The 115,343-nt window shown below is 40.4% G+C and carries 118 protein-coding genes (2 of these 118 running past the window's edge); 31 read left to right on the top strand and 87 right to left on the bottom strand.

Annotated features, from left to right (window positions below; translation table 11 throughout):
* From KJS58_RS06455 to KJS58_RS06445, 3 genes are all read right to left on the bottom strand, one after another.
* A protein-coding gene (locus KJS58_RS06455) for an acetyl-CoA C-acyltransferase (RefSeq protein WP_213531526.1) crosses the window boundary here: on the bottom strand, positions 1-381 show its beginning. 825 nt of this gene lie to the left of the window's left edge; 381 of the gene's 1,206 nt are visible here — the first part of the coding sequence; it begins with the start codon at positions 379-381; its stop codon lies off the left edge, out of view.
* 75 nt (positions 382-456) lie between these two features.
* Positions 457-2,889: a 3-hydroxyacyl-CoA dehydrogenase/enoyl-CoA hydratase family protein gene (locus KJS58_RS06450; RefSeq protein WP_213531524.1), complete on the bottom strand. Its 2,433-nt coding sequence runs from the start codon at positions 2,887-2,889 to the stop codon at positions 457-459.
* Complete coding sequence (locus tag KJS58_RS06445; protein ID WP_213531522.1) at positions 2,886-5,066, bottom strand: (Fe-S)-binding protein; 2,181 nt, start codon at positions 5,064-5,066, stop codon at positions 2,886-2,888. Before KJS58_RS06445 ends, KJS58_RS06450 begins: the two co-directional genes overlap by 4 nt.
* Positions 5,067-5,435: 369 nt before the next feature.
* Here KJS58_RS06445 and KJS58_RS06440 point away from each other — a divergent pair, with 369 nt between their 5' ends.
* From KJS58_RS06440 to KJS58_RS06430, 3 genes are all read left to right on the top strand, one after another.
* Positions 5,436-6,020: a fatty acid metabolism transcriptional regulator FadR gene (locus KJS58_RS06440; RefSeq protein WP_213531520.1), complete on the top strand. Its 585-nt coding sequence runs from the start codon at positions 5,436-5,438 to the stop codon at positions 6,018-6,020.
* A 72-nt stretch (positions 6,021-6,092) separates the two neighbouring features.
* The gene (locus KJS58_RS06435; protein WP_213531518.1) at positions 6,093-6,860 is read left to right on the top strand and encodes an electron transfer flavoprotein subunit beta/FixA family protein; all 768 of its coding nucleotides are present in this window, start codon (positions 6,093-6,095) and stop codon (positions 6,858-6,860) included.
* A gap of 128 nt (positions 6,861-6,988) precedes the next feature.
* A complete protein-coding gene (locus KJS58_RS06430) occupies positions 6,989-7,966 on the top strand; it encodes an electron transfer flavoprotein subunit alpha/FixB family protein (protein ID WP_213531516.1) in 978 nt (325 codons plus the stop codon).
* 130 nt (positions 7,967-8,096) lie between these two features.
* Here KJS58_RS06430 and KJS58_RS06425 read toward each other — a convergent pair whose 3' ends face one another.
* The 13 genes from KJS58_RS06425 to KJS58_RS06365 all read right to left on the bottom strand — a co-directional run bounded on the left by KJS58_RS06425 (position 8,097) and on the right by KJS58_RS06365 (position 23,419).
* The gene (locus KJS58_RS06425; protein ID WP_213531514.1) at positions 8,097-8,726 is read right to left on the bottom strand and encodes an SGNH/GDSL hydrolase family protein; all 630 of its coding nucleotides are present in this window, start codon (positions 8,724-8,726) and stop codon (positions 8,097-8,099) included.
* Between the two features lie 178 nt (positions 8,727-8,904).
* The gene (locus KJS58_RS06420) at positions 8,905-9,669 is read right to left on the bottom strand and encodes an exodeoxyribonuclease III (RefSeq protein WP_213531512.1); all 765 of its coding nucleotides are present in this window, start codon (positions 9,667-9,669) and stop codon (positions 8,905-8,907) included.
* 350 nt (positions 9,670-10,019) lie between these two features.
* Complete coding sequence (locus KJS58_RS06415; protein WP_213531510.1) at positions 10,020-11,765, bottom strand: DUF2326 domain-containing protein; 1,746 nt, start codon at positions 11,763-11,765, stop codon at positions 10,020-10,022.
* Positions 11,762-12,007 (bottom strand): ABC-three component system middle component 6, encoded by a 246-nt coding sequence (locus KJS58_RS06410; protein WP_213531508.1) that lies wholly within the window; start codon positions 12,005-12,007, stop codon positions 11,762-11,764. The genes KJS58_RS06415 and KJS58_RS06410 overlap by 4 nt, the downstream gene beginning before the upstream one ends.
* A gap of 86 nt (positions 12,008-12,093) precedes the next feature.
* Entirely contained in the window at positions 12,094-13,554 is a 1,461-nt protein-coding gene (locus tag KJS58_RS06405) for a metallophosphoesterase family protein (protein ID WP_213531506.1), read from the bottom strand.
* Between the two features lie 365 nt (positions 13,555-13,919).
* The gene (locus KJS58_RS06400; RefSeq protein ID WP_213531504.1) at positions 13,920-14,444 is read right to left on the bottom strand and encodes a PIN domain-containing protein; all 525 of its coding nucleotides are present in this window, start codon (positions 14,442-14,444) and stop codon (positions 13,920-13,922) included.
* Positions 14,445-14,447: 3 nt separating this feature from the next.
* Positions 14,448-15,605 carry a helix-turn-helix domain-containing protein gene (locus tag KJS58_RS06395; protein ID WP_213531502.1) on the bottom strand — a complete coding sequence of 386 codons (1,158 nt, stop codon included), beginning with the start codon at positions 15,603-15,605 and terminating at the stop codon, positions 14,448-14,450.
* Positions 15,606-16,121: 516 nt separating this feature from the next.
* Positions 16,122-16,952, bottom strand: coding sequence for an SHOCT domain-containing protein (locus KJS58_RS06390; RefSeq protein WP_213531500.1), 831 nt, complete (start codon positions 16,950-16,952; stop codon positions 16,122-16,124).
* A gap of 1,356 nt (positions 16,953-18,308) precedes the next feature.
* Positions 18,309-18,617, bottom strand: coding sequence for a tyrosine-type recombinase/integrase (locus tag KJS58_RS06385; RefSeq protein WP_213531498.1), 309 nt, complete (start codon positions 18,615-18,617; stop codon positions 18,309-18,311).
* A 507-nt stretch (positions 18,618-19,124) separates the two neighbouring features.
* Positions 19,125-19,844: a YebC/PmpR family DNA-binding transcriptional regulator gene (locus tag KJS58_RS06380; RefSeq protein WP_213531496.1), complete on the bottom strand. Its 720-nt coding sequence runs from the start codon at positions 19,842-19,844 to the stop codon at positions 19,125-19,127.
* Positions 19,845-19,970: 126 nt separating this feature from the next.
* Complete coding sequence (locus tag KJS58_RS06375; RefSeq protein WP_213531494.1) at positions 19,971-21,335, bottom strand: DUF4179 domain-containing protein; 1,365 nt, start codon at positions 21,333-21,335, stop codon at positions 19,971-19,973.
* Positions 21,328-21,909, bottom strand: a complete 582-nt coding sequence (locus tag KJS58_RS06370; RefSeq protein WP_249716967.1) for a sigma-70 family RNA polymerase sigma factor — start codon at positions 21,907-21,909, stop codon at positions 21,328-21,330. Before KJS58_RS06370 ends, KJS58_RS06375 begins: the two co-directional genes overlap by 8 nt.
* Positions 21,910-22,045: 136 nt before the next feature.
* Entirely contained in the window at positions 22,046-23,419 is a 1,374-nt protein-coding gene (locus tag KJS58_RS06365) for a DUF4179 domain-containing protein (RefSeq protein ID WP_213531492.1), read from the bottom strand.
* Between the two features lie 103 nt (positions 23,420-23,522).
* Between KJS58_RS06365 and KJS58_RS06360 the strand changes: the two genes are divergently transcribed.
* Positions 23,523-24,305 (top strand): DUF4184 family protein, encoded by a 783-nt coding sequence (locus tag KJS58_RS06360; protein ID WP_213531491.1) that lies wholly within the window; start codon positions 23,523-23,525, stop codon positions 24,303-24,305.
* Between the two features lie 112 nt (positions 24,306-24,417).
* On the opposite strand, the gene abnB is transcribed toward KJS58_RS06360, so the two are convergent.
* Both abnB and KJS58_RS06350 read right to left on the bottom strand, forming a co-directional pair.
* Positions 24,418-26,799, bottom strand: coding sequence for an arabinan endo-1,5-alpha-L-arabinosidase AbnB (gene abnB, locus KJS58_RS06355; protein ID WP_249716965.1), 2,382 nt, complete (start codon positions 26,797-26,799; stop codon positions 24,418-24,420).
* A 316-nt stretch (positions 26,800-27,115) separates the two neighbouring features.
* A complete protein-coding gene (locus KJS58_RS06350; protein ID WP_213531489.1) occupies positions 27,116-28,360 on the bottom strand; it encodes a purple acid phosphatase family protein in 1,245 nt (414 codons plus the stop codon).
* Positions 28,361-28,645: 285 nt separating this feature from the next.
* Here KJS58_RS06350 and KJS58_RS06345 point away from each other — a divergent pair, with 285 nt between their 5' ends.
* From KJS58_RS06345 to KJS58_RS06330, 4 genes are all read left to right on the top strand, one after another.
* Positions 28,646-29,068 (top strand): hypothetical protein, encoded by a 423-nt coding sequence (locus tag KJS58_RS06345; protein WP_213531487.1) that lies wholly within the window; start codon positions 28,646-28,648, stop codon positions 29,066-29,068.
* A 271-nt stretch (positions 29,069-29,339) separates the two neighbouring features.
* Positions 29,340-30,053, top strand: coding sequence for a polyphosphate polymerase domain-containing protein (locus tag KJS58_RS06340; RefSeq protein WP_213531804.1), 714 nt, complete (start codon positions 29,340-29,342; stop codon positions 30,051-30,053).
* Between the two features lies 1 nt (position 30,054).
* Positions 30,055-30,783, top strand: a complete 729-nt coding sequence (locus KJS58_RS06335) for a DUF4956 domain-containing protein (protein ID WP_213531485.1) — start codon at positions 30,055-30,057, stop codon at positions 30,781-30,783.
* 19 nt (positions 30,784-30,802) lie between these two features.
* Entirely contained in the window at positions 30,803-32,689 is a 1,887-nt protein-coding gene (locus tag KJS58_RS06330) for a CotH kinase family protein (RefSeq protein WP_213531483.1), read from the top strand.
* Between the two features lie 123 nt (positions 32,690-32,812).
* On the opposite strand, the gene KJS58_RS06325 is transcribed toward KJS58_RS06330, so the two are convergent.
* Entirely contained in the window at positions 32,813-33,601 is a 789-nt protein-coding gene (locus tag KJS58_RS06325; protein ID WP_213531481.1) for a sulfite exporter TauE/SafE family protein, read from the bottom strand.
* A gap of 446 nt (positions 33,602-34,047) precedes the next feature.
* Here KJS58_RS06325 and KJS58_RS06320 point away from each other — a divergent pair, with 446 nt between their 5' ends.
* On the top strand, positions 34,048-34,785 hold the full coding sequence (locus KJS58_RS06320) for a spermidine synthase (RefSeq protein WP_213531479.1): 738 nt from the start codon (positions 34,048-34,050) through the stop codon (positions 34,783-34,785).
* A gap of 119 nt (positions 34,786-34,904) precedes the next feature.
* Here the strand turns inward: KJS58_RS06320 and KJS58_RS06315 are convergent, their stop codons facing one another.
* The 4 genes from KJS58_RS06315 to KJS58_RS06300 all read right to left on the bottom strand — a co-directional run bounded on the left by KJS58_RS06315 (position 34,905) and on the right by KJS58_RS06300 (position 39,972).
* Complete coding sequence (locus tag KJS58_RS06315) at positions 34,905-36,077, bottom strand: copper amine oxidase N-terminal domain-containing protein (RefSeq protein ID WP_213531478.1); 1,173 nt, start codon at positions 36,075-36,077, stop codon at positions 34,905-34,907.
* 325 nt (positions 36,078-36,402) lie between these two features.
* Entirely contained in the window at positions 36,403-36,867 is a 465-nt protein-coding gene (locus tag KJS58_RS06310) for a GNAT family N-acetyltransferase (protein WP_213531476.1), read from the bottom strand.
* A gap of 155 nt (positions 36,868-37,022) precedes the next feature.
* Positions 37,023-37,229 (bottom strand): hypothetical protein, encoded by a 207-nt coding sequence (locus tag KJS58_RS06305; RefSeq protein ID WP_249716963.1) that lies wholly within the window; start codon positions 37,227-37,229, stop codon positions 37,023-37,025.
* 136 nt (positions 37,230-37,365) lie between these two features.
* Positions 37,366-39,972 (bottom strand): WG repeat-containing protein, encoded by a 2,607-nt coding sequence (locus tag KJS58_RS06300; protein WP_213531474.1) that lies wholly within the window; start codon positions 39,970-39,972, stop codon positions 37,366-37,368.
* A gap of 135 nt (positions 39,973-40,107) precedes the next feature.
* Here KJS58_RS06300 and KJS58_RS06295 point away from each other — a divergent pair, with 135 nt between their 5' ends.
* Together KJS58_RS06295 and KJS58_RS06290 are read left to right on the top strand one after the other, a co-directional pair.
* Positions 40,108-40,479: a DUF948 domain-containing protein gene (locus KJS58_RS06295; protein WP_213531472.1), complete on the top strand. Its 372-nt coding sequence runs from the start codon at positions 40,108-40,110 to the stop codon at positions 40,477-40,479.
* Between the two features lie 31 nt (positions 40,480-40,510).
* Positions 40,511-40,684, top strand: coding sequence for a hypothetical protein (locus KJS58_RS06290; RefSeq protein WP_213531470.1), 174 nt, complete (start codon positions 40,511-40,513; stop codon positions 40,682-40,684).
* A gap of 72 nt (positions 40,685-40,756) precedes the next feature.
* On the opposite strand, the gene KJS58_RS06285 is transcribed toward KJS58_RS06290, so the two are convergent.
* Together KJS58_RS06285 and KJS58_RS06280 are read right to left on the bottom strand one after the other, a co-directional pair.
* Entirely contained in the window at positions 40,757-42,307 is a 1,551-nt protein-coding gene (locus KJS58_RS06285) for a BCCT family transporter (protein WP_213531468.1), read from the bottom strand.
* Positions 42,308-42,584: 277 nt separating this feature from the next.
* Positions 42,585-42,866: a hypothetical protein gene (locus KJS58_RS06280; RefSeq protein WP_213531466.1), complete on the bottom strand. Its 282-nt coding sequence runs from the start codon at positions 42,864-42,866 to the stop codon at positions 42,585-42,587.
* Positions 42,867-43,055: 189 nt separating this feature from the next.
* Between KJS58_RS06280 and KJS58_RS06275 the strand changes: the two genes are divergently transcribed.
* Positions 43,056-43,913, top strand: coding sequence for an SDR family oxidoreductase (locus KJS58_RS06275; protein ID WP_213531465.1), 858 nt, complete (start codon positions 43,056-43,058; stop codon positions 43,911-43,913).
* 195 nt (positions 43,914-44,108) lie between these two features.
* Here the strand turns inward: KJS58_RS06275 and ybaK are convergent, their stop codons facing one another.
* From ybaK to zwf, 5 genes are all read right to left on the bottom strand, one after another.
* Complete coding sequence (ybaK, locus tag KJS58_RS06270; RefSeq protein ID WP_213531463.1) at positions 44,109-44,588, bottom strand: Cys-tRNA(Pro) deacylase; 480 nt, start codon at positions 44,586-44,588, stop codon at positions 44,109-44,111.
* Positions 44,589-44,741: 153 nt separating this feature from the next.
* Positions 44,742-45,104 (bottom strand): hypothetical protein, encoded by a 363-nt coding sequence (locus tag KJS58_RS06265; protein WP_249716962.1) that lies wholly within the window; start codon positions 45,102-45,104, stop codon positions 44,742-44,744.
* A 106-nt stretch (positions 45,105-45,210) separates the two neighbouring features.
* Complete coding sequence (locus KJS58_RS06260; protein WP_213531461.1) at positions 45,211-45,927, bottom strand: 3-ketoacyl-ACP reductase; 717 nt, start codon at positions 45,925-45,927, stop codon at positions 45,211-45,213.
* A gap of 186 nt (positions 45,928-46,113) precedes the next feature.
* Positions 46,114-46,782 (bottom strand): fructose-6-phosphate aldolase, encoded by a 669-nt coding sequence (fsa, locus tag KJS58_RS06255; RefSeq protein WP_213531459.1) that lies wholly within the window; start codon positions 46,780-46,782, stop codon positions 46,114-46,116.
* Positions 46,783-46,855: 73 nt separating this feature from the next.
* A complete protein-coding gene (zwf, locus tag KJS58_RS06250) occupies positions 46,856-48,391 on the bottom strand; it encodes a glucose-6-phosphate dehydrogenase (protein WP_213531457.1) in 1,536 nt (511 codons plus the stop codon).
* A 128-nt stretch (positions 48,392-48,519) separates the two neighbouring features.
* Between zwf and KJS58_RS06245 the strand changes: the two genes are divergently transcribed.
* Positions 48,520-49,404, top strand: coding sequence for a LysR family transcriptional regulator (locus KJS58_RS06245; protein ID WP_213531455.1), 885 nt, complete (start codon positions 48,520-48,522; stop codon positions 49,402-49,404).
* Between the two features lie 168 nt (positions 49,405-49,572).
* Here the strand turns inward: KJS58_RS06245 and KJS58_RS06240 are convergent, their stop codons facing one another.
* The 6 genes from KJS58_RS06240 to KJS58_RS06215 all read right to left on the bottom strand — a co-directional run bounded on the left by KJS58_RS06240 (position 49,573) and on the right by KJS58_RS06215 (position 53,871).
* A complete protein-coding gene (locus KJS58_RS06240) occupies positions 49,573-50,040 on the bottom strand; it encodes a hypothetical protein (protein WP_213531453.1) in 468 nt (155 codons plus the stop codon).
* 17 nt (positions 50,041-50,057) lie between these two features.
* Positions 50,058-50,597: a thioredoxin fold domain-containing protein gene (locus tag KJS58_RS06235; RefSeq protein ID WP_213531451.1), complete on the bottom strand. Its 540-nt coding sequence runs from the start codon at positions 50,595-50,597 to the stop codon at positions 50,058-50,060.
* 13 nt (positions 50,598-50,610) lie between these two features.
* Positions 50,611-51,144: a MauE/DoxX family redox-associated membrane protein gene (locus tag KJS58_RS06230; protein ID WP_213531449.1), complete on the bottom strand. Its 534-nt coding sequence runs from the start codon at positions 51,142-51,144 to the stop codon at positions 50,611-50,613.
* 27 nt (positions 51,145-51,171) lie between these two features.
* Positions 51,172-51,816 (bottom strand): hypothetical protein, encoded by a 645-nt coding sequence (locus KJS58_RS06225; protein ID WP_213531448.1) that lies wholly within the window; start codon positions 51,814-51,816, stop codon positions 51,172-51,174.
* A gap of 170 nt (positions 51,817-51,986) precedes the next feature.
* Positions 51,987-53,237, bottom strand: a complete 1,251-nt coding sequence (locus KJS58_RS06220; RefSeq protein WP_213531446.1) for an MFS transporter — start codon at positions 53,235-53,237, stop codon at positions 51,987-51,989.
* A 43-nt stretch (positions 53,238-53,280) separates the two neighbouring features.
* Complete coding sequence (locus tag KJS58_RS06215) at positions 53,281-53,871, bottom strand: MSMEG_1061 family FMN-dependent PPOX-type flavoprotein (protein WP_213531445.1); 591 nt, start codon at positions 53,869-53,871, stop codon at positions 53,281-53,283.
* A 145-nt stretch (positions 53,872-54,016) separates the two neighbouring features.
* On the opposite strand from KJS58_RS06215, the gene KJS58_RS06210 reads away from it, so the two are divergent.
* Together KJS58_RS06210 and KJS58_RS06205 are read left to right on the top strand one after the other, a co-directional pair.
* The gene (locus KJS58_RS06210) at positions 54,017-54,742 is read left to right on the top strand and encodes an AzlC family ABC transporter permease (RefSeq protein ID WP_213531444.1); all 726 of its coding nucleotides are present in this window, start codon (positions 54,017-54,019) and stop codon (positions 54,740-54,742) included.
* The gene (locus tag KJS58_RS06205) at positions 54,739-55,062 is read left to right on the top strand and encodes an AzlD domain-containing protein (RefSeq protein WP_213531442.1); all 324 of its coding nucleotides are present in this window, start codon (positions 54,739-54,741) and stop codon (positions 55,060-55,062) included. The genes KJS58_RS06210 and KJS58_RS06205 overlap by 4 nt, the downstream gene beginning before the upstream one ends.
* 108 nt (positions 55,063-55,170) lie before the next feature.
* Here KJS58_RS06205 and KJS58_RS06200 read toward each other — a convergent pair whose 3' ends face one another.
* On the bottom strand, positions 55,171-55,380 hold the full coding sequence (locus KJS58_RS06200) for a hypothetical protein (protein ID WP_213531440.1): 210 nt from the start codon (positions 55,378-55,380) through the stop codon (positions 55,171-55,173).
* A 167-nt stretch (positions 55,381-55,547) separates the two neighbouring features.
* Here KJS58_RS06200 and KJS58_RS06195 point away from each other — a divergent pair, with 167 nt between their 5' ends.
* On the top strand, positions 55,548-55,949 hold the full coding sequence (locus KJS58_RS06195; RefSeq protein WP_213531439.1) for a secondary thiamine-phosphate synthase enzyme YjbQ: 402 nt from the start codon (positions 55,548-55,550) through the stop codon (positions 55,947-55,949).
* 92 nt (positions 55,950-56,041) lie between these two features.
* On the opposite strand, the gene KJS58_RS06190 is transcribed toward KJS58_RS06195, so the two are convergent.
* From KJS58_RS06190 to KJS58_RS06160, 7 genes are all read right to left on the bottom strand, one after another.
* Entirely contained in the window at positions 56,042-56,464 is a 423-nt protein-coding gene (locus KJS58_RS06190) for a hypothetical protein (protein WP_213531437.1), read from the bottom strand.
* A gap of 81 nt (positions 56,465-56,545) precedes the next feature.
* Entirely contained in the window at positions 56,546-57,763 is a 1,218-nt protein-coding gene (locus KJS58_RS06185) for a DUF2812 domain-containing protein (protein ID WP_213531435.1), read from the bottom strand.
* Positions 57,744-58,052 (bottom strand): PadR family transcriptional regulator, encoded by a 309-nt coding sequence (locus KJS58_RS06180; protein WP_374705788.1) that lies wholly within the window; start codon positions 58,050-58,052, stop codon positions 57,744-57,746. Before KJS58_RS06180 ends, KJS58_RS06185 begins: the two co-directional genes overlap by 20 nt.
* A gap of 378 nt (positions 58,053-58,430) precedes the next feature.
* Entirely contained in the window at positions 58,431-58,871 is a 441-nt protein-coding gene (locus tag KJS58_RS06175; protein WP_160031760.1) for a MarR family winged helix-turn-helix transcriptional regulator, read from the bottom strand.
* Positions 58,872-58,981: 110 nt separating this feature from the next.
* Positions 58,982-60,013 (bottom strand): NADH:flavin oxidoreductase/NADH oxidase, encoded by a 1,032-nt coding sequence (locus tag KJS58_RS06170; RefSeq protein WP_213531434.1) that lies wholly within the window; start codon positions 60,011-60,013, stop codon positions 58,982-58,984.
* 299 nt (positions 60,014-60,312) lie between these two features.
* On the bottom strand, positions 60,313-61,602 hold the full coding sequence (locus KJS58_RS06165; RefSeq protein WP_213531797.1) for an arsenic transporter: 1,290 nt from the start codon (positions 61,600-61,602) through the stop codon (positions 60,313-60,315).
* A 108-nt stretch (positions 61,603-61,710) separates the two neighbouring features.
* On the bottom strand, positions 61,711-62,046 hold the full coding sequence (locus KJS58_RS06160) for an ArsR/SmtB family transcription factor (RefSeq protein ID WP_283771251.1): 336 nt from the start codon (positions 62,044-62,046) through the stop codon (positions 61,711-61,713).
* Between the two features lie 263 nt (positions 62,047-62,309).
* On the opposite strand from KJS58_RS06160, the gene rocF reads away from it, so the two are divergent.
* Positions 62,310-63,218 (top strand): arginase, encoded by a 909-nt coding sequence (gene rocF / locus KJS58_RS06155; protein ID WP_213531431.1) that lies wholly within the window; start codon positions 62,310-62,312, stop codon positions 63,216-63,218.
* 54 nt (positions 63,219-63,272) lie between these two features.
* Here the strand turns inward: rocF and yidC are convergent, their stop codons facing one another.
* The 6 genes from yidC to KJS58_RS06125 form a co-directional block, all read right to left on the bottom strand.
* Positions 63,273-64,142, bottom strand: a complete 870-nt coding sequence (yidC, locus tag KJS58_RS06150) for a membrane protein insertase YidC (protein ID WP_213531429.1) — start codon at positions 64,140-64,142, stop codon at positions 63,273-63,275.
* Positions 64,042-64,446, bottom strand: coding sequence for a hypothetical protein (locus tag KJS58_RS06145; protein WP_213531427.1), 405 nt, complete (start codon positions 64,444-64,446; stop codon positions 64,042-64,044). The genes yidC and KJS58_RS06145 overlap by 101 nt, the downstream gene beginning before the upstream one ends.
* Before the next feature lie 351 nt (positions 64,447-64,797).
* Entirely contained in the window at positions 64,798-64,986 is a 189-nt protein-coding gene (locus tag KJS58_RS06140; RefSeq protein WP_191799612.1) for a hypothetical protein, read from the bottom strand.
* 161 nt (positions 64,987-65,147) lie between these two features.
* Positions 65,148-66,293, bottom strand: coding sequence for a stalk domain-containing protein (locus KJS58_RS06135; protein ID WP_213531426.1), 1,146 nt, complete (start codon positions 66,291-66,293; stop codon positions 65,148-65,150).
* A 180-nt stretch (positions 66,294-66,473) separates the two neighbouring features.
* A complete protein-coding gene (locus tag KJS58_RS06130; protein ID WP_213531424.1) occupies positions 66,474-67,142 on the bottom strand; it encodes an HD domain-containing protein in 669 nt (222 codons plus the stop codon).
* Positions 67,143-67,165: 23 nt separating this feature from the next.
* On the bottom strand, positions 67,166-68,770 hold the full coding sequence (locus KJS58_RS06125; protein WP_213531422.1) for a DUF4153 domain-containing protein: 1,605 nt from the start codon (positions 68,768-68,770) through the stop codon (positions 67,166-67,168).
* Between the two features lie 119 nt (positions 68,771-68,889).
* Here KJS58_RS06125 and KJS58_RS06120 point away from each other — a divergent pair, with 119 nt between their 5' ends.
* Entirely contained in the window at positions 68,890-70,611 is a 1,722-nt protein-coding gene (locus tag KJS58_RS06120; RefSeq protein WP_213531421.1) for an ABC transporter substrate-binding protein, read from the top strand.
* Positions 70,612-70,713: 102 nt separating this feature from the next.
* Positions 70,714-71,007, top strand: a complete 294-nt coding sequence (locus tag KJS58_RS06115) for a hypothetical protein (protein ID WP_213531419.1) — start codon at positions 70,714-70,716, stop codon at positions 71,005-71,007.
* A gap of 31 nt (positions 71,008-71,038) precedes the next feature.
* On the opposite strand, the gene KJS58_RS06110 is transcribed toward KJS58_RS06115, so the two are convergent.
* Complete coding sequence (locus KJS58_RS06110) at positions 71,039-71,527, bottom strand: GyrI-like domain-containing protein (RefSeq protein ID WP_249716955.1); 489 nt, start codon at positions 71,525-71,527, stop codon at positions 71,039-71,041.
* A 177-nt stretch (positions 71,528-71,704) separates the two neighbouring features.
* Positions 71,705-72,544, bottom strand: coding sequence for a helix-turn-helix transcriptional regulator (locus KJS58_RS06105; RefSeq protein ID WP_213531418.1), 840 nt, complete (start codon positions 72,542-72,544; stop codon positions 71,705-71,707).
* 126 nt (positions 72,545-72,670) lie between these two features.
* Here KJS58_RS06105 and KJS58_RS06100 point away from each other — a divergent pair, with 126 nt between their 5' ends.
* From KJS58_RS06100 to KJS58_RS06090, 3 genes are all read left to right on the top strand, one after another.
* The gene (locus KJS58_RS06100) at positions 72,671-73,669 is read left to right on the top strand and encodes a Gfo/Idh/MocA family protein (protein ID WP_213531416.1); all 999 of its coding nucleotides are present in this window, start codon (positions 72,671-72,673) and stop codon (positions 73,667-73,669) included.
* Between the two features lie 13 nt (positions 73,670-73,682).
* Positions 73,683-74,627 (top strand): aldo/keto reductase, encoded by a 945-nt coding sequence (locus KJS58_RS06095; protein WP_213531415.1) that lies wholly within the window; start codon positions 73,683-73,685, stop codon positions 74,625-74,627.
* 108 nt (positions 74,628-74,735) lie between these two features.
* Complete coding sequence (locus KJS58_RS06090) at positions 74,736-75,314, top strand: sugar O-acetyltransferase (RefSeq protein WP_213531413.1); 579 nt, start codon at positions 74,736-74,738, stop codon at positions 75,312-75,314.
* A gap of 45 nt (positions 75,315-75,359) precedes the next feature.
* Here KJS58_RS06090 and KJS58_RS06085 read toward each other — a convergent pair whose 3' ends face one another.
* Positions 75,360-75,881, bottom strand: a complete 522-nt coding sequence (locus KJS58_RS06085) for a glycosyl-4,4'-diaponeurosporenoate acyltransferase CrtO family protein (protein WP_213531412.1) — start codon at positions 75,879-75,881, stop codon at positions 75,360-75,362.
* A 68-nt stretch (positions 75,882-75,949) separates the two neighbouring features.
* Positions 75,950-77,041: a glycosyltransferase family 2 protein gene (locus tag KJS58_RS06080; protein ID WP_213531410.1), complete on the bottom strand. Its 1,092-nt coding sequence runs from the start codon at positions 77,039-77,041 to the stop codon at positions 75,950-75,952.
* Positions 77,042-77,242: 201 nt separating this feature from the next.
* Here KJS58_RS06080 and KJS58_RS06075 point away from each other — a divergent pair, with 201 nt between their 5' ends.
* Both KJS58_RS06075 and KJS58_RS06070 read left to right on the top strand, forming a co-directional pair.
* Positions 77,243-78,769 carry a phytoene desaturase family protein gene (locus KJS58_RS06075; protein ID WP_213531409.1) on the top strand — a complete coding sequence of 509 codons (1,527 nt, stop codon included), beginning with the start codon at positions 77,243-77,245 and terminating at the stop codon, positions 78,767-78,769.
* A 173-nt stretch (positions 78,770-78,942) separates the two neighbouring features.
* Positions 78,943-79,671, top strand: coding sequence for a cupin domain-containing protein (locus KJS58_RS06070; protein ID WP_213531407.1), 729 nt, complete (start codon positions 78,943-78,945; stop codon positions 79,669-79,671).
* Between the two features lie 78 nt (positions 79,672-79,749).
* Here KJS58_RS06070 and KJS58_RS06065 read toward each other — a convergent pair whose 3' ends face one another.
* From KJS58_RS06065 to KJS58_RS06050, 4 genes are all read right to left on the bottom strand, one after another.
* Complete coding sequence (locus KJS58_RS06065; protein ID WP_213531405.1) at positions 79,750-80,997, bottom strand: ABC transporter permease; 1,248 nt, start codon at positions 80,995-80,997, stop codon at positions 79,750-79,752.
* A 26-nt stretch (positions 80,998-81,023) separates the two neighbouring features.
* On the bottom strand, positions 81,024-81,752 hold the full coding sequence (locus tag KJS58_RS06060) for an ABC transporter ATP-binding protein (RefSeq protein ID WP_213531403.1): 729 nt from the start codon (positions 81,750-81,752) through the stop codon (positions 81,024-81,026).
* Positions 81,753-81,948: 196 nt separating this feature from the next.
* Positions 81,949-82,458 (bottom strand): PTS sugar transporter subunit IIA, encoded by a 510-nt coding sequence (locus tag KJS58_RS06055; protein WP_213531401.1) that lies wholly within the window; start codon positions 82,456-82,458, stop codon positions 81,949-81,951.
* A 125-nt stretch (positions 82,459-82,583) separates the two neighbouring features.
* Entirely contained in the window at positions 82,584-83,648 is a 1,065-nt protein-coding gene (locus KJS58_RS06050; RefSeq protein WP_213531399.1) for a stalk domain-containing protein, read from the bottom strand.
* A 201-nt stretch (positions 83,649-83,849) separates the two neighbouring features.
* Between KJS58_RS06050 and KJS58_RS06045 the strand changes: the two genes are divergently transcribed.
* On the top strand, positions 83,850-84,725 hold the full coding sequence (locus KJS58_RS06045) for a LysR family transcriptional regulator (RefSeq protein ID WP_213531398.1): 876 nt from the start codon (positions 83,850-83,852) through the stop codon (positions 84,723-84,725).
* Positions 84,726-84,748: 23 nt separating this feature from the next.
* On the opposite strand, the gene KJS58_RS06040 is transcribed toward KJS58_RS06045, so the two are convergent.
* The 8 genes from KJS58_RS06040 to KJS58_RS06005 all read right to left on the bottom strand — a co-directional run bounded on the left by KJS58_RS06040 (position 84,749) and on the right by KJS58_RS06005 (position 91,509).
* Entirely contained in the window at positions 84,749-85,603 is an 855-nt protein-coding gene (locus tag KJS58_RS06040) for a GRP family sugar transporter (protein WP_213531396.1), read from the bottom strand.
* Between the two features lie 224 nt (positions 85,604-85,827).
* Positions 85,828-86,175 (bottom strand): DoxX family protein, encoded by a 348-nt coding sequence (locus KJS58_RS06035; protein WP_213531395.1) that lies wholly within the window; start codon positions 86,173-86,175, stop codon positions 85,828-85,830.
* 78 nt (positions 86,176-86,253) lie between these two features.
* Positions 86,254-86,775 carry a hypothetical protein gene (locus KJS58_RS06030; protein ID WP_213531393.1) on the bottom strand — a complete coding sequence of 174 codons (522 nt, stop codon included), beginning with the start codon at positions 86,773-86,775 and terminating at the stop codon, positions 86,254-86,256.
* Between the two features lie 96 nt (positions 86,776-86,871).
* Positions 86,872-87,471 carry a hypothetical protein gene (locus KJS58_RS06025; protein ID WP_213531391.1) on the bottom strand — a complete coding sequence of 200 codons (600 nt, stop codon included), beginning with the start codon at positions 87,469-87,471 and terminating at the stop codon, positions 86,872-86,874.
* Positions 87,468-88,373 carry a hypothetical protein gene (locus KJS58_RS06020; RefSeq protein WP_213531390.1) on the bottom strand — a complete coding sequence of 302 codons (906 nt, stop codon included), beginning with the start codon at positions 88,371-88,373 and terminating at the stop codon, positions 87,468-87,470. The genes KJS58_RS06025 and KJS58_RS06020 overlap by 4 nt, the downstream gene beginning before the upstream one ends.
* Positions 88,370-88,972, bottom strand: coding sequence for a hypothetical protein (locus KJS58_RS06015; RefSeq protein WP_213531388.1), 603 nt, complete (start codon positions 88,970-88,972; stop codon positions 88,370-88,372). The genes KJS58_RS06020 and KJS58_RS06015 overlap by 4 nt, the downstream gene beginning before the upstream one ends.
* A 5-nt stretch (positions 88,973-88,977) precedes the next feature.
* Positions 88,978-89,799 (bottom strand): hypothetical protein, encoded by an 822-nt coding sequence (locus tag KJS58_RS06010; protein ID WP_213531386.1) that lies wholly within the window; start codon positions 89,797-89,799, stop codon positions 88,978-88,980.
* A 180-nt stretch (positions 89,800-89,979) separates the two neighbouring features.
* Positions 89,980-91,509 carry an MDR family MFS transporter gene (locus KJS58_RS06005; RefSeq protein WP_249716953.1) on the bottom strand — a complete coding sequence of 510 codons (1,530 nt, stop codon included), beginning with the start codon at positions 91,507-91,509 and terminating at the stop codon, positions 89,980-89,982.
* A 470-nt stretch (positions 91,510-91,979) separates the two neighbouring features.
* Here KJS58_RS06005 and KJS58_RS06000 point away from each other — a divergent pair, with 470 nt between their 5' ends.
* Both KJS58_RS06000 and nrdG read left to right on the top strand, forming a co-directional pair.
* Complete coding sequence (locus KJS58_RS06000) at positions 91,980-93,947, top strand: anaerobic ribonucleoside triphosphate reductase (protein ID WP_213531384.1); 1,968 nt, start codon at positions 91,980-91,982, stop codon at positions 93,945-93,947.
* A 5-nt stretch (positions 93,948-93,952) separates the two neighbouring features.
* Entirely contained in the window at positions 93,953-94,447 is a 495-nt protein-coding gene (nrdG, locus tag KJS58_RS05995) for an anaerobic ribonucleoside-triphosphate reductase activating protein (RefSeq protein WP_213531790.1), read from the top strand.
* Between the two features lie 132 nt (positions 94,448-94,579).
* Here nrdG and KJS58_RS05990 read toward each other — a convergent pair whose 3' ends face one another.
* Positions 94,580-95,257, bottom strand: coding sequence for a DUF1796 family putative cysteine peptidase (locus KJS58_RS05990; protein ID WP_213531382.1), 678 nt, complete (start codon positions 95,255-95,257; stop codon positions 94,580-94,582).
* Positions 95,258-95,458: 201 nt separating this feature from the next.
* Between KJS58_RS05990 and KJS58_RS05985 the strand changes: the two genes are divergently transcribed.
* Positions 95,459-95,632: a hypothetical protein gene (locus KJS58_RS05985; protein ID WP_213531380.1), complete on the top strand. Its 174-nt coding sequence runs from the start codon at positions 95,459-95,461 to the stop codon at positions 95,630-95,632.
* Between the two features lie 139 nt (positions 95,633-95,771).
* On the opposite strand, the gene KJS58_RS05980 is transcribed toward KJS58_RS05985, so the two are convergent.
* The 8 genes from KJS58_RS05980 to KJS58_RS05945 all read right to left on the bottom strand — a co-directional run bounded on the left by KJS58_RS05980 (position 95,772) and on the right by KJS58_RS05945 (position 101,582).
* Positions 95,772-96,512, bottom strand: a complete 741-nt coding sequence (locus KJS58_RS05980) for a glycerophosphodiester phosphodiesterase (protein WP_213531378.1) — start codon at positions 96,510-96,512, stop codon at positions 95,772-95,774.
* A 160-nt stretch (positions 96,513-96,672) separates the two neighbouring features.
* Positions 96,673-97,566 carry a ribokinase gene (gene rbsK / locus KJS58_RS05975; RefSeq protein WP_213531377.1) on the bottom strand — a complete coding sequence of 298 codons (894 nt, stop codon included), beginning with the start codon at positions 97,564-97,566 and terminating at the stop codon, positions 96,673-96,675.
* A gap of 299 nt (positions 97,567-97,865) precedes the next feature.
* Complete coding sequence (locus tag KJS58_RS05970; protein ID WP_213531376.1) at positions 97,866-98,279, bottom strand: cupredoxin domain-containing protein; 414 nt, start codon at positions 98,277-98,279, stop codon at positions 97,866-97,868.
* Positions 98,280-98,601: 322 nt separating this feature from the next.
* Entirely contained in the window at positions 98,602-98,952 is a 351-nt protein-coding gene (locus tag KJS58_RS05965; protein WP_213531375.1) for a hypothetical protein, read from the bottom strand.
* A gap of 142 nt (positions 98,953-99,094) precedes the next feature.
* Positions 99,095-99,784 (bottom strand): N-acetylmuramoyl-L-alanine amidase family protein, encoded by a 690-nt coding sequence (locus tag KJS58_RS05960; RefSeq protein WP_213531374.1) that lies wholly within the window; start codon positions 99,782-99,784, stop codon positions 99,095-99,097.
* 332 nt (positions 99,785-100,116) lie between these two features.
* Positions 100,117-100,449: an antibiotic biosynthesis monooxygenase family protein gene (locus tag KJS58_RS05955; protein WP_160031796.1), complete on the bottom strand. Its 333-nt coding sequence runs from the start codon at positions 100,447-100,449 to the stop codon at positions 100,117-100,119.
* Between the two features lie 93 nt (positions 100,450-100,542).
* Positions 100,543-101,121 carry an SLOG family protein gene (locus KJS58_RS05950; RefSeq protein ID WP_213531373.1) on the bottom strand — a complete coding sequence of 193 codons (579 nt, stop codon included), beginning with the start codon at positions 101,119-101,121 and terminating at the stop codon, positions 100,543-100,545.
* Positions 101,122-101,234: 113 nt separating this feature from the next.
* Entirely contained in the window at positions 101,235-101,582 is a 348-nt protein-coding gene (locus tag KJS58_RS05945) for a hypothetical protein (RefSeq protein WP_191799571.1), read from the bottom strand.
* Positions 101,583-102,114: 532 nt separating this feature from the next.
* On the opposite strand from KJS58_RS05945, the gene hflX reads away from it, so the two are divergent.
* Positions 102,115-103,395, top strand: coding sequence for a GTPase HflX (hflX, locus tag KJS58_RS05940; RefSeq protein WP_213531372.1), 1,281 nt, complete (start codon positions 102,115-102,117; stop codon positions 103,393-103,395).
* Between the two features lie 89 nt (positions 103,396-103,484).
* Here hflX and bshB2 read toward each other — a convergent pair whose 3' ends face one another.
* The gene (bshB2, locus tag KJS58_RS05935) at positions 103,485-104,141 is read right to left on the bottom strand and encodes a bacillithiol biosynthesis deacetylase BshB2 (protein ID WP_213531370.1); all 657 of its coding nucleotides are present in this window, start codon (positions 104,139-104,141) and stop codon (positions 103,485-103,487) included.
* A gap of 15 nt (positions 104,142-104,156) precedes the next feature.
* Positions 104,157-104,501, bottom strand: coding sequence for a YojF family protein (locus tag KJS58_RS05930; protein ID WP_213531368.1), 345 nt, complete (start codon positions 104,499-104,501; stop codon positions 104,157-104,159).
* Positions 104,502-104,765: 264 nt separating this feature from the next.
* Between KJS58_RS05930 and KJS58_RS05925 the strand changes: the two genes are divergently transcribed.
* Positions 104,766-105,545 carry a sporulation protein gene (locus KJS58_RS05925; RefSeq protein WP_213531366.1) on the top strand — a complete coding sequence of 260 codons (780 nt, stop codon included), beginning with the start codon at positions 104,766-104,768 and terminating at the stop codon, positions 105,543-105,545.
* 257 nt (positions 105,546-105,802) lie between these two features.
* Here KJS58_RS05925 and KJS58_RS05920 read toward each other — a convergent pair whose 3' ends face one another.
* From KJS58_RS05920 to KJS58_RS05885, 8 genes are all read right to left on the bottom strand, one after another.
* Entirely contained in the window at positions 105,803-106,786 is a 984-nt protein-coding gene (locus KJS58_RS05920; RefSeq protein WP_213531364.1) for a 3-oxoacyl-[acyl-carrier-protein] synthase III C-terminal domain-containing protein, read from the bottom strand.
* Positions 106,786-107,169, bottom strand: coding sequence for a hypothetical protein (locus tag KJS58_RS05915; RefSeq protein ID WP_213531362.1), 384 nt, complete (start codon positions 107,167-107,169; stop codon positions 106,786-106,788). The genes KJS58_RS05920 and KJS58_RS05915 overlap by 1 nt, the downstream gene beginning before the upstream one ends.
* 369 nt (positions 107,170-107,538) lie before the next feature.
* Complete coding sequence (locus KJS58_RS05910; RefSeq protein ID WP_213531360.1) at positions 107,539-108,642, bottom strand: DUF1648 domain-containing protein; 1,104 nt, start codon at positions 108,640-108,642, stop codon at positions 107,539-107,541.
* 5 nt (positions 108,643-108,647) lie between these two features.
* Positions 108,648-109,058: a GntR family transcriptional regulator gene (locus KJS58_RS05905; protein WP_213531358.1), complete on the bottom strand. Its 411-nt coding sequence runs from the start codon at positions 109,056-109,058 to the stop codon at positions 108,648-108,650.
* A gap of 213 nt (positions 109,059-109,271) precedes the next feature.
* On the bottom strand, positions 109,272-109,529 hold the full coding sequence (locus KJS58_RS05900; RefSeq protein ID WP_213531356.1) for a YkgJ family cysteine cluster protein: 258 nt from the start codon (positions 109,527-109,529) through the stop codon (positions 109,272-109,274).
* 59 nt (positions 109,530-109,588) lie between these two features.
* On the bottom strand, positions 109,589-110,443 hold the full coding sequence (locus KJS58_RS05895; protein ID WP_213531355.1) for a DUF1835 domain-containing protein: 855 nt from the start codon (positions 110,441-110,443) through the stop codon (positions 109,589-109,591).
* Between the two features lie 23 nt (positions 110,444-110,466).
* On the bottom strand, positions 110,467-111,549 hold the full coding sequence (locus KJS58_RS05890) for a DUF1835 domain-containing protein (protein WP_213531354.1): 1,083 nt from the start codon (positions 111,547-111,549) through the stop codon (positions 110,467-110,469).
* A 128-nt stretch (positions 111,550-111,677) separates the two neighbouring features.
* Positions 111,678-112,613 carry a S66 peptidase family protein gene (locus tag KJS58_RS05885; RefSeq protein ID WP_374705787.1) on the bottom strand — a complete coding sequence of 312 codons (936 nt, stop codon included), beginning with the start codon at positions 112,611-112,613 and terminating at the stop codon, positions 111,678-111,680.
* Positions 112,614-112,676: 63 nt separating this feature from the next.
* On the opposite strand from KJS58_RS05885, the gene KJS58_RS05880 reads away from it, so the two are divergent.
* Positions 112,677-113,987 (top strand): MFS transporter, encoded by a 1,311-nt coding sequence (locus KJS58_RS05880; protein WP_213531353.1) that lies wholly within the window; start codon positions 112,677-112,679, stop codon positions 113,985-113,987.
* Between the two features lie 86 nt (positions 113,988-114,073).
* Here the strand turns inward: KJS58_RS05880 and KJS58_RS05875 are convergent, their stop codons facing one another.
* Positions 114,074-114,931: a chemotaxis protein gene (locus KJS58_RS05875; protein ID WP_213531352.1), complete on the bottom strand. Its 858-nt coding sequence runs from the start codon at positions 114,929-114,931 to the stop codon at positions 114,074-114,076.
* Positions 114,932-115,081: 150 nt separating this feature from the next.
* Positions 115,082-115,343, bottom strand: partial view of an AEC family transporter gene (locus KJS58_RS05870; protein WP_213531351.1) — the end only. It continues 665 nt past the right edge of the window; 262 of the gene's 927 nt are visible here — the last part of the coding sequence; its start codon lies beyond the right edge, outside the window; the stop codon is at positions 115,082-115,084.

Raw genomic sequence — 115,343 nt, 5'->3', positions numbered from 1 at the left:
AGTCATGGGTACGTGACTCATGCTTTCCACACCGCCAGCAATGATGACATCTGCGTGCCCAAGCATAATACGCTCTGCTGCAAAAGAAATGGCTTGTAAGCCAGATGAACAGAAGCGATTGACCGTCAGCGCAGGAACCGTAACTGGGTACCCTGCATATAGCGAAATAATCCTTGCTACATTTAAACCTTGCTCACCCTCTGGCATCGCACAACCAAGAATGATATCGTCTACATCTTCTTTTTGCAGTCCGGGTGCACGGTCAATAACGGCTTCAAGTACCGCTTTCCCTAGATCTTCTACTCTCGTCTGCGCGAGACTCCCCTTCTTCGCTTTCCCGCTCGCAGTCCGAGCCAGCGATACAATCACGGCTTCTCTCATGATTTTCACCTCATCTTTTTGGATTAAAAGACTAGTTGAATCAATTTCATAACTCATTAAAATGATGAAATTGATTCAGTTACGTAGCGGTTTACCTTTGGACAACATGTGCTGCATACGCTGCTGTGTTTTCACTTCTCCAAGTAAACTGAGGAAAGCTTCCCGTTCCAGATCAAGCAAATATTGTTCACTGACAACGGTTCCTTGCGCCACATCTCCTCCTGTCAGAATGTGTGCTAGTTTTTTTGCAATCAAATAATCATGATCACTAATGTACCCGCTGTTTTTTAATCCAAGTGCTCCCACTTGCAGTACCGCGCGGCCATCTCTTCCCGCTACTCTTGCTTTAGCAGGTATTTTTGGCTGGTAACCTGCCCGCTCCATTTCAAGCACCGCTTGTTTTGCTTCGTATATACGGAAATCTTGATTCATAACGACACTGTCATGACTGCGACCATACATACGCAGCGCTTCATGACCACTCGTTGATGTTTTTGCCATGGCGATCATTTCAAAAATACGGTTTAACTCAGGCTGAAGATCTGAATCAGGATTTGGATAACGGTCACTTGTCATAAGTGCTAGTTCTTTACAACCGCCTCCCGCAGGAATGAGTCCTACACCTGTCTCGACCAATCCAAAGTAAGATTCTGCGGAGAAAATAATGCGATCTGCTGGAAGGCAAGCCTCCACACCGCCGCCTAGTGTCATTCGGTGGGGTGCTGCCACTACCGGTTTTTCAAGACCTTTTAATTTCATCATACTGCCCTGGAATAAACGGATGATATCATCCACTTCATCCCAGTCCCCGCTTTGGGCTTCCATCAGCATGAGCATGAGATTTGCGCCCACACAGAAGTTACGTCCTTCATTCGCAATAACAAGTCCGCGATAATTATTTCTCACTTCCTCGGCACTTTGCTGGATCATGACTAGAATATCTGCACCAATGGCATTGTTCGGCGAAGTGAACTCTAGACAAGCGACGTCATCTCCAAGATCAATCAGATTCGCACCCGAGTTTTGGCGAATGATCTTGTTCTGTGCCTTCAAGCTTTGAAGCGAGATCCGTTCTGGCTGTGTTTCGACTTCTTTGTAAGCTCCTTTATAGAAGTGAAGTATAGCTCCGTCTTTTTGCTCATAGAAAGACTTGTTACCCGCGGCGATCCATTCTTTGACCCAAGTTGGTACGACAAGACCTTCTGCTTCCATCCGCTGTACGGATTCGGGTAATCCAATCAGATCCCAAGTTTCAAATGGTCCAAGCTCCCAGTTAAAACCCCATTTCATTGCATTATCGATATCTTCAATGGAATCCGCGATTTCTCCTAATTTTTCAGCAGAATAGATCAGTACTTGTTTAAGCACATTCCAAGCGAGTTCCGAATAACGGTCATGGGTGGCAAGGAATGCTTTTATTTTCTTCTTTGAACCTTTTACCGCTTTTGCAGCTTCGATGGAAGCAGATCTAATTTTTGCGCTTGGATTATAGTCCATTGTGGACAGATCAAGTGAGAGTATTTTGCTGCCTTGCTCCCCTTTCACTTTCTTATAGAAACCTTGGCCGCCCTTTTCTCCAATCCAACCTTTTGCTACCAATTCATTTAGGACATCAGGTACAGCGAAAATGTCTTTCTCAGGTCCGTTTGGAACGCTGCCAAATACATTCTGAGCAACATGGACAAACGTATCGATTCCGACAAGATCCAGGGTGCGGAAGGTCGCGCTTTTCGGCCTGCCGAGGACAGGCCCCGTAGCTGCATCCACTTCTTCTACGGTATAGTTGTTCTCTTTCATTTCATGTAAAGTAACGAGCAGACCATACGTGCCAATTCGGTTAGATATAAAATTTGGCGTATCTTTTGCAAGCACGACCCCTTTGCCAAGCCTTCTTGAACAGAAGTCCGCCATAAATGCTGTGATCTGCGGATCGGTATCAAATCCAGGAATGATCTCGAGCAGCTTCATATGTCTGGGAGGGTTAAAGAAATGAGTTCCAATAAAATTCCTGCGGAAATTTTCGCTGCAGTCCTCTACCATCGCATTCACCGAGATTCCCGAAGTGTTGGTACTTACGATCGTTCCTTCTTTTACCACTCCTTCAATCTGTTTTAGAATCGATTTCTTTATGTCGAGCTTTTCCGTCACCACTTCAATAATCCAGTCCACATCTTTCAGTAGATGGAAATGATCTTCTATATTCCCCGGTGTAATTCGCTCTACAAAATCTGCCGCATAAAGCGGAGCCGAACTGGATTTAGGAAGAGCTGCAATTGCTTTTGCCGCCAGTTTATTTCTAAACTTAGGATCCGCAAGGCTTAACCCTGCTTTTTCATCCTCTGGACTTAGCGATTTTGGAACAACATCAAGCAATAAACAAGGAATGCCTGCATTGGCCAGATGGGCTGCAATACCCGACCCCATGACACCGGACCCGATAACGGCGGCTTTTGAAATCGTCCTAGAAGCAGTTTTGTGAGCCGTATCTTTTGCTAACGTTTTATTCATTTAACTACGACCTCCTGTTCGTGGGTTTCTTTCCTTCCAAATACAGACGCTTCCAAAATCTCTGCAATATCCCGAGTTTTCACTTGCTCTTCTACTTCTTGCAGCTTCGTACCATCTTCTAGCATCGTCAGGCAGTAAGGACAAGCGGAACTAATCATCGTCGGTGATACCGCAAGGGCTTGCTCCGTTCGGGCTAGATTTACCCGTTTTCCTTCATCCTCTTCCATCCACATCTGCCCGCCGCCGGCACCGCAGCACATTCCGTTTTCACGAGTTCGCTCCATCTCAAGCAGCGTTACCCCTGGGATAGCCCTTAGCACATCACGCGGCTGATCATAAACATCATTGTAACGACCAAGATAGCAGGAATCATGATACGTAATTTGTTCGTTAACCATATGTTTAGGTGAGAGTTTTCCTTCTTTTATAAGCTGGTCTAGCAGCTGCGTGTGGTGCAGCACTTCTGCCTTTAGTCCAAAATCAGGGTATTCATTCTTAAAAATGTTGAAGGTGTGCGGGCAAGCGGTGACGATTTTATCGACACCATATTTTTTAAAAATCTCAATATTCTCTGCACAGAGTTGCTGGAATAGGAATTCGTTACCCATCCGGCGCGGTGTGTCGCCTGAATTTTTTTCTTCGTTACCCAAAATGGCGAAGTTCACGCCCGCTTCATTCATTAAGCGGACAAACGCGCGTGTTATTTTTCGGCTCCGATTATCATAGGAACCCATCGAACCTACAAAAAATAAATATTCGAAGGCCGGATTCTCTTTCACGGTCAGGATCTCAAGATGAAGCGTATCTTCCGGATCGATTTCCTTCACCCATTTACTGCGTTCAGCCCGGCTGATGCCCCATGGGTTACCTTGACGTTCAATGTTCTGCATCGCTCTTTGTCCTTCTTGCGGCACACTGCCTTCCATAAGAACAAGATGTCTGCGCAGATCAACAATCTTGTCTACGTGTTCATTGGAGACTGGGCACTGATCTTCGCAATTACGGCAAGTTGTACAAGCCCATATTTCTTCTTCTGTCATCACTCCGCCAATAAGCTGAACATCCTTGACATTCACACCTTCCACCTGATGCCATGCTTTCTTCTGAGCTGCCATCGTAGGACGAATATCAGTGATACCTTCTCCCTTCCACTGCGCGAGTTCATGATCTGTACTGCTCATGGAATAAACTCCCGAGTATCCAAATACGCCAGCGGGTACCCAAGGGGATTTTGAAGTGAGTAGGGCTCCTTTTTCCGTCAAATGATCCCTCAGTTTCACGATCATGTGCATTGGAGACAGCATCTTTCCTGTGCTTGTTGCAGGACATACATTCGTACAGCGTCCACATTCAACGCATGCATAGAAATCAAGCATTTGTTTCTGAGTAAAATCTTCTATTTTACCTATACCGTAGGATTCAGCTTCTTCATCTTCGAGGTCTAATGTGGTTAATTTCCCTGGGGCATTTGTTCTGCGAAATAAAATATTGATAGGGGCTGTTATGAGATGTAAGTGTTTTGATTGAGGAACATATAGCAGGAATGATAGCAAGATTATGAGATGCAGCCACCAACATACGTAGTATAGTGCGTTTATTGCCATGTCAGGCATCCAGCTTACAGCAGCCGCAAGACTTGATGAGATCGGAGCTATTGAAGATGATGCCACGCCTTCTCTTACTCTCTCGAATGCCATGGTAAATAGCACAGATATCATAAGCGTTGTAATAAAGATGACGACAATACTAGGTTTAAACCCACGTTTTAATCGGTCCAGCTTCTCCCCATATCTGCGGTATGCCGCGTATGCGATTGCCAGAAGAATGAGAACTACCGTAACCTCTTGCATGAGAATAAATCCTTCATAACCTGGAATCGGAAGCCGATGACCACTTAGGCCTTTCCAGATAATATCCAGTGCGCCAAACTGCAAAATAATAAAACCGTAAAAGACAATAAAGTGCATAATGCCGCTTCTTGGATCTTTAAATAGTTTCGTTTGACCAAATACCTGAACGGCAAAGGTGCGTAATCGTTCGTTCACATCTCGCCTGAGGTCAGCCGGCTTTCCTAAGCGAATATACAGATACCGATGATACACGACTCTTAGGAACAGATATACCGCTAGACCGGTAACGAGGAAAAAGAGCAGCGCATTTCCGATTTGCAAGATCATCCTCATCAGCCCCTTGTATCTTCATTCTTTATCTTGAATCCTTCTCTTTACCGTCTTACTACCGTGTGTCACTCCCTTCTTTATTTCTCACCAAGCCAAGATCAGGGAAACTTGTGTATGAAGCGCTTTCATCTAGTGTGTAAAAAAGAGACTTCCATACTCCGTTTGACTGTAACACAACATGGAAATCGTCAAATAACGTGAATGATGAACGTCTCTATTTCTGTGTAAAGTAGATGTAACTGCTGCATATTTAGGATTTGTTAACCCGTCGTTGACAAGGATAAGAACGTATTCTATGATGATGAAAAGAAACTGAATGAGTATTCATTCATAAATTTAATTGTAGTCTAACATCGAGGTGACGATATGACAAGTAAAAAAACAGAAAAATATGATTTGATTCTTCAGGGCGCTCTCAAGGTATTTGCTGAAAACGGCTATCACCGTTCGCAAGTTTCCAAGATTGCCAAGGCAGCCGGCGTAGCGGATGGAACGATTTATTTGTATTTCAAAAGAAAGGAGGACATACTCATTCATCTGTTCCAAGAGAAGCTTGGAGAACTGGTAAATAAGTTTCATGAAAGCGTAGCTGAAACGAATGATGCATGTGAAGCGCTGCGAATAATATGCACCATTCATTACACGGAACTTGAGAGTAATCCAGAGCTTGCTTATGTGACTCAGATTGAAATGCGGCAAAGTGAGCTAGAACTGCGAAAAGAAATAGGGATTACGCTGAAACCTTACATCGAGCTTATCGAGAATATTGTTCAACAAGGGATCGACAATGGACAGTTTCGGGCGAACCTCAATGTGAAACTTGTGCGAAATTTAATTTTCGGTTCCATGGACGAGGTCGTTACTTCTTGGCTTTTATCTGGTCAAAAGTACTCCTTACGTGATCAAGTGGATGAAACACTTCAGTTTTTTATTCACGGCGTTTCCAAGTAGAGAGGTTCTACATCTCTACGATTCACATATAAAAAACTCACAAGCATTCATTTTGAAGGGAGAGCGTAAACGATGAAAATTGTAGTGCTCATGAAACAAACATTTGATACAGAGGAAAAAATCGTAGTGAAGCAAGGTACGATTATGGAAGATGGAGTCAAGTTTGTCATTAACCCTTATGATGAATATGCAGTGGAGGAAGCCGTTAAACTTCGTGATGAGCTTGGCGGCAGCGTAACCCTTGTATCCCTCGGTCCCAGTCGAACCGCAGAAGCGCTGCGCACTGGCCTTGCAATGGGTGCCGATGAAGCAGTCCTCATCTCGGATGATCGAATTCCGAATGATGAGTATGCTGTCTCCAAAGTTCTATATACCTATCTATCCAAAGAAAATCCGGACCTCATTCTTGGCGGTAATTTCTCAGTCGATCGCGGATCAGGCCAAGTGGCGATTCGGCTTGCAAAGCTGCTCAATATCCCCCATACCGCTTCCATCACTAAACTTACGATAAACGGTACGACCGCGGAAGTTCACCGTGACGCTGAGGGAGATCTTGAAATACTTACCCTCCCCTTACCAGCCCTATTCACCGCTCAACAAGGACTAAATGAACCCCGCTATCCTTCCCTGCCCGGCATTATGAAAGCGAAGAAAAAACCATTCAAAACCTATACACTTGAAGATCTGGACCTTACGGAGGATGAAGTGAAGCCAGCGACAAAACAAACCGAACTCACGCTCCCCCCAGAACGAAGTGCTGGGCAAATTCTAAAAGGTGAACCTGCCGAAGCGGTATCCGAACTTGTTTCCTTACTGCGAACGAAGTCTAAAGTGATTTAACTTTTGAATGCGTTTTCAATTGTGATGTTTTTATAACTGTATGGCAAGTAGAATGTCCTACATGCAATTTTTTTGTGAACCATGATCCCCTGCTTAATTTATTCTATATTGCCCGGGAGGTTAAGCTAATGAGCAAAACGATATTCATTTACGCTGAAAGCCGTGAAGGTAAGTTACGTCAAGTTGCTAAGGAGACGTTAGGTGCAGCTCAGATCATTGCGAAGGAAGGGGATACCATCTGCGCTTTTGTTGCTGGATCTCTAATTACAGAAGCGGTATCTGCGATTCTTCCTTACGGAGCAGATCAGGTTGTCGCCATGGAACATGCAGACCTTACGCACTATAATCCCGATGCTTACTTTGCTGCAATTAAGGCTGCATTGGATCAAATGAAACCAGATATCGTACTTTTTGGTCATACCGCCATTGGACGGGATCTTGCTCCGCAAGTAGCAGCCTATTTACAAGCAGGTCAAATTTCTGACGTAACCGCGATTGATAATGAAGACGGGGAAACGATTTTCACCCGGCCCCTTTATGCAGGGAAAGCATTTGAGAAACGTGTATTCGAATCCACTCCTGCTGTCGTTACCATTCGTCCAAATAATATTAAACCTGCTGAATTAAGTGAGACTGCTGCTCCATCAAGTGTAGTGGATATCGCTTATCCTGCTCCTTCCCTGCGTACCGTGATTAAAGATGTCGTGAGCAAAGCTACAGGAAAAATAGATCTGACGGAAGCCAAAGTAGTGATCTCTGGAGGCCGCGGTGTCAAGAGTGAAGAAGGATTCAAACCGCTCGAAGAACTTGCCGATTTACTAGGAGGCGCTGTCGGCGCTTCCCGTGGAGCTTGTGATGCAGGATACTGTGATTATTCCCTTCAAATCGGTCAGACCGGTAAAGTCGTTACTCCTGAGATCTATATCGCCTGCGGCATAAGCGGAGCAATCCAGCATTTGGCGGGCATGAGTCAATCCAAAGTCATTATTGCCATTAATAAAGATCCAGAAGCACCGATTTTTAAAGTCGCAGACTATGGTATTGTTGGCGATTTATTTGAAGTAGTACCGCTTCTCACCGAAGAATTCCGTAAAGTGCTTGTATAATGGGTTGATGTTGGTATTATGAAATTGATTTGATTGTAAAATAAAAAAACTACCTTTAGCTCTCATCCTTAATGGATGCTTGCAGAGGTAGTTTTTCTTTTATTGATAAAAGTTTTGTGTCTTCCCTATATTAGGATTGAACTGCATCGAGCCATGCTTTACTAATCAGTGCATGGCCTGCCGCTGTTGGGTGTACTCCATCTTCGGCCCAGAAAGCCGGATCGAGTTGCGTGCTTTTTGAAGCAAATAAACCATCTAGAGGAATATAATATGTTTTAAATTCACGAGCTAACTGGCGAATCGCATGGATTTTTGGATCAAGGTCTGCTCTCCATTCTCTCTGCCCTGCCGGAACAGGAAGAACAAATGGTTCGATGAGGACCAGTTTTGCATTTGTTTTTTCCTTGGTTTGAACAATCAGATCACGATATGTACGATAGAAATCTTCGGGTGAAGTAAATTCACCTTGATCATAATAACGCCAAGTGTCATTAATACCGATATAGATCGACACCCAATCAGGCTGATGAGCGATACAGTCCTCTTCCCATCGTTGCTGCAGATCCGTAATTCGGTTGCCGTTAATACCCCGATTTAAAAACCTCATATTTAGCTCAGGATATTGTTTCCCAACTTCAGCTGCTGTCAGCAGAGCATATCCACTGCCAAGGCTCCAATTGTTACTGTAATCTCGACCACAATCAGTAATGCTGTCTCCTATAAAAAGAACGGTCTCTCCCTGTTGAAACGGTTGGCTCACGGCTTACTTCCCCTCTCCAATTACCTGATATATACGTTCATTTCCATCCCCTATGATAACGCTATCAGTTCAAATTGGAAATAGGTTTTCGTAAAATTCCATAACAAAAATAGTTATTTTGATAAAAAGCATGACATACCTAACCTAACAAAACCAAACAAAATTGCATTAATCCATTTTATTTAGTTATATCTATTTCAAGCACGATCGGACAATGATCACTTCCGAGAACTTGACTATCGATCGATGCGTCTATTAATTGGGGAGCAATTCTCTCTGATGCTAGAAAATAATCAATACGCCAGCCGATATTTCGCTCTCGAACCTTTGCCATATAAGACCACCAGCTATATACATCTGTCTGATCAGGATAAAAATAACGGAATGTATCTACAAATCCGGATTCCAGCAGTCTCGTCATTTTCTCTCGTTCCTCATCTGTAAATCCGGAATTGCCCCGATTACTCTTCGCATTCTTGATATCTATTTCTTGGTGCGCGACATTCAGGTCTCCACAAATCACCACAGGTTTTTTCTGATCCAGGCCCGTAATATACTCTCGAAATTGTTCTTCCCACTCCAGCCGCATAGCTAGTCTCGATAGATCTCTCCGAGCATTCGGTGTATACACGTTCACCAGATAGAAAGACTCAAATTCTAAAGTGATCATTCGGCCTTCCACGTCCGGGTCTTCTTCACTCATTCCATACTGAACGGACAAAGGTTTAATACGAGTAAATATCGCAGTTCCCGAATATCCTTTTTTCTCGGCGTAACTCCAGTAATCCTGATACTCTTCCCCGAGCTCCAGTTCAATCTGTCCTTCTTGCAGTTTTGTTTCTTGTAGACAGAAAATATCCGCATCCATTTGATGAAAATAATCCATAAACCCTTTTTTCACACAAGCTCTAAGCCCATTTACGTTCCAAGATACCAGTTTCATGTCTCTCTCCTTGATGGTGTTATATTTTATCTTATTCGAATCAATTTCATAACTCATGAAGGTGTTATGAAATTGATTCTTTCAAACAAATAAAAAGAACCTCCAGCCGCTTGTTGAGGCGGTATGGAGGGTTCTTAATATCGAAAGTTAAACTCTCGAAACGAACTTACGTGTACGTCTACTCTTCAAACTCAACATTGTGATACATTTGCTGAAAACCATATTGAACTTCCCGAGGATGCACAGGCTCAGTTCGAAAAACTGGTTTGTTACAACTCACTTTTTGTATAAAATTAGAGAACGATTAAGTCCATCCCTTACTTTAATAACTTTTTAGGGAATCGGTACGTTTAAAATTTGAAACCAAAAAATCTATTCTCATCTTTGCTCCTATTTAGCTTTGCAATAACACAGTTATTGTCTTCCAGAACCTCAATGTCACTCGTATCTAATTCATCAATATTAATAGTAACGAAGTATTGCCCTCGTTCACCAGTCTTTAATTGGGAGTCAATATAGCTCAATAGCTTTGGTTTAACCGCCACATCTGGCTTTGAATAAGAACCATCATGGAATAAAAAATTAATTGGTAAATGTTTTTCAATTCTATATAATAACCAAGTCAAATCAAACATATTAATTTTCATGTATAGTCTTCCATGCGAGTTCTCATCTGGAATAGTGCATCTGATTTTAATTCTTCCGGTGGAAGCAGTACTTTTTGAGGAGTTCTCAAACTCAAAATTTAGAACTCCTATTTGATTATATGTCTCCAAGCACATCGAGTTAAATATTTTTTGTAAATATTCAACATGTTCTTTATACGTATTAAACTCATCATTCTTTATTGATGTGAGTCTCAATTTTTCAGCTTCAAGTTTGTTAATTTTATCATTTATCCCATTTTTGTTGTTGTATTCTGCTAATCTAACCTTTATTTGTGCTAATTCCATTTGTTTTTCTTCTAGTTCTTTTATTACTGAAGCAACATCTTCAACAAATTTCTTGTTTTTCAGAAGTTGACTTACATTTCTTAAGTCATCTTCTATTTTCTGTCTGTTCTCTTTTAACTCAGCTATTTCTGATTGCATGACACTTATCTTGTCATTAAAATACTTACCTCGATTGTCAACCATAAAATCATAAAAAGTTTCAATCTCTTCATAATTCCGTTTTACTTTAAATGGAAAATACCCAACAAGCTGTTCAAAAAAAGGTTCTATGTCCTTCAGTTGTTTAATGTCTCTTGTTTTCTTTGTTAAATTATTTATGTTTTTTTGATATTGCTTAATAACATGCTCCAGTTCAAATATTTTACTTTGAGTTAACTGTAGTTCAGTTTTAAGCTTTGAATATCTGTCAGTGTTAATCTGAACCCTATCTGATATCTCTAACGAATCCAAGGCAGCTTTTATTTGAGATACTTCTGATTCCAACTCTTCTTCTTTAATTTTTAGCTTGTCTACTTGAATACCGATTGATTCAATCAACTTAATTTGTTGTCTTAATGAATCAATTGAAGCCTTAATATTCTGAATCTCAAACTCAAATCTATGAGGTAGTCCAAATAAAAATGCCAAAAGAGAATAATTAACAATAGATTTTCGACCAGCCAAAGTTATATCATTAAATCCAAATTTCTCGTTCCTGACTATATATTCGCGCAGTGCCGAAAAAGAAGTTTCATTTTGTTTCAAGAATAGCAAATCACCAATTTTTTCTTTGTAATTTTTCAGAGAGTAACTCTCCCATTCGCTTATTTGAAACGAAATTTCTTCGGAAACAAGAATAAATCCCTTTTTAGGAGTATTAAGGTGACGCCCCAAATACATAATTGCTCCATTGGATTCAATCTTTAAGATCAAGAAGATGCTACGACTTATTAATTCTGAATTTTGTTCGTAAGACTTACTTATTGTCTTTCCAAGCAAGATTTCGATGCAATCTATCATCGTAGATTTGCCAACACCATTTGTCTCTTCGTTGAGTATGCTCTTTTCACCTAGAATGACATTTAGTCCAAATCGATTGAAGGGATACTTTTTTAAAATCGTTTCAGAGTCACTACTATAAATAACTAACTCGTTTAATATCATTGTATAGCCCTCATTATCATATTTTGGTTAGCACTTATTAATCCCATTGCAAAAAGCAAAGTAAGTGATAGATATAAAATTCTTTCTATGTTTAGATTTAATATGATATTTCTTTCATTAGCATACTTTAAAAATAATTCATCAACATGTAATTCATTATCTAACAACTGATATAACACTTTAGAAGTGAATAGAATATTTTCTTCTACTATTTGATGTTTAGAGACTAGGAAATAGTCCATTTTGATTACCTCCTCCGCTATGCTAATTTCTTGAACATTGACATAACGGAATAGTGAATTTATAAAGTTTATTTGACTCAGCATTTTTAAGCCTCAACCTTGTTTTCATTGAAAATATTACAGTCATAAATACTCCAACAAGTTAGAATACGGATATACCTTCTAGTCTTTGCAGGTGAATAGCTCAACGTTTCCGAATATTGTTTTTGTATCGCATCCACCATAGTTGTGAAAATAACATCCCCTGAATCATATTTACTATGAATGCCCAAATAAGTTTCAATAACTAATTCTGAAACAATTTCTTTCTTATCTGCTTCAATATATGAAGTTGAATTTAATATCTCCTCTATCGCTGTGAAATATTGAGCGTAATCAAGAAACATTTTTTCAAATGATGAGCTACAACGCATATTATCAAACTTTTCTTCGATTTCTTTTTGTTTTGTCTGATAGCTTGTAATTTCCCCCTTCTTCTTAGGATGTTGATGAAAATCAATTATGAATTGTTTAAATTCGTCCTCATCAATCCTTACTTTATCCTCAATATCATCCCTTAGAGAGGTTAAATCAACTGAAACATCTAGTTGTTTTGCTCTTTTCTCAAATTTCTTTAATTTATGTTTAAGAGTTCCGCTTTTTGCCAATCTCCCCATATCATTTGTTGTAGACCAATATTCGTCTACATTGTGCCACTTATGATACTGAACTTCCAATTCATGACTATCAAAGGCAACTTTTGCAGATATAAATCCACCAACCGCATAATCATCAGAATGTGTTGCTCCACTTACCAAATTGATGTAAGGAGTATGGACATTTGCTTCAATATGGTATTTTGGTTTATGTACATGTCCAGATAAATACATATCAATCCCAAAGTCATCAAAATTTGCAACAATACTTGTTATCTCATCTGGATGAAAACAATCAATTGTATGATGACCAATCGCTATGTTGATTTTACTTGGATCTCTCTTTAACGCTGAAAGGCAACCAATCAATTTCTGTCTTCCTATCAAAAGAGTTCCTTCTTCATTTGAAGTGTACGCTGTCAAACAGGTATTCAAGTGGATTATATTACATTTACCCTTGGTTTTAATAAAATGAAAAGACTCTCTCGGATAATCTTCTTCTGTATACTCTTTATAAAACTCAAAAAAATCTTTGAAACTTTCGAGTAATATTCCTTTAGTATCTTCTGTTTTTAAAGCTTCATCTAGCTCATCTTTTGATAATGAAGCTTTTATACCCTCTATTACATATTTTCTCGGGACGTTTCTCTTCAAATCATGATTCCCAGGAACAATAAAAATATCTTTTCTTGTTAAGTTTAGGCTTGATAATATCAAATCTAAAAAACCACTTATCTCATCATTAAAACCAGCTCCTTTGTCACTTAAGTCGCCAGTTATCAATACAAAGTCGAACCTAGTTCCCTGTGACAATTCTTTTAGATATTCTTCTAACATTAGTCTCATTTTCAACGAATCGTAGTTTGAAAAATGATGATGAATATCCGAAATTTGGATAAAGTTCGTTTCCATATAATCAACTCTTCTTTTCTAAATTTGTATTTGGGGACACATTAATCGACCCAAGTACTACCACTCAAGTTTACATCATTAAATTATCTTTTTCACCAAAATTATTACAATTCAAAACACTAAATGACTCATCCAAAACAATGATTGCTACTACCAAGTATTCATTACGGTTATTGTGGATGATAACTTATTTCGTCTTATGATCAGCGTAGCCTACTTTAATATGACCCCAAAATTCGCTAAGCACAGGATTAAATCTTATAAACCTTACTTCATAAGCTTTTCGCTTATATTTTTGTAAAAAAACTAGTACTGCCTGATTTTCTTTATTATTACATCCAATTCAAATTATCAAATTTATATATCTAATTACTTATACCTAACATTTTTAAAGCAGCTGCTTCAAATACTAGGTTTTCTTTTATATGAAATTTATACCCCTTTAATTTGTCTTGCAATTCTTTCAAATCATTATCATTTAAATAATCTTGAACATACCCTTCAACTAAAATCTCTTTTGTTCCCTTGATAAGAACACCATCTATATAATTTCTGATAAAATTAATGGCTCTCTTATCATCAGTAAGAGCAGAAGAATTAAGTTGTTTTGCTTTTACAATACAAGACAATTCTGCATCACTATATTTTTTACTTTCGGGTATTTGTGACATTTGAACTAAATCTTGAATAGTAAGATTCACTTTTTTAATTGTTTCCTTGCTGATAAGAGACTCATACTTTAGCTTAGTAGCAGTGTCAGCGTTACTTATCTCCAAATCAACATATATTGTTGTAAAAAGAAAATATTTCAACTTTCCAAACAAATCAAATCGATTTATATTGCAGAAATTTTGAATAACGCATGTATCAATAACCGCAACCGTCGTCATACATCACACCTCCATTATAAAATCCATAATATCAACTATGTGTTTTCCCTTATAAAAATCTGTATTTAGGGAATTAACTAATTTCGAAAATGTGATCACCCCATCGTCATAAGCATTTTTACATAACTTTATATACTCAAGTGATATACCATTTTTTATTAACTCTGTGATTGGTTTAACAAGATTCGGAGAAACACCTACTAATTCAGGATCTTCCTTATAATTGCTAATAACTTTAAAACTAAAATCAGATAACAGTTTATTTTTTGTGTTACTTGTAATTATTTTCAAATCTGAAAGTTTATAAATAACAACATGTTTATTCACTTTATATTTCCTACAAATAGTAATTATCCAATTGGAAAGATACTCATAGGACACGTCTTTTTTATTTATTAATTGATGATAAGCAGATGATGGCACTAAGAAATTACTAGAGAAGTTATTAGCCCTAACTTCAACATAATCATTGGTTCTTTCATAACTTATTCTTTGCTCGCTATCTGAGTCAAATAACACATGGCAATATTCATGCGCTGCTGAAAAATTTTGTCTGAAAATATCATCAACGTAGTTTATCAAAATACAATGACCGGCATAGGGATGTTTAATATATACCCCCGAGATATTTTTATCATCTAAGGTTCTTCTGAAAATGTGAATTTTTTGTTGTCGTAATAATGAATAAATATTAGGAATATCACCGACAATTTTGAGCCGATTCCTTTCGAAATCAGCTGCTAAAATCCCTTGTTGTTTTTCATTATCCACATTAAAGTCATTCATCGAATACTTCGGAGGTACAGGTTTATAAGATCCAAGCATTTCCTCAATATCATTTTTCGTTTCACATAATCTAATAAACGATTGTATAGCCCGTCTATCGTTCTTTGATAGTTCACTATTTTGTCTGAATAAACTAGTGATTTGAGATTCTGCTGACGGATAATTACCTGTAATTAAATAACGGAAATCAACTTTAAATAACTTCGATAACAATACAACAGTATCTCCTTCAAGAGTTACATATTCACCATCTTCAATCATTTTATAATCTTTTTCAGATTTATTAATATATTCTGCAACTTCATCGATAGTATACTCTTGATTTTGTCTAGCTTCTTTTAGTTTTCTCCCTAATAACCTGTAGTCAAAGCTCAATCTCAACCTCTCCTATCGATATTTACATATTACTATAGAAACAGATAGTATAACTTGTTGTTATATCCATCCTATCATATTCAATTTATTTAAACCTTTAGTATTCACTTTGGACAAGCCCCCTGTATCACGACACTATCACAACCAACTTATCATCTGCTTGTTTTTTTACAATTGATAATTATGTTCTTATACTTCTCCTTCAGATGTATTTTATCGCTTGTGAGAAACAAAAAAAGAAAAACAAAGCCCACTCGCTAGGAATCTGCAGTGGGCTCTTATAAACCTGTTATTTTATTGTGTCAGAAAAAAATTTTAGATTTTCAATTATTTAACTCGCTATGGAGGTGGGCGTCACTGTAAAAAATCTCACAATGTACTCAATGCTGAGAGAAGATTATAATTCTCTTGATACGTATACAATGAGGCAGATTAAAAGAACAATACAAACGATAGTATAACGCCTTACAAAAATAAGCCAGTAACAAGTTTTCTCCTCTTACTGGTTTATTTGTTTTACCCTATTAGCTTTTTCTTCTGTATATCAAACTCATCGCCGCTGATTATTCCCTCATCCTTTAACTGGACAAGTTTTCTAAGTTCATCAGCAACGGACACATTACTTTGAGAACTATTGCTAATCGTTGAAGTCTCTGTTCGCTTGTCTTCCTCGTCGGCTTGCCTAATAAGAACACCGATTAATTGATGACAATGATATGCTGTATTGTAGCTATCTTTATATTCCTGAGTGTCCTTTGCATATGCGGAAAATTCCGAATCTAAAAAAGCAATCTTATGTATCGGGTTTACTGTATCATTAACAATTACGTTCAACTCAATCTTCTTCACTTTTTCTTGGCTTGTCGTCGAGCCAGAAAGTCCTCCTATCAATGCCCCTACTCCTCCAGCAAGCAAACCGCCTAGCAACGCTCCTCCAATTTGGCTACCCCTGTTTGTAGAAGTAACACTCATACCATCTGTCAAAATCTCAGATTTCAATATGTCACGGTAGCTATACACTTTATCTTTGTATGAATTAAGGGAAACTAATGATATTTGCTTGTTCGTTTCGTCAATTGATAATGTAACATCGCCATTGGCTGAGGTGTATCTTTGTGACGATTTGTAGTTGGGAATACGCTTTAACCTATCATCCGTTTCATGCCGCTTCTGAGACATCTTTTCTTCTTCAAGTTCATTATTCTTCTTATAGGAGTACCACGAACCAATTCCAAATCCGATAAATAGAATCCACCCTACAATCGGATAATCACCACCGCCACCAATAGCAATGAAAAACATGATGAACGCAAGGATTGCTAATACCCCTCCAAAGCCAAGATACATTTTTACATCCCCAAATCCATAGTATATTTTAACATTTGCTCACCTTTTCGCAGGCGTCGAGATAATCATTCATTAAATCAGTTTCTTTCTTTAACTGATTAATCTCCTTATCAAGTTCTTTAATTCTTGCCTTCCGTTTATCACTCTCTGATTCACAGGCTGTTCCCAGTAGAATCAAACATATACAAGTAAAGCTGATTATGTAGTTCCTTATTCTCATCTTCACGCACCTTCCTAGTTCTAAAGTCACATACCAAATATAGTATCGTATATATAATATTCTTTCAATAAAAATTCTGATATAAGATTATGTGAATGTCCACACTCCTTCCATACGCTTGAACGGAAGGGAAGTGAAAGAATGTCTTCTGATTTTTTATAACTCGTTGGAGAACGTATGAGAATGTTACGCAAAGAAAACGGCCACACACAGGAAACTTTGTTTGAAAAAGCGAAATCCACGTTACATATATTTCACATATTGAGCCCAGCGAACGAAACATTTCGACGGAAAACTAAAGAAAGTGATTTCGGATTTAGATGTGAATACAATTGAGTTATTCGAATTGAAGGAATAGAAGCTATCGAAGATAGGGCTGATAAAAGGCTTCTCATCAAAGCAATTAACTCGTTATTAAGGCAGACTGCCGAGGTACAAATGATTCTCAGACTTGCCAAGGATGTTAAGCACTTGAATAGTCACCCATTTGTAATGTTCGAATGGGTGACTCTATATTTACATGTGTAAAAGATTTAATAATTAAGACCGACTCCTTAACTGAGTGTTGACTTCGATACTCTACAGCCGGTTTATACGACTTCTAGGTGAAATCACATTAGCTTTAAATCAAAATATTCTCGAATGGTTATCTACGTTAGGATGTATGTAACAAATCAACTAATGTTTATGAGAGCGCGTTAAAACCTTATAAATCCAAATGATTTAAAGGATTAAACTTATTATTTTGCTCTTTCGAGGCAGTTCCCCATAAAGCCAAGTATTTCTTGCTCATATCCAAGTCAGAGTGCCGTAACATTTTTTGAAGTGAGAACACATCTGCACTCATTCGATGGGCCATTGTATGCCTGAATGTTGAGCTGACAATCTTACATCTTTAAATGCCGTCACTTTTTGTGGTCTTTTTAGCTAATTCTGAATCTGCTCATCTTGGATCGATTGCAGATAGCGATTTGTAATGATTGTTGACTCATGACCTAACAATCTACTAAGGCTATAAATATCTAAACCCAATCTTAATTGTTTCTGACATAATAATGTCTTAGTGTATGACGACTGCAACGAATATGCTCACGGATATTGGATTATTCTACCATTTTGAGATAAAAAAATTTGAATCAGTCATCAGCTTGTCTTTGAAATATGCTTCTTTCACTCTCGTATTTGATGATGTGCTTTTTAAGAAAAGGTGAAATGTACAAATTTCTTTCTTTATTTCCTTTGCCATGTATCTTTATAACACTATCTCTCACATCAAGTGTACCCAGAGTACAAAGCTCCAGATTCCTGATTCCTAAATCTACAAATAACATCAGAATCAACTTGTTTCGTAAACTCAAATAATAATCACCTTTGAATGCACTGATCATTCTCTTCACTTCATCATCATCGAATGTTTGAATAAGAACTTTTTTGGGTTGCTTCAACGACTTTACCCCTATAAAAGGATTTCTTTTCTCAGCAATATAACCTTCTCCACATTGAATTTGAAAATTGAACGAATATTTTTTTGAATCCCATTAGTATACGATTTAGACAATCCTTTTTTCTTCAAGTTCATAAGATACGATTTAATGTGCGATGTACTAACTTCCTCAATTCTGTAACTGCAAATGCGTTACACAAGAATTTCAGGAAAGCTCTATTGTTATTTCGATAGCCTTTAATGGTGCGAACACTGTAATTCTTTATCTCCAGATCAAATAAAAACTCTTTTTAAACATCTTCTAATAACATAAAAACTCACTCCTTGTATAGATATTCAATACAAAAAGTGAGTTTAACAATACGCCATTCTCATTAATTCAGACTCAAAACGTAGATCATTATAAAATCCAACAAGCAAAAAAATGTATATTCTCGCTTATTGAAACAATTGGTGGTTTTAAGAACAACTTTCCGTTTCATGGCTAGAGAAATGGCTAGAGTACACCTTAATCTTCGAACTCGACGTTGTGATACACTTGCTGCACATCTTCCAGATCTTCAAGCACATCGATCAGTTTCTCGAACTGAGCAAGTGCATCGCCTTCTAGAGATACGAAGGTTTGTGGAAGCATTGTAAGCTCGGCTACCGTAAATTCGGAAATACCAGCATTTTTGAAAGCATCTTGTACAGCGTGGAATTGATCTGGTTCAGCATACACGATAACAGAATCATCTTCTTCGATAATGTCACGTACATCAAGATCTGCTTCCATTAGCAGTTCAAGCACGTCATCCGCTGTTTTTCCTTCTACACCGATAACGGCTGTTGAATCAAACATGTAGTTAACGGAACCACTTACACCGAGGTTTCCTCCGTTTTTACTGAAAGTGGAACGTACTTCGGAAGCAGTACGATTCACGTTGTTCGTGAGGGCATCCACAATAACCATGGAACCGTTAGGTCCAAAACCTTCATAACGAAGTTCGTCAAAGTTTTCTTCGGAACCGCCTTTTGCTTTTTCCAGTGCGCGGTCGATGATCGCTTTTGGTACGTTATAAGTTTTGGCACGCTCAAGTACTACTTTCAGTGCACGGTTCGACTCAGGATCAGGTTCACCCTGGCGAGCAACTACATATATTTCACGTCCAAATTTGGCATAGATTCGGCTAGTACTAGCGTCCTTATTTGCCTTTTTCTCTTTGATGTTATTCCATTTACGACCCATAATATATCGCTCTCTTTCACTTAGAATCAGGCTCAATCCTTTCTATTATAGCTTTTATGGAATGAGTTGAAAAGTTTACACGTCACATTTCTTGTAAGCGATACATGAACGACATAAGGACAAATTCTATTTTATTTTAATATTGATATCTGCTTTCGCAAATCCTGGGTATTCCTTCACCTTAAAAGACAAAGGCTGTTTATATTCCCTTTTGGGTATAGAGAACGTCATTTCGTGGCTCTCCGTGCCGGGTCCCGTCCACATTAACAATTTAGCGTCGTTCATTGGATATTCTTTACCCGCAGCATCTGTGAATGTGTTATCTTCATTGAAAAATTGTACATAAGGATTGAAATATGGATATTCCGTCTGGTCATAAATTCCTTCTGTACTGATGCTTACTTGAATTCCGTCTCCTGTTTCCTCTACCTTATCTAAGACAATGTGTGGGTTAGGTGTGTGTATGGTCTCTACCGTCTCTATATTAAATGTAAATACTTGATCTCGTTTATTCAAAAAGAATCCTTTTGCTTCTAAAGTCAACGAGTCCGTTTGACTAAAATAAGGACTTTCAAAGTAATAAGTTCGCTCTCCTGTTGATAAGTCGCCCTGTACGGTCTCCATTCTTCTTTTGTAATCGGTATTATCATTTAATCTTAAATCAACTAGATCATTGATCTGCATTGTATTATTGGGGTCTGCTGTGACATGTACTTTTGCTTGAAGAGGCGTAATCGTTACTTGATCAATGTTCACTTTCTGACCATCTACTTCCATCTGCTTATCGACTGGAATGACCTCTCTCATACCCGCAAAACGTTCTTTATCCACGGTAAATGGAATTTCATAATGATGACCAATCATATTCACTTTCAGAATTAACCGTTCCGGCATCGTTTGACCGTCTAACAATCGAAAATCAAGTTTTTCATAAGTATCAACTGCTTCCTCAATCTCTTTAGGAAGAACGCTTAGTCGTTGCTCGCTAATCTTTTCTCCTTTTCCATTCGTCAATTCAAAAGCCATATAATCATTCGCTTTCCCTTCCCTCACTTCTGGACCCTTCAGAGAATAGAGAATGAGAATCCGGTCTTCATCCGCAAGTATACTTCCCACCGTAAACACGGTATCTTCCGATCTATCTGAGATTCCCACTTCTTGTAGAAAATCATGTTCCCATGCTTTTGCAAATAAGCTGTCATACCGAATGAGATCTACGAATTTATTCAAACCCGGCATGTCCCGAACTGTGGAAGCAAAGGCTGGTGAAACTCTGATACTCGCAACGAATATCATAAAAACACTCATCATAGCTGCGGCTGCTACAAAAATAGATCTCCTTTTTCTCACATCCCTATCCGTTTTCTTTCCTTGTGACAATCCCTTACGGATTGCAAGATCAAGTTCGAAGTCAGATACCATCCGCTGATCATGAAGTTGTTTATTTAGCTCAAAAGTATTCTCCCAATTCTTATCTTGATTTTCAGACATATTTCCTCACCTTCCTGTCCTCAGTCCATGGGCTTTCTTTCACTTCCTGATCCTCTTCTTCCATCATCTCAATTCTCATTTGTTTCAATCCCTTATGAAGCCAGGTTCGGATCGTCCCTTCCGGCTTGTTCATAAGTTCAGCGATATCTGGTATGGTAAGATCACGGTAATATTTCAGTACGATGACCATCCGATATTTCGGCTGCAGCTTTCTAATCCGTTTTTCCATATCTAATTTGTGATCTGAATCTACACTTTGCGGAGCAAGTACTGCATCATATCCCATATGATCCGCAGCCGTAGGCACCTCTCTACGTTTCTTTTTCTGTTCATCCATACATACGCGTATTAAGATTCGAATGACCCATGTTGTAAAATACTCGGGTTGCTTCAGTGATTTCCGTTTTGCCCATACTTTGCTCACCGTTTCTTGGACCACGTCTAGCGCATCCTGCTGATTGAGCATATAAGAATAGGCAATGCCGTATAATTTATGCTTGTCTACACTCATTCGCTCTAAGAATGCTTCTTCATCTCCTTGTTTTGCTTTCACAGCCAGTTCAATTAAATCCACTCAATCCCTCCTCCTTTCCATCCGGTCTGATTTCCTCTATTTGTTAATTAGACTGACGTGCAGCCCATTTGGTTTTTATTCACGCCAAAAATAAAAGAGCCACCAGAACAAGCTGTGACTCTTCCCTATAAATGATCTATTTTGAATCAAGCATAATTTTCACTTTTTCTTTCACAAAACCAGGATACTCCTCGACTTCAAAAGTTAGTGGCTGCTCATAATCTTCTTTGGGGATAGAGTAGTATAATGTTTGTTCTGCCTTTTCTCCATTACTATTGAATCCTGATCTCGAATCATCAAGTATCATAAATTCAGTTCCGGTTGAATCTGTAAAAGCAGTATTGGTACTTAACAGCATGAAATTTCTATATTCTTTCGGAGTAGGTACATCAATGTCTTTGGTCAGAATCGTAATTTCAATCTCTTCATCCTTTACAATGGCTTCCGAGAGGGCTATGTGTTCACTTGGAGCGAGCAGGGTTTCTTTTGTATCGGTATTAATAACTAACTTTTTATTCTTATCTGAAATGTATGCCCCCTCTGACACCAGAAACGCTGGTAAGGAATCGAAGTAATTACTGATAAATCGAGCATTCAAACCTTCTGGAGACATGAGATCACCTGATCCACCTCCACTTGGATAGTGTTTCCCCTCCTCGTTCATTATAGCTAAGGAAATCATCCCGTTTATGTTCCTTGTATTCAGCGAATCTGCTGAGATTCTTACGTAAGCTACAAGAGGAGTAACAACGGCTTCATGTACCGTTAATTTTTGATCCCCAATAGTAAGAGCTTCTTCAAGTTGGTATGTTTTCTTCATATCAACATAACGACTCTGATCATTCGGAATAGTCATACTAAATTTTTTGTCATCGAGTTCAACGTTTAAAATCAATGTATCCGGAGTGGTTCCTCCTTCTGGAGACCATGAGATATCCAACAATCTGGCATCTACCTGCACTTTTTCAGCTTTTTCTTTATCATAGACTGAAAGTGGAGCTGCATGACTAAAACTACTAAGATGATTTTTCTTTCCATCAAGTATTTCATACCTAAGAAAAGAATCTTTCCTGCTTGCTTGATTCGGTGCAGTTAACGTGTACAACATAACCACTTTTTTCTCATCAGCTATGAGGCCATCTACCGTTAATGAATAATCTCCGTCTGTATCTGTCATATGTAAATCTTGCAATAAATCATGTTTCACCGCGTTATAGAGTGTTTGATCTTCTCGTATCAGTTTCAAATAGCCTAATTTCCCTGATAACTTTTCCATTACGATCCTTTCCTCTTCTGATACTCCATTCCTCTCCAGTACGAGAATGGCCAAAAGAAATACAACGGTGAACCCAGTGATATAAAACAATCGTTTTGATAATCTATTTCGAGGTTTCTTTCTGTCCCGAGGTAATTTCTCGGTATCTAATTCCGGAAATTGACTTTTAGAAGAGTCATTCGATACTTTTTTCATCATTTGTGCTACATTTTGTTCTTCCACTTCGTCTTTCATATGTGCTTCCCGCCATTTCTTTAGTTATTGCTAAACCATACACATAGTTAACGTCTAAAAAGCCATAAAGTTAGCTAAATAGAAAAAAGAAAGAGGAACATCCATGCCACTCACCTTTGCTCATCCAGCCGCTGTACTTCCTTTCGTTCGAAACAAAACTTATCTTCATTTTCCCGCGCTTGTTCTTGGGAGTATGGCACCAGACTTCGAGTATTTCCTGCGAGGTAGACCTTCCGGCGAAATCGGCCATACGATAAATGGATTCATGACGCTGAACCTTTTCCTCGTTATCCTAACTTATCTAGTATATCGGTATATTGTATATCCTCCTTTATTCAGCAATCTGCCTTCTGATGTGCAGGAGATCCTCACTTCACCATCGAAGTCAGAACATCCACGGAAGCCAAGGGTGATTCGGGTCCTTGTTTTTGTCTATTCCGCTTGGCTCGGCATGGCAACCCATGTGATCTGGGACTCGTTTACACACCAAGGAGGGTTTATGGTCTTACGGTGGAGTCTATTACAAGAAACCTTATCCATTTCCACGTATGACCTTCCCGTTTATAAAATATTGCAACATGGCAGTACTTTGTTTGGTCTAACCATTATATTTCTCTTCTCTCTAAGCCGTTTATGGAAGCATCGAAACGAAGTGCCGATCTCTGCCTATACCTTGGATTTCAATTCAAGGAAGTGGAGGTACTGGTTATCTCTGGGGGTTCTGATAATCGTTATATTCGTGCTATGGATGGTGATAGATCCGTTATCCTTATCTGAATATGGAGTCCTTGTCGTGCGAGTGATTGACTCCGTCATTCTCGGTTTTCTGTTCGTATCACTTGTTTATCTTTTCTCGGAAGCTTTCTCATTTCGAAAGAGACAATAAAGCAAATCAATTTGATTCAAACACATGAAAAATAAAGAAAAAAGCCGTAAGACAGATGGATCTGAGAGAACCAGTCCATGAATCTTACGGCTTTCTATTGTGCTCTTGTATATTATTTTGATATAAGATCCTGAATTTCTTCCTTGCTCAATGCTTGATTATAGATGCTAACCTCATCTAGACTTCCGTTGAAGTAGGGATCAGCTGCAAATCTGCTTTTACCCAGGTAAGATTCGTTAGCAAGCAAGTCTTTCGGGTTATACGTCATTTCTTTATTCGTAGCAACTGGCTGTCCATTCACGTACAAGATACCGGTATTCCCCTCAAGCGTTACGGCTACATGCGTCCATTCGTTCTGAGGAAGTTTCGCATGCGACAGCAAACTTTGATCAACTCCGTTATGAATCGTGAACTGTAGTACGCCTGTATGCTGAGAAGGAGTCAGGAACATATGTTTCCCAAGCCCATTTCCAAAATCAAAGATACGCTGCCAGTCTCCTCCACCATTCCATTTCACCCATGCAGCAAATGTGAAATCTTGAGCATCGGTAACGAGTCCTGGTACCTGCACATAACCATCTTTCCCGTTAAACTGAAGGGCAGCTCCTTTTTTACCTGAAGTTAGTTGCGTCGCGCCCCCTTGAAGCACTCCGTTTAGTCCATTTACAGATTGATCACTTACTTTCGTTCCTTGTACATCGTCAAAATTATAATTCGCAATGACGGGCCCTGTAAGTTCGGGCAGAACGGTCACGTTGAACGTTTTTGTACCTACGACTTTTCCTTTTTGTATCTTTGCAACAAGTTGAACCGTAGCTTGCCCCTTACCAGCTGCAGGTCTTTTCACTATCCCTGTATTAGAAACAATTTCTTTATTAGACGAAGTCCAGCTGATTGTGCTGTCTTCACTAGCTTTAATGGGTAACACAAGATTTTGGTATACGGCGGTCGTATCGCCGATCGATAGATCTTTTTTCACAGCAGCTACGACATCTTTATCTTTCCGTTCTTCCGCACGGCTACCCCATAGAGCAATCCCTTGATTCGAAAGTGCAGTAAACGTCATAACCGTCTGTTCTTTGGATGAATCCCACTCTCTGGAGAAGACGCCTTTATACTGTGAACCATCTACATTCACTACCGCCTCCCCATTTTTCCCAAGACTCCAGGTACCCTTTACATCACCCGTAATCTTACCTTTCTTGTCAAACACCGCTTTTAACGGAGTTTTGATCGTATTCGTTATCTCTTTACCATGATTGATGATTTGGTAGGTGCCCTGAACATCATTTGCATTGATATTTTTCTTGAATTCTTGATCCGTATAACGATAAGGTGCTACCACAGGCCAGCCGTCTGCATTCATATACATCTCATGTACACGAATTTCATGTCCCTCGCCTTGGTTCGGGAAACGACTATGGAAGATTAAAAATGATTTCCCTGTCTTTTCATCGTAATAAGCAGAGTTATGACCCGGAGATACATAACCTAAACCGGAACCTGATCCAGGGTCACCAATTTCTCTTGTGAACTGAAAGTTCCCCATTAGTTTCACGCCGAAAGGCTCAATGGAACGATCATCAAAGAGCGGCAGAGATGGATCTGCTTTGACCTGAGTCATATCATTGCCTTCTGCATCAAGGTAAGGACCATCCGGGTTCTTGGAACGAACAACTCTCATATTATATCCGCCAACAGAGTCAAGTCCGCCATAAGATAAGTACATGTAATAATAATCGGTCTCTGGATGATACAAAATATAAGGACCTTCAATACGGCTGTGATTACCGCCAATTAATTTCTCGCCATATCCTTGATCAGGCAAGATCTTGCCTGTCTTTGGATCCATTTCAAGAATGAAAATTCCACCCGAATAGGATCCGTATACCATCCACAGCTTCCCATTCTTATCGTAGAATACATCAGGATCGACTACATTTGGATGCTTTGTAGCATCATAAATCGTGCCATCTTCTGAGATCTCATCCCACATACCTGACTTCAGCAGAATACCTTCGTCCTTATAAGGACCTTCGATATTGTCCGCTACAGCTACGCCGAGCGCAGATCTAGGAGAATCTCCTTTACAAGCATTGTAGTACATATAAAAACGTCCATCTTCGAGTTGAATGACATCCGCTGCCCAAAGCGTATCACTCTGTGCCCAGGCGAGAGCTTCTTTGAGTTCTTCCGTAACATTCGGAATGAGCTTATTACCGTCTCTTACTCCCGAATCAATCAAGTTCCAACTCATCAGATCTGTAGATTTTGCAGCGGCAAGGTGGGAACCAAATACATAAAACGTGTTGTCTACTTTAATCAAGGACGGATCATGAACAGAAGCTTCTTGAAAAACTGGACTTGTCTGCTCATTCGCCCCCTTCGCTTCACTAACAGAAATCGCTCCTGTAGAACCAAAGACGCTAAACAAAACTGTCAAGGTTGTCGTGAGCAGTGCTGCTTTCTTACTTCGCTTGAATAATGGATACAACGTTACCCTCTCCTTTTCATGTACAAATAGGGGAATACACTTCGCAGATGAAACGCTTACAGAATTGATATGCTTAATAATTATGTAAATCTATTTAGCTGTTTGTTAAATAATAGCACTCATGATGTATTCTTTCAATATAAAAATGGAAACCCTTACAAATTATATATTCTTCTTTTCATCAAGAAAACAAGAGATGTATGGTCCGTTTATATTCATCTATTTTTAAACTTAAAAAAACAGCTGTTTCGAAACAATCGGCAGTAATAATACACAGAATCGTTTCGAAAACAGCTGTTATTTAAATTAAAAGTTACTACTCTTCATGTTCAATACTAAACACATCTAACAGTTTGCCATCCACATCATAAGCCTGATACGTCAGAGTATTACCTCGAATCGTGATTCCTGCAAACATTTGTTTGTTATTCTGGAAATGAATTTTGTGGTAGAATTGGTCCTCTTTTTTCTCATTGAATTTAGGACCGCTTGCATTTGCAACCACATATACGGTTCCTTCGTGATTACGAACCAAATCCGATCCATCTCCCGTAATTTCTCCGTCCTTAAGCGGATAAGATCTCGAATACTCATGATTGTGGCCTTGCAGAACTAAATCCACCTCATATTTATCAAAAATTTCCGCCCAGTCCTGGATTTTCTTATACGTGTTTCCACCATATACTGGACGATGCATCGCTACAATTTTCCACTCTTTATCTGTACTTGCCAAATCTTCTTTCAGCCATTCTGTTTGTTGCTTGATACTCCCTTCGGTATTGAGTACAGCGATATGTGCACTGCCATAATCAAAGGAGTAGTTGGTTTCAGATCCCGTTAATTTAGATGCACCGTTATCTGGCGTATGGAAGTAAGAAGCAAATCGCTCAAACTTATCATCCATCACATCGTTATTACCGATGACAGGCACGATGGGGATCCGGCTAATCCAGGAAGTGCTTTTTTCCAGAAAATAGTTCCACGCATCATCCGAACCTGAATCTTCCACAAAGTCTCCCGCATGAACGACAAACGAAGCACCTGGAAACGTCTCAAAGGCTTTATTCATTGTATTTTTCCAAAGTTCAAAATCACTTTGCGTCTCACCTTGCGAATCCGTAGCATAAATAAAGGAGAAATCCTCTTCTTCTGGAGCAGTTTCAAAAGTAAGTACATCGCTCCATCCTTTCTCTGATCCGTCTCCTACACGGTATTGATATACGGTTCCCGGTGTTAGCCCGGTTGCCTCTACTTTATGAACTCCGACCGTTGCCCCGTTATCCAGCACAAGTGATGTCGTTGTTCCTTCGAAATTCAAGATTTGATCCCCTTCAAAAGAGGTGTCCTCCCCTTGTACAATCTGAAGTTTTGCAGACAAGTTCGGATTATCCGTTTGCCAAGTAAACGCACGACTCGTCGTAGAATCTTCGCTTATCGTACTTATTACGACCGGGTTTGCTTTCGTAGCTGAATCCCCTTTGGAGTACCACTGCATACCTAGCACAGCCGCAACAATGACTACAGCAAATATGATAATCCACATTGTATCCTTTCGGTTCATCTCCTTCCTCCATTCCATAACGTAACTTAAAGTCTGAGGTGGTAACTGCAGCTGTTTGCTAAGATACACCCGAATGAAACTAGAAGTCAAACGAACATTTTCTAAATTCGTTACGTCGTTTTATGGGTACGATGTTAAATTCATCCGTTTTTAAGGATCCGTTCAAATTCAGTTCACAATCTTTTATTATACTTTCATTTATTTTGCTTAGTTTGAAGCGGCAATTCACCTTGAAGAAGGGATCTGCCGAAGTTTTAAAGTATAAAAATAAGGTGGTGCTCTTTTGTGAAAAACAAATATTCTATTCTCCTTCTATACTTTTGCTCCATCTGTCTGATTCTGGTCCTTTGTCTATTCGGCAGTTCGTCCTCTTCATTCGTTGCTGCAGCGGCTGTTCCCACTCCTACTTCTGAGAATGCAAACACCCCTGAACAGACCATGCCGTCTGTCACTCCAGATGGTGCCCAAGGGAACCAGGTACCCGGTCAAGATCGAGCATTCGGTGGAGAATTTCCTGGAGGAGGTGCTGAAAGAGGCATGGGATTTCCACCCGGTGGTGGAGGAGAAGGTTTTCCTTCCTTTAATCAACAAAATCAACAAAATACACAGCAAGGATCCATGACCGATTTCATATCTTCTGTAGTATCTATCCTCTTCCTTCTATTAGCTTCCGCATTTGTACATCTATATAAACGGAAACGTTTTTAATCTACATAATCTAAAATCTGTGAGACTGTCTGCCCTTGTGGTCGGCCGTCTTTTTTTATGTGCTTCATTTGACAATCATTAACTTTGTTCGTTCTTTTTGTAATCAGAATGTAAAATTCATCTATTTTTAAGGTTCAGTTCAAATACAGTTCACACAGTCCAAGTAAGATGGGTTCAAGCCGAAAACAATCAGATTCCAGTTAGCAGAGTAACTTGTGGAATCTACCCTAGAAAGAGAGGTGTAATTATGCTCACCCCAGCTCATGTGCAGCTGAGTAAACCTGTAAAGTACCGCAATGAACTTAAGTTTCTTATCAACCAGCATCAGTATACGATTCTGCGGCAAAGACTTAGAAACATTGTAAAGTACGATGAGAATGTAGGAGATACCGGAGAGTATCACATTCGAAGTTTGTACTTTGATGATATGGACAACCGTGCTCTTCACGAAAAACTGGGCGGTGTCCGCGATCGGGCTAAATACCGGATTCGAATCTACAATGTGGAAGACAAGGTCATTCATTTTGAGAAGAAAGTTAAAAAAGGGGATCTCATCGCAAAACAAAAAGTATCCCTGACAAGAGAAATGTATGAATCCATTGTTGCTGGTGATTACGAAGTACTGAATGTTCCTGAAAATCCGCTGATGTACGAAATTTATCATGAAATGCGGGACCGGATGTTACGTCCCAAAGTCATTGTTGATTATGTAAGAGAGCCCTTTGTTTGTCACCATGGCAATGTGAGGATTACGTTTGATAAGGACCTTCGAACCGGCCTTCACTCTCTTGATATGTTCAACAAAGATTTACATCCTGTAAGGGCAATCGACGAAAATCTGATGATTCTGGAAGTGAAATTTGATGAGTACATTCCGGAATACATACGGATTGCATTACAGCTTGAAGGATTAAACCGGCAATCGGCTTCAAAATATGTCATTTGCCGTAAATTTCTAAAGTATAACACTTGGGAGGATTATTAAGATGTCAGCAACAGTTTCTACGACGGCAGCAGCGACACAAGCTACTACCGACACTACGAATTTTACAGATATTATTAAAAAATCGGTGATGGAAAACTTCACATCCGATATTAGTATTTCCGAAATTATTATCAGTTTAGCGGTCGCTTTTCTGATTGGTCTCTTCATTTTCACACTTTATAAGCGTGTATTCAGTGGAGTGCTTTACTCCAAAAGCTTTAATGTTTCTCTGATTGGGATGACGATGGTAACTGCGATGGTCATCATTGCGATCAACTCCAACCTCGTATTGTCTCTTGGTATGGTTGGTGCGCTGTCCATCGTTCGTTTTAGAACACCGATTAAAGACCCGACAGATCTGATTTTCTTGTTCTGGGCTGCGGCAGCGGGGATTGTCTCCGGTGCAGGATTCTATACACTTGCAGCACTCGGTTCCGCTATTATCGGTCTCATTCTCTTCTTCTTTATTAAACGGACATCTCTTGATACTCCTTACCTTCTTGTCGTGAACTGCGAAAGCGATGCTACGGAAAAACTAATTCACGAACAACTGGGCAGCATCGTAAAACGTTACAATGTAAAACAAAAAACGGTGACTGCAGGCAATATTGAAGTAACCTTCGAAGTTCGTTTGAAAGATAGCGAAGGCAGCTTTGTTAACGAACTTACTGGAATTCAAGGTGTTAAAAATGCGGTACTTATCAGCTATAACGGTGATTATGTATCCTAAAGATAAGGTGGTGCTCTAGATGAAGAACAAATGTACTAGTCTTCTTCTATGCTTCTGCTCCATCTGTCTGATTCTGGCGGGCTGTCAATTTGGCAGCTCGTCCTCTTCCACGGATTCATCAGGAACCGCTGTATCCAAGGAAACACAGAAAATAGAAGAAACGGTTTTTCCAAAAGACAAAGTTGTCGACGTAAAAATAACGATCGACGAAGATCAATTTCAAGACATGCTGGACAACGCAAGCGCGGAAGAATATAAACCTGCAAGCGTGGAATATAACGGAATTAAACTCGATAACGTTGGTATTCGCACGAAGGGGAATTTAAGTCTTCGCTCTGTTGTTCAAATGGAAGACTCGAATCGCTACAGCTTCAAGCTTTCCTTTGATGAATATGTGAATCAGACACTCGAAGGCATTAGCAAAATCAACTTAAACAATAACTATAGTGATGCGACCAGCATGCGAGAATTTTTGACCTATGAATTAGCAGAATTGATGGGTCTTCCTACCCCTGAATATTCTTTCGTTAACATCTACATTAATGATGAATTATGGGGATTTTATCTTGCTGTTGAACAGATCGATGAATCTTATCTGGAGCGGAACTTCGGTACCTCCTATGGCTCACTATACAAAGGTGTAATGACCGGTCAAGGTAGCGATTTAACTTGGCTCGGTGATGATCCGGATCTCTATACCGGTCTTGAAGTGAAGTCTGAAAAATCAGATGGCGATGCACTTATCGCTATGCTGAATGAACTCAATAATGGATCAGACTACGAGAAGTATATCGATATAGAGGATGCATTAGGATATATTGCCCTGAACGTTCTGACGAATAACACAGATAGTTATCTTGGGTCGAATAAACAAAACTATTATCTGTATGAAGAAGATGGAGTCTTCTCTATACTTCCTTGGGATTACAATATGGCTTTTGGGGGCCTCGGAAGAAGCAGTCTGTATATCGATGAGCCAACGCAAGGAGCTTTGGATGAACGTCCACTCATTGCAAAACTGCTTGCTGTAGATGAGTATAAAGAGCAGTATCATCAGATCCTTTCAGAAGCGATTGGTGGATACCTTGCTAATGATACTTTTACTGCACGAGTGCAAGAAGTCAAATCCATGATTGCGGAATATGTAAAAGCAGACCCGAACGCATTTTATACCTATGATGAATTTGAAAAAGGAGTTACGAGCCTGATCTCCACCAATGCATCGCAAGTCAAAGATATTTCTGAACAGCTCGATGGTACCTCTCCTTCTGCCGGCGATGGCTCTGGAAGCGGCGGTGGCATGGGCGGCGGAGGCAGAGGCGGAGGTATGGGCAGAGGCGATGCAGAAGGTGTTGCTCCTAGTAACGCTGCTACCGGTGGTAATACAGGCGGTGCAACTGCTGATGATGAAACAACAGCGGATGGTGCTTCATTTAGCAAACAGAATGCGAATGCGCAAACAGCACCTGATCATACGGCTGCTAATACCGCAAACAACGTTGTTCAGAATGATACCCAAAATGACGCTGCAACGGATCAATCTAATACAGCAAACCAGCCTCCTGCTGGAGAAGTTCCATCAGACATAGCTAGCCAAAATAGTGAGCAGAGTAATACTACTCCTACTGATGGAGCTCAGCCAGACGCACAGGTTGAAGAAGGGAATGGCGTCACACCTCCTGATGGCTTCGGTGGCGGTATGGGTGAAGCACCAGATGGTTTTGGCGGCGGTATGGAACGTCCTGAAGGCGGCATGATGGGAGGTGGTGGATTCCCTGGTGGTGGAGGAAATCAACAAAATGTGCAGCAAGGGACTACACAAGACTTAATTGCGGTTGCCGTATCTCTGATTATTGTCATACTCGCTTGTCTTTTCGTCACTTTCTACAAACGTAAACGACTTTAATAGTAAAAACGCCAAGCTACATTACGATTTTAACGTGAAATATTACCGTGAAAATGAAATGACAACAACTCCAAAAAAGACTGTTCACCTTTCGGTGAGCAGTCTTTTTTGTAAGTTTAACGATTATAAAACAGACGACCATACCTTTACCGCCGTTATGGTAATCAAAAGGACAAGGGCATATCTTAAATACTTCACATCCATTTTTGAACCTACCAAAGAACCGACAGGAGACCCTGCGATACTCCCAATAACCGTGAAAAGAATCGGAAGAATCGGAAAATCTCCCCCGCCTATTTTACCGATCACTCCGCCAATTGCCGAGACAAAGACGATCGATAAAGAAGTCGCAATCGTAATTCGGACCGGTATTCGAAACACTTTCATCATAATGGGAATAAGAATAAACCCTCCCCCAGCTCCAACAATACCTGAAACTACCCCTACAACAAAAGCAAGCGAACTCGCCAAAAATCGGTGGAAAGTAATTTCCTCTACCTTTTGCATCTCTTCTTTGCCTCTTGCAGGGAATAACATAAGAATTACGGCAAGCACCGCAAGGATTCCATAGATGATGTTAATCGTTTGCTCCTCGAAGCGCGAAGACCACAATCCTCCTAGCAGACTTCCTATTAATATACTGGTGCCCATCCAAGCAGCGAGTGAGTAATGAATTAACCTCGTTTTTGTTTTTCGAGATTGCAGTCCATACCCAATGATTCCAGAAAGGGATGAGAAAAACACCTGGAATATACTAATAGCAGCTACTTCATGGGCTGTAAATTCGCCCATCCCAAGAAGCGGCGGGATAAATAAAAGAAGCGGATAATTGATGATGGCACCGCCGATTCCCAGCAAACCTGAAAAAAACGAACCGATGAATCCGAGCAGGATCATAAGCAGTAAAAACATAAGATGTTCCCTCCTCTCGCTCACAACACAATTAATTAATTTGCCCAACACACATGACTATACAAACTTGAAAAGGCAAGTTATAATAATCCCAACTAAATAAATAGGAATAAAGGTGATATTTATGACCGGTTTGAACCGTCTCTTTCGCCAGCATTGCCCCAAATGCAAGCAACCTTTATCCAGCAAATTAACCATACTGCATGTAACCAAATCTTGTGCGGAATGCGAATATAAAGAAGAATTCTATCCTGCTCTAGGAATACGAGTTACGTACGAAGAACCTTCTTCTTATTCTGCGGATTGCAACAAAAATAAGCGGAAATAAACTTTATCTTTTCTTCCTTTGCTATTCCATCCTCCATTATGACATAAAACTGTATTTTCTTGTACAGAAGTTGGTATAGTGAGATAAGAAGATGGCTATAGATAAAGGAGTTTTAGACATGACACAGTACTTACACCAAGAAACGGAACCTAGACCCATTTACGTCTATGATACTTCTGAAGTTTACGGAGAAAAAGGAAGATTTCGTGTGCTTGAATTCGGTAATGATGCAATTCAGGGAATCCTTGATCTAAATCAGCCGGAGCGAATCTTGTTTGAATATCCTAGAGCGATTCTGCATTTAATGGAAGTCAACAATCCCTCTTACGAAGATGTATTTTTGATTGGACATGGAATCGGCACCTTATCCTCTGCTTTGCGTGACAAATATGTAGTCATTTCAGAAATTGACCAGAAAGTATCAGACGTAAGTAAAGAATACTTTGGCTACAATGGCCCCCCCGTTCTCATTGAGGATGGATATACATTACTAAAACAGATGACGAGTGGCCGTTTTGATTATATCGTTGTGGATGCTTTCCATGAAGGTGGTATTCCTGAGCAACTGACAACGATGGATTTTTTTGAAACGGCTTGCGATAAACTAACTGAGGATGGAACCCTTTTGATGAACATTATTGGTAGAGGACCTCAGGATCCTTACGTGCAGTCCTTTTACCGGTCTCTTTCCTCTCTTTTTCCTGTAGTTGATCTTTTTTCTCTATATGCGGGAGGTTTAGGAAGATCGAAGAATATGATCATTGCTGCTGGTTATCATCCTTTGCGGTATCAAAAAAAATCGATGGCTCATTTTCGTAAAATCACCTCAAATATCCTGACGATAGGGATCGATTAAGAGATATAACTACTATACGAGTATACGAGCAAACAAACCGCCGCGTCTTCTCACGCCGGTTTGTTTGTTTTGTTTTATACTGACAAAAAGCAAAATCAAAAGAAACGCACATTCCCTTGTTAGATCTGACTTAAATCAAGAGTATACGTATTTACCATGTTGTTCGATTTGTTTTTATAATGAAAAGTCATAACTCCATCAATGATACTGTTAAAAAAGATAATATGATCCCGCACCATTTCATTATTTCGATCAAATCCTGCCTGTTCTAAATACTCTCTTTCACTTTCGGGAAGCGTGATGAGTTCATGAACGTATGCCGCATTATCAGACTGTACATTATAAACAATAAGATGTTGCGATGCATACTCCCGTAAGATTAGCATGCGCTGATTATAATGCTCTACCATGTAGATTTCATCTTTTTGCATAATGTCTGTTAGGTTATATAAGGCAATTACTTTACCATTCTTATCTAAGAATCTTGCCTGCTTCCCGTTGGTCAACAGCACATTTCCATGTGACTTATGAAGTGTTGTATCCTCGTAATATCCTTGGAATGAGAAGCTGTCTTCATCAAGCACTTTTCCATTTTTAACGAGTACTTGTCCTGTATTTCTACTGGTACCTGCCATGCCAAAACTTTCTTCCATCCGTAAATAATACGTACCTGCTGCGATCTTCTCCACTTCAAACTCCCTCATCGTTTTAAACCTCTTACTGACCTGACCTATTTTTGTTCCTATCTGATTAGTTTTAGCCTGGAATAACTCTCCTGTAGTGAGTTTGATCCAATAGGTCATTTGATCTGCTGTCCCCTTCGCATAGGTTCTAGGGATAAGAATCGTCTTTAGAGTACGATCCCAGGTCACTTTCTGTTTGACCGAGGAGGCAACAAACTGTAATGGAACATAAATTTTACCTTTTTCCATTTGAAGAGGTACATCAAGCAGCACTTTTTTCTTATCTACGTATGCTGTTTTGCTTCCATGTGTCAGCTTAATTTCCTTATTCACACCATATAAAGTAGCTGACTTCGTCTTCTGGTTCCATGAAACATTCAGACTTAGATAATCACTAATCTCTCGAATAGGCAGCAAAATCCGGCCTTGCTGTATAATGATCGGGTCCTCAAGTTTTGAATATTGATCTGCTGTCTCTACTCCTGCCTGGACATAAACTTTTGAACTCTTGGCATCAGCAACGTTCACATGTGAGAAAAATACTCCTGCCATCAGCATACTGGTGAACAGCAATACGACGTTCCCTATCCTTTTCTTCAATATAGACATACGATTCCTCCTGTTAGCGAGTTCCCTCATGTTAATTACGTCCACCTATACAGTGTAATAAACACAAGTTGAATCCATTCCATAACTTATGTAATCGATTCTTATATAACTAATTACTATCAATTAAGGTAAAATGAAACATTTTTTAGATATAAATTATATCTACTAACTCTCTTAACACGTATACTCGTACGAATATAAATCGAATATAAACATGCTGTATTCGTTTGCAAAAAACGAAAAAAGCCTGATTTCTCAGGCTTGCTTTAGATTTCTCCGTCTTTCATTGTAATTTTAGTATTGTAATTCTTTTATTTTCATTTCGTCATTTCATTGTCAGTTGCTTCGTCATAAACACACTGTATGGATCTTCTACATAATCGGCAAAAGGTTCGCAATACTCGAACCCTATTTTTATGTACAAACTTATTGCCGGCTTAAAGCTATCTAACGTACCTGTCTCCAGGCTGACCTGATGGTAACCTCTTCTTTGTGCTTCTTCTAACATATGTTCAAGGATTCGCTTCGCGACTCCCTTTCGGGTATGCAGGGGAGCGGTGCGCATCGATTTAATCTCTCCGTGCGTGGGATCAAGTTCTTTCATTGCCCCGCAGCCAAGCAGTTCATTATCTTCCCATGCCGTCCAAAAGGTAATCTCTGGTTGTTTCAATCGCTCCAAATCCAGCGCATGCATACTATCTTCGGGAGACTGTGACAACATTTCTTTATAATGTTCCTCAATTAACGTAATGATCTCTGGCCCGGTTAGATCATCGATTCTGATGTCCATGATGTTTACGCTCCTATTCATATTGTATTCATCCGAGTTTTCCTAGTATCTTCTATATTCTAGAAGAGGAAGATGATTATATATTATACGGATTAGCGTTTTCACGTCTACGTGTATGTAAGATCTATTTATCGTAGTAAACAATTTTATAAGAATTAGAAACTCATAATACCGGCATACGAATAGATAATAAACAGAAGAGGAGCAATTACAACAAGAACAAGCCCTCCAAACATCAGTTTCACATATCTTGTTCTGTCTATTCCTGCACGAAGTTCCCATATCGCCAGCGTAATATAATACAAGCCCAGCATCACCAGCATAAGAGGTACAATAATTAACAGCATAAATCCAGCAACCATAATATCCCCTCCTTTTGTTAAGACACTATTTTTCTTTCATAGGTTAACGCCATGAATTCATTTAAAGCTAAGATGAAATAAGAAGAAAAAGCTCTCCTGCTAGTCAGGAAAGCTTTTAACTAACGTCTTTATTTTATCAAATCTGGAACGATTTCCAAAACTCACCCTCTTTATAGATCAGTTCCTTGATCTCATCAAAGGGAATCGTAAATGTAGGAAAACCTGCAGCATAGGGTCCAATTTCATAAGGAGCGAAATATAAATGAAGAGCATGGTCAGATACATAGAACGGCTGATTGGGTTTAATCCCTTGATAACTCTCGGAAAATACATAGGAATACGCAGGATCATCTGTGATGATCTTTCTAATCCGTTTACTCAGTTCTTTCACGTAATCCGCACCCGCTTTAAACAAATCTCTCAACATAAATATACGACCGGTTACAAGATGAATCAGCGCGTGTATTTTTGTTGGTAAGCCATGGGCCGCTCCTATGGTATAGTGATAACCGTTTAGTTCAATGACAACAAGATCTTTTTTATAATAAATAACATCATAATCCCCTGTGAAAGTCTCTTCTTTCTCCTTATTTAGAGGGACCTTATTTACTTCAGCCAGCTGCTTCATTCGGATATTCACTCTTTGTTCGCTAATTACATCAGGCATTCCTTCTATTACTGGATAATAAACGAGGTAATTTTGATTTGGCTTATATTTCTCTTCCTTAACTCGGTATGTTCCATTAAGCGAAATCATCTTATTCGGCTCCCAGATGACATCTCCCGCACGGTTCATATAGAATAGCCTTTGATCAATGAACGCTTGGATCACATCGTCTTCTTTGACGGTTAATGTGCCCCTTCCTTCGATATGTGGATACCCTGGAGCGGGATTTCCACTTTGGTCTATAAAATAGGTCTGTTCATGATTATTCACAGAAGCAAGACCATCTATAAACTCGGATACATCAAAGAATGAAAAATCAGTCAGCAGTGCACCCGATCGATCGGCTATTGCGTAAAGCGGTAAACCTAACGGATGTTTTGCATCTGTTGTTCTTCCAACAGCCCAGCGATCTTCTCCTAGATCACGAATATCATGATATTCCGCAGGAATCATGTACACTCCTTGCTTATCGATCACTCCATAGCCTGGCTTATAGTCCTCTGAAGTGTTTACGATAGCCTGCCCCTGATGAAATGCGGTCGCCCCTGTAAACGAAGGAGGAATCATCGCAGTTCCTCTCTCATCCATATATCCATATGTTCCACTTGCTGTCTCCTTAAATACAAGGAACCCATCACTATAGTTTCCTACATAATAATAGGGATATGTAGCCAGCCTCTCTCCTATTTCGTTAATTAACGCATACTCATATTCCTTGATTTTCACAATCGCTTTCTGCTGATCATAGTCGCTTGCTTCTTCATATTGTGCAGGAATGACTTCGTTCCCCTCGGAATCAAGATATCCATACTGTATAACACTACTTCCTGAGCTATTTGTTGTCTCCGTAGAATAAATAGACCGATTCCCAGCCGATTTAGAGATAAAAGGATAGGTTTGCTCTGTAACTTTCTTCCCCTCTTCGTTCAACATAGCGAAATGATACTCATCCACAGTTACGATTGCCCGTTGCTCTACGTAAGGCGATATCGATGTATAGATAGGCTCTACTAGATACTCGCCTGAGAGCTCAACCAACCCATATTTCCGTTTTTGAGCTACAACAGCAAGTCCATTTTTCTGAAAATCCCTTGCTTCGCTATATTGTAGAGGAATTACAGATTCTCCCTCTGCATTTATATATCCCCACTTCGTACCATCGGTCGTTTTCTCCGCTATGAGGAATAGGGATGTTCCTCGTTTATTCATAGTAGATATTGCCGTTTGTTCCATGATCTGTTCTTCCATGATTCGTTCTTCTATAATCTGTTCTTCCGTGATCTGTTTTTCCGTAATCTGCCCACCCATATGTTTGTAAATATTTTCAATCTTTGATTGTAACTGCTGAATCTCTTTACGAGAAGGATAAGGATTTTGGAACAACAGATTCTTATGAATCGATTGCAGCGCAGCGGGCAGCATTCCCGCACGGTACTGAGCGTCCGCCAGGTAATACCAATACAAAGGATAATTCGGATGTTCTTCCGTTTTTCGCTCGTAATATCGAACCACATTCACAAAATAATAGGGATAGACATCCCATGCAGGCACGAACTTTCCTTCCCTGAAGTGGAGTACTTCTACACGGTAAGCCTCCCCCGTATCATGTATCCAAAGTGCAATGTCACTCGTCTGATTCCCACCGGATATTCCGGGTATGTTTATTATTTCAATGGAACTATAAGATAAATCTTCCGGCGCTGCATCGATGAACTTTCCATCTTCCCATTTATAGATCGACAGTTTAGAGCGAACGGCTCCGATCTGCCAGCCAATCAGTAAACTCTTCCTATCGTTATGTAAGATAGGTCCACTGGTCAATAGCGTAAGACCATACCCGTGGCCTTTTATTCTCGCAGCGACCTTCCATTCCTGATCAGTAAAAACAAGCACCATCAGATATAACTCTTCATTTACCTTGTAAACGACAGAAATCTCAGGAATTTCATCTCCTGTTAGATCCCCTATATAAATTGCCTGATGAGGCAATGGTCCTTCTATGTTTATGACCGTTGCCGTACTAGGCAGATGGGACAAGACAAGCTGAGTTAGCTGGGCTTCCTGATGCTTAGACATAAATGTCAGGCCTCCTTTTTACAACAGTATCCATCCTCATCGTATTGTTATAAAAAGATAAATATACCGTTCTTTCTTTTAAATTTGGAATAACCTAATGTGGACGACATATATTTACGTGAAGGAGGCTTGAAGATGATTATATCGATCAGCGTTGCTGCAAGTGCTATTGCTTTTATTGTTTTAGTCTATTATGTAGTACGCGTTCTGGTGAAAGGGATGAGCACGCTTAGTGAAACGAACAAAACATTATCCGAAGTCAGAAATGCGATTCATGGGCTGACTCAGGAATCAACCAAACTCATACAAACAGCCAATGTCATTACCTCCGATGTAAAGGGTAAAATCCGCTCCGTCGAGCCAATCTTTAACTCTGCCGGGGATGTGGGTGAAGCCATTCACAGCGTGACGAAAACGGTCAAGCAAGCTTCAGAGGCGATTGGTGATGTCATTCACCCGGCAGCAGAACAAGATACGAAGAAGCCAGTTAAAATCAAATTCAAGTAGTATTTTAAACGGTACAGAAAAGGGGTGAATCATGCCAACGATCCTGGTTCAACTCGCTTATCTTGTTATTTTCATTTGGTCGGTTGTAATGATTGTTCAAGACATTCAGCTTTCCCGAAAATCCTGGCTGAATATTTTGCTGCATATTGCCGTAGCCATCGTATCGCTTCATTGGTTTTTACAATCGATCGGATATCGATTATAAATGCTTTCATATAAATAAGAGGAACCTCGAATACGAATCGAGGTTCCTCTTATTTACTATATTATTTTCCACTTACACCCGTGTTTTGTTAGCCTCTTCTTTTATCTTCTGATATCGTCTGAGATCAGCTTTCTTGACCGGAAGCGGTTCTTTTCTGATCAGTTTTGTCATCGCGACAAGAAGCAGTAACAATAATAACGTAAATGGTAAAGCAGCGATTAAGGAAGCGGTCTGCAGAGCTTCAAGCCCCCCTGAGTATATTAGTACTCCCGCAATAGAAGCCATTAAAGTACCCCACACAAGTTTACCAATACTGGATGGATTCAAACTGCCACCGCTGGTCATACTTGCGAGAATATAAGTTGCAGAGTCTGCAGACGTTACTAAGAACGTAAAAATGAGCAGGATCGCTAATACGGACATAATTCCGGCGAACGGCAGTTGATCAAACATTTGGAACAAAGCTACTGAGACATCTTCATTTACAGCTGCAGCGATTCCTGTATTTTCATGAAGATCAAACCATAACGCGGTACCGCCAAATGCGGCAATCCATAAACAAGAAATCAACGTCGGAATAATCGTGACACCCACAATAAATTCCCTGATTGTTCTTCCTTTTGATACTCTTGCTATAAAAGCACCAACGTAAGGTGATGAAGCAATTGCCCATGCCCAGTAAAAAATAGTCCATTCTCCTACCCAAGTTCCTTCTGAATAAGGTTGAAGCCGCAAACTATACTGAACAAAACTCGTTATGTAATCCCCGATTGCTAATGTAAATGACTCGAGTATAAAGACGGTTGGCCCCATTGTAAATACAAACACCAAAAATGCTATCGCCAAAGTGAGGTTAAAATTACTCAATATACGGATCCCTTTATCAAGTCCTGTCATCGCCGAGATCATATAGCATACGAAGATAAGAAATAACATCAACAGTTGAATCATGGTGTTGTTTCCTATACCAGAAACCTGTTCGACTCCTCCACTCATTTGAAGAACGCCAAGCCCAATGGAAGTGGCAACCCCCATCACGGTTGCAATAACAGCTAAGATATCAATCCCATTTTTAACGGTTGTCTTTTTCCCGGTTACAGGTTCTAAAGCGGTGGATATAAGACCATCCCTATTTTTACGAAATTGCAGGAAAGCAATAGCGAGACCTACGAGCGCAAATACAGCCCACTGACTGATACCCCAATGAAAGAAGGAATATCCCATCGCTACGCGTGCCGCTTCCGTTGTTCCTGCTTCCACACCCGCAAACGGTGTGTTAAAAAAGTGGCTCATCGGCTCGGCTACTCCCCAGAATACAAGACCAACGCCAAATCCAGCGGAGAATAACATACCTAACCACGTGAAAAACGAGTACTCTGGTTTGCTTTTTTCTCCTCCAAGGCGAATTGCACCATACTTACTAGCTGCAAGCCACATGAGAAATACAATGATTACGACTACTGACAACAAATAAAACCATCCAAAATTATCTTTAGAGAAATCAAATAAATAATTTGCAGTATTTCCGAAAGCCTCAGGCATAATTGCGCCCATCAAAGCAATAATAGCAGCAACTATTGCAGAAATGGAAAATACTTTATTCTTAAATAATTTGCCAATCACAGACTCACCTCTACCATTTTAGTAATAACTCTTTTTAGATAAGTTAATTACACCAAAATGATAAATCTTAATCAGAAAATCAGCGTATTATTCCAATAGAAGGGAATACCATAAGAAAAGAATGATACATAAAATAGACAATAGACCGCCGATCACCATGGCAGCATAGGGAGTTGGGGATTCCATATATTGTATAATCCCCTTTTTTTCAGTTGTCAGAAAAACTTGTTGCTGAATTCCATTCACAATTTTCTTGCTGTGATCCTTCGCCCATCTTCTAGATGAATTGTTTTACCGCTAATATAAAAGATTTTGGATTCTCTCTCAGTGTGTAAGGATACACACCTTGCTGCGTATGTATATATAACATCCCATGACCACTGCCCATGGAGCGGTAAGATAAATCAAATACTTTTTCGATGGGAAACTCACGATATGCTGATACGATTTTATCCGGGTATAACTTTAGGAGTCGCTGATGTTCTATGATCTCCATGTTCAAGGAATTAATCTTTCGCTCCATTTTGTAATAAGCCTGAATCGCAATGGGGTTGCTCATTCTCGATGTTCCTTTCTTTGAATATACTTTATCGTACCATCTATCCTCTTAGTACGGTACCCCATCCTTCATCATATGAACCTCTACATGCTGACGGAACCCGCTTTACATGATAGTCTGTAGATAGATTGCATCCCGTATACCTTCCATGTTACAAGGTTAGATTAATCCCCAAAGGAGTGACTTATTATGCATCCTTTCTCACCTGATCTATTAAAAGACAAAGTCATTATTGTTACCGGCGGTGGAACCGGTCTCGGACTTGCCATGAGTGAAATGTTTGCAGATCTAGGCGCAAAACTCGCTTGGTGCGGGAGGAGATTTGAAGTGCTCGAACAGTCCGCTCGTGATTTTACAGCTAAAGGAGTTGAAGTATTCTACCAAAGCTGTGATGTACGAGATGCAGCACAAGTAGCGTCTTTTGTGGAAGCGGTTACTGCTCATTTCGGTCAGATTGATATCCTTGTTAATAATGCTGCCGGGAACTTTATTAGTCCTACGGAAAAGTTATCTCCGCGGGCCGTAGATGCGGTTTTGAATATTGTGTTACACGGTACCTTTTACATGACACTGGAAGTTGGGAAAAGATGGATTGTGCGTAAAGAAACCGGAACCATGCTGAATATCGTAACTACTTATGCATCTAGCGGCAGCGGGTCGGGGTATGTTGTTCCTTCTGCTGCAGCCAAAGCGGGGGTACTTGCGCTTACACGTTCACTTGCAGTCGAATGGGCTCCTTACGGTATTCGCCAAGTTGCTATTGCGCCAGGTCCATTTCCAACCGAGGGAGCTGGGTCCAGATTAACTCCGACTCCTGGTCTCGAACAAAAATTAATCGACAGAGTACCTTTAAAACGTGCCGGAAACAAAGAAGAACTCGGTGCGCTTGCTGCTTTTCTTATTTCTGATTACGCAGGTTATATTAACGGGGAAGTCGTCACTATTGACGGCGGGGAGTGGCTTCAGGCTGCGGGACAATTTAACGGGCTAGTAGAACTCACCGAAGAGGAATGGAATGCTCTCTCTAAAACAACTCGAAAAGGATAATACAAAGATGCCTTCTCTGATAACAAGAAAGGCATCTCTTTCTGATTGGAAACACCATGCTTTAATCTGTGTAAAGTTATCCATTAAATGATTCGGGACCTACACGAATCGTTCCTAGCAAGTTCGTACTAACAAATGCTGTATAAGTCAGCAGTGGTGTAACAGGCGGGTTAAAGTCCATGGCCGTAAAAATTGTTACTTACATAAATGAGCTAATGTAGCATCGGTAACTTCTACAAGCTGGTTTGTCGTTATTTCCAGTTGGAATCCTACTTTCCCTGCACTAATTATGATTTTATCAAGATCTTTGGCTTGCTCATCAATAAATACAGGATAACGTTTCTTCATTCCAATCGGAGAACATCCCCCTCGAATGTAACCTGTCACTTCGAGTAGGTCTTTGACAGCAATAAGTTCGATTTTCTTTTCTTTTGCGGATTTCGCTGCTTTTTTCAGATCTAATTCACACTGCACAGGAATTACAAATACATAATACCCTTTCGTGTTACTGCCTTGCGCCACTAAGGTTTTATAGACAAGTTCTGGAGACTTTCCTACTTTGCGCGCCACAGATAGACCATCAATGTCTCCATCGTCAACGGAATAAGTCAGCATGTCATAGGAAATCTTCTGCTTATCCAGCATTCGCATCGCATTTGTCTTTTCTTGCTTCATTTCATAGCCTGCCTTTCTTGATTGTTAATCACGTTAATTCTATTCTAATCATCGCTTGTATGTATGAAAAGTGCAGCTCACTAAACAGGGCGTGAAAACTTATGGAAGTAAACAACATAAAAAAGAGCCGCAGTCTGCGGCTCTCCTTATCAATCACCATAATAAACTGATTGTCAGTAAGTTAAATAAAGCTAATGGAAGAATCACATTGGGATTGGGTCCGTGGCCAGGAGGACCCCAACCAGGTCCTGGGCCGTGACCATGGCCGTGACCACCCCCACCCGGTCCATATCCGCCTGGATAAAATCCACGCTGATCTTCGACTTGCAAAAATACATAATGATCATCTACATTTACTACGATACCCTCAATTGATTCTCCATCTATGGTAAGTACTTTCACCTTGTGATTAACCAATTGCTTGCAAGTATGTTTTGCATGCTCTTTATGTTTTTTCAAGTGGTCTGCGAGCTGATGCTCACATTGATACATTAATTGATGTCCGCGATACGCCACTTCCTATTCCTCCTTTATAAATCATCCTGCTCACAATGTATGCAGCCGACTCATAAAGGGTGTTTGCCTATAGAAAGAGGTTACATCGGTTCATCATTCTTTTGTTTTAAGGATTCGTGGACCACATACCAGCCGATTTAATGAAGATTCTGGAATTCAGTTTCAATTGAGATACCATGTATTCAGCCAAGTCTTCAGGCTGCATTACTTTATCTGGATTGCCATCAGTCAGGTTCAGATCTACTGCCATATCTGTGGCCACTGTGCTTGGCGTAAGCGCAGTTACGCGAATATTGTGTTTCCTAACTTCCAGCATCAAAGATTCCGTTAATGCCAGAACTCCTGCTTTCGAAGCACTGTACGCACTTGTTACAGGTGCTCCTTTTTGGCCTGCTGTAGAAGAGATATTAATAATATCGCCTGATTTACGCTCGATCATTTGCGGTAGAACAGCTCTGGTTGTATAGTAAACACCCATCAAGTTAACTTTAATAATCTGTTCCCAATCCTTCGGATCAAGTTCCATAAAATTACCGAACTTCGAGATGCCCGCATTGTTAATCAGGATATCAATAGGTCCGAGTTCTTGACTGACATGCTCTACAGCTTTTGTAATAGACTCAAGATCGGATACATCCGCGGTTGCGATTGATACTTTGACACCGTAGGGTTGTAGTTCTTCTGCTACTTTTTCCAAGTGACTTTTATTCCGTGCGATGAGGCCTACGTGAATGCCTTCTTTTGCAAATTCAATAGCTGTTGCTCGTCCAATGCCTCTTCCTGCACCCGTAATTAGGGCGACTTTCCCTGTAAGGTTTTGCATTGTCTCCACTCCTTTTAATAAACTGTTACACTCGTATTATACTTTTATAACCTCTTATTTTCCAAACTTTACATGACAGGTATGCCATTAATTATATATTTGGATAAGCCGGGAATAACTATTCGGTATATAAAAACGGCAGCCCTCGCTTGAGAGCTACCGCCAAGAATATAAACTTATATTCGATTATACTTGAACCGTTTTTTTCCAATCTGCTGCAAATTTCTCGATTCCTTGATCCGTTAACGGATGTTTGGACAATTGTTCAATAACAGAGAAAGGAATAGTAGCAATATGTGCACCCGCCATCGCAACACGTGTTACGTGGTCTGGATGACGAACGGATGCGGCAATAATTTGTGCATCCAAATTATGAGTTTTGAACAATTCAGCAATTTTAGCTACAAGCAATACGCCATCTTCTGAAATGTCATCCAAACGACCCAGGAATGGGGATACATAGGTTGCACCCGCACGTGCTGCTAAAAGCGCCTGATTAACTGTGAAAATCAAGGTTACATTGGTTTTTACACCTTTTTTAGTCAGATAACGGCATGCTTCTAAACCAGCAAGTGTCATCGGAAGTTTAATCGTAATATTTTTATCATTATTATTGATTTTGATCAGTTCATTAGCTTGTGCAATCATGTCTTCCGCTGTCTCTGCATCAGGTGTTACTTCAGCCGATACGGATTCAACTTCAGGTACTTCACGTAAAATCTCCTCGATACGATCTTCAAATTTCACGCCTTCTTTAGCAACTAGAGAGGGATTTGTTGTAACTCCAGACAACACTCCAATTTTGTAAGCCTTTTTGATGTCTTCCAGATTAGCTGTGTCAATAAAGAATTTCATCGATATTACCTCCGTTTATTGGGTATGATTTGTAGGCTTCAAATTTATCGTAAACGTGTTGTATACGTTCCTTCTATTGAAGCACAGGGCTTTTTGTTGCAAGACTAAGCTCTTCTTCTATTATTTCAGTTCTCTTTTCCTCTTCTTGATCGAACCACCAGTGATATCCATCCTGCTCAAGCAATTCATCCGAAGCAGAAGGTCCGTTGGTTCCCGCAGCATATATATGAAGAGGTACAAGATTTTCGTTGTATGCTTCTAAAATCGGCTCGACCCATTGCCATGACAACTCCACTTCTTCCCAATGTGCAAAGAACGTAGAGTCTCCGTGTAGCGCATCACCGATTAGATTCTCATATGCTTCCGGTAAATTCGCTTGGCTCTCGTGGAAATCGATATACATCGGTTTGATCTTCTCTTTATTCAGAGGATCTCTTGTATTCAGATGCAGCGAAATTCTTTCGTCTGGACTGATTTCAAAAACAAGCAAATTCGGCTTTTTATTCTCTTCTTGTGCTCCGCCGGACTTCTTCAATGGCTCTTTGAACTCGATCACAATACGTGTCGATTTCTCCTTCATTCTCTTACCTGTACGGATATAAAAAGGAACCCCGCGCCAGAAATAGTCGTCAATTTTTAGCTTCGCCGCGATAAAAGTATCATTACTGGAGTCTTCAGGGATGTTGGGTTCCGAAGTATAGCCTACGACTGGATTCCCATCAATCACTCCTGCCCCATATTGTCCACGGATCACATAAGATTTGACATCTTCTTTATGCAGCTGCTCCAAAGAATTCATGACGATTTTCTTTTTCTCCCGAACATCATCATTTGTTGTATTATTAGGAGAGTGAGTCGTCAGCATCATGAGCAATTGCAGCATATGATTCTGGAACATATCCCTTACTGCTCCCGCTTGATCATAATAACCAGCCCGCTCTTCCACACCTACGGTCTCATTGGACGTAATTTGAATATTGGCTATATAGCGATTGTCCCACAAGGCTTTAAAGACTGGATTGTTATTTTGGAGAACTTCCAGTTTCTGAACCATCGGTTTGCCAAGATAATGATCAATACGGAAAATTTCTTCTTCCTTAAAAGCAATGGACAAACTTTCATTTAACTCTCGTGCAGACTGTAAATTATGTCCAAATGGTTTCTCGATCACCAGGCGCTTCCATCCACTTGTTCTTCCGAGTCCGCTTTCCTGAATATTAGCAGCAATGGTTCCAAAAAATTGAGGTCCTACAGACAAATAAAACATCCGATTCGACTTCGTCTGAATTTTTTGTTCCTGTTGTTCAATTTCTTGCAGCAATGTTTTGTAATCTTCTTTATGACCAACATCAAGAACACGATAGCGGAATACCTCTATAAATTTTTGAAGATTTTCTTGATCTATCACTTTGCGCCGGGAGAACATCCGTAAAGATTTCTCAACATTGGCCTGAAAATCAGAATCGGAAAGTTCTCTTCTTCCAAGACCGAATACAGAGAACGATTCAGGTAATTTTTGATCAATGAATAAATTATATAAAGCAGGGTAGATTTTTCTTTTCGCTAAATCCCCTGTGGCTCCAAACAATACAAATGTAATAGCCTCCATGATTTCTCTCCTCTCCGTTGATGCCTGTTAGTTAAACCTTTTAGTTAAATGTGGTATTTCAATCTTTAATCCACTATAATACAAATCACACCTATACAGGTAATTAATATATTTCACAGGAGCTATAGATGACGTCTATGATCAATCACGAACTATACAAAGTATTTTATTGGGCAGCGAAAACCGGAAGCCTCTCTAGCGCAGCAAAAGTGCTGTTTATTACTCAGCCAAGTGTCAGTCACGCGATCAAACAACTGGAGGCAAGCCTGGGTGTCACCTTGTTTTACCGAACTTCCAAAGGGGTCTCTTTAACCCAAGAAGGGGCAACTTTATATTCCTATATAGAACAGTCCCATATTCTGATTTCACTCGCTGAAGAAAAAATGACGGCACTTAAGAAACTAGATAGCGGTGATCTGCGAATCGGCGGAAGCGATTCCTTGTTCAAACATTACATGCTTCCTTATCTAGAGAGCTACCATCAGAAATATCCGGGTATTAAGCTTCACCTTAATCACGGGACAACTCCAGAAACCATTGCTTTCTTGAAGGAAGGCAAGATTGATCTAGGTGTCGTTCGGATGCCGATCGTTGATCCACAAATCGAGGTCATTGGTGGAGTTCACCTGCAGGACTGCTTTGTGGCGGGAGCTCGTTATGCGGAACTTAAAGATCGCGTATTAACACTCGAACACCTGCTTGAGTATCCAATCATTTTATTTTCACGCAACAGCCGGGCACGAATGGCAATTACAGAACTTTTTCAGACCTACGGACATCAAATCAAACCTGAAATCGAGGTAGGCAGTGTAGATTTGTTGATTGAACTTGCACGAAAAGGTCTTGGCATCTCTTATGTAACGAAAGAGTTCATTTCGAAAGAACTTGAAGAAGGCTCTCTATTTGAAATTCAACTCGATATCCAAATGCCTCCCTCTCAAGTGGGTCTTATGACTATGCGTAATATGCCGCTGTCCACGGCAGCCAGCAAATTTATTGAACTCGTAAATTAATCCCATTAAATAAATGAGCATTTTTACGAAAAAAAGAGCATTCATCGCCTGATCTGTCAGGTTACGAGTGCTCTTTTTTTTATAATATTCATTTCCTCCAAAATAATTTATCACCTAAATCAATTTCGTAACACATTAAAAAGGTATTATGAAATTGATTCACCTAAATTAATATAAGTTCGTAGACTTACAACCGCAAATGACATATTGTCCTGTAATCTGAGCGCCTTTATAACACCACATATTCCCGCTGTTAGGCTGAATGTACTGACTCACACAATCCATACATTTCGCTCTTACCCCTACCGGATCACTCGTATACCACCAGCCGGAAGGATGCGGACATAAACCTCTGCATCCATTCAATGAATTGTTCGTTGTGCAAGTAACATACGTGGAGGGGCAAGAGCCGTCCGCTCCGCATCCGGTGCAAAATTGTCCGTGTGGCGGAGAGCAAGCTCCCGATAAAAAAGAGACTTTAGCCACATCTTCTCTTGGATTAATCAATAACTTAGCGAGCATCAAAGCAATCTGCTCAGAAATTCGGTTCAGCCAGGTTTTACGCGTCCATTTTCGAGTGATGCGGCTGATCGAATCTTGTGTTTGCTCGTCTTTATTAACAGGTTTACGCCACATCCAATTCCCCCTTATAACTAGGAAACCTTTGCCGATTTAATATAACTTTCTAGTTGTTCCCGGCTGTTGACGAGTCCTTTATGTCTAATGACACCCTGCGAATCGATTGCATAAGCATAAGGAGTCACTTGAACATCCAGCTGATGAGCAAATTCGGAACTTACTAGAACGACTTCATTCTCGTACTCCATTTGATGAGCATAATCCTCGGCCAGTTCTGCCGATGAGAATAACATAAGAACCGGCTGTACCTGATGCTCTCTCGTCATCAGCTGAAAATCAGGCAGGATTTCAGCACATTCTCTGCACGTTGGCGACCCAAATAACATCAGAGCAGGTCTTCCATTCAGTTCTTCTGTAGACCACTGCCTGCCATCTAGGTGGGGAGTTGTGGCTGCCGGAAGCCTCTCACCAACAGGAATACCTGACTGATTCACTCCTCTTGCTGTCCCCATAATCATAATGCCGAGTTGCCTGAACAAGATTAGATTGAGGATAACTAACGGAACAACGAGCAGCCATAAAATCGCATACGATACCCAAAAGAATGTGGACATGAGAAAACACCTTCTACTTCGTTATTTTTTCAACATAGGTAGCGGCTATAGCACGGTAAGCGCGAATCGCGTAGACGGCATCCGGCACTCCGACTACACAAACCAGAGCAAATATCATACACAAAAGTTCCATCAGGAGACCTTCCAGCGATAAAGATAAAGGTAATTCCTTAGTCTGCAGCCAGCGATCCATGAAAATAAAGAGAGAAATGACAGCTAAAATCCCATTGCCAGCGGCAAGCCGGTAGCTTAGTTTAGATGCAATTTGTGAACCAAAACATCCGCAATCGACCCTTCCATTACGCTGTAAATAATAGATAACACCGATTCCTTGAATAAGATAAAGAACAGACAAACTAAGTAATCCCATAGCGGATGATATTGTAAAAAGGATAGTAACCGAGATAAACTGCATTACGATTAATAATAGATGCATATGGGAATTACCTGGGAAATGATGCGGATCACGGAAGATCTTACTCCATATATAGCTGACTATAGAAAAGAGCATGGGAAGTGTTAGTAACATCGCTGTAAGATCATACATGATCATCAGGTCTCCTTCGATCTTAGACTAGTTCATGAAAATAAGAATAATGGAACCTACAAGAAGTATGTAAGAAGCGAATAGCCGCATGGCAGTAAGCGCTGTGTGTCTGAACACCCTTTTCTCCAGCATCTGATAGACGACCGACCTTATAAAAGGAAGACTGAACACCATACCTCGAACGATTCCAAAACAAAAACCCGCTACCACACTTAGCCACCAGGGAGCAGAAAACAAAGAGATTAGGACATAACAATGAAATAATACGCCTGCTTGCAAAGTAATAAAGCCCATCCCCAGAATATTTCCCCATAGCGCTGCTGTGCGGTATCCTGCATCTTTAATCCAGACAGATGGTACGATAAAGTTACCGGAAGGCAACAGCCCTGCTTTGTTCCACAGTTCAAGTCCAATAAAAATCAGGAAAATAATGATAATAACAGGCTTATAATACAAGTCCACTTGAATTCCTTTCAGTAAAAGGTTTGCTCCGCCGATAATTAGTCCTGTTAACAAACCCCCAAGTGTACAGAAAAAAATATAGACTACTGCATACTTCATTTTGCTGACCTTTGTACTCTCAAGGCTTCCCAGCACATTTAGTCCACATGTCGTATCAACACTTGATATCGCAGCCGCCACAGCAAAAACAAATAATAAGAAGGACAACAACTTCGCATCTCCCCTTATTTCACATGGTTAATTACTTCCCTTAACTCATCGTATGAGTTATGGAATGAAATTAGCCTTAAATCAAAAAAACAAAGCAAGGAAGAAACAAAATGTCTCTTCGTATGCTTTGTTTTAGTGTACATTTTAAAATGCGTTTATTATAAGTCCTTTTACATAGGCAAGTGGTTATTTTCCTCTTGTGCAGCCGCTTTCCCTTTCGTCTGCCAAAATGACATCGCTGACGATACGAGAAACAGAAACGTCATGCCTGAAAACATCACTTTGGTTCCCAGAGCATCCGCCAGTATACCTGAGCCGCTTCTTCCGATCGGTGCATTAAGTCCGCTGACGGTATAATTCACACCATAGACTCTTCCAAGGCGATCATCTGGAGTGTTAGACTGCAAATTCGTGTGGAAGGCAGATCCGGTTAGACCAAAAGAAATCCCGGCAATAAAAATAAAAAAGACAATCCACAGCTCTTCATGAACGAATATCAGGCAGCCAAAGCCGATCGCTTGCAGCAAATACCCTATGCCGAGCAGCTTAAATGTACTGAAGCGCAAATACGATACCACCGCATACCCTGCTAATTGTCCTAACGCAAGTGAAGAATAAATCATTCCAATCACGGCAGACTGGCGCTCAGCAGATAATAATAAATCTTGGTCTAGAAATAAGGGTAGAAGTACAAAGAAGGGGGAATATGCTAGTAAGGACAAGCAGCTAATGATGAACAATTGCCGAATACGTTTGGTTTGATAGACAAATGTAAATCCTTCCACTGCCTCTGTAAAAACAGAAGTTTGCTTCTTTTCGGTCTTGGGTATTTGCGGTATATGTAGGAAACATGCAGCGAGAGAGGCGAATAAGAAGGAAGCTGCATTGATCAGTAGAACGATCTCGATCGGTAACCATGCAAGAAGAACGGCAGCTGCAGCGGGCCCAGCAATATAGCCAAGACTATCTGTCATCCCGATCGTTGCATTCGCGGTTGTGAGTTCACCTTTGGTCACGAACCTGGGAATTAAGGCATTGACAATAGGTTCAAAAAATTGAGTAGCCGCACCAAGTAAGAAGGAGAGGATCGTTAAACTTGTCACGTTCAAGATTCCTGAGTAAGACAGTACAGCCATTGTTATAACAACACCGCTGCATAGAAGACTCGAACTAACGAGCAGCATCTTACGATTCCACCGATCCGATGCTACGCCAGATAGGGATCCAAACAGAAAGCTAGAAAGTGCAAAAGCAGCCAGTACGATTCCAGTCCCAGCTCCAGATTGTGTAATCCCATAGGCAAGGGCAATGACAGCCACAGAGTATACACCATCTCCAAGACGAGAAATCAGCATACCCGCAAATGCCCAGAACATATTCCGATTTTTACTCAGCAATGTGATCTGCGGTATATTCAGCATTGTTAGTCAACCCCTCTTGTCCCCATTCTAAAAACAAAAAGAGTTATAATGTGATACCGTTCAGCAAGAGATGTGCTCTATACATCTCAGCCGTATTAGGCAATTCGTCTTTCTGAGGCCAGCTTTCGGATGACCATACTGCGCCTTGGATAAAGGCTTTTGGACAGTGAATGAAACATTCTTCAACTTCGACCACAACGGCAAGTCCTGTCGTTGTCCCGTCCCATTCCTGACTTTGAATAAAATCCTCATTCTGAGTAATGAAGGCTCTTCCGTTGATACGAAGCACTTCATTAAGACCTGGAATAATAAAGACCATACCTACACTTGGGTTATCAATGATGTTAAGTAAAGAATCCGCTCTCTTATTCCCGCTACGATCTGGAAAAGCAATATGCTTCTGATCAAGCACTTTAACGAATCCAGGCTTTCCTCCTCTCGGAGAAACATCCATCTGTGTTTTGGAATTCGCTGTACCTAGAAAGAATAAGGAAGACAATTGCAAATACTTTTCAATATGTTCGTCTACGACATCCACAGATTTTCTGATGATCGCTTCCCGAGGCTCTTCAATCTTCATACGAAGTTGTTCTTTCGTGCTGACCCTATCTTTCATCCATAAATCATTTATCATCTCAACATGCCCCTCTCTATTATTGCGGTCACTTTAACTATATAGAGTTTATCTTTCTTTGCCATTGATTGACAACCAGCTGAACTCTTTACTATAGTAATCTGATATAAAAAAGCACTTTATTACTTGAAAGGAAGAAATCTTCATGAGCTTACCTCTGCTTCATCAAACCCGAACAGCTAGCGAGGATTCGTTTGTACAGGGTGTGAAAGACTGTGTCCCCACTTTGCTAGGATATATGAGCATCGGATTCGCTTTTGGAATCGTAGGCATCTCCTCTAATCTAAGCATTCTTGAAGTCGCTTTATTATCTATCCTTGTCTATGCGGGATCAGCACAGTTCATTATCTGCGCGCTCCTTGTGACGAGTACACCTGCTTCAGCGATCATTTTTACCACTTTTATTGTTAATTTGAGGCACTTTCTACTAAGTCTGACCGTTGCGCCTTATTTGACCCGTTACTCGCTGCCGCAAAACATAGGTTTTGGAGCATTATTAACCGATGAAACATTTGGTGTTGCTGCAAGCCGGATCGCCGGACAGGGTAAACTCAATAATCGCTGGATGAACGGTTTAAATATTACAGCCTATTTATGCTGGATCGCTGCTTGTACGCTAGGAGCCATGTCGGGCCAGTGGATATCCAATCCTGAAGCGCTCGGACTTGATTTTGCTCTTGTCGCTATGTTTGCGGCTTTATTAGTATTGCAGTTACAATCTACTCCAAAAAACAAACTAACGCACCGCTTGTCCCTAGTTCTGTATATGATTATTTCGATGATTGTTCTCTCTTCCCTGCTTCCTTCTCATATCGCCGTACTCATTTCAACCATTGTTGTGGCAACCATTGGGGTGGTGACAGATCGATGACGATAAGTATGAATATGATTGGGCTGATTCTAGGATGTATGATCGTTACCTTGCTTCCACGCATCATTCCTTTTATTTTTGTTCGCAGTGTACAGATGCCTGAGGTCGTCCTAAAATGGCTTTCTTATATCCCTGTATGCATTCTGACAGCGCTGGTTACTGAAAGTATGCTGCTAGATACGGGCAGCCTGCTTCGTTTTGACTGGCATGTAGTGATTGCACTGATTCCATCCGTCATTACTGCTATATGGACAAAAAGTCTCTCTCTCACCGTCATTATTGGTGTTGCCTGCATGGCTTTACTTCGTTTCATGATGTAATACATAATCAAATGACGAGCGACTGCAAACGCAGAATCTCGTCATTTTCCAAGTTTATTCCTCCATTTTATATACAAAAAAAACCGCTCATCTGCGGTAAAGGTACGGTTAGAATATACTGCTGTTTTTTGAATTTATATGGGTATCTATTCTGTCAAGCACCTCGGGATCGTCCCATCCCCATTCCATCGCCAAAATTTTAATCTCTCGAGGAAGATCCGCCACTTGAAATACAAGTTGTTTTTTCGCTGCACGTAGGCGATCGGCCTCTAAACATTCATCCATCATACATAACTGGTGATTCGCTACTCCGTTCATTATCCTCATCCTTCCTTGAAGCACTGGTGTAGATATATTCATTATAAGATCGGTTTGTTCTCACATTGTTAACCTCGCACATTTTTTTTGAATAAATCAAAGGAATGGTTACATTTACATAAACCATGTGTACAATAAGAATAACATTTCGTTCAGGAGGGAAAGACATGTTGCACAAAATTGAACTGAATACATCCAAAAGAGATGAAATGAGAGATATTACACGAGACGTACAGTCTTATGTACGTAAAAGTGGGATTTCAGACGGCTTAGCAGTCATCTATACCCCGCATACAACTGCTGGGATTACCATTAATGAAAATGCGGACCCTGATGTGAAGCATGATGTACTCATGAGACTGGATGAAGTTTATCCTTGGAACCATCCGAAATATCGGCACGCCGAAGGCAACACTGCCTCCCATCTGAAAGCCATAACGACAGGAACATCTCAGACGGTTATTATACAGAATGGAGAACTACTGCTTGGAAGATGGCAAGGGATCTATTTTTGCGAATTTGATGGACCACGTAACCGGGATTGTTATATTAAGATCATGGAAGGTTAACGTTGTTACATACGAAAGGCAGTGAGGTCACCTCACTGCCTTTCTCTTTTTTCAAATAGAATCTATTCTATTCAATACCCTGATAACACACATTAATCCGTATAAAGTTGTCCATTAAATGTCTCTGGTCCTACACGTATTGTACCGAGTAGATTCGAGATGACATAAGCGGAATAGGTCAACTGAGGAGCGACGGGTGGATTAAAGTCTGTTGCAGTAAAGTTAATAATCTGTGGAGCTAATAGGCTGAGGTCAAATGTGGAAGTTGCAGAATATACGATGGGATCTGTCGGTGCTGTCCCTCTCACTATTCTTATCGTAATACCTGCTAAAGCAAGCGGAACCTGTACGGAAATCGTCCCACTGAATACCACACGCGGATTGGGTCCTGCACCAGCTGTTAATAGTCCAATTTGGCCAAACAATTGCGGGGTATTAAGCAGAAGAATAGGGATGGATATCGAGTTTGATGTCGAAGCATTCTGAGATGTTCTAGAGTCTATAAATTGGCTCATACGTTCTCTACCTCCTAATTCTAGTGATAGATTATCATATGCTTGGCCCTGCTATTTGAAATAAGCGGTTTTACTAATTATCTATAATGATCGAATTCGTCTATAATACAACCAAGTCCGGATCGTTAAAGAACCAAAAATGAAAATGACCAAAATACCAAGCAGAAGCTGAATCATTTGAGATAAATCAAAGTTTTGAATGTGTAGTAACTGACTGTATTCTCCTATTTTTAGAAGATGGACAACTACAATAGGTATAGATATACATGAGTAGGTAGCAGCAATGCGTTTAGCATGTTTTAACTGATTAGATTTATCACTATAGATGTGAGGCGGCTCTTCCCCTATTGCATACTCATGGCTCCATAAAGTCCATATTTGAAAGTTGAACGGTGTAAAATAAATCTGCTTCCAACCCGCCTCTTTGTGAAAAGTATAGTAAGCTTCATCTATATAGTTTTGGTAAACTGCACAATAACTTACTTTACGGGGAGTACCCTTTTTAAAATAAAAAGTGGCTCCTGTTTTCCCCACATAATAAAGATGGAGCCCATTTTCCTCCATTGTCTCCAGCCATTTTTCAAGCTTATCCGGCGCATAAGTCCAAGCATACTTTCGCTTTACTACGATTTGTCCTGAACGTCTTAACTGTTTTATTTCTTCCCTGCTCGGTCTTTCTTCCTCTTGTCTGCTCTCTAGTGAATCATTGCTCTCTAGTGAATCATTGCTCTCTAGTGAATGATTGCTTTCACCAAGCAACCTCTTATTTGACCCCTTTATCTTGGTAATAGAGTAAAAGGAAAGTGCCCATAGCATGATTCCCATTCCTGCGGAGAGGAAGGAGATAATCCAAAGCGGACTTTTCACAAAACCAAACTGAACTTTGGAGGATAAAACAAATCCTATTAGCAAGTAAAATAAAACAATTACTGTTAAATAAATAAAGATACTCCCAAAAAGATACATGATTTTTTTGTTATGTTTGATGATGTTTTCACGTACAGGATAGCTTTCAATTTCATTTGAAGGTTTATCATTAGCCGCTACATACCAGTTTCCACTCTGCAAAACCATTGCCCATCCATTATGTGATAAAAAGCTAGACAATGACTTCTTTTGAACTTTATCGAACCCTATCTTGTACAACCTTTTTCTCTGTTCCCCTTGCTGAAATATAAAATATCGAGTTAACCGATTCAATTCTATTAATTCATGACCTTTCTCCGACATCGATGAAAGCCATTCCTCTGTTTTCTGCACATCATAACTCCAAAAGGGTTTACATACTTTTATTTTCACCAAAAAACCTCCTGTATTTCTGCGCGTTATCGTGTAACTCTTCAAGTCTGCTGATCTCCGCTGTGATTAATGTCCTGCCTAGATCAGTCACTTCATAAACTGTCTTTCTTTCCTCATCGGCAAATACCGTTATAATGCCATCTTTCTGCATTTTTGTTAACGTTCCATATACCGTTCCCGAACCTAAGTGAATTCTTGAATTTGATATGTCTTCTACATGTTTCACAATTCCATACCCATGCCTTGGCTCTGCTAAGGAGAGCAGAATATAAAATGCCGTTTCTGACATAGGCAGATACTTTTTTAATGTTTTTTCGATAACCAGACTGCTTCCTCCTTTTACTTATACCGATGCAGCTAAAATGAAGTGAATATGTCGTACCGTGATTGTATCACAACGTGACATATTATGGATATAACTTACAAAAAAAGATATATGTTTGAATTTCATTTATAGTAAATCAATTTCGTAATACCTTTAGTTGCTTTAAATAAGACTATGTAAATCAAAATGGTTCTATTTTTCTATATACAGTGACAAATTTATCGTTTTCATGAGTTATGAAATTGATTCAGTTTTACAATATTTCATGTAGAGAACTTCTTTGCACATACCAAAAAGGCTGCTAATTGTAATCAATCAACAGCCCTTTCGGTAGTAAAATATTCACTTGAACTTACGCTTGGACTGAAGCAGCTTAACTATAAGCTCTTCCATCTCCTTATCTGGCAATGCATCTGCAAGTGCTTTTTGAAACGTAAGTGTAGCCTTATTCACTTTTTCTTGACCAATCTCTGTCAGCGCCGTATATACACTTCTGCGATCTTCTATACAAGCATGCCGCGCAAGCGCCCCGCATCCTTTGTTCTCGAAGCGAGCTACGAGTCGGGACATAGCCGACTGGCTGAGTCCCACCATGGATTCAAGCTGCTGCAATCGCAACTTCTTCATGGGTGCTTCCGATAGGAACAAGAGCATATAATATTCATTCAGCGATAAATCGTGTTTTTCTTGTAACTGTTGTTCAAGTGTATTCTCGATATTCGTTATCATTTGAGTTAGCGACTGCCAGTTCGAGATCAAGTCATTCATAAGATTTGATTCCATATTGTAATTTCCCTTCAGGATAATAAATGAACCCATGCAACGACAAAACAATCAATAACTGTAGTATAGCAAACATTAAGAATGAACACGAGTTACAATACATTCTCTGCTTATTTCAATCGGAATCCCATTTTGTACTGCTCAGGAAGTTCTATTTCTTTTCTTAACTGCTCTGCCGCATTTAAAGTCCAGTACGGGTTCTTAAGCATAGCACGACCTACAGCAACAAGATCTGCATCTTCGTTACCAATAACCGCATTCGCAAGCGCAGCATCATCCAATCTGCCTACAGCAATGACAGGAATATCAACATTTTGTTTGATCGCTCTTGCTAAAGGAACCTGATAAGCAACATGCGTGCCCGGACGTCCTGCTGCTGTAATCTGGCCTTCTCCCCCTGCACTTACATGGATCATATCTACTCCAGCTTCTTTATAAGCTTTGCTGAACTCGATACTATCTTCAATACGATATCCGTCTTCAACAAATTCGGTTCCTGAGATACGCATGATCAGCGGCATACTTTCCGGCATTTCACTTTTTACTGCACGAATGACTTCAACCGCAAATTTATTACGATCCTGTCCATATTCGTCCGTTCTTTTATTCGTGATCGGTGATTGGAACTGATGAATAAGGTACCCATGTGCTCCATGAAGTTCAATCGTGTCAAATCCAGCCTGCACAGCACGACGTGCCGCAAGGCGGAATTTCTCTACCATTCCTTTTACTTCTTCCGTTGTCAGTTCTCGTGGTGTCTTCCATCCCTCATCAAAAGCGATAGGTGACGGAGCGACAGGTGGATTCGCATCCTCCGCTTTACGTCCTGCATGAGCAATTTGAATGCCGATTTTTGAACCGTAGTGATGTACATCTTCCACAATTTTAGCGAGTGGTGCAATCTGTTCGTCGGACCATAGTCCAAGGTCGTAATCACTTATTCGTCCATCCGGCTCTACATCTGTCATCTCAACGATAATCAGACCCGTACCGCCAATTGCACGGCTAACATAGTGCGTATGATGCCAGTCATTTGCTACTCCATCTTTTTTGGTAACTGAATATTGACACATCGGGGGCATAACCACCCGGTTTTTAAGATCTAATCCTTTGATCTGATACGAACTAAATAAGTCTAACATATATACACTCTCCTTTTTTACATTTGAGGTATGAAGCATTGCGTTCCAACAAACAGCTTACAGTCAAATTAATCAATGCATGCACATGCATGAATATTACTACATCCTTTTTACAAAGTCAATAATTACGAATCTAACCCCAACGTTAATAAACGAATTCATTACGAAATGAATCATGATTGGATAAAAAAAGAGCTATAAAACGTCCCTGAGCAGGTTCCATTTTACAGCTCTCATTACACTCAATCTTTTGCATTCTAAACCAATGCGGCTTGTTCTGCTAAATCAGCAAGTAGATTTTAAAAAATTAACAACCATAGATATAAACCAAGCAGCGTGATAAATAAAGTAGGAATCGTGATGAGAATACCTGTCTTAAAGTAGGTTCCCCACGAGATACGGATTCCTTTTGCAGAGAGAACATGCAGCCATAATAGTGTCGCAAGAGAGCCAATCGGCGTTATCTTTGGACCGAGATCGGATCCAATGACATTCGCATAGATCAATGCCTCTTTTATAGTTCCCGTTACTTCGGCTGCATCGATCGCAAGTGCACCAATCATAATTGTAGGCAGATTGTTCATAACAGAAGAAAGGATCGCAGCAATAAAGCCCATTCCCATCGTAGCTGCGAAGAGTCCTTCTTGCACAATAACCTCTATCACCTGTGCCAAGATATCGGTTAATCCGGCATTCTTAAGTCCATAAACAACGACATACATTCCAATGGAGAAGAACACGATGTTCCAAGGAGCACCTTTAACGACTTCTTTCACGGGAACGACTTCGCTTTTTCTTGCTGCAATTAAGAATACCATAGCAATAAGAATAGCTATAAAGGAGACAGGTATACCGATAAACTCACTTGTGAAATAGCCGATCAATAGAAAGGCAAGCACAATCCATGAGATTCGAAATAATTTTACATCCGCTATAGCTTCGGAAGGATTCCGGAGATGCGTAGAGTCATAGTGCTTTGGAATGCTTTTACGGAAAAATAGATAGAGAACACCGATACTTGCAGCTAATGAGAACAGATTAGGAATGATCATTCGACCTGCATATTCAGCAAATCCTATTCCAAAAAAGTCTGCAGATACAATGTTTACAAGATTGCTCACTACAAGCGGAAGTGATGTCGTATCCGCAATAAATCCACTTGCGATAATAAATGGAAAGATCTTCTTCTCATCAAAATGTAAAGCACGAACCATAGCAAGAACGATGGGCGTTAAAATAAGTGCTGCCCCGTCGTTAGCAAAAAAAGCAGCCACCATCGCGCCCAGCAAACTGATGTAAATAAACATGCGAACACCACTACCATTAGCGGCTCTTGCCATGTGTAGTGCAGCCCATTCAAAGAATCCAATCCGGTCGAGTATTAACGAAATGAGAATGATCGCTATAAATGCCAGTGTCGCATTCCATACGATCTGGGTCACATCCCACACATCTTGAAAATTAACCACTCCTGCGAGCAAAGCAATAACAGCTCCCCCGCAAGCAGACCAGCCAATCGATAGATTTCGAGGCTGCCATATGACCAAAATCAGCGTTACGATAAAAATAATAATAGGTATAAATACCAAGCCCACCTTACGCCCCCCGCTACAAATTCTTGTTGTCTAAACCTCTACTAATTAGCTCTGTGAGATCATTATTATATAGGAATATGATTATATATTACAGAAAAAATATTATACTTTTGGACCACACTCGGATCGTTGTTCGCTGATGCCTTTCTCGCGGAGTAAAGCACTCCCACTAGGAAGTTGTTCAAGTACTGCAGAGATATAAGGCTTATCCTCAATAAATAAAGAGTAATAAATCCATTGACCACGTCTTTCCTCTTTAACAATGCCGAGAGATTTCAACTTTCGCAGATGCTGACTTATGGCTGGCTGGGACATTTCAAAGATATCAACGAATTCACATACACACCATTCCCGTTCTTGTAGGAGTAACAACATCGTCAATCTTGTTTTATCACCAAGCAATTTTAGACGATCAGCAGCTAAATTTAGTTCCTCTATATTCATATTTTCATTCCCTCCTTGCCCTATTAGAATGAGAATCCGAGACTACAAGACTTGTAATTATGACTAATCATATACAAACCTTCATCACATGACAACTACGTAAGGAATGGAATATGCTATTGCAAAATACATTGAAAAGAAGTGAACGTGTTAACCAAAATCAGAATAAGTTATTAAAAAAGAAAGACCGCCTTTACGTTACTTCTTCGGGATCTTAATCAGGAATTTATTCAAGTCTTGAGGAGGTTGGCATGGTTATGAAAAATCCAAATACCCCTGTATCTATTTTGACTGTCCCGTTTGATCTTGGAGCGAGTCAGCGAGGAACTCGCCAAGGACCAGAAGCCATTCTGAAGGCCGGACTTGTAAACAAACTGCATGCGCTCCAAATGAAACACACACTCCAAGAAATTCACTTCCCCCCTTTTATAGAAGAAAGTAATTCAAGTTCCCCACTATTGAAACATCTAAACGAGAACATAATAGTCCATTCCAAACTTGCTGACGAGGTATACCGTTTATCTAAAAATGGAGCTTTCCCCCTTATTCTTGGCGGAGATCACAGTATTGCGATTGGAACGATTAGCGGACTTAGAAAACATTATCAGAGTCTAGGTATCGTCTGGATGGATGCACATTCGGATTTAAACACGCCGCTTACTACCCCTTCTGGTAATATTCATGGCATGTCCTTAGCTGTCAATCTAGGGATGGGAGATCCAAAGCTTACATCGATTGGCGGCAATAAGTCGTCCATCAATCCCAAAAATGTCGTTATTGTAGGGGCAAGATCAATCGATTATGGAGAGCGAGAATTCATCCGTAGAGAAGGCATTACTTGCTATACGATGCATGATATTGACAAACTTGGTATGGCGTATGTAATGCAAGAAGCCATTCGTATCTCCTCGTCTGGAACAGATGGTGTCCATCTTTCTTTTGATATTGATAGTATAGATCCGCAGATTGCTCCGGCGACAGGTACTCCGGTTCCTGGAGGGCTTAGTTACCGGGAAGTACACCTTGCTATGGAAATGCTCTACGAATCCAGCATTCTTACTTCTGCTGAAATCGTAGAGAACAATCCCCTTTTTGATGTTCATGAGCGTTCTTCCGAGCTCCTGGTCGGTCTTATTGGATCACTTCTTGGTGAACGTATACTCTAGACATAAAAAAGAACAGCTTTCCCAATCAGGAAGCTGTTCTTTAGATTCTTTATATTATGGGGGATTGGGATCTTTAGTTTTCTTCGATTTTGAACCAGGAAGTGATATTGCTTCCGTATTTTCGGTTCCTTGATCTACCGGATACATTTTACGGAATAAAAGTGTCTGGAAAATAAGGAAAGTACCGCCTGCCATCCAGTATAGCGGGATTGCTGCAGGTGCACTCATTGAGAAGAATGCCATCATGATCGGTGAAATGTAGCCCATGATGGCCATTTGTTTCTTCTGTTCTGCTGGCATTCCTTGCATAGAGATGCGAGATTGAAGCAAGTAAATGGCAGCTACAATGAGTGCCAGTATCATATCTGGTTCCCCAAGTTTAAACCATAAAAACGAGTGACTGCTCATATCCGGCATAAGTCTGATCGCAGTATACACTCCCGAAAGAATCGGCAGTTGAATTAATATAGGCAGACAGCCAATATTAAGTGGATTAAACTGATGTTTTTTATAAAGTTCCATCATTTCTTGCTGCATTTTTTGCTGACTGGCTGTATCTTTCTTGTTCTCATAGCTTTTTTTCAGCGCATCGAGTTCAGGCTGCATTGCCTTCATTACACGTTTCATTTTCTGCTGTGATTTCGATTGACGCATCATGAGCGGAAATAATAACAGCCGAACAATGAGTGTCAGAGCTATAATGGCTAGCCCATAACTGCCGTTAAACCATCCCGCCAGATGCTGTGTGATATAAGAAATCGGAAAGACAATATAGTGATTAAAGAACCCTGGTGTTGTACTGCTGATTTCACTCACATTAGAGCTACAACCTGAAAGTAAAAATACCGCTAGTAAACTTGCTAGTATAGCGTAAATCCGCACCGTCCGTTTTTGAATAGGAAAGAATCCTTTTGCTTTTTCCATGTATATCCTCCTCATTATTGTGTTTTGCATCATTCAATAACGAGGAGTGATACTTATCAGAATCATCATCAGGTGATATTTTATATCTTCGAAGGAGCAAAATGACGGATGTTACATAAAAATCGGCATCCGACGGCATTGGTTCAGGAACATATTCAGGCCATACGGCTTCGCCTTGCACACCAAGTCTACGAAGTTCACCTGATAGATGTAACAATGAAATACAAGTAACAGCAAAAATCAAACCGATCGATACTAAATATGGAATAAAATCATGGAGTTCTTGAAGCTCAAACCATAACAAAAGGATTCACCTCCTTTAACTACTATTATTATATCCTTTTTACAAATGAATAATGGTATTAATTTCATCAATTTTATAACAAAAGAAATATAAATGTGTCAATTTCATTATACCTTTTAAAGAGTTATGAAAATATGTGTAAAAACCAAAAAAGCAGACACCCCTCTGCTTTGACCCTCAGGAGTTCTCTGCTTTTTACGATTGTATTCATTTTTTATGATATGAATCTCTGTACAATCTATATTCGGCTTACTTCTATTCCGGGTATGATCTCTATTTTTTTAATTATACCGGGATGGTCTTTCTACAGTAGGTTCTAAATTTCTATACAGTTGGTTTCTCCCTTTAACTTTACATGTGTACCATGCGAAGGAATTGCTGTGTTTCTCCTGCTCCATCGTTTACTTCTGCATCAAACATTCCTTGGTCAGCCCAGCAAGCTCTGCACTCCTCTTCAGTAGTACAAAATGTTGCATCTTCACAGGTATAACAGTACATGAGTAAGTTCCGGGTTACTTGGTCATTTTCGATTGCTTTCATTTCTCTCATCTCCTTGTTTTATCTCTTGAATTCAATTTAACATGAGAAACAAGAAATGTTTGTGATTATTTTCACATTATTAAAAATATCACTGTGTTTTTTTGATTTATAAGTGAGACCTCCCGTTATGGATGAATAACAGAAGGTCTTTTCCTTGCAGCTTATAAACTCGGCAGAATCTTCATTGTTTGATCAGAAGCTTCTCCCGTCATGGGTCCGATATGAAAAGTAAGGGTATCCCCTTTACGTTCGGTAAACCTAATTTGATCTCCAAAAAATGGAACATCGTTGATTTCAGCATATTCCTGATCTGCTTTACCCAGCAACTTTTTATAAAGCAAAGTCCGCTCTCCCGTAGCACGATCAATATAGGTTAGCAATCCTTTTTTATTCGGACGAATAAGCAGGTACTCTTTGTCAACCGCTTCTACGAAGTATGTATCATCTTCGCCACCCAGTTTTTTCAAATCATACGTTTGAGAGATTTTCCCTGTTCCATCTTCAAGTATACGTAACGTATCTCCATCCGTAAGAACAATTTCCTTCTTATCTACAGACAGAACTGCATTTTCTTCGAAACGATTGAAATACTTCACATAGCTCTGTCTAATGACAGCACCATTCTTAATGACAACCGTAAATGTTTGCTTATTCAGCATGGGCTCTCCATAATAATCAGAGATATTCAAGATAACGAGGCCTTTCGCTGTTTTCGTAAATTGATACACGGGCTGATTATATATTTCTTTTTTAAAATCATAAAGTTGGTTTTTCTTCCCCTTTGCATTGGTTGTAAAAAGTTTGCCCTCCTGGCTAATCTCGTACCGTAGTCCACCATAAACGCTGGAATCATTCCCCGAATATATACCCGTAGCGGATAACTTCTTTGCCAAGCGGTCGTATGTCAGTCCTTCTCCCTGCAGTGCGGAAACAAGAAAAGAAGCAGGCACGTATATCTCTTGTCCATTCTTAAAAGGAGCCGCTGACATCGTAATTCCCTTGCCATTAACTACTGCCTGCTTACTGTTTAGTCTAACTGCTAAATTCATGGAGGGACTGAGGACAGTAACTCTTTTCCCTGATTGATCTAAAGTAGCGGATAATGATAGATCCTTACTGATCTGCAGAAGCGGCAAATAAGAAACCCCTTGCTTGATTACTGCTTTTCCTTCAATAACACTCCCTGAATCTAATACTAGTTCATAGGAAGGACTTGAAGCAGCTTCTCCTTGCACTGGCTGTGATGTGAATAATATACTTGCTGCAATAACAGCTGTCCCTATCTTAAGAACATGTAACCTTTTCATCTATCCTTCTCTCCCTTCATTCTCAGTACTGTACTCATTCATAAAATATATAACGTTGTTATATGAAGTTTGTTTCATAGGATTGGAAAATAAAATAGACTATGCATCTTGTAAAATAAATGCATAGTCTATACGTCTCAGCAGTATAAGCAACAATATCAGTTAAATAAATTGCTGTTTTTAAACATTTCCTTCCCATTCCTTAAAGAATTGATCTAGATATTGTTCCATAAATTGATGCCTTTTTTCAGCAAGTTCAATTCCATGTTTTGTGTTCATTAAGTCTTTGAGCTTTAATAGTTTTTCATAAAAATGATTAATTGCTGTATTTTTGCCTGTACGATACTGTTCCTGTGTCATTTCTTCTCTCGGTTTTACCTCTGGGTCATAGATTAAATGTCCTTTGGAACCCGCATATACAAAAGCTCTAGCCACAGAAATCGCACCAATCGCATCCAGCCGATCGGCATCTTGAACAACCTTGCCTTCAAGTGTACGCATAGGCGGATTATGCCCGCCATTATAAGACATATTCCCAATAATCTCGAGTACATGCGAGCGATCTTCATCAGATACATGATGTTCTTGAAGCCATGTATCTACCTTAGACATCCCCGCTTCTTTGGAAGGATTCAGTTTCTCATCCGCGATATCGTGCAAATAAGCAGCAAGTTTGCAGATATAAAGATTCGCTCCTTCTGCGATCGCGATTTTCTCTGCTGTCTGAACAACACGGTAAATGTGCCAATAGTCGTGCCCTGTACCTTCTCCGCTAAGTTCTTGCTTTACATATGATTCTGCTGCTTCAAGCAGAGCTTCTTCTTGTTGTGTAAGTATCTTTTGATTCATATCCTATCTCCTGCTCTATACGATTATTTGACTGAAGGCTGGGATGATAAATGCTTGAATATTGCTTGCTGCGCTTTATATTCGGCCATATTAAACGAGGGCCATGCTTTCTCCTGCCCTGCAAGCTCCTGATAAAGACCTTTCAAATGATCATTCATTTGTGGATACTCGTCACTGAATTCGATCAAGATCGGAACGGCGTCTGCAGAAAGAGAAGTTAAAAACGGTTCGTCTAGTACTCCCGTAAGATGATATCTCTCAATATTTTTCTCAGCGATATAAGAATCCATCCCTGCATAGTTCACTATGACATAAGCGATCAACCCAAGAATAATATAACATTTTGCAAGCGGTATTCGCTTGTTATGAATCCATAGTCCTGCAATGATCATGAGTACAGCTAGAAAGAGCATAAAAACATGAACTAGAAAACGGATGTGCGTAAAGCCGTACGCTTCTTCATACATATGGAGTCTGGAGTAAGCGGAATACAAAATAATTAGTGAACTAAGCACAAGTATGTACGTCATGAAATGATTGATACGCCTTACTATAGGGTTGCTCTCTGCGGTATGCAAAAGCACCGTCATTAGTATGGTGAAATTAAGCAGAGCCACAAGCATCAGCTCAGCAAACCCTTTTCGTGCATAATCCGCATAAGTAATTCCCTCGGGCAGTGCTCCCTCCCAAGCTCCGAATAAATAAGAGAATTGAAGCACAATAAAGATAATATATACGATATTAATGAGTACAAGGACCGTAGCGCTAATAACAGGATCAAGCAACAGCGCCTTCGGCTCAATCTCTTCATTCTTCGAATTGCACTCATTTTGTAATTGTACCGGGACTCTGTCAGCGGAAATAGCGCCTTTCTCTACGTCATCAGGGTCATCTTCCTTAGAAAATGAATTCATAATCTGTTCTTTCTGCGATTCCGGCTTAACAAAACCAGTCACATAACCAAAAAACAGCAGCGTAAAGATAAATACCCATGTCAGACGAAAAAAGCCTTCACTGTACGTGATCTGATTAAGCCAGTTCGGAATCGAACCTAAAAATGCTTCAAATAAACCATCTGCGGATGAAAGTAATGTGATAACTAAAACGAGCAACGGTGCTGAAATGGCCACACCGATAAATATCTTGAGAACTGTTTTTCTAGTACCCTCAGCCATCTTCTCAGAAATAGAAGAAGTAACATTCGAAAATGCGGTAGGAAAGTGTCTGAAATTTCTTGGAATTACATGAAGCAGGGTGTCATAAATAATCCCTTTTTGGAACCATTCTCTCGCCTGATATCCCATCCACATGGTAAGGTGAATCGCAATAAGAATCGGGAGAACAAGCAAATTAAGAAAATGAAAGAAAAATTGATCAAATAGAACATAGGAAAATGACAACATGACAATGACCAAAGAAAGTAATCCGTTGAATTTGGTGTATGGGACAAGACGATCGCCCGCAAACATTAACATAAACCCATAAAAAAAGAGAACAAAAATAGGAACTGAAATACCAGGTATGTGTCCATAAAATAAATACTGATGCAGGATTGCTAGTATACTCGCAGCTAACAATGTCACCAGATTCCTTATGGGAGACCTCCAGATTGGCAATGCAAGATTCATACGTTACAACCTCCGAAGTAAAATTGGTTTATACCTTTTATCTTAGGTGATAAAATAAGAAAATAAATAGAAAGATAATCTCCAGAATTTTCGTATTTTATAAACGGAGGTGTAGCGTAATGAAATTACATTCTCAATTTTTGCGATTACATGGTTATTATGGAGCTGAATCTTCGGTGCAAATTACACTGGATGAACTTGCGCTGACCCTTGAATGCACACATCGAAATGCCCTCAATATAATCCGTAAAATGGAAGCAAGCGGCTGGATCGAATGGCGTGCACAAAGAGGACGGGGTAAACGTTCAGAGTTGTTTTTTCGGGTCGATCCTGAAGAAATTGCAGCGCTTACGATGATAAAAGCGATCGATCGTCATGAAATGAAGAAAGTAATGGATGATATTAAAACGTATACAAACTCTACTCGACTACCTGAACGTTTACAGGGTTGGCTCATGAGTTATTTTGGACACCATTCCAAGCAGAATGGAGTGGGTGAACAGTGGGATATCTTGCGTCTTCCCTTACGTCAGCAGATTCACGAGCTTGATCCGCTTCGAATCAACCTGCTTGCTGAGTCATTTGTATCAAGTCATGTATTTGATGGTTTACTCACCTCAGATCCAGAAACAGGAGCAATCCTGCCCCATCTCGCACATGAATACGAGGTGAGTGATGACCGAAAAGTATGGACCTTTTATTTGAGAAAAGAGGTAAGATTTCATCACGGAAAGACACTTCATGCCGAAGATGTTCTTTATACATTTAATAGACTAAAGAGATGTAATGAACCCTTGCTATACCATTTTGTGATTCAATCCATTGCTTCGGTGACTGCGATCTCCAGTCGGTGTGTTGAATTTACTCTGCATCAAGCTAACGAGTACTTCCCTTCTTTTTTATGTACCACCCGGGCTGCCATCGTTCCTTCAGATCAGAATCTAGAACAGCAAGAGTCTGTTCAAAATTTAACCAACATATACGGTACTGGACCATTCCGAATAACCGAGCATAATTCAAGTATGTGTATCTTGGAGGCTTTTTCAGACTATTTCAAAACGAGACCGCATCTTGACGTGGTAGAAATCATTCAAGTCCCTTGGAACATACAAGATCAAGATTCAGATTTAGCGGAAACTTCTAATCCTTTGTTTCCTGTTTTACTTGGAGGAAATTCTGCCAATTATACAGGGGATACACAGGCTTTAAGCAAATCCCTTGTACGGAAGCTAGTTACTTGTAATACCAAAAAAGACGGACCGCTTCAGGATCCAAATATCCGAAAAAAAGTGCTAACGAGTATAGGCCTGTCTGCGTCAGAATATGTACTAGAACCCCCCAATGGGTCTAAGGATAACCGTGAGGAATCAGGCATCCCTCTAGTACTATCTACGATTCCACAGTACCGAAAAGACGCGGCAATCATCGCGAATCAGCTCAAAAAAAATGGATATAACTGCAAGGTTAAAATTGTACCTGTGGAATTGTTTAAAGGGCCTGTTCGTATGGAAGCCGATCTGATTCTCTTTTCGCTTCTGCTGGATCAAGACGAATCACTCCGTAGACATGATCTTTATTTGACAATATCTTCTCACGTAGGACAGGATCTTCAGAAACCGATTCTGACGAGATTACAAGAAATCGAACGTACAAAGAATCCGAGTAACCGTCTCACCAAATTAATCGATCTGGAACTTATGCTCATGGAAGAAAGCATCCTTCATATCCTATATGACAAACCATTTGAAACAGCAGTATTGCCCGGCGTCCGTGGGATAAAGCTAGGAAGTCAGGGATGGATTGATCTCCGGCATGTTTGGTTCCCTGCTTCCATACGATAGAGTAAACTCCCTTGTTATATGCAGATTTAGCGCAAGAAGCTTTAAGGGAAGTTTACTCTACTCGCTATCCTGTATGAAACGATCTCTAATGGAGGTGAGTAAATGGAGTGGGTAACACTCGGAACCGCTTTATTTAGTGCGTTTCGAATGAAGATGCTCATTTGGTCTGTAATCGCGATTGTTGTAACTGTAACTGTGCCTTTAATTAGTATCGTCAACAGCATCGGAAGAGCGGAAGGACATAATGAATTGGAACACTTATTTCATCAGTTGCTGCAAGGTTCCACCTGGTCTATCTATGTAAGTATAGGATACTTATATTTACTTATATGGTGGGGCTTGTTCTTCAGTAGAAACAAAAAGCGGAATAATAACAAAGCTACGTTACACACCTAACGGCACTCCATTTCAATCAGCGACTAGATCATTACTTAACGGAGATATAAATATCGACTTGGCCATTCATTGGATCGACTGAACGCAGATCATACAACTCAAAATCAGACTGAAATGCCCGCTCGTTATATTTAGACCATTCCCATATCTCCTGCCAAGTCTCAACAACAACTTCTTGTACCGGACCTATACGCGTCGTAAACACAACATATTTAGATTCAGGAACTACCCATTCTTCTAATCCAGAAGGGACAGCTTGTCCTTCTATAATCTCTGTTCCAAGCGCAATCGTATAGGCACCGGTCTCATCTGATTCATACTTCGTATATAAGGCAATAATTGATGAATTTATTTTGTTTGGTATACGTTCTAGTACATTGTTTGCATAAAAATTAGACCAAAGTGAAGGAATTACCCCTTCTCCCTTCAATTCAGCTTGATTATTGGTCTCGGCTGCCATACCCAAGAAACGAAATTCACGATGACGGATGACCTCTTTCTTACTCAGTAGACTTGACATAAATAGTAGCGCCTCCTAGATTGCGGACTGATAGGAAATTTATAGCTAAACAATTCGACTTCCTCATTATAGAACAAATGTTCCCATAATACAAACATCAAATTTTCGTTCATTCTCTCTTCCCACATCACTGAACACATTCCGTTATCTTCTCACTCGATTCAAGGTAACTCCGTTTTATTTTCCAAATAATCTCCGATATTCGGTTGGCGTCATCCCTTCATGTTCAAGAAACCGACGATTAAAATAACTGGCGCTTGGATATCCTGTTTCGGAAGCGATCTGACCGATTGTTCTTTCTGTATGTTCCAGCAATGCTTGCTTCGCCATTTGAATACGGCACTGCGTTATAAAATCCATCGGCGTCATTTGCATCGCTTTTTTAAATAATTTACAAAAGTAATGGACACTGACCCCTGCTTCTTCCGCCCAATCTTCTAAAATAAACGGACTTGCCGCTTCTTTTTGAATTTTAGGCAGCAAATTCGTAATTCGGTCCGTAGAACGTCCGGTTCTGCTCTTCGTATGCGCTTCTGCTTGGTGGACAAACTCTGTAATTACGGCATAGGTTAATGTAGATAGAATGGTCGGGTTCAGCATTTTATGATTCTCCGCTTCGGTAAGCAGGTCCAAATGCGCTTTCTTCCACCCTTCCGGCTGACGGAGCGTCCAGATCCGGTGATCCTGAAACCCGCGTCCAAGCATATAGTCAGTTAAACTGCTGCTTCCATAAAAATGCACCCATCTGATATCCCAAGGTTCACTTGTACTACTGTAGTACCTCTGTTCCTGTAAAGGAAAATACAAAAAGGCGTCACCTTCCTCAAGTTCGTATACAGCCCCCTCCATCTCCACATAACCTTTTCCAGCTGCTACGTAGTGAATATTAAAATTATTAAGGGCCCCTTTCTCACGGGTTACCGAATGTTTGGGGGTATTGCTAAACATGCCGACAGACTCAGGGTAACAAAAAAATCGCTGATCCGTTATCGTAACTAAGTGACTTTGGCGTTCCATCGCTGGTCTCCCTTATAAAGACAATATTGTGTTAATAAACTGCAAAATATTATCATTTTAAATTTGAATAGAATTCAATACAATGACAATATCATGATAATAATATATCAGAAGGTAGGTAAAAACATGAATCAAACGTTACGTTGGGGCATTCTTGGAACAGCCAGTATTGCGAAAAGATCGGTAATTCCGGGAATTCGCGGTTCCATCCGAAATGAAGTTGTCGCAATAGCAAGCCGTAGTCAAGAAAAAGCAGATGAGGCGGCAAAAGAGTTACATATCGAAAACGCTTTTGGAAGTTATGAAGCATTACTCGCCAGTGATGATATTGATGCAGTATATATCCCGCTGCCGAATCATCTTCATCTTGAATGGACCTTACGTGCGGCAGAAGCCGGTAAACATATTTTATGCGAAAAGCCGATTGCACTGAATTCAGCGGAAGCTGAGAAAATGGTGGAAGCATGTCAGAAAGCTGGTGTTCATCTTGCTGAAGCATTCATGTATCGGCATCATCCTAGGTATCAAATGATTCAAGATACTATTCAATCTGGAGAGATTGGAGAGCTGCGCGGAATTCATGCGAACTTCACTTTTAACAGTGCCGCTAACACGGAAAATATTCGCTATCATAAAGATTGGGGCGGCGGTTCCCTCTACGATGTAGGCTGCTATCCGATCAGCGTAGCAAGACTTCTCATCGGTCAAGAACCGGAGGCGGTAACCGCACAAGCATTGTTCTCAGAGAAGCATGGCGGAGTAGACATGATGACTTCAGGTTTTGTTGAATTCCCGAATTCCATCTCTCTCATCTTTGACTGCGGAATGTGGGCTGCTTTCCGAAATGAGATGGAAGTGCTCGGCACAGATGGCGTACTTAAAGTCCCTTCCGCTTTTGCGAGTGATCCAGACACCGATTCTTCCTTCTCGATCACAGGAAAACTCGGTAATCGGGTGGTAGAAGTCCCACGAGTGAATCATTATGCCTTAATGGCTGATGATTTTGCTGATGTTGTACTGGATGGAAGCAAGCCTAAATTTGATCCACAAGATGCTGTTTTTAACATGAAAGTACTGGAATCTGCCCTGCGCTCAGCCGAGCAACGGAAACGAATCGAACTATAGGGAGGAACCGTCCATGGAAAAAATAACGATCAAAGGTTCTCGCAAACCTGTCTCTCGGCTCATAAAAGGAACGGATTATTTTCGTCATGACAACTATGATCAGGTCGTAACCAACTTGAATGCTTTCCTTGCGATTGGTGGAAATACCATTGATACTGCTCATATTTATTGCGGAGGACAAAGTGAAGAAGTTATCGGCAGGTATTTGAAAGAAATGAATAATCGTGACGAGATCGTTATTTTTACCAAAGGTGCTCATCCGGATCGTACGGGAGCAAGAGTTCACAAAGCAGCAATCGACCACGACCTGTCTGTAAGTCTAGAACGGCTTGGGACAGATCATATTGAATTATACGGCCTTCACCGGGATGATCCATCTGTTCCTGTTGAACATATTATCGAAGCGCTCAATGAACATATTGATGCGGGGCAGATCGGGGCTGCTGGCGCGTCAAATTGGACCTGGGAACGGATTCAGGAAGCGAATCACTATGCCAAGACAAACGGCCTCCAAGGATTTACCTTCAGCAGTCCTAATCTTAGTCTAGCCAAAGCCAAAGAACCTTTTTGGCACGGCTGTGTTTCCGTTGACGAAGCAACAAGCAAGTTCCATGAACAAACCCAAATCCCCGTTCTCTCTTGGTCTTCCCAAGCACGAGGATTTTTCACAGGGCGGTATACGCCTGAAATAACAGACAACGAAGATTTGGTTCGTGTATTCTACAATGACGATAACTGGGAACGACTTCGCAGAGCCGAGGAACTGGCTAAGAAAAGAGGAGTCACTACCATCCAGATTGCTCTTGCTTATGTACTGAGTCAAGCTTACCCAACCTGTGCCCTGATCGGTGCTCAGAATCCAGCTGAACTTGAGTCCTGCCAAAAAGGTGCTGAGATTCAGCTTTCACGAGAGGAAGTAGAGTGGCTTGATCTTTCCGCGAACTCTATTCATCAATAGACTCGTCATCCATTGCATCTCATGACTGAGTACACTAAACTGAACATTAAATGATATGAAACTAACATTTTTCTATGAATGGCAGCAATCGTTAAAGGAGAGCTTTCGATGAAGACAGAAAAAGAAAAAATGCTCGCAGGGGAACTGTACTTAGCATGGGATGCTGAATTGACACAAGATCGTGAGCAGGCAAGACGTCTTACAAGAATCTATAATCAATCCACTGAAAATGACCCAGAACATCGGGCCGAGATCATGAGAAAACTGCTTGGAACCGTTGGTGAACATTTCTATATTGAACCAACATTCCGCTGTGACTACGGCTATAATATCCATGTAGGTGATCATTTCTATGCAAACTTCGACTGTGTCATACTTGATGTATGCGAAGTAAACATAGGGAAATATTGCTTGCTTGGTCCAGGAGTTCATATATACACGGCAACGCATCCGCTTGATCCGACTTCCAGATGTGACCGAGGTGAGGAATATGGCGCACCCGTCACGATTGGAGATAAAGTATGGATTGGGGGACGCGCCATCATTAACCCAGGCGTTACGATTGGTAACAACGTAGTTGTGGCTTCGGGTTCGGTTGTAACCAAAGATGTACCGGATAACGTCGTCGTTGGCGGAAATCCAGCACGAATTTTGAAGAAAATTGAGGTAAGTCAAGACGCGATCTAGAATCTGTATTTTACCCTTAATAAAATAGAACGACCAAAAGACCCTTCAATCCATTGAGGGGTCTTCGTTCATCTTACCTAAATAAGCAGGGATCACTTCTTCTCTTCGTTGCAGAATTCGAACAATACGCGCCCGGTTGTAACGTAAGGACAGAATGCAGGGTACATTGGCTGCTAATGCATACACCACCATCCCCCATGCTACAGCCGGCATATTCCATAGGAAGAACAACGGTACCGGCATAATGGATACATAATGACACCATTCTCCTCTATAGGCCTCTCTTTGGTATATGTGAAGATATGCGGTATCACTTCTCATGATCCGTTGCTTTCTAAAATCCTGTCCTATCCATACCGCTCCATCGGGCAATCTATTTTTCCATCGTCTAATATGCAAAACACGATCATAAAATGAAAGTTCTTTGCTAGAAGCCCTTAAACGCAGTCCATCAAACCACCGATCCGGTAGAACAGTGAACACATAGGAAATACTCATATGAAGAATAAACCATGCCGCAATATTAGCCACTATCGTAATCGGTCCTGACCACTCCCATATTTGCACCTGTCCACTCCTTTCACATATGAATCGTTTGCTTGCTTTGTTTAAGCTCCATCGCTACTTATTAGACACTAAAGCTCAATTTCACGATCTTTCCATTTCACTTTTTTCTTCACAAACGTCATTAGGATAGAGCGAATAAACAAGAGAAGGAAAAATAGCAACGGCAATGGATAGAAACTCCACACCCACGAGCGGAAATTCCCTACTCTCCTAAGTAACACTGCTATTTCTAAAGCATAGAGAGCATAGATGACCGTTCCAATCCAAATATCCTCTGTAAAAAAGCTGTCTATTAATAGAAAGAAGGACGAAATCATACCCATGATCCAGATGATTACCGGCAGGAGCCGACGAAACCGAGTGGCAGCTGCACCGGATGCCATACTTTTACTCCACCCTCGCCATAAAGAGCTCCAACCCTCAGGATACATTCGAAAATACAAGACCGATATTCCTATATAATTTCGCACTTGATATCCTAATCTCGCAAAACATTTCCCAAGTGTATGATGATCGAGGATTTCCCCTTTTACGAGCTCGTGGCCTCCGCTTTCTTTATACGCATCTCTGCTACAGACAATACAAGGACCAAAAGCGCCTGTTCCATCTTTCCCACTGCCGATGGAGGCCGGGATAATGACATTAAAAAATGCGGACCACTGTTCATAAGGGCGCATCATCTGATGATACGGCTGAACAGACAAGAGCCCCTCTGTATAACGAGAAAGTAAGATCTCTATTCCATTTGGACTTAAAGTGATATCTGCATCCAGAAATATAAAAATCTCACCTTTCGCCACTTCAGCCCCTTTTGCACAGGCATGGTTTTTACCAAGCCAGCCCTGCGGCAGTTCACCTGGGTCCAATACCTTTGCTCCAAATGAGGCCGCTATTTCTGCTGTTCGATCTACAGAGCCGTCATCAACAACGATAACTTCAATAGGCAAAGCGGTTTGTTCCTGTATGGAACGCAGTAACGAAGTAAGATTGCCCTCCTCGTTCCGAGCCGGAATAATAATACTCACAGAAGGGAGCTGATCTACTTTTCTCTTCTCCCCCCTGTCCCTTTGATTATGTTTTGTTTGCTGAATCAAAGGTTTCATCCCACTTAACATGAGTAAGCCGGAAATCCATCCTGCAATAATCCATACATAGGTCACTTATAAGACCTCTTTTCTTTAAATGAGTAGTGAACTTGGTTTAATCTCTTAAAAAAACGGAAAAGATGGAACTTGAAATCAAATACTAGCAACATTATGAACCTGAGCTGATGTCATTTATACAATTAACATGCATTTACAGCCTTGTGCATTAATAATAATGAACCAGTTACATGGTGATATAGAAAGGATGCAATCCTTATGAGTAAAAAAGCAGTTGTCATTGGCGGCGGTCTTGGCGGTCTATCCTGTGCCATGCGTCTAGCTGCAGACGGATATGATGTTGAGGTACTTGAGAAGAATGAACGAGCCGGTGGAAAACTAAATATCCGTTCTGGAAAAGGCTACTCTTTTGACACCGGGCCCTCCATTCTAACCATGCCTTGGGTTCTTGAACAACTGTTCCAAAGTACAGGAAGAAGACTGGAAGACTATATAAAGCTTGTTCGCGTAGAACCGCAATGGAGAACTTTTTTCGAAGATGGCGTATCTATTGATGTCACAAGTGATCTCCCGCAGATGCTGTCTAATATCGAGGATGTTTCAGAAGAAGACGCAAAAGGTTTTCTGAAATATTTACAGTACTGCCAGAAGCTTTATGATCTCAATCGAAGCAGCATATACAGTAAGAGTTTATCTGGACTCGATGAGCTTCGTGCCATGCATACGGTAAAAGAATTGCTCGCAATGGACCCGCTCCGCACCATGTCTCAGAGTACGTCAAAATACGTAAAAGATAAACATTTGCGTCAATTGTTCGATTTTTTCATTATGTATATCGGGTCCTCACCCTATCACGCACCTGCCGTACTTTCCCAGCTTGTATATGTACAGCTCGGACTCGGGATCTATTATGTTGAGGGCGGAATGTATAATATCGCAAGAGGAATGCTGCGCGTTCTCGAAGAACAAGGAGTTCCCGTAAGAACAAATGCAAAAGTCACCCGTATTAATACCAAAGGTCAGACTGCAACAGGGGTAACACTCGAAGATGGCACAATTATCGATGCGGATCTCGTTGTATCCAACCTAGAGGCTATCCCTACTTATTACTCCCTTCTGAAGGATCAGAATGGAGCGATCAGTACAGCGAAGAAATTAAACAAATATGCACCAACCGTTTCCGGACTTGTGTTGCTCCTTGGTGTGGACAAAACATATGAACAGTTACTGCATCACAATTTCTTCTTCTCAAATAATCCAGAAAAAGAATTCCATGATATATTTAACAAAGGAATTCCGTCTGATGACCCAACCGTATATATTGGTGTTTCCAGTAAATCAGATGCCTCTCAGGCTCCGTCAGGCAAGGAAAATTTATTTGTCTTAACCCATGTTCCGCCGCTTAAAACGGGCAAAAGTTGGCAGGCTTATAAAGATCAGTACCGTGAGCTGGTGCTGAACAAACTGGAACGAATGGGACTTACAGGTATACGTGATCATATTGAATATGAGTACACTTTTATTCCAGATGACCTTCAAAATTTATACGGATCAAACGGCGGTTCGATCTATGGAGTGGTCACAGACCGCAAAATGAACGGCGGATTTAAAATACCAAGTCAAAGTGAGCTAATGAACAACCTTTATTTCGTGGGAGGTTCCACACATCCGGGAGGCGGAGTACCTATGGTAACCCTTTCTGGGCAGCTGACTGCCGATCTAATCAAAGAGAAGGAAAACAGCAAGAAAGCCGTTAAACCCCTCAAAGCGAAAAAATCAGTATAAACAGACTCCTTACCCGATATCAAAGTGCATGGTTCTATGAAAATTAGGATCATGTGCTTTTTTTGCATGTCTAAGAAAAGTTCCTAAATCTTAAAAAATGGGGTTATGCGGAGCATTCTTTGCTCGGCCTGCATATGGTGTGAGATAAATATACCTGAAGCGGAGGCCACTCAATGAATAAGGACCCCATTTTAAAATCACCGAACCTTAATCTAAGCGCGGATTCAAACAAGACCATCAACTACAAGCGAGATGCAAATAATTATATTACACAAGTTTTTGAGAAGCAGCTCCCCGCTATCAAAACTGGTTTTTTCAATGTCCATATGAATAAAGGGTTTATTGTACAGCCACACTGGCATACCAATGTAAATGAACTCGTCTTTGTGATCAGCGGTGAAGTTGTAACTTCCGTATTTGACCCCTTTACTCAGAAACTCAAATCTTACCGTATAAAACCCGGCCAAGTATCTATGTTGCCGCTCGGTTGGTTTCACTGGATTGTAGCTATGAAAGACGACACTCATTTTCTTACGATTTTTGATGAAGCAACGCCGGATATTGTATACGGTTCAGACTTCCTACGTTTTACTCCAAAAGAAATTATGAGTCTTGCTTATTGCGTTGATGAAGAAAAATATGCTGCTGCCGTCGCACCTATACAGGAATCTATCATTTTAGGGCCACCGCTCGGATGTAAGAAACGAAATGACTCTACAGATCCATCATCTGAAACCAGGACTCCACCCCATCCACCGCATCTCTCGCATCCATATTCTCCTCCGCAAAGTCCGATCCCGTCTCCTCAAGGATATTCTTCCGACGGCTATGGGTGGAACCAGGCCTACCCTTTTAATTACTACTATCCGCAGGAAAATTATCGTCCTCATAGAACGTACTAAAGCAGCACTGTCCGAGATGGCGGCATGATAAAAGGTTTCTGGATCTTCCCTACAGGGCTCCTAACTTTGGGTTAATTATTATTCCTTTGATTTCTGCCTATAGGTAGCAATTAGAGCCATTCCGGGAACTATCCAAATCGAGACGGCCGTCATTGCTATACCCAGTAAAATTCCGTAAATTCCTGGCTGGACACTGAGACCAAAGGCCGCGGATAACAGAAAAGCTGGAAAACTATATAATGTACGAACCGCCAGAACAGCCGCTGACTGATGTTGGACTTCCGTATAGGGTAGTACTTTCAGATATTCAGAATTTGAAAAAATGTGCCATCTCGTAAATAACCAATAAGCAATCATAAATAGGATAAGCACAAACACGATACATTTGATGTATATAGGAGGAAGCCAGATTGCCGGTATGCCAATGAACGAAATCTGCATGTACATAAGCAGAGTTTCTTTCTTTCTTAAAAAAGCTTTAATTCCGGCATTGGCTAGTCTTTTCTCCGGTTGCCCTCTATATAATCGCTGTGATTTGGTGAACAGCCATGTTTTACTGGTGCTTTTTGTAGGTTTCTCCGTAGCTTGCGACAATAATTTCTCCGTAAGCCCCATTTTGGTTGTGTTATCTTCTTCGACATCTCTCATAAAGGTCCCCGTCATACGGATCCTTCTTCGTACTAGCCATAGAAGTAGGGCGGCCAGCAGGATGATAAGGGGGATTCCAGCTACGGATAATAATAAGGCATGGTTTAGTGTCGATATAATGATTAGTAAAATCGCTGCTACATCAGGGAGTAGTGATCGAAACTTTCCTTTCCATCCACTATTGCTCACACTAACGATTCTTCCTGCTAAACCAGTTACACAAGACAATACTGCGATATAAATAAAAAATGTGATCCAATCCGCAAGAAAAAATTCAAAATTCCTCACCATAAAAGGAAGGACGAGTACGGACAATAAACATCCTTTACCTATGTTCATTAAAGAACTTACGAGCACACCACGAAACATAATTTTCTTCATCCACGTCTGTTGCTGCCTGAGAAACAACACATCAGCATCTTCTAAAAAGAGCAACATCTTACCTGAGAACAAGAACCAGATCAAGATAGCAAATAAAGAAAGGGGAATCCGCTCCGACCAAACGGGAAGTGGGTCTGTCCAGAAGTCAATATAAATACCTCCTCCAATCAACAAACCGGGTATGAGGATATATAGCATCACGATCCAGTCTACAACTGTAGCGAGTGCCTTTCTTTGCTGTTCGATATAGGTACGAAACCTACGCCAAAATATCATTTGCGGTGTTATCTGCACCATGACATCACTCTCCTCCCTCTTCCTGCTCATGCTAAAAGAGTGAAACAGTCAAATAGTGAAGCATTCGGCTGCCCGGCAGCCAACCTTATATCTTCAAGGGTACCTCTGGACGCAATCTTTCCCTTTGACATCAGTATAAAAGAATCACATATCCGCTCTGCGGTATCCAGCACATGCGTACACATGAGAATGCCTGCACCACGTTTTCTTTCCCTATCAAGCAGTTCAAGAAAATCCTTAGTAGCCCTTGGATCCAGCCCGATAAAAGGTTCATCTACGATATACACATCAGGTCTCGATAAGAATCCAATCATTAACATCATCTTCTGCTTCATCCCTTTGGAAAAACCTCCGGGTAGTTTGTCTCTTACTGCTGTCATGTCAAACTGTTCCAGCAGCAAATTAGCCTGTATCTCAAATTGCTGATCTTCCATACCAAAAGCAGCAGCGGCAAGATCTAAATGTTCCCAAAGTGTTAAATCTTCATAGTACACTGGACTTTCTGGTACATATGCATATCTCGGCGGATCACCTGAGATCGTTACACTCGCTTTGCATTCTTTGAGTAAGCCTAGAATGGCTTTAATAGTTGTACTTTTTCCAGCCCCATTAGGGCCAATAAGACCGAGCAGTTCTCCTGGCATAACTTTAAATTCAATATCCTGAATGGCAGCTGACCCCGTTTCATATCCCGCTTCCTCAATATGTACTTTTAAAACAGCCTCTTGCTGTGCTGAATAGATAGACATAGACATCATTCACTGCTCCTTTTTGCAGATTTACTTATTAAAAAATAGTACGTATGAGCAGGCATATCGTTGCATCAGATAATTAAACATAGCTGCCAGATACCTACCGAGGATTGGATCAAAAGACCTTTTAAAAAAGCAATAAAAAAGGATGACTGCCAGCAGTGGCAATCATCCCGTAAAATACTATCAAAATTATTATTTAGTTAAGATGTACACGAAGAACCGTTTCAGACATTGCTGTTACGGAACCTGCATTCTCAAGAGGCTCTACACTCTTAATTGCATCTACTCCGTCTGGAATCAGAACCGGGGTAATTACCGGATATCCAGCAGCCTGAATAGCATCCATATCAAACTCAATCAGAAGTTGACCTGCTTTTACTTCATCTCCTGTGCTTACATGAGCTTTAAATCCCTCTCCTTTGAGAGATACAGTGTTAACACCAATGTGAATGAGAACTTGCGCTCCTGAAGCATGCTCTAAAATAACAGCATGTTTACTTTTTTCAATTAAATGAGCAACTTTACCGTCAAAAGGAGCTACCACTTTTCCTTCGGTTGGTTCAATTGCAATTCCTTCTCCCATTGCTTTTTGCGCAAATGCCGGATCCGGAACCTGTTCTAAAGGAACGACCTTACCTGTCAAAGGTGCCATCACTTCAAGTAGTTCGATTTTTGCCTGTGTCTTGCCTTTTAACCATTTAAACATACAATCTCCTCCAGTGTATCTATCCAAGTCTATTTATATTGTGCATTATTATTATATACTACTACGCTTTTTCATGCATTTATTAGGAATAGTAGTACCTTTCATCATTGAGTATATGCAGGATCCTAATCACCAAGCGGTTCATATTTTATTTCGTCGGCTTGATATTTATGATCTTTGTATTGAAACGTCACGATGAGATCCCCCGCGGGAGATATATTTGTATAGTTTGCACTTGCTCGCATCATTAGTTTTCCGTCAGTTACCATGTATCTCTCCCATGCACCAAAACCAAGACCGTCATTCAAACTCATTTCGCTCGCATACGGATCTTTAATCACTTGAGTGATGGGTTCTTTGTGCCCTTTGATCTGTAGACTAATCTGTATTTGATTCTTATCTGCCTTAATCGTGGACTCTATATTCTCATCTACTATCTTTTTAAGCGAATCGATCTTTTCCTCTTTCAGGGTTACTGGATTCCATACTTTAACTTCTTGATTGAATAGTCCTGTACCATACCCCAGCGTATTCACGACAATAATTTCTTTGTGCCCGTCTCCAGAAATGTCTTCCGTGATCAATTCAGGTTTATAGTTCCATCCCCACATTCCTTTCCAATCAGGAAAGGAGTAGGTTTTTCCTGAGACTTTCAGCTTCATCCCTTCGATATAATCATATTTCCCTATTTTCATTGGAAGCAGGGTAATATCTGGCTCTCCCTCAGGATGCATTTTATAGTAATTGGCTGTAGTGAACTTTGCTGCAACATCGTCCTCGGATATGGTTACTTTTGCTCCAGACATCTCTGCCAATAAAGTGGCTGGAACAAAGATATTGCCATTTCGCAGTTCAGCCGGTGTTTTAAGTCGAACCGGGTTAGAGCTGGTCTGAACCACCTTTTCTCCAGCGGTGATTATATATTTTTTTCCTTGTGATTTGACCTCTGCTCTTTTATGAACGTTATCCCAGGTTAGCTCCACTTTCGCTAAATCATGGATCATTCTTAAAGGAAGAATATACACGTCATTCTGAATTGCAGCTTTTGATCCGTATGAAGAACTTTTATCATCTATGGAAACCTCTTTTTGCATTTCTCTTGCATCTGCTAATGATGCGGTAGCATAAGAGCCGGCAACAACCGAGAAGATCAATAAACCAGATACAATATGATTCCAATATTTTTTCATAAGAAGAACCCTTCTTTCTAATCCCATTGTATTCTTTCTATACATTAAACACTTATGAAGGAAAATAGTTGGAGTTCACTCGTTTTTTTGAGGTATGTTCATCATTTTGTAACCAACTTCATACTACACATGGGAAAAATTTAAATATAATAGGAGCTTGGGTGGAGTGTGTTCTTACTGTCAGAATGGAGGTTAATCTTGATGGAACTTGCTCAACTATCCTATTTTATTAAAGTTGCCGAACTGGAACATGTGACTCGTGCTGCTGAAGAATTACATATGGCACAGCCCGCATTAACCAAAGCAATTCGTCAGCTGGAAAAAGAATTAAATACCCCTCTGTTTGATCGACTGGGTAAATATATACGTCTAAATGAGAATGGAAGAATTTTTTTGAAGTATGCAACAGAAGCCTTACAGCTGCTGGAGGAAGGTAAAAAACAGTTACAAGATACAACAGATGGCAAAAAAGGTTCTGTTCAGCTGGCAATAGACGTACATACTCAAGATGTTCCAGAACTTATTATGAAGTTTAAAGAGAATTTTCCGGAGTTTAATGTAGCAATTGTACCCTATGTAGAGGGAAGCTATCATCATGACCTGTGCTTGACTAGTATGCCGGTCATACCGCAGACCATGGAAAGAGTTTGTTTATACCATGAGGAACTCCTTCTAGCCCTGCCGGATTCTCACCCGCTTGCCAGCTTAGAGACGGTTCATCTGCAAGCGGTTAGGCACGAATCCTTTATTATGGCCCCGGTTTCAAGCAGCCTGCGTGTCATTACAGACCGTTGTTTCGCAATGGCTGGCATACAGCCCTCTATCGCACTAGAGAGTGAGGATCCCATCCTTGTAGAACGTATGGTTGCAGCAGGACAATTACTTGCGATCGTCCCTTCGAGATCATGGACATCGTCTGCTTATTCAGGTATCGTGCTGCGCCGTATTGTAAATGCCGGCAGTTCAAGAACGGTATCGCTATGCTGGATGAAAGGACATTATTTATCTTGTGCTGCGGAAAGGTTTAAAGAACTAGCTATTCAGCATTATAAAGAAAAACCCTCAGTTTCAGTCTAAGACCTTACGCTGAGGGTTTTGTTCTAGGATTTTGAAATTCCAAGTAGAACTGCAGAAATGATAATAAGTATAATTCCGATGGAAATAAAAACGAGTTGTCTTTTTGTCTTATGTTCTTTTAATATAAAGATCCCGCCTAGTGTAGCTACTACTACACTCATTTGAGAAAGGGTAAAACTTGTAGCTACACCGACCTTATCTTGCGAGATAAACAAGAACATATTCCCTGCTGCCCAAATTAGGCCTGGTAATATATTTTTAAGTGCATAAGTGTTAAAAGGTTTGTGTTTTGCCGTAAGGACTAAACCACCAATTACCATCCCGATCCCCTGCGGAAGCAGTACATCCCAACCATCTATTCCAAATAAACGAACGATAACCACATAGACAAGGTAACCAAAGGTAGATACAAGTAATATAAGAATACCTTTTTTTAAGTTTCCTTTACCGTCGTCTTTTTCGTTCTTTCCTTTAATGGATGTAAAAATGACCCCGGTAACAATAAGTACGAGTGCAATGATTCCTAACGTGACCGATTTCCCTGAATTCCATTCATTAAAGATAAAGGCCCCAAATAACGTTGTCGCCACCAGCTGCATACCGGTAGATATAGGCAATGTTTTAGAGACACCCATCACATCAATCGTTTTCAGCTGTCCACCTTGTCCCAGAACCCAGAAGAACCCGGAAATGAGACCAATGATTATTGTCTTCATATCCAGATGAACCGGATCATATATGTATAATCCTATTGAAAATAGCAAAGCACCTAACGTAGTTCCAAGCGTTTGGGTGTAGGGTCCTCCCCCAATTTTGACATTAACCAGAACAAGACTCCCCCAGAATATAGCGGGTAAGATTGCGTAAAAAATATCCATATTCCTAATCCTTCTCTCTCTATAAATATCGAAGACTGTCATTATGTTCCATAAAAATATATGTAATTATGGATATATAGACATACTCAATATTATGTAAACAAATTTATTCATTTTGAATTAATAAATAGAGATAATTTTTTTCAAGTTATCACCAGCAACTTTCCTCAGGCAAAAAAAAGACTGCATCTTCTTATGATAAGAAAATGCAGTCTCTCTATTGCTTACGATATACTTACAAGGTTCATGCTCACTATAACAAAACAAATCATCATTAAAGTAACAGAAGGTAAGACTCCCGACATGGATCCTTTTCCGAGCCTGATTTGCATAACAACCATCGCTGCCATCATAATCGCAAGATAAAAAGCACCTACTGCTCCAAGCAAGAGATTCCAGCTACCAATAAAGAGTAAAATAGCCCCTACCATTTCTAAGATTCCCATCACATAACGAAACCACTTCGGCAAGCCAAAACTTTTATATTTGGCGTCCACCTCTTTGGACATAAATTTACTCATCCCCAGCAATAAAAACGCGATGCCTGTTCCCACCTGTAGCACTGTTGTCATTGTAGATCTCCTTTGCGTTCATAATGGTGTAGGAGTAGTATCCATGGGCGTTAATCAAGTTATGCGATGGAAGACACATTATGATAAAACTTCCCATCGATGCTGATTCTTTTCTAATTTTGGATGCGTAAATTTAGGATGATCCACGAGTATCAATCTAATCTTAGTGATCCACTCATCAAAAAAAGGATAAGAAGCAAAACAATTCGCATATTCGCTTGACAGCATCAGAAAAAAAGGACCTTTGTACTTCTCGGTTACATGTCGTAGTGCCGCTTCCATAGGTGTATATTTTTTTCTTTTGCCTTCCCAGTTCTCCAAGGTAATGATGCTATCATTCTGTTCTCTTTTCCATTCATGCAAACGATCTTCTCTTTTGTAAAACGGAAGCACTGGGTGATTCGTCATCCGTTTTACTGTCGCTTCATGCAGTGGATAGAGAATGAATTTTGTGAATTTACGTTCTTTTACGGTTTGGAATGCTTTAGATAACTGTATATCTGTTATTTTCTCAAAATCATCATAATAGATCAGTGATCCTTTATACATTTCCTTCGGCGGTTCATAACCAAAAGGTACTGCGTGTACTTCTCTTGCCATTTATGATTTCTCCCTTCTATCCCTATTCACTATCCGTTCTAATAAGTACCCATTCTATAAGTATGGATCACTGCTCTCCATATTACTCGCATTCTTCTATTGTTCTTGATGTACCCCTTGATATGCCTTAGCCAAGCGAAACAACAGCCGAATCAATAAGAACATGAAAAACACGTATAAGACTGCATAGATCGTCATCACGATTGCCCATTCTTTTTCCAAATTGATAATAAAAGGATAGAAAAATTGCTGAAGGACAAGCAAACCAATTAATGCGTTGCGTCTAGTTAAGATCGCCTCTTCCAGCGATGGATCACTCATTTGATGCCATATCGATAATTGCCCAAGTGAAGTAAACAACAGCATGATCATCAGTAAATTGACTATGGAGGAAGACTGCGCATATACAATGGAAGACAGAGATATGTCTGGGAACCAGATCCCACTATTTAAATTCGGAACCCAATCTCTTATAAAAGATTCGATCAAAAGAATAAACGTAATCCATTTCACTTTTTGAAATAGAGCAGACTCTGCTTCTAAGGAAGAAAGCGAGTATAAAATGAGTACATATCCTAACAGGTCATTAAAAATGTCAAAATTCATGATATTAATATCCAGTATAAGCAGGGTAAATCCCCATGCCATTCGGCGAAGTGCTTTTTCACTGATGTGCTGAATTGAGAGGTTCGTCATTTCACTGCACCCCCATCTCGCAAAATCGTTTTAATTTCATCCGATGAATAATAAAAATGGTTGCTTGTCAGAAGATCGTAAACTATTTTGGTACCGTCTGGTAATCTAAAATGCACTAAAATTCCTACAGAATATGAAATAAACCCATCTTGTGCAAGTCTCGGTTCTATAGACGCATACTGAAAACGGATACGATCACCTTTTTTAATTTGTTTAGGGTATGTAACTTGATCATATGGTTTGCCATACACACGAAGCTGGAATAAATCTTTTAATTTATCGGTATGACTTAATTCAATTTTCTCAAGCACTGCATCTGAGTTCATCTCAAATACCTCATATCCCGAACCGTCAGAAGAAGATCCCCCATGAATCATGGCTAAACCCTGAGATTTTTCTGGATCGGCACGAAAGATAAGTTCACCAATCGGAACCTGTTCCGAGGTGCCGTCATCATAATTTACGGTTATGGTGTTTACGATGAGTTCATTATTCTGATCAGGCAAATACTCTAGATCTTTTTCGGTGAATTCAAAATGCATTTGGTATGCCAACTGATACTTATAAGATGCTCTTTCATTTTTTGCATAAGATTCCTTATTGAATTCTTCGATAAAGATAGATTGCACTTTCTTCCCCGGTCCCTTGTTCTCCAAGTAATCAATTTCCATCCAATTTGTTCCTTTGAAAATCGTTGTCGTCAAATAGTGGGTAGGAAAAACCGGTTTTTCAAGCTGCATACTGTTGTAATACCCAATGTTTCCCGCCCATAAGATTAGCAAAATTAATATCAGCCCTAATCCTATAAATGTAGTCTTACGCTTCTTTGATGAATGGATCAGTTCTTTGTACTTCAATCGTGTTCTTCCTTCCTTCTCATCGCTTAATATTTGTTGCGTCATCCTCTGATCTGCTCGGCCGCTTTTGCCATTCGGTACAATACTCGTACGAAAAGGATACAAAGGATAGCCGAAAGCAGCACAGGAACAATGACAAAAACGAGCTTATCCTCAACTAGATTAAGAAAAAATGGATAGATGAGCATTTCCAGCATCAGACAGCCGATCAGCCATAAGCTTCTTTTTTGCATCGACTGTTTTAGTAAACCCGATCTTATATAGTACCATAAAGGAAGATCACAAAGACCCTTGTATATGAAATATAGGAGTATAATCATGAGTAATTGTAAGCCTTGCGTATAGATATGGTTTGCAACCGAGATGGTTTGAAATGTTTCAGCAGTACTTACTGACGGCATGAAATCCTTAGGCAGGGAGAGGATGGATAGCAAAAGAGCAAGCCATGAGACAACATGAAAAGCAGATGTTCTTTCGCTTAATACCACAGCAGCTCTATAAATCAAGAAAAACCCTATAAAATCAGCAAATATATCAAATGAATAGGAATTAATATGAAAGTTAACTTTAATGATTATGAAAATAAATCCGATCCCCATTCTCCTAAGGGGTGTAGTGACCTTTGTACGCAATAAATACTCCAATCCATTCACCTCTCTTGTATATAGGACCTCACTTGATCTTCTGAGAAATAAACAGAACTCTCATTAAGCGCTATTGCTTCTACCTTGGTTGAACCATCTTCCCGTTTAAAATGAAGCTGAACCACGGGGTTATATACCCTCATTGATCCTTCACCCTTCTTCGGAAGATTCCACTTGTAGCTGATCCGAATGGGGTCATTTGCGTTCAATTTCCATTCCTGTAGATCGGTATAATCCGTATCATTCACCATAAGCTGAAGAACCGGTTCGATATCAGACTGATTTAGAGACACGTGTTCAAGGATTGCAGGTTCTTTCATCCGAAGAGCCGTAAGTCCGCTGCCATCAGGAGAATCGCCGCTAGACGTAGTAAGGACAATCGAATCTTCATCTGACTGATCAAATGTCTCAATACGAATTTCACCGATCGGGATTCGTTTAGGCTCAATCCCTTGGTACACCACTTCCATTTCATGAATCACAAGGTCCTGCTGTTCATTTTGCTCATTTTCTTCTCTTAGCGGCTTATAGTAAAGGACCTTTAGAACATGGTGTGTATATTCCTTCACTTCTTCGATTCGGTAACTGGAATAAGGCAGCTCATCAAACTTGATATATATGACCCTGTTATCACCCGTTTTGTTCTCCAGATAATAAATTGGAATTTCTTCTTGGTTTACATCGTAACTCCCCAAATGCACGAGGAACAAAGGTTTATCGAGTCTTACCCCGAAGTAATACCATACATTCCCTGCCCAACTCATGATTAACAGCAATAAAAATCCAATGAATACTGATCTTGCAGTTAGCCATTTCGGCGTATTCACCTGTACCCACCTCATTTCAAGACATTATTTTACCACTAATTAGCAAATGAGGGGAGATAAGTGTTGTAATTCCTAATAACCACAAAAAAGGTGGATCAAATTGAGTTCAATTTGATCCACCTTTTCATATTGCATTCCACTCTGCCATATATGATTCAGTAAGTACAATTGCATACTAATTTATTTTCCTTTTACAGTTGCCGTTCCTGTAACAAGTTCCGTCTCGCTAAGTACCGAAGATGCTGTACTATTCGTTGTCTGTCCTGCCACCCTTTTCACGAACAAAGCAAGGACGAAACCGAGACATGCGAGAATCAGTCCGATCTTAAATGCGTCCATTACACCCGCAGTCATTGCTGCATTCAATTCAGCCGTTCCAGGATTCGCTATGCCGCTTAGCGCTTTCTTCTCCCCATTCTGCATGATCGAGATGAAGATTGCTGCACCGAGAGCACCTGACGTTTGCTGCAGCGTAGTCAGAACCGCTGTCCCATGCGGATATAACTCTGCAGGAAGAGCATTCAGTCCATTGGTTTGTGCAGGCATCATAATCATCGCAATAGATATCATTAAGAACGTTTGAAGAATGGCCACGAGCCAAGCAGACTGTAAAGGCAGCAATAAGAAACAAGTGATTGTAACAATCATAATCAACATTCCAGGCAAAAGAAGCACCCGTGGCCCATATTTATCGAATAATTTCCCCATGATTGGTGACATGAGTCCGTTCAGAAGTCCGCCAGGTAACATGACAAGTCCGGTCATCAGAGCACTATAAAGCATGACTTCCTGCAAATAAAGAGGTAAAACGAGCATCATAGCAAACATAGTCATCATCACGATGATGGATAATACCACAGCAACAGAAAACATCGGATAGATAAATACCTTCATATCCATAACAGGCGCGGTCAACTTCATCTGCCTCCACACAAAGAGAGCAAGAGATATAGCACCAATCGCGATAATAAAGATCACATAGCTCTGAATCGCTGTGCTGCCACCTTCCCCCATACTTCCAAATCCGAATACAATTCCTCCAAAGCCAATCGTAGAAAGAATAACGGAGAACACATCCAGCTTCGGTCTGCTCGTACTTGTAACATTTCGCAGCTTCATAAATCCGAAGATCAACGTTAAGGCAACGATCGGAGCTACTAAAATAAATAACCAGCGCCATGATAGATGCTGCAGGATAAAACCAGATAATGTCGGTCCTATGGCGGGCGCAAACATAAGAACAAGTCCAATCAGTCCCATTGCAGCTCCTCTGCGCTCCATAGGAATGACAGCCAAGATAATATTCATCATCAGTGGAATCAGCACAGCTGTACCTACGGCTTGAATGACCCTTCCTAAGAGAAGAATACCGAAGCTTGAACTAATTGCGGCAAGGACTGTCCCGATCAGGAATAAGGCCATTGCAGATAGATAAAGTTGTCTTGTTGTAAACCGCTGAACTAAATACGCAGATACGGGGATAAGTATACCGATGACAAGCATGTAGCTAGTCGAAAGCCACTGTGCTAGGTGAGGTTCAATACTCAGATCACCCATGATTTGAAATAAAGCTACATTCAGTAACGTCTCGTTAAGAATAGCTACAAAGGCACCCGACAATAAAACAGCAAGAAGCAAACCGGTTTTCGGCGAATCAGATCTCTTATTTTCGTTGTTATCTGCCGAATCATTCAGTGAAGTTGTATTCAATTTTTCTCCTCCATCCCATTCTATCTATGTATATGTAAATCCGTTTACCTTCCTTTTTTTTAGATGAGGTATACGGACAATGTAAGGAGTAAGTATCGTTACTTATCGTGATTTATCGCACTGCTACAACATAACACATCCCAGTTCCTTCTGCATCTGTATTTCCTTTCTATAACTGTTTTTTAATTATTTTATTTATAAAGCATTCTCCCTTTATTTTTTATGTTTTTTTCACTTCATATTGCATAGCGCTTCCTCCCATAATGACAAGGGTTTATGAACTTTTTGAGTCTCTGTTTAGGATTTTACGCAGGCCAAACTGTGATTTTTGTCATACACTCCGAGTACATCTTGTAGGTATGATACTCAAATAGATCAATATATAGTATGTATCGTATTACAAAAACATAGAATTCATCCAAAACAAACTACACATAACAGAAAACGGATTTAGAAGGAGATCATTCATTATGGCAAAATTAGAAGCATTTATACCTAACCCTAAACAAGCAGATGAACTCACAGATATAATGGACCAAATCTTAGGCAGTAAGGACACCGATCTGCTTAGAGAAAATGCAAATCTGAATGGAGACTCTTTCAGCGGAAAGATGAGTAAAATCGGATCTGAAACTGCGAAAAAACATGTCATGAAGCATGTCCTTCCCAAACAGGTTGCTCAAGCTATAACAGAAGGCGAACTTTATGTTCACGACCTTGACCAATATGCGCTTGGTACAACAAACTGCATCTTTATTCCTTTTGATCGGCTTCTAGAACGCGGTTTTAACACAGGAAATGGTTCTGTTCGCACCCCTCAGTCGATCATGTCAGCGATGTCACTTGTCGCTATTATTTTTCAGTCTCAGCAAAACAGCCAATTTGGCGGTGTTTCTGCCAACAAAATCGATTGGGACCTGGCTCCTTATGTAGCACGCTCCTTTAGAAAGCACTTCCGAAAAGGAAAACAATTATTTGAAGAAACAGCGGAACTAGATCAAGAACATATCCATATGAATAGCGAACTCGCACAAACGACCTGTCCTAAAGCCTACGCTTTTGCCATGAATGAAACCATTCAAGAGACACATCAAGCTGCTGAATCTCTTATTCATAACTTAAATACAATGAGCAGCCGGGCAGGCGGTCAAATTCCGTTTACGTCCCTAAACTATGGATTATGCACGTCTGCGGAAGGAAGACTTGTATCCAATGCGCTTCTTGATGCTACAATCGCAGGACTCGGCCATGGAGAAACTCCTGTGTTCCCTCAACATATTTTCCAGTGTAAACAAGGGATTAACCAAGCTCCTGGCGAACCCAACTACGATATTTTTGTAAAAGCGCTCGAATGTTCCAGCCGGAGATTATATCCGAACTTCGTAAATGTCGATGCTACATTTAATTTGCCGTTCTATCGTGAAAATGAACCGGATACCATCATTGCTACCATGGGTTGCCGCACGCGTACGATCGCTGACCGGTTTGGCCGCAACCGTCAAAGCGGAAAAGGAAACCTCTCTTTTAATACGGTTAACCTTGTGAAGCTTGGCATTGAACATGGGATTGCGCTGCGGAAAAGGACAGAACCCGATATGAAAGAATTCTACAAGAATTTACACCGCGTAATGGAGATTGCTTTAGAAGGGCTGCTGCATAGATACGCTATTCAATCTGTTCAACCTGCAAAAGCTTCTGACTTTATGATGCGGGAAGGTGTCTGGGAAGGCGGCGAACATCTGAATCCTGATGAACCCGTAGCAGCCCTGCTGAAGCATGGAACATTGTCGATTGGATTTATTGGACTCGCTGAATGTATGAAAGCATTATATGGAAAACATCATGCGGAAGACGAATTATCCTACAAAGAAGCGGTTCATATTATTGAAACCATGCGGAATTTCTGTGACAAAAAAGGGGATGAATACAATCTGAACATTACCCTGTTTGCCACTCCAGCAGAAGGCTTGTCAGGAAAATTCACCGTTTTGGATCGAAATAAATACGGCATTCTACCTGAAATTAATGATCGTGATTACTATACGAACTCTTTCCATGTTCCTGTCTACTATTCGATCTCCGCTGCGAAGAAAATTCAGCTGGAAGCACCTTTCCATGAACTTTGCAATGCAGGGGCGATCTCTTATGTAGAGCTGGATGGAAATGCCCGTAATAATCAGGATGCATTCCGCCGAATTGTACAATATGCGCTGTCTCAAAATATCGGTTATTTCTCAGTCAACCACCCATTAGATCGCTGTCCTTCCTGCGGCTATGAAGGTGTCATTGGTACGGAATGTCCAAGCTGTGGAATAAATGAAAATGACATTCATTTCAGCCGACTTCGCAGAGTAACTGGATATTTAACTGGAGATTACACGGTTCGATTCAATTCAGCTAAACAAGCGGAAGTCAGAGATCGGGTTAAACATCTATGATCCCTTTGCACATCTGCGGTTATATTCCAGAATCTATTAATGAAGGTGCGGGTCTTCGGGCTGTTGTTTTTATAAGTGGCTGTAAGCATGCATGTCCCGGCTGTTTTAATCCATCTTCCTGGAACTTTAGAGCAGGTAAACCTTTCACGGAAGAAGAACAACTGCGTATCATCCAGGAAATTGCGGACAACCCATTACTTGATGGGCTGACCTTATGCGGGGGAGATCCTTTCTTCTCTGCTCCTGCATGCACCGATTTCATTCGGAAGTATAAAGAACTTTGTCCAGGAAAGACCCTTTGGGCTTATACCGGTTTTGTCTATGAAAAACTGCTGGAGGACCCAGACATGCGCTCGCTTGCTGAGCTTTGTGATGTCATCATCGATGGTCCTTTTCAAATGGAATTGAAAGATACTACGCTTCTTTTTCGCGGAAGCCGAAATCAGCGAATTATTGATGTACAAGCATCGTTATCTGAGGATACAGTGATCACTTTATAACACGAATAGAAACATCCGGCGATATGAACTACGTTCATGAACCGGATGTTTTTCGTTTTTCATGATAGGTAAAGTAGTAGTATTGCCTCGATCAAAAGAAACAAGAAACCTCTTGTTATTAATGTGAATTTTTCATATGTTGTAATTTTGCAATAGATAGCTATTTATTTCTTCGTTGGTCATGGTGTTATAAATCCCTCCCAGAATGGTTCGCCATAAGGTGTGGTTATCTTGAAACATGTTTGCTACCTCTGGAATGAGCAGTGTACAAACGTTCGGCAGTTGATAATCAATTTGAACTATATAAGGTACCTGCGCGTGATTCACAACCAGTAATTTATAATCACCTGCCACGAGGTCATCTAGAACTTGTAACAGCTCTTCTGTTTCATGTGAAGTGGCTTCCGTTCGTAAAAAAAAGATTCGCTTGCCACTCTGCATGAGCTGCACAAACCTGCTTGCTCTATAATCCAGCTTTTGTTTTAGACCAGAATAGCTTTCAAGAATCTCTGGGTCATTATCTTCCATTGGAAAATCATGAACGGAGTATAGATCATAGGCTGCGTCCCGAATGACATAACAACCTGAATCAATACTTGCCCCATAATATCTGAGATTATCTCTTAGCATGATATGTCGGAATCGATCACGTAGCAGGGCACTGACCCCTGATAAATGAGGGGAAATCATCCAGTCGATGACTCCAGCAATATTCCGAATTTTACTGTGATTCAGCTGGCTTGCAGGAAGACAGTTATGGCCGAGACTACAGAGGACATCATACCCACCCTTTAATTCATGCAGTTCCATTTACTTTGCCTCCTTTCAGCCAGGGTATACCTTATTAGATTACAGGAAACTTCGCTATGCCTGTGCGATTGGACTTTTCTTATCATAATCACACTCTGTACACCTATAGAATATTTGATTCACTCTTATCCTCATGCGGTAATGATACATAATTACGAAAATTTTGGGTGAAACTATCCAAACGGAAAGGGTGAAAATAAGATGCATGAAGACAAAACAGACCGCGGTGCCGGTTTTGATTCTATTGTTGAACCGGATCCGAGATTCGAACAGATTGATTGGACCAAAAACTCGGATTCCATTACGATTTCTAATCTTACCGAAGATGAACAGGGGATAACGGATGAGAATAAGGATGAAGAAGAAAAGCGATAATCAGGAAGCGCAGCATATGTGGCTTTCATCCACTTATCGACGTAATTATTCTGCGCTTTCGAATCCAAAAAAAAGAGAGAAATCTACGGATGAGTAGATTTCTCTCTTTTTGTATATAACTAGCCGCCGGGTTACGCGCTCAGCGGTTAACTCTCTTTTCTTCCATTACTTTTTTTAATCGGCCAGGATAATCGGTAATAATGCCATCGATTCCTTTTTCTATCAATTTGTTCATCACACTCTCTTCATTTACCGTCCAAGCATACATCTGCAATCCTTCATTCTGTACCGATCTAAAGTCTGTCTCTTCTAAGTGAATGAAATACGGATGCAGAGAAAAAGCATTTACCCCTGCGGTATTCGGTAATAACTCAGGGTGAGCGAAATTCTGAGCATATAGTAGGCCCGTTTTGACTTTCGAATTCAATGTTTCCAAAGTGCGTAAGCTGTCAAAATGAAAAGAAGATACGACGACATGATCATACAGGTCATACTCCTCTAGGAGCGCTACCAATTTTTCTTCCACCCCTTCGGAAATCCCGCCCTTAATTTCAACATTAATCATCAGATGACGGGGAGCAAGCTCAAATACTTCCCTTAAAGAAGGGATCGATTCTCCTTCATAAGAAGAATCAAACCACGATCCGGCATCCAGCTGCTGAAGTTCTGCCATCGTCATCTCTTTTACATACCCGTTTCCATTCGTAGTACGACGGACGGTATCATCATGAATAACCATGATTTCTCCATCTTGGGATAGATGAATATCAAGCTCAAAGGCATCACAGCCTTGCTGTAAAGCAAGTTCAAAAGCAGCTATTGTATTCTCTGGAGCTTCCCCTTTTGCCCCTCGATGGGCAATAATCAGCGGTGTTTTCATACAATCAGCACCTTCCTCACAAGATAGAAGAATTAGATATCAAAGTATTCTAGTCTGTAATCTAGTTTAGTATACGATGCTCTTATTCCCCTATCACCCGTATCATGTAAAATTGATATTAAATTTTAATATTTCAGCAAAAAACTATCATTGCAGGATACTACTGCCTATCCTCCACTTCATGACGAAACGGCATTCCACCTTGCGCTCCGAATTTGGTTACCGATATAGAAGCTGCTAGATTAGCAAAAGAGATACTTTCTTTTATTGACTTTCCTTCTGCCAGCGCCGCTGCAAATGCCGCATTAAATGTATCGCCTGCACCTGTTGTATCTATCGCTTCCACGATAAAAGCAGGGACCACTACCTCTTGTTCGCCGTCATAATAACGAACTCCCTTCTTTCCTTCGGTCACGATCAGTTTATTCGGGTATTTACGTAAAGAATCCTCTGTATCCTCTCCCTCAAACATCATCTGTGCTTCATGTTCATTTGGTGTAATATAGGCAGCATCTTCAATGAGTTGCTGACTTATTTTCCTTGCTGGCGCCGGATTGAGGACAAGAGGTACACCTGCTTCTTTACAAATTGCAGCTACATGGTCAACCGTCTCTTCCGGTATCTCTTGCTGAATAAGTACGATATCCGAGGTACGAATCACTTCAGCGGCTTGATCGATATAAGCAGGGGTCACCTCATTATTAGCTGCTTTTACTACGATAATGCTGTTATCTCCTTCAGCCAAAATGATATGAGCTGTCCCGCTCTCCATCTCGGCTACCGGCTGAACATAGCTAACCATCACTTGATTTTGCTTAAAATTGTCCAAAATAGCTTTTCCATACGTGTCTTCACCAACACGTCCTACCATGTAAACCTCGGCTCCAAGTCTCGCAGCAGCCACAGCCTGATTAGCTCCTTTTCCTCCAGGTACCGTCCGAAAAGATTCACCAAGTACCGTTTCACCTGCGCCAGGACGTTTACTTGACGTGACTACAAGATCCATTGAAGAACTTCCGATGACCGTTACTTTTGGCTTTTTATATGTACTCATTGTTAAAATTCCCGCCTTCATTTGAGATTTACTTTTCATTTTCTATATGTTTACATTTAATAAAATGGTATTATTTACTATATATTACGATAAGGAGTGGTCACAATTATGAATAATATAAGTATACCTGGACTAATTTTGCTCATTGCAGCTCTTGTCTTTGTTATCTGGTTGATACGAAAAATTATACATAGATGAGGATGAGCTACTCTATATATATGATAAAAGGACTGTACCTATCAGGCAACAGTCCTTTATCTATTCTTTTCCGCAGATTTATTAGATAAGGTCACTTTGTGTCAGATCACTGTAATATTTCCGTAATACATATACATTCCGCAATTAAAAGAATAAGAACCTGGATCAAGTGTGGTATCCACGGTGTAGTAGTTATCACCTTTCTCCAAATATTTCAGCATATCCAGATCTTTGGACACAACATCCGTAATGCATGTGAGGGAGGTATCTTTTCTAAAATTAATTTTGGTCGGTACTCCTTGTTTTACCTCAATCTTATCGGGATAGAAACCGTCCGATTTGACCTGAACCGTAATCACTTCATATCCTTCCAGTTCTTCTTCTGCCTGCCCGCTCCCTCCAGCAGACGGCATAATTTCCTTTCCGCTAAACATAAACAAAGCCCCTGCTATGAGGATTACAGCGACCACTCCAATTGCGGCAAAAGGCCACCATTTCGGTAATTTTTTATTCATAATCAATCCGTTCCTCTCGAAAAACAATATTCATGATGTTCCATACTCATTATAATGTTAAAGCAATGATTCTATAACTGAAATGACCCTTTAGAGCTACTTTACACCTATTTTGTTCCATAAAATCTTACTATTCTGTGACGTTCACTTTCAGCTAAAGCCATGCACATGCAAAATAGCCCGCTAACTGCATCAGTTAATGGGCTGACTTTACTCTTCCATGTTCAGTATAAAATAGGTTTGTTATCCACGATGGAGACAAGTTCATTCCCCGTTTTTTGCTGAGTGGCTTTCATCAATTCTCCATACTCTCCTCAACCTTTTATTTATCAAGATGCCGCTCGTAAATGTACCAAGAACATACCCGCGCAAACGGGAGAAGTAACAAGATCACATTCAGGCTCCACATTCCTGAACCCCCTATGTTTTCTTTAGGAATAAATAAGAAAATCATTCCAAGAAGGAAGGCAAAACCAGAAGTCCAGCTGAATTCTGCACCATTTACTGGGCTGTTGCTTATAAAAATAGATTGGCCTTTTGAGGCTTCTGCATAACAAGAAGTGTGATAGGCAGATAACGAAAAAAAAGAGAGGTTCACTAAGAGATCATACCTTGATTCAATCTCAGCATTACAATGTACACAATAAATGCGCTGATGATGTGATGCGGACAAGCAGTCCCCTCCTAAAGTTCCATTTTCTAACATTATACTATAACGCATTATTATTCCTATCTATATAACTAAAATCAAAAAAAGCACCTGTTTGGCTCTTTGCCAACAGCGTGCTCCAACAGCTACCAGTAGCCTTACAACATTATTTCACTCGCAGAACCTGACCAACATGAATTGTAAAGTTGCTGTCCAGTTTATTCCACTCTTTGATCTGCTGCAATGTACTCCCATATTTTAAACTTAAAGCGTAGACTGTATCTCCACTAACAACCGTGTGCTGAACAGTTGCAACCTTCTTTGTTAGATTGAAATTCTTAACGAGTCCATTCACATGTCCCCGAGCAACTAAATCAAGATGTGAAGCTGATTTAAGCAGGGCTGCATCGCTGTTTGTATCTATAAATCCATTCTCCGTCAAGATAGCAGGCATATGAGATTCCCTTAGTACATGAAAGTTTGCCGTCTTTTGCCCTCGATCAGTTAGTGTATTTAACTTTATAATTTCATTATGCATATTCGTCTGATAGTTTACGGCGCGTGTGCTAGATCCCGAATATACAAAATCCTCATATCCTGAACCTCCGCCAGCATTAATGTGTATTGATAAAAAATAATCGGCTCCCCATGTATTCGCTGCATTGGTACGCTGTGTCAGAGTCACCGTTTCATCCTTCATGCGGCTCATTAAAATAGATACGTTACTATATTCTGCGAGCAATATCGAACGAACCCGAGTAGCGATCGCCAGTGTTAGATCTTTTTCTTTTAGACCATACCCTAGCGCCCCTGAATCGGATCCTCCGTGACCAGGGTCAATAAATATCTTAACCATGATTTATCACCTCCCTTGTAATATATGATTTGATCTAGTATTTGCTTGGACGAAAAACTCAGGTAAACCACAAGAACTCTACCAATCCGGAGATTAATAGAGTTCTTATGTATTCCTTATTTTCTTTTTGGCGGTATCAATACATACACAATAAATGCGATGACACAAACAATTGGGATTAATTGAATTAAGATATTCTCCCATAAAATATGCACTCTTTCACCTCATAACATTAGCAAAATCATGTGGTAAATTATAACATATTAATAATAAGGAAGATACCTATGTCCCATGTTTCGTATGGCCTTATTCATGATTATGTAGAAAGATGATTACACTTCCACCTGTTCAGGCGTTTTCACAAGATACATGGATACTTCGGTATCTAGCAAATAGTCTGGTTTCTCCTGATTTCGTTTGTTCCGATGACCCTCAATGTGAGCTGGGCTCTTTTCCCAAGTCTTCCATGCTTCCTCTGATTCCCAGCGAATCATGACGATTACTTCTTCTGTTTCTTCCCCTTTTTTACGGTTTTTCTTCACCATCACCGATCGATCAATAAAGCCTGGAATCTCGGACATGGGTCCGCCTGGTTTGCCGAAACGCTCCACAATCTTTTCACTGAAACCTTCTTTTACCGTAATTTTACGAAGTTGGACCAACATGATATAAACACCCTCTCTAATATCATTACCTATATCACTATACTAGACGATAATGATTATCAGTGTCAACGCATGAATACCATCCGCACCTATTTATTCCACCCAGTCTGTTTCTCCTTCTTCGTAGAAACCAGTCATCTCATCAGCCATGTTCTGGATATCTTCAGAGTGAATGATAGTGATGCCATATCCATCTTCTTGCTGCTTTTTGAGTGCTTTTTCCTTCACAAATTTAGGACTTCCTGGGCCTGTCTCTTCATCATACACAAGCAGTAAATGGTCCGTTTTCCGAAATAACAGTTCGTCTCTCGCAGCAAACTGCCAAGGACCGATATAAGGCTGTTTACTCACCACACCATAATAGTCCACATGGCGTTTAATTTCTTCATAGTACGTTTTCTTATCCTCCGACCAGTTTTCTTCCGGATCAGCAAAGGCCGAAATAATGGATAATTTGAGCTGTGGATACTCCTTCTTTAATTCAATGACAACTTCAGAGGCCCATAGATCAATTCCAATCTGTCCGGGTGTAATGACCCACTCGATTCCATCCTCAATCAGCGGGACAAGTTTGGAACGAAGAGCCTGCTTGATAAAAGGAATGCCGGGATGTTTTTGGTTGAAAATACCGAGCTCATGAGCCCGATATCCGGTTACTAATAAATTTTTCATAAAATAAAGCCACCTGCCGCTTTCTGACTGTTCTTGATGTTACTATCGTACCACATTCTGCATCTTTGCCGCTTCAACCTTGTCCTTATATGGAATCTCCCTTATCGCTATACTTATATTTTATTCACGATCAAAAGCTCCGTTTTTTTCGTATCATACGTATGCTCAATGCTTTCCTCTGATATCACTTTTAGTTTCAGCAGTGCAGCAATTTTGGCATGATCTGCTTTTGAAATCAGCTTCCATACGTCAGCATCAGGGAGTGCTTTATATAATTTATCATCATCATATTCTTTTTTGGATTGGCCTACGAGTTTTGCAGTATAGTCTCCTGCATCGATCAGATTCACACCCTCTTCTTTCATCACCAGGATAATCTCATCCCGAAGTACAGACAGTTCTTCATCTATCGCTTTCTTTCGCTGCTTCAATTCAAAATAACGATGTAGTAATAATTCCATTCCTTATCACGCTCCTTTATGAACATATGTATGCGGATGGTAAGGAAAAGATGGCTTACTTACAAAAATAAAAGGACAAGCTGATCAGGTAAAGAATCATTATATCTATCTTTTCTTTTGCTATCTTTGTTTCTATTATGCTACGATGACCCTAACTTTAGGAACGGAGGGATACCGGAATGATTATAAATTGGATTCGAGTAAGATTTACTTTTGCCCCTACTAACTAAATAGGCAAAGACTCTGTCTACTGTGTGCGGACAGAGGACTCGGATTCGATCTATTTTATTTGGGTATTCAAAAATTATTCTTTTGGGATTCGGCCATTTAATAGGCTGGCCTCTATAGGAAAGCGATTTTTCTCTCCATATTTTTGGCGGCTGGATATCTTTACGCTCTGGTCAGAATATGGCTTTGTAGAATTTGATGCTTTTTGAACCTACTTGTTCTATGTCCGCCGAGTTCTCATGCGTAACACAGGCAGCAGTCCGCCTGTGTTTTTTTAATATTCAAAACTAAGGAGGACAACCAAATGGAACAAATAATCAAAGAAAAAGCAATTATTGCGGGTCTTGAGCGCAAGGGACAGGAAGATTATAATTATTCTATGGAGGAGCTCGCAAATCTGGCTGACGCATGTCATATATCCGTGGAGGCTGTCATTACGCAAAAAGCGGAGCGAGTACATCCTTCCTTATATCTAGGTACGGGTAAAATTGAAGAACTGGCGAGGCTCCTGGATACACTAGAGGTGGATATTGTTATTTTTAACGACGAACTTTCCCCCTCCCAAGTTCGCAATTTGGAGAAACGACTAGAGGCATCCGTTCTTGATCGAACAACATTAATTTTGAATATATTTGCCGAACGTGCAAGATCGAGAGAATCTCAGCTGCAGGTAGAACTCGCCAGATTACAATATGTGCTGCCCCGTTTATCTGGTATTAGTTCTTCGTCAGGCAGACAGCGAGGCGGTGTTGGCACCAAGAATAGAGGCTCTGGTGAAACAAAGCTAGAACTGTCTCAGCGCCGTATAGAGGATAAGATTACCGAACTCAGCCGGGAACTTGAACTGCTTGTCTCACAGCGTGAGACTCAGCGAAGACGACGGCAAAAAACAGAAATTCCGGTAGTCAGCCTTGTAGGGTACACCAACACGGGTAAATCAAGTCTTATGAATGCTCTATTGCAGAAGCACCATGCACCCGAGGCTAAAGCTGTTTTTGCAAAAGATATGCTGTTTGCTACCTTACAAACATCCGTTAGAAAGCTGGAACTTGCAGATCGAAAAAGTTTCCTTCTCACCGATACCGTCGGATTTGTCAGCAAGCTGCCCCATCATTTGGTCAAAGCTTTCCGTTCGACCTTGGAAGAAGTACTGGATTCAGATCTGCTAATCCATGTCGTAGATAGTGCTAATCCGGATGCGGAGCAGCTCATTGAGGTTACGAGTACAACACTTCGAGAGCTCGGAGCAGACGAAATCCCAGTTATTTATGCCTATAACAAAACGGATCTTCGAATGCTTCCGCTTGAATCAAAAGATCTTCGGCAGCCTGCTGTTCTCGTTTCAGCCAAGACCGGAGCCGGTCTTGAGGAAATGGAGCAAGCGATCCGTAAAGCTATCTTTGGCCACTATAAAGAAGTCGAGGTCACCATTCCTTATGGTGATGATCAATTCGTCTCTTATCTACATGAACATGCGTATGTAAAATCAACCCGTTATGAGGAAGACGGTACAAAACTTACCGTTGAAGCTTCTCCGGCCATGATCCAGAAATGGTCTCACCTGCTTGATACGCCTACCTCCTAATAGGTAAGCTTACAAAAAACCTCCTGCCTTAACTCGGCAGGAGGTTTTGACATGCTATAGAAATCTTTTTAAGCTACTTTCAAAAAATCTTATTTTACAGGATAAGTCCAAAAGTATTCCGTCTCCAAACGTTTTTGGAACTGTTTGTCTTTTAAGAGAGAATCCCCGGACAAAATGCGGAACTGTGAGCTGTGAGCCTGAATAGACTTCACTTTATTAAGTTTAAAATTCCGAATATCATAAGATACATCCGGCTCGCCAAGTGCTTCTTTATGACCATTTGAGAACGCAACACACTGGATGGCTGGACGTCTGTCTTCTTCGAGCGCTTCAACAACACGCACAACAGCTGCTCCTGTAGCATCATGATCTGGGTGTACGCTATACCCCGGATAGAACGTAAAGATGATCGACGGATTCAGCTCCTCAATCAGTGCTGATATCGTGCCATCCAAAAGATCGCGATCTTCAAATTCAATCGTTTTATCATGGAAGCCAAGCATTCTTAAGTCTTGGATGCCAATCGCACGGCAAGACTGCTTGAGTTCTTCCTTGCGAATTGCCGGCAGCGTAACACGGTTAGCAACGGGCGGATTCCCCATATTTCGAGCCATCTCACCGAGTGTGAGACATGCATAGGTAACCACTGCCCCTTCTTCATTAATCAATTTAGCAAGCGTCCCTGACATACCAAATGATTCATCATCGGGATGCGGTAATACAACTAGAATACGTTTTTGTTCCATAAAGAACCCCTCTTTCTAAAACAGTGTTCTGCTAAGCAGCAAAGATACGATGAGGCGCCCTTCTGCGTCATGACCTGCAAGCAGTACACGTCCTTCTTCATTTTCTTCCCAGTGAGTAAGACCTTCCGTGTATACCCATCCATCGTTAATCTTTAAACCAACACGATAGTAAGTATCCCCTTCAATCGTGCCCTTTGAATATTGAACTGGTATATTCTTAATAAAGTTCGAAGCAGGATGCTTCGAGCTATCATTATGGGCGGCATAAGCGCCCATTGTAAGTTCCATATGAAGATATAAGTCTTCGTTTGCATATCGGTCAAGCTGTTCTTGTACCAATGCCTTATTAATTAACTGCATGATGATACCTCCGGTAACTTCTACGAATCTATCATACCTTGTTAGGTATAATGGGTGGTTTCTATCAAATCCTGGTGCATACTACATATAGCAGTATATCTCAAAAAACAGGGAAAACAAAATCATTCTGCGCAATTTTAATAAGTACTCGGTTTCATAACAGTCCAATCGGTATTATATAGCTGTATCAAAAGGTGAAACATAGGGGTGATCTGATACGTAATAGGATTAAACCATTTATATCCATAAGGAGGCTTATCATTTATGTCTTTTTTTAACAAAATGCTTGCAAAGGTAGGCATCGGTTCTGCTGAGATTGACACTTTACTCGAGAAAGTATCTTATGTACCCGGTGAAACCGTGAAAGGTGTCGTTCGCATTCAAGGAGGCCACGTGGATCAAGAAATTGAACGCATTTACATTCAGCTGATGACACGCTACATAAGAGAACAAAACGATCGAAAATCGGAATACAAACATACACTCGCCTGCTTTGATGTCTCGGATCGCCTGCTTCTTCGCAGTGGAGAAAAAATAGAGATTCCTTTTAGTTTTCCGCTCCCTCTTGAGACACCTGTTACATATGACGGACAGCCCGTGTGGCTAAGTACAGGGCTTGATATTGAAATGGCCATTGATCCAACAGATCATGATGCGATTAAAGTGGAGCCTCACTTCTATATGGATGCGGTTTTTGAAGCAGTTGAATATTTAGGATTCCATTTTAAATCCTCTACTTGTGAACATGCTACAAAGCTCGGCCGCGGAGTTCCTTTCGTACAGGAATTTGAATACTATCCAAGTTCCCGGTTCGCTGGCCGTGTTCATGAGCTGGAACTCATGATGAATCTGGATGAAGAAGGTATTCATGTGCTTGTGGAGGTTGACCGGAGAGCAAGAGGCCTCATGGGATTTTTTGAACAAGCTTTTGATCTGGATGAACGTCATATTCGTCTTTACTTCGATCGTGCTGACATTGCACAAGGTGCTTCCCACATCGCTGAACAGATTGAACGCGTGATTAAAGAACAAACTCGCCATTAAGATAAGGGAAATTGATTATTTAGAAGAAATCCACAATAAAAATAAGGGTAATGCTCAAACTGGACGTTTATCCAGAAGATGAAATGGAGCAAACAAAGTAATGTTGTGGTTCAAAAATAGCAGCTTTAAATAGAGCAAGAGCAGCGGTTACATACCGACTGCTCTCGCCTTATTTAATAAGCTATGTTGTTTAGCAAGCGAAAATAAGGGTGTTACCATTAAGCATTCTCGTCTGATATCGCTATTGGTATTTCATGTTATAGCTTCAAGAGAACGGCTGCTGAAGTTACACCTGCACCAACGGACCACATGACAATGTGATCACCGGTAGTTACATCCCCATCTTCTATCGCATGATGCAATGCAATAAAGGGGCTTGTCGTCCCTGTATAACCGTACTGATTACCTATGTATTTAAATTTCTTCATATCTTCCTGAAGGTCTTTTGCTATGTTCTCTATTACATTGATATTGAGCTGAGATACAAAGTAGCCTGATATATCTTCACCTTTGATTTCATGATCCGATAACAGTGACGAAATAATAGATTTCACTTCTGGATAGGCAACTTCGACACCATAATCTGCTTTTACAGAAACTTTATTGTCACCTTGATCACGTACTGCTTTCTTTAGCCCTTCTGCAGGAAACTTAAGATCCAAAGCGTTCGATGTGTCTGTAAAGTATTCAGAGTCTATGAACCCTACACTGTCATCCTCTATCCTTTCCAGAATTACAGCGCAGGCAGCATCACCAGCAACCCCTTCGTAGATGAAGTCACTGTCGCGATAATAGTGTCCCAGCGTTTCCGATCCAATAAGCAGGGCATACTTAATTTTCTGATTACTTATCATAGTTCTGCATACTTGGTCATAGGCTACGACCATACCGACACAATTTGTGTTCTGATCATAGATGATACATTTGTTTTTCCCTTCAATCGCTTGATGGACCAAAGCAGCATCCGTTGGCAATTGATATTCATGAGTACCAGAAGAAACGACAATCATGTCTACATCGCTGCCCGCGATCCCTGACTCTGCTAACACTTTTTGTGCTGCCTCTATTGCCAAAGTTAGCGTATTCTCATGCTCATCCGCCTTATATCTACGCTCCTTACCTACTGCTTCCCAGGCCCCCACAAGCTTGTGCCCGTTTTCTATACCCTCCACTAGATCTTGATTGGAATAAGATTTCTCAGGATGGTATACCGAAATTTTCTTTATCTTTACAGTAGCCACTATACATTCCACCCTTCTTGTCTAAGAAGGATTTTGGCTTCTTCTTCGGTCTTCATGAATTGGACATTGCAATCTGGGACTTTTTTAGCAATCCTTTTCAGCTGAATTCCCGCAGATACAAATTCAGGTTCAATAATAATTACAATTTTAAAGCGGCGATAGAAGCCGTATGCATATTCAAGGATTGGAAGAATTTCCGGTTTGAACGTTTTTAATTTAGTTGCATCGATGACGAGAGCATAGTCTTGCACAGGAATAGAATCTAGGTGCTTCTCAAACTCAAGCGTTTGTTGTTTTGTAGATTCTACTTCATAAAAACCATTCATCTCATTCCATATTAAATTTTTCACTGTTTGTGTGTTAAGCTTCGTATTTTCTTTCATTTTCAGTATTTCCTCCCAAAGATTCTGTAAAGTTTCATCTTGTAAGCTTACTTAACAGACTAGTTCTAAAGACGTGGACCAGTCGTACTAGACTTTTCTTCCTATGTATATATCCGTTATCTACTATAAAATTGTTACTATATCTAATATCTTAGAGTTTTGGCAAAAGTCCCAACGGACTTTGTGACATACCATTCTTATGTAGGAAGATTTATCTTAATCAAAAAAAAAACCGTTTTAATCGATCATTTTGATATAAAAGTAGACAAACCCGGATCACTATCGAGTTTGTCTATAGAGTCTGAAACTATCTTCTATTTTTGAAGAGAATTACTAGATTTGATAAATGAAACACTCAAACAATGCTTATTATAATAGGACACTTACAAGTACGATCGACCCAATGATTCCACCGAAAATAATCCAGGCCAGTGGTCTTGCATGGTTAATCGTCCACCCAAACCCCATTCTTTTTTCTACAAATAAGGAAGGATCCTGAGGATTAAAATAAAACATCCCGAGCTTCCAGTTCTGATCATCATCACGAGGTGGTTTAGAAGAAGGTGCCACAGGCGACTTGACTCTGCTTCCTCCCTGACCTGTCGTGACATATAAAATACCTGTACCCGCTAGGATCAGAACAACGACTGAAATGCAGACAGTCGCTAATATTACCGGATCTACTGGATATAACATTTGGAATTGCATAAAGCTGAACAGCATAATAAGCATCAGGGAAGCAAATAAATTAAAGACCGAATTCCGCAACCGAAAGATCCGATTTTTCTCCAGAGACACTTCTGGGTGCTCTGTATCTACCTGTTGTTTACTACGGTAAATGACCGTATTGATAAACATAAACAGCAGGGTCATCATGATCTGCATAACGACTGGCATAAATACAGTACCGATCGTCTTATCTTTAATCGTTGTCGGATTTCCCTGGAAATCATATTGCATCACAATTTTGTCAGGAAACAGATCATAATTCGCCAGTGTGAAAATAAAAGTCGCTATAATCAGGACCACATGAATCAAATACCACTTTTTGGAGATCACCAGTTTCTGCTTACGGAAGTTCATATCAATCGTTAACTTCACTTGAGGCATTTTCATATCCGTTAAACGTTCCGCTTTGTATTTTTTCATTTTCTTATGAAAGTAAATCATGGTTAAAAACTGTGTCACAATACTTATGAGCACATAGATCATAATCCACATGGCCGAAACGTTAGCAGAATCCGAACTCCTAACCGTCATTGCCATGGCGAATACAGCAAGAATCGCTTGAATTACAAAATTGCTAACCGCATACCCTTTACGCATCCTTTTCAAATCCGCACTGTGGAACACTTCTTCACTTACCGTAATCCCAAAACTTTCTGTCTGTCTTGTAAAGTAAGGGATGAATGACGTAAGAACTACCATGGGTAAAAACAACGTAATCAGCAAGACAAAATAAATTCCAGGCATGCCTATCACTCCTCTTTATTATCTGCTTTATTCACGGGAGGCTCAATCTCTTGATATATACGCTCCATCATTTCCTTCATTTCCGTTAGGGTAACCCCTCTTAAAATTGCCTCAGCAATCAGCGGTCTAATCTGTGAATTTTGTTTATCACTGAATTCCTTATTGGCCTCAGGCATACCGTTTGGATTCACAACGACACCTTTCTGGCGATGAATATGAATGTAATCCTCTTGCTTAAGAAGCTGATAAGCTTTGTTTACGGTATGCAAATTAATGCCGATATCCGATGCCAGGCTCCGAACAGAAGGTAACGCTTCTCCAGGCTTTAGAATGCCGCTGGCAATTCCCTCAATAATCTGATTCGTCAGCTGTGTGTAGATGGGTATATCTGATTGCATATCAAGTTCAATCATCATGAACGGTTTGCACCCCCACTTCTCTTTATGCATCTGTTATATTTGTAGTATAACAGATATATAATATATATGTAAATAAACAAACGATGGTTCATGATGTGAGAATTGTTTATTTTATCTTTTCTGCATTACAAAAAAAAACACTGAATCAGCCTAACGGCATCCAGCGCTTTTCATTCATTTTATATAGGTAAGACCCGACTCCCATTTACGTCAATGAGGAGAAGTCATCCGTTCCCACTCTGCCAATGTTCGAAATGCATCTTCATCACGAGTGCCGCACATGTCCCGTTCAGGCTGCAGATTACCGCAGACCTTCGGTCTGTCTGGATGTCCATAGAGTTTGCAATGATGGTCATCCGTAAGTTGGATACACCTCACACCTGCTGGTTTACCATCTGGCATTCCGGGAATTGGAGAGGTAATGGAGATCACAATACAACATGCACCACAGCCTGTCCTACATTCCATTATGCATCACCACCTCATTAAATGAAGCTTACCAATACAAGTGTATGCAAATGTGATCTTTATATCACTTCCTCCATTTCCCATTTCACACGATACCGATGGAGTTGTCCTGGTGCTCCTTTAAAAAGAAGCTGTTTCTCTTGAATAAGTGAACGCAGGCGATACTCTAAAAAATCTTTGCGAAGAGAGTAACCTTCTCTTTTCCTTACTACTTCACTTACTACTTTAGAAGCAGGTACATACTGATCTGGATACAAAGAAGACTGTTCTATGATTACATTCCGCAGATCTTGATCCAGTGCATCTTCTGAACATAATTTTACATGGTCATTCTCCCATATCCGAAAAAGAGCAGGATCGTTTGAAATCTGCTCCCAGTCTAATACAAAAGCATCTATTTCTTCTTGTGTAAGTAAATTGAACTCATCCATTTTATGTAGAAACGGAATATAATCAGAAGCTTTCAGTTGCGACAAATTTACGGGATTCATTTGAACATTACCTACAATGTTTGATCTCTTCTGGATCGGATTCACAAGCTTCATATTCATCTTCCGATCTCTAAGGAGCGATAGTACAAACCTAACACCGATTTGATCGTGTGCATGATTCCCATGCCATAGGGTTACATTCGTCTCCTCTGACAATGATTGAATCGTCTCTACTACTCTTCCCGTTTGATGATCTGGATTATAGGTATACAATGGCTCATAATTAGACAACCGAGCGGATAGCCAGCGAGTCCGTGTCTTCTCTCCTTCTTCAAGATGAAGCTGCTTTAGCGGTCCGTAAGCAAACCAGTCATTAAATGAAATCACTTTGTGGTTATGCCTTATCTCTGCCTTGTGAAGAGCCGCTTTCAAAATTCCTTGTTCTTCCATCCCGAACATGATATGTACATGCTGATTGGTCAAGGGCTGTCCACCTCTTTTTCATTTCATTTTGTCGGTTTGATATAAAAGCGATAGAGAGCAGTAGGCGCTCCTATAAAATCAAGTTTTCTCTTACCAATGAGTTCTCGGATTCGGTATTCAAAGAACATAGCATTCATTAGTTCAGGATAATGATTCATCAACATTCCTGCAAAATATCCTGCTTGGACATAGGTCCCTTTCTTGTGGTCTTCATCGATGGTATCTATATTGTTATAAATCTCATTAATTACGCTCATGATTCGTTCATCATAAGCATCGATCGGCAGAAACTGAAATTCGCCCTGCCGCCAAATCCGAAGTTTCTCTTCTCTTCTTGAAAGCTGAAGCCATTCTCTAGCATATTCTTTTTTCTCTTTATCTGATAGCAAATAAGGGCTCTCATGAAGGATCAGTGGCACTACTTTAGTGGAGTCCATCTGTCCGAATGCCACGAGCGGCAGTTCTTCTTCTCCTTCTGCAGAACTCTTTCCCTTCGCACCTTTACTCTCTAACATGTGAAACGAATCTACCGCATTGATTACTCTTACTTCTGCCTGCACGTCTCGCAGGATATAGAGCATAAGTCTTAGAAAAATCTGTTCATGAGCCGTATTTCCAATCCAGATTGTAATTACTTTATCAGCAGGAATTTGCTCCAAAACAGGCTGAATGGAAGAAATATAATTATGGCGATGGAAAAGAAAATACTCGTGACCCAGCTCGTTTGTTAGCCACCTCATTCTTTCCATTTCCTCTTGACGTCCCATGAGATCCGAGAGAGGTCCAATAGAAAGATTATCCTCTATACTAAACACCACATAATTCCGTGGCACCCCTGATTTTGATAAAGAAACTTTGAGCAGACCTTCAGCTGATGAGCTCGGAGCAATATGAATATACTTTGGAGCCCCTTCTTCCGAAAAAGAATGAATCTGCGATTTCACAAGCGTATCATTCCACTCATTTGTAATTTTCTCAGCAAGCATCGTACGGTGAGTTCCATCTTCTTCTTGCTCTGTTTTACACGCCTGCAATACAAACCCTACAAACTGCTCCAGTTCATAGGGCTTCATTAACCTAACCTCATTTGCAAATTGATCTTTCAAACTACTCTCCCCCTCTTGGCGTACAGATCTAGATGGAACCTCTAATTGACTTCACACTATTTATCTATAATAGCTACGCTATGGACACTTCTTTTTCCTTCTTCATGAGCAAAAAAGCCCAGATATGATCAAATAACAGCTGGTTTCTTCCATATAAGCGATTTCTTTGCTGTAGAAAGTTCTGCTTCCAGACCCAGTGGAATTGCAATGTTTGGAGAACAATGTCCTATATCAAAACCTGCCATCGCAGGACGATCTGCTTTTTTTAAGTACTCGATAATAACTTCCTCACAAGTAAAGGATGATTTATTCTTATTCGGCACACACTCATGAAAATTCCCCACAATGATGCCTGAAGCCTCCGTCAGTTTTCCAGCTTGCAGTAATTGCCTCAGCATTCGGTCTATTCGGTAGGGTTCCTCACAAATCTCTTCAATGAGAAGCAGTTTATTTCGAGTATCAATTTCATAAGGTGTACTGAGACTCGATACGATGAGCGACAAGTTCCCGCCAACAACAGCTCCGCTTGCTGTCCCCTCCACAATCGAAGTCAGTGTAGAGATCTCTTCGGTATACTCTATCGCCGTGGGTGTGAACAATTGTTGATATCCCGCTAGGGTAAGAGGATGAAGCGAACGATCATTTAAGGATGACAGCATCGGACCATGAAAAGTAATGAGCCCCGTATTCTTATATATCGCCTGATGTAAAAAAGTAATGTCACTGAATCCCCAGAAAATTTTCGGGTTGTGCTTAATACAATCATAATCAAGCAAATCCGCAATTCGAGCTGTTCCGTATCCCCCGCGCGCACAAATAATGGCCTTAATCTCCGGATTCTGAAACATATCGTTTAATTCCTTGGCCCTTTCTTCATCCGTTCCTGCTAAGTAACCATACTCACGAAATATGCTTTGACCGATCTCCACTCTTAGACCCATTTGAGTAAAATATGTTGTGCTCCTTACCATTTCTACTGGATCTGCATAACTGGCTAGTGCGGTAATTCCTATCAGATCTCCAGGACTAAGTTTCGCTGGATAGACGATATCCATATTCCTCATCCTCTCATAACCTTGACTTTCCTTCTTTTCCAGTTCTTAATAGAAAAGACAGGAGGCTTCTACATGACACTTTGGCGCAATATCAAAGCAGAGATTACAAGCTGGCCTCGTAATATCCAGCTTTTTTTTCTTGCTAATATACTTTATCAGATGGGTGGTGGGATGTTTTCCGTTCTCTATAATTTGTACATTCAAGATCTCGGGTTTGATGTCTCGATGAACGGCAGGGTCATTAGTATTCAGTCTATTGCTACTGCACTCCTATTTATTCCCATCGGGCTGATGGGAGACAAGATGAGCCGCAAACCGATTCTCATTATGGGGGCGTTGTTTAGTGGAATGACGTTTATGGGACGCTCTTTTGTAGAAGGTGATACCAGTATCCTCTTTCTTGCTGCTTCTTCTGGTATATTTGCTTCCTTCTTTCAAGTTCTAGCTATTCCTTTCCTTGCAGCCAATGTAACGAAAGACAACAGACTAAGATTGTTCAGTATTCATGCCTCGCTTGTACTTGCAGCACAAGTCATCGGAAGTCTTGGCGGAGGCATTCTCGCCGATGTACTGAAATCAGCAGGAATGAGCAGTGTATTAAGCTTGCAGTATGTACTTCTTATTGGCGGAATGGCTACTGTTCTTGGCACGTTACCGTTATTTTTTGTTAGAGAATCAGCTATACATAATAAGCAGCCTGCCCTGCTTCCTAAACAGCTTGATCTTGACACCGCACCAAAAATAGAAATACATAATCAAAAATCTTCTGCTTCCGATTGGAAATTCATCCGTCTGTTTTTCTTTACTCAACTGTTAATCGGAACAGGTTCAGGTCTTGTTGTCCCTTATTTAAACCTTTACTTTACCGACAGATTCAGTATCAGCCTTAGTCTGATGAGTATCCTGATCTCGCTTGGGCAAATCATGACCATCGTATCGATGATGATTGGTCCTTCGCTCGCAAACAAAGTCGGACCCGTTAAAGCAGTCGTTATATTCCAAATTCTCTCTCTTCCGTTTCTATTATTAACCGGATACACCTATTCGCTTGTTATGGCGTCTGTTAGTTTCCTGTTTAGACAAGCTTTAATGAATGCAGCAAATCCTATTTTTTCTTCTCTATTAATTGATCACGTGTCTGAAAAAAGGAGAGGGATTGCCAATTCTCTCATGCAGACCGCTTTTATGATCGGATGGGCTACGATGGGCCCTGTTCAATCTTATCTTGTGACTACCTTTGGCAGCTATCAAGGATATGCTATTACTTTCACGATTACAGGTCTCCTCTATGTGAGCGCTTCTGCTTTCTTCTATCTTATGTTACGTGATAAACGTAGATCGATGCCGTATAAGGCTTCGTTAAACCAAGGTGCGGCTGAGTAAAATAAACGAAAACACCAGCATAAAAAAAGCAATGGCCAGGACTTCTACCTTTCGAGAAGCCTTGTCATTGCTTTTTCTTTTATCATTTACCGCTGAGGAAACTCAGTATTCATGTAACGATAGGCGACTGCCAGCCGATCAGCAATGTGATTCACGACTTTTTTATCTCTCATATAACTCGTGTGACAGAATGGATTCCAAGAAGTCAGTAAGTTTCCGACATTAATACTCACATCGGCTTTAACAGCCCTCTCATAAGCGGGATCAATCTCACGGAGAGGATAACCTAATATATCGTCTTTGTCATAAAAGTTAACCCATTCTCCTTCAAGGCCAGGATATAAATCTTTTCCTTCTAATGCAGGAATCCGAATCGGTTTACTAAAGTCACGATAACGAAGGCTCCACAGAGGCAGTGTAGTCCCGAGTGAATAAAAATGAGTCAATGTTTCCCCCCGCTCCAGCGGAGAAGAGGTATCAATAACTCCTGGAGAGTGTCTTGAAATAAACTGCAGATCATAGAAAAAATTACTAGCAATCACGGTGCCTAAACTATGGGAAACAACGAAAAGGGGGGCAGTATTACCTATACGCTGGGATAAACGGTGGAGTGCATTACTTATGGATTGATGGACCGCATCATAATTATGTCCGTTCGTATCTACAGGTTGATAAGCAACAGCATCGGCTAGATAATACAGTAAATATCGTCTAAGTTTTTTGTATCGCAGTTTTTTATTTATAACCAAGTCACGATAAATCCGATCCTCATGATCACCGAAAACATCTCCCCAGTACACAGGTTCAATATCAATATAAGGTTTGGAAGAAGATACATTCATCATACCGGCAAAAGCTTGATCTAGTTTTTGTATGAACTTAGATGCAAATTCCTTATTCTGGAGGCCGAGACCATGGATAACGATAACCCCAATCTTTTGCATCTCGCTTCACTCCTTCCCATCTTTATCCTATAAAGATAAGGCTAATGACTTGACAGCATAGCAGATGTACTGGGTATTCGCGGTTTCCTTCGATTATATATGGTATGGATCAATTAGGTAAATGCCTCAAGTCCTTATTTTCAGGCTCTGTTAGATGTTTAAAAGCGCAATCGTCCCTGTTACGGTCAGCGTACTCAGAAGTGTGGAAAAAAAGACCGTCTGAGATGAGAATTCTGGTTCATTATTGAACTGAACAGCTAAAATCATACTGCTAAGTGAAGTCGGAACACAAGAAGAAACAATGAGTGCTTTTGCTACCAGCCCATCAATTCCAAGAAGCAGCACCGTGAGTGCCGCTAATAGCGGTCCCCCAATAAGTCTCATGGCGACCGAGATGGCTACGCTCAGACTC

The sequence above is a fragment of the Paenibacillus sp. J45TS6 genome (genome assembly GCF_018403285.1).
In the GTDB taxonomy this organism is placed as follows: Bacteria; Bacillota; Bacilli; order Paenibacillales; family Paenibacillaceae; genus Paenibacillus.
This window is presented reverse-complemented; position numbering and strand designations above follow the sequence as displayed.

What these genes read in the sequence shown, in the direction of transcription:
- KJS58_RS05880 (WP_213531353.1), top strand. Translation starts at nt 112,677, where the DNA reads ATGACACTTTGGCGCAATATCAAAGCAGAGATTACAAGCTGGCCTCGT.
- KJS58_RS06320 (WP_213531479.1), top strand. Translation starts at nt 34,048, where the DNA reads ATGACACAGTACTTACACCAAGAAACGGAACCTAGACCCATTTACGTC.
- KJS58_RS06055 (WP_213531401.1), bottom strand. Translation starts at nt 82,458, where the DNA reads ATGTTTAAATGGTTAAAAGGCAAGACACAGGCAAAAATCGAACTACTT.
- KJS58_RS05885 (WP_374705787.1), bottom strand. Translation starts at nt 112,613, where the DNA reads ATGAGGAATATGGATATCGTCTATCCAGCGAAACTTAGTCCTGGAGAT.
- KJS58_RS06000 (WP_213531384.1), top strand. Translation starts at nt 91,980, where the DNA reads ATGGCAAAATTAGAAGCATTTATACCTAACCCTAAACAAGCAGATGAA.
- KJS58_RS05910 (WP_213531360.1), bottom strand. Translation starts at nt 108,642, where the DNA reads ATGCCTGGAATTTATTTTGTCTTGCTGATTACGTTGTTTTTACCCATG.
- KJS58_RS06065 (WP_213531405.1), bottom strand. Translation starts at nt 80,997, where the DNA reads ATGGTGCAGATAACACCGCAAATGATATTTTGGCGTAGGTTTCGTACC.
- KJS58_RS06045 (WP_213531398.1), top strand. Translation starts at nt 83,850, where the DNA reads ATGGAACTTGCTCAACTATCCTATTTTATTAAAGTTGCCGAACTGGAA.
- KJS58_RS06125 (WP_213531422.1), bottom strand. Translation starts at nt 68,770, where the DNA reads ATGAATCTTGCATTGCCAATCTGGAGGTCTCCCATAAGGAATCTGGTG.
- KJS58_RS06400 (WP_213531504.1), bottom strand. Translation starts at nt 14,444, where the DNA reads ATGACGACGGTTGCGGTTATTGATACATGCGTTATTCAAAATTTCTGC.
- fsa (WP_213531459.1), bottom strand. Translation starts at nt 46,782, where the DNA reads ATGAAATTCTTTATTGACACAGCTAATCTGGAAGACATCAAAAAGGCT.
- KJS58_RS06290 (WP_213531470.1), top strand. Translation starts at nt 40,511, where the DNA reads ATGCCAACGATCCTGGTTCAACTCGCTTATCTTGTTATTTTCATTTGG.
- KJS58_RS06260 (WP_213531461.1), bottom strand. Translation starts at nt 45,927, where the DNA reads ATGCAAAACCTTACAGGGAAAGTCGCCCTAATTACGGGTGCAGGAAGA.
- KJS58_RS06175 (WP_160031760.1), bottom strand. Translation starts at nt 58,871, where the DNA reads ATGGAATCAAATCTTATGAATGACTTGATCTCGAACTGGCAGTCGCTA.
- rbsK (WP_213531377.1), bottom strand. Translation starts at nt 97,566, where the DNA reads ATGAGTACATATAAAAAGCCAAAAGTAACGGTCATCGGAAGTTCTTCA.
- KJS58_RS06200 (WP_213531440.1), bottom strand. Translation starts at nt 55,380, where the DNA reads ATGAACGGAGTAGCGAATCACCAGTTATGTATGATGGATGAATGTTTA.
- KJS58_RS06195 (WP_213531439.1), top strand. Translation starts at nt 55,548, where the DNA reads ATGTTGCACAAAATTGAACTGAATACATCCAAAAGAGATGAAATGAGA.
- KJS58_RS06330 (WP_213531483.1), top strand. Translation starts at nt 30,803, where the DNA reads ATGAAGAACAAATGTACTAGTCTTCTTCTATGCTTCTGCTCCATCTGT.
- KJS58_RS06305 (WP_249716963.1), bottom strand. Translation starts at nt 37,229, where the DNA reads ATGGTTGCTGGATTTATGCTGTTAATTATTGTACCTCTTATGCTGGTG.
- KJS58_RS06135 (WP_213531426.1), bottom strand. Translation starts at nt 66,293, where the DNA reads ATGAAAAGGTTACATGTTCTTAAGATAGGGACAGCTGTTATTGCAGCA.
- KJS58_RS06140 (WP_191799612.1), bottom strand. Translation starts at nt 64,986, where the DNA reads ATGAAAGCAATCGAAAATGACCAAGTAACCCGGAACTTACTCATGTAC.
- KJS58_RS06375 (WP_213531494.1), bottom strand. Translation starts at nt 21,335, where the DNA reads ATGTCTGAAAATCAAGATAAGAATTGGGAGAATACTTTTGAGCTAAAT.
- KJS58_RS06410 (WP_213531508.1), bottom strand. Translation starts at nt 12,007, where the DNA reads ATGGACTATTTCCTAGTCTCTAAACATCAAATAGTAGAAGAAAATATT.
- KJS58_RS06130 (WP_213531424.1), bottom strand. Translation starts at nt 67,142, where the DNA reads ATGAATCAAAAGATACTTACACAACAAGAAGAAGCTCTGCTTGAAGCA.
- KJS58_RS06390 (WP_213531500.1), bottom strand. Translation starts at nt 16,952, where the DNA reads ATGTATCTTGGCTTTGGAGGGGTATTAGCAATCCTTGCGTTCATCATG.
- KJS58_RS06060 (WP_213531403.1), bottom strand. Translation starts at nt 81,752, where the DNA reads ATGTCTATGTCTATCTATTCAGCACAGCAAGAGGCTGTTTTAAAAGTA.
- KJS58_RS06075 (WP_213531409.1), top strand. Translation starts at nt 77,243, where the DNA reads ATGAGTAAAAAAGCAGTTGTCATTGGCGGCGGTCTTGGCGGTCTATCC.
- KJS58_RS06435 (WP_213531518.1), top strand. Translation starts at nt 6,093, where the DNA reads ATGAAAATTGTAGTGCTCATGAAACAAACATTTGATACAGAGGAAAAA.
- KJS58_RS06095 (WP_213531415.1), top strand. Translation starts at nt 73,683, where the DNA reads ATGGAAAAAATAACGATCAAAGGTTCTCGCAAACCTGTCTCTCGGCTC.
- KJS58_RS06235 (WP_213531451.1), bottom strand. Translation starts at nt 50,597, where the DNA reads ATGTCCACATTCTTTTGGGTATCGTATGCGATTTTATGGCTGCTCGTT.
- KJS58_RS06025 (WP_213531391.1), bottom strand. Translation starts at nt 87,471, where the DNA reads ATGACGAACCTCTCAATTCAGCACATCAGTGAAAAAGCACTTCGCCGA.
- KJS58_RS06310 (WP_213531476.1), bottom strand. Translation starts at nt 36,867, where the DNA reads ATGGACATCAGAATCGATGATCTAACCGGGCCAGAGATCATTACGTTA.
- KJS58_RS06100 (WP_213531416.1), top strand. Translation starts at nt 72,671, where the DNA reads ATGAATCAAACGTTACGTTGGGGCATTCTTGGAACAGCCAGTATTGCG.
- KJS58_RS06335 (WP_213531485.1), top strand. Translation starts at nt 30,055, where the DNA reads ATGTCAGCAACAGTTTCTACGACGGCAGCAGCGACACAAGCTACTACC.
- bshB2 (WP_213531370.1), bottom strand. Translation starts at nt 104,141, where the DNA reads ATGGAACAAAAACGTATTCTAGTTGTATTACCGCATCCCGATGATGAA.
- KJS58_RS05970 (WP_213531376.1), bottom strand. Translation starts at nt 98,279, where the DNA reads ATGAATAAAAAATTACCGAAATGGTGGCCTTTTGCCGCAATTGGAGTG.
- KJS58_RS05950 (WP_213531373.1), bottom strand. Translation starts at nt 101,121, where the DNA reads ATGAAAAATTTATTAGTAACCGGATATCGGGCTCATGAGCTCGGTATT.
- KJS58_RS06105 (WP_213531418.1), bottom strand. Translation starts at nt 72,544, where the DNA reads ATGGAACGCCAAAGTCACTTAGTTACGATAACGGATCAGCGATTTTTT.
- KJS58_RS06350 (WP_213531489.1), bottom strand. Translation starts at nt 28,360, where the DNA reads ATGAACCGAAAGGATACAATGTGGATTATCATATTTGCTGTAGTCATT.
- KJS58_RS06240 (WP_213531453.1), bottom strand. Translation starts at nt 50,040, where the DNA reads ATGTGGCGTAAACCTGTTAATAAAGACGAGCAAACACAAGATTCGATC.
- KJS58_RS06215 (WP_213531445.1), bottom strand. Translation starts at nt 53,871, where the DNA reads ATGATAAATGATTTATGGATGAAAGATAGGGTCAGCACGAAAGAACAA.
- KJS58_RS05985 (WP_213531380.1), top strand. Translation starts at nt 95,459, where the DNA reads ATGCATGAAGACAAAACAGACCGCGGTGCCGGTTTTGATTCTATTGTT.
- KJS58_RS05955 (WP_160031796.1), bottom strand. Translation starts at nt 100,449, where the DNA reads ATGTTGGTCCAACTTCGTAAAATTACGGTAAAAGAAGGTTTCAGTGAA.
- KJS58_RS06110 (WP_249716955.1), bottom strand. Translation starts at nt 71,527, where the DNA reads ATGTCAAGTCTACTGAGTAAGAAAGAGGTCATCCGTCATCGTGAATTT.
- rocF (WP_213531431.1), top strand. Translation starts at nt 62,310, where the DNA reads ATGAAAAATCCAAATACCCCTGTATCTATTTTGACTGTCCCGTTTGAT.
- KJS58_RS06050 (WP_213531399.1), bottom strand. Translation starts at nt 83,648, where the DNA reads ATGAAAAAATATTGGAATCATATTGTATCTGGTTTATTGATCTTCTCG.
- KJS58_RS05980 (WP_213531378.1), bottom strand. Translation starts at nt 96,512, where the DNA reads ATGAAAACACCGCTGATTATTGCCCATCGAGGGGCAAAAGGGGAAGCT.
- KJS58_RS06030 (WP_213531393.1), bottom strand. Translation starts at nt 86,775, where the DNA reads ATGGCAAGAGAAGTACACGCAGTACCTTTTGGTTATGAACCGCCGAAG.
- KJS58_RS06440 (WP_213531520.1), top strand. Translation starts at nt 5,436, where the DNA reads ATGACAAGTAAAAAAACAGAAAAATATGATTTGATTCTTCAGGGCGCT.
- KJS58_RS06380 (WP_213531496.1), bottom strand. Translation starts at nt 19,844, where the DNA reads ATGGGTCGTAAATGGAATAACATCAAAGAGAAAAAGGCAAATAAGGAC.
- KJS58_RS06325 (WP_213531481.1), bottom strand. Translation starts at nt 33,601, where the DNA reads ATGTTTTTACTGCTTATGATCCTGCTCGGATTCATCGGTTCGTTTTTT.
- KJS58_RS06420 (WP_213531512.1), bottom strand. Translation starts at nt 9,669, where the DNA reads ATGAAACTGGTATCTTGGAACGTAAATGGGCTTAGAGCTTGTGTGAAA.
- KJS58_RS06445 (WP_213531522.1), bottom strand. Translation starts at nt 5,066, where the DNA reads ATGATCTTGCAAATCGGAAATGCGCTGCTCTTTTTCCTCGTTACCGGT.
- KJS58_RS06450 (WP_213531524.1), bottom strand. Translation starts at nt 2,889, where the DNA reads ATGAATAAAACGTTAGCAAAAGATACGGCTCACAAAACTGCTTCTAGG.
- KJS58_RS05930 (WP_213531368.1), bottom strand. Translation starts at nt 104,501, where the DNA reads ATGCAGTTAATTAATAAGGCATTGGTACAAGAACAGCTTGACCGATAT.
- ybaK (WP_213531463.1), bottom strand. Translation starts at nt 44,588, where the DNA reads ATGAAGCAAGAAAAGACAAATGCGATGCGAATGCTGGATAAGCAGAAG.
- KJS58_RS06300 (WP_213531474.1), bottom strand. Translation starts at nt 39,972, where the DNA reads ATGTCTAAGCATCAGGAAGCCCAGCTAACTCAGCTTGTCTTGTCCCAT.
- KJS58_RS06230 (WP_213531449.1), bottom strand. Translation starts at nt 51,144, where the DNA reads ATGTATGATCTTACAGCGATGTTACTAACACTTCCCATGCTCTTTTCT.
- KJS58_RS06180 (WP_374705788.1), bottom strand. Translation starts at nt 58,052, where the DNA reads ATGTCAGAAACGGCATTTTATATTCTGCTCTCCTTAGCAGAGCCAAGG.
- KJS58_RS06430 (WP_213531516.1), top strand. Translation starts at nt 6,989, where the DNA reads ATGAGCAAAACGATATTCATTTACGCTGAAAGCCGTGAAGGTAAGTTA.
- KJS58_RS05900 (WP_213531356.1), bottom strand. Translation starts at nt 109,529, where the DNA reads ATGGAATGTAGGACAGGCTGTGGTGCATGTTGTATTGTGATCTCCATT.
- KJS58_RS06405 (WP_213531506.1), bottom strand. Translation starts at nt 13,554, where the DNA reads ATGGAAACGAACTTTATCCAAATTTCGGATATTCATCATCATTTTTCA.
- KJS58_RS06365 (WP_213531492.1), bottom strand. Translation starts at nt 23,419, where the DNA reads ATGAAAGACGAAGTGGAAGAACAAAATGTAGCACAAATGATGAAAAAA.
- KJS58_RS05990 (WP_213531382.1), bottom strand. Translation starts at nt 95,257, where the DNA reads ATGGAACTGCATGAATTAAAGGGTGGGTATGATGTCCTCTGTAGTCTC.
- KJS58_RS06040 (WP_213531396.1), bottom strand. Translation starts at nt 85,603, where the DNA reads ATGGATATTTTTTACGCAATCTTACCCGCTATATTCTGGGGGAGTCTT.
- KJS58_RS06070 (WP_213531407.1), top strand. Translation starts at nt 78,943, where the DNA reads ATGAATAAGGACCCCATTTTAAAATCACCGAACCTTAATCTAAGCGCG.
- KJS58_RS06120 (WP_213531421.1), top strand. Translation starts at nt 68,890, where the DNA reads ATGAAATTACATTCTCAATTTTTGCGATTACATGGTTATTATGGAGCT.
- KJS58_RS06220 (WP_213531446.1), bottom strand. Translation starts at nt 53,237, where the DNA reads ATGCTGAATATACCGCAGATCACATTGCTGAGTAAAAATCGGAATATG.
- KJS58_RS06170 (WP_213531434.1), bottom strand. Translation starts at nt 60,013, where the DNA reads ATGTTAGACTTATTTAGTTCGTATCAGATCAAAGGATTAGATCTTAAA.
- KJS58_RS05945 (WP_191799571.1), bottom strand. Translation starts at nt 101,582, where the DNA reads ATGGAATTATTACTACATCGTTATTTTGAATTGAAGCAGCGAAAGAAA.
- KJS58_RS06190 (WP_213531437.1), bottom strand. Translation starts at nt 56,464, where the DNA reads ATGAGCCAATTTATAGACTCTAGAACATCTCAGAATGCTTCGACATCA.
- KJS58_RS06210 (WP_213531444.1), top strand. Translation starts at nt 54,017, where the DNA reads ATGAGCTTACCTCTGCTTCATCAAACCCGAACAGCTAGCGAGGATTCG.
- KJS58_RS06020 (WP_213531390.1), bottom strand. Translation starts at nt 88,373, where the DNA reads ATGACGCAACAAATATTAAGCGATGAGAAGGAAGGAAGAACACGATTG.
- KJS58_RS06315 (WP_213531478.1), bottom strand. Translation starts at nt 36,077, where the DNA reads ATGTCTATATTGAAGAAAAGGATAGGGAACGTCGTATTGCTGTTCACC.
- KJS58_RS06280 (WP_213531466.1), bottom strand. Translation starts at nt 42,866, where the DNA reads ATGAGCAACCCCATTGCGATTCAGGCTTATTACAAAATGGAGCGAAAG.
- KJS58_RS06205 (WP_213531442.1), top strand. Translation starts at nt 54,739, where the DNA reads ATGACGATAAGTATGAATATGATTGGGCTGATTCTAGGATGTATGATC.
- KJS58_RS06360 (WP_213531491.1), top strand. Translation starts at nt 23,523, where the DNA reads ATGCCACTCACCTTTGCTCATCCAGCCGCTGTACTTCCTTTCGTTCGA.
- KJS58_RS05905 (WP_213531358.1), bottom strand. Translation starts at nt 109,058, where the DNA reads ATGATGATTGAACTTGATATGCAATCAGATATACCCATCTACACACAG.
- zwf (WP_213531457.1), bottom strand. Translation starts at nt 48,391, where the DNA reads ATGGAGGCTATTACATTTGTATTGTTTGGAGCCACAGGGGATTTAGCG.
- KJS58_RS06035 (WP_213531395.1), bottom strand. Translation starts at nt 86,175, where the DNA reads ATGACAACAGTGCTACAGGTGGGAACAGGCATCGCGTTTTTATTGCTG.
- KJS58_RS06115 (WP_213531419.1), top strand. Translation starts at nt 70,714, where the DNA reads ATGGAGTGGGTAACACTCGGAACCGCTTTATTTAGTGCGTTTCGAATG.
- KJS58_RS06295 (WP_213531472.1), top strand. Translation starts at nt 40,108, where the DNA reads ATGATTATATCGATCAGCGTTGCTGCAAGTGCTATTGCTTTTATTGTT.
- KJS58_RS06090 (WP_213531413.1), top strand. Translation starts at nt 74,736, where the DNA reads ATGAAGACAGAAAAAGAAAAAATGCTCGCAGGGGAACTGTACTTAGCA.
- KJS58_RS05915 (WP_213531362.1), bottom strand. Translation starts at nt 107,169, where the DNA reads ATGAAAGAAAATACGAAGCTTAACACACAAACAGTGAAAAATTTAATA.
- hflX (WP_213531372.1), top strand. Translation starts at nt 102,115, where the DNA reads ATGGAACAAATAATCAAAGAAAAAGCAATTATTGCGGGTCTTGAGCGC.
- yidC (WP_213531429.1), bottom strand. Translation starts at nt 64,142, where the DNA reads ATGGAAAAAGCAAAAGGATTCTTTCCTATTCAAAAACGGACGGTGCGG.
- KJS58_RS06415 (WP_213531510.1), bottom strand. Translation starts at nt 11,765, where the DNA reads ATGATATTAAACGAGTTAGTTATTTATAGTAGTGACTCTGAAACGATT.
- KJS58_RS06245 (WP_213531455.1), top strand. Translation starts at nt 48,520, where the DNA reads ATGACGTCTATGATCAATCACGAACTATACAAAGTATTTTATTGGGCA.
- KJS58_RS06275 (WP_213531465.1), top strand. Translation starts at nt 43,056, where the DNA reads ATGCATCCTTTCTCACCTGATCTATTAAAAGACAAAGTCATTATTGTT.
- KJS58_RS05960 (WP_213531374.1), bottom strand. Translation starts at nt 99,784, where the DNA reads ATGGTTAAGATATTTATTGACCCTGGTCACGGAGGATCCGATTCAGGG.
- KJS58_RS05875 (WP_213531352.1), bottom strand. Translation starts at nt 114,931, where the DNA reads ATGCAAAAGATTGGGGTTATCGTTATCCATGGTCTCGGCCTCCAGAAT.
- KJS58_RS05925 (WP_213531366.1), top strand. Translation starts at nt 104,766, where the DNA reads ATGTCTTTTTTTAACAAAATGCTTGCAAAGGTAGGCATCGGTTCTGCT.